The sequence below is a fragment of the Peribacillus sp. R9-11 genome (assembly GCF_031345095.1).
Classification (GTDB): Bacteria; Bacillota; Bacilli; order Bacillales; family DSM-1321; genus Peribacillus; species Peribacillus butanolivorans.
This window is the reverse complement of the sequence record NZ_CP133763.1, coordinates 4,299,678-4,415,020: the sequence shown is the minus strand read 5'-3', so window position 1 is coordinate 4,415,020 and position 115,343 is coordinate 4,299,678. Positions and strand designations below refer to the sequence as shown.

The following is a 115,343-nucleotide window of genomic DNA, read 5'->3' as shown; positions in this document are numbered from 1 at the left end:
CATACTCATATTTTGACATTAAACAATGCAAAATATGCATTCAGTAGATTTTTACATAATTAAATGAACATAAAACATGGTATGGGCTATTTTTTACATGAAAAAGCCAATCATTTAATCAATCTTAGAACCTTGTTCAGCTTAAACCATTGAGTAACCTTGACTAAGGGGAGTATACATGTTACTTTACATATAGAATTTAAATCGTAATTATTACGCTTTGTGTTTAAGGATAGGATTTGCTTGATGAGTAACGTTTACGATGTCATAATGAGGTGTTGAGCAGTATAGCTTTTTCATACATAATCTCAAGGAGTTTAAATATAATCAAATTCGAGGTAGAGTCATATGAACGAAAGATTAATGGAGTTTTTATTGCGTGACGAGGTGACCAAACTTTCTGGCGTGAAAAAACAAGTGTATGAATTCATCGTGAATGAAGAAGATTATCTCGCTTCAAAAGCGGACACGGTCGATCACTTTATGAGATTACTGGTAAAGCATTCCCCACCCCGGCTCGCTGCTCGTCATTTTAATATGCCGTATGGTGAAATCATTCGTTTCATGCATGAAATTGAAGAAGAACTGAATGAAAGATTAGAGGAAAGATGTAAAAAGGTGAAGTGGATGGACTATACGGAAAAGAGTCAACAAACGTTTGAGGAATATCATAGGAAGTTATTTCTATTTGTTAATTAAATCTGATTGAGCGAATGCCCTTGGTAACAAGGGCATTTGCATTTTTTGGATAAAAATGAATGAATAACCTAAAAAAAAGATGGCTGCCATAAGCCGGAACTTTCAAACGCAATATATTGCTATATATTCAGTAACGAAAGTTAAATCCATACGTCTAATTGAATGGAGGTGTTTGATGAAGAAAAACATAGTGGTTTTCATGTTTATAGTATGTATTTTTTATTTGTCTGGTTGTTTTAATACAGAAATCAAAACCGTGACATCTAAAAATCCAGATGCAGAAGAAGTTTTAAAACTCGATAAAAATGCAGACATTCTCCAATGGGAAAAAATAATTTATAAAACGGATATTGAATGGGTGAATGAGCTTAAACTGACTAAGAACGAATCTGTTGGAGAAATTACAGAGGTATTCTCAAATGGTTTCAGTAAATCGTTAAAAGATGGTATGGCCAATCAATTACCCATAGGAGCAAAAATATACTCAACAAAAGAGCGTGATGACGTGCTAATCGTTGAATATAACGGGAAAGTAAAGTATTACTTAGCTCTTACCGAAGGCTAGCACACCGATTTAGGGATCCCCTTAGCCGAATTCTTTAGTGGATGTGCAAACACAGATGATAAGTCCAATGCGGATCAAGAAAAAGCAATATCAGAACAAACAGATGTTAATAAAACAGAAAATTCTGATATAAGTACTTCACCACATCTCCCTTATACACACCGAAAGCTGCAGCTTCTATGAGGGGGAATAAACAAGGAAATAAAAAACGGAAATTATACAACAAAGTATAATTTCCGTTTTTTTTTATGCATTTAAGAAATAATTAAATTTGTGTTCGTTTCTTTATACGTATTGATGAAATCTTTGTGTAAATGATGGTCTGTAATAATGTAATCGATTTTATCCAGCGATGCAATCCCAATGGTTACGTCTTTCCCAAATTTAGTGCTGTCAGCGGCAACATAGACTTCTTTAGATAATTCAATGATTTTTTTCCGAGTGTTTGCTTCATCTAAATTATAGTCGGAAATACCTTTTTCAATTGTAATACCACTTGCACATATAAAGGCTTTCGATATATTCAATTCGCTAAAATTAAATAAGTAATCAAAAGCTACAATAGACTGTTCATTCTGCCTTACCTTTCCCCCGATAATCAATAACTCGATATCACTATTGATTAGCTCATTTACAACAGGGATCGAACTGGTTATCACGGTTAGTTTCTTTTTCTGTTTTATATAATTAGCTATTTGATAGGTTGTCGAACCGCTATCGATATAAATACAATCACCATCGTTGATATACTCACTGCATTTTTGTGCGATCATTTCTTTTTCTTTTAATTGACTAAACATACGTTCATCTATTGTCGATTCACCAAACTGTGATTTAACTAGCTTAACTCCACCATAAATTTTTTCGATTTTTCCTTGTTTTGTAAGAAAGTTTAAATCTCTTCTAAGGGTTTCAATAGAAACTTTTAGTTCTTCTGTAAGCTCAGCTATCTTCATAACTTTTTTTATCGTTAATAATTCAATGATTTTCTTTTGCCTTTCAAGTGGAAGCATGGATTCACCCGCCTATTCAACGTAATCTTTTTCCCTCTATTGATTTTAGTTTACTGTTTGCCCATAACATATTCAACATGCGCTAGGGGACTTAATGATAACTATATCACTAGTTGGTCAAAATATAGTACCAAATTGGTAATAAAGTGTTCAATATTTACAAAGCATTTACATGAATCTCAAATTCGATTTACATATAGATTTTATACTGAGGGTGTATTAAAGGAGGTGAACAGTTTGCTAAAATTACAAAATATTAGCAAGCAATTCGATGATAAATTAGTTTTAGATAATATAAATCTTGAAATTAAAACAGGAGAGATCGTTTCACTGCTAGGGCCAAGTGGGAGCGGTAAAACTACTTTATTGAATATTATCTTAGGATTAACGAGTATGAATCATGGAAAAATCATTTTTAATGATACCGATTTGAGTAACGTGCCGATGAAGGATCGGGGATTTAATATAGTCTTCCAAGATTATGCACTTTTCCCTCATTTAAATGCATACGAAAATATTGTATATGGTTTAAGAAATAAGAAGGGGTTAGTGTCTGAGAAAGAATTGCAGGAATATATTGATTTCTTAGAGCTAAAACCTCATTTAACAAAGAAAATGGGTGAATTATCGGGTGGTCAAAAACAGCGGGTAGCGCTTGCAAGAACACTCGTAATGAAACCGAAAGTTTTATTACTAGATGAACCATTGAGTGCATTGGACGGTGTTATTAAGGAATCCATAAAGCAACGTATTAAATCTATTGCGAGAGAATTTAAGTTAACGACGATTATTGTGACACATGACCCAGAAGAGGCCTTAACGATGTCCGATAAAATTTTAATTATAAATAAGGGAAATATTTCTCAATTTGGAACACCTCAAGAAATTATAAATCAGCCCACCAATGATTTTGTAAAGGAATTTATACTCAAGCAATTACAGATCAAGAGAGAAAATATACTTAACTTATTTGGTGAAAAGTATGCCTGATGTAAAACCGGCAATGCGAGTAATTTATATACCTATCTTATTGTTATTTACCGCCTTTCTATTACTTCCGCTTGGCATTTTGTTTGTTCGTTCATTTGAAACTAGCGAAGGATTCAATCTATCAAATTATCTTTCAATTCTTTCAAATAAAGAACTGTTGGAGTCAATTGGGAACAGCATTAAAATATCCAGTCTTACTGCTGTTATTACGACTGTTTTAGCATTTTCTCTTGCCTATTCCATCCATTGTACAAGAATATATAGGCCAATAAAAAGTGCGATTAAAACGGGGATCCTTGTTCCAATGCTACTTCCAACAATCACATTTGGGTTTGCGATTATCTATTCCTTTGGTAATCAAGGGATCATAACAAAGATTTTCGGTAGAAATCTCTTTGATATATATGGGTTTAACGGATTATTGATTGGCTATGTGATTTATACATTACCATCAGCCTTTCTGCTAATTAATAATTCTTTCAAGTATATTGATAAAAAGTTTATGGTCGTTTCAAAGCTAATGGGTGACGGAACAATAAGAAGTTTCATGAATACCATCGTTCGTCCGTTATTGGGAACCTTGGGTGGAGCATTTGTACTTTCCTTTATTTTGAGCTTTACGGATTTTGGAATACCGGCTTCAGTCGGCGGGACGTATACCGTAGTTGCGACTCAACTGTATCAAGTGATGCTTGGTTCCATCCCAGATTTTAATAATGGTGCGGCCATTGCCGTTCTGATGCTAATTCCAGTAGTATTTGGCGTTTTACTATTAAACTATCTTGAAAAATTTAATTTTCATTATGACAAGTTTAGCGATATAGAATTGTCTCAACATAAAGGTAGAGATTTATGTTTTGGGATGGTTTCATTACTGGTTTTAATAGGGATGCTTTCCGTTTTTGCTGTCATGTTCATTGCACCATTTTTAAACAGTTTTCCATACGATCTTTCGTTCACACTTAAGCACTTTATTGACACATTCCAATCGAGCGATTTAACAGCGGTTTACAAAAACTCCTTATTTGTTGCCATTTTGACGGCAGTATTTGGCACGTTAATCGCATTTTGCTCAGCCGTATTAAATGTCCGTACACCTCTAAAGTGGAAATCGTCTATTGATGTTATTTCAATGTTGACGAATACGGTTCCAGGCATGGTCTTAGGTTTATCGTATTTACTGCTTTTTAACGGAAGCAGTTGGAAGGGAACCTTTACAATCATTGTTCTTTGTAACATTGTCCACTTCTTTACGACACCCTATTTAATGGCGAAAAACTCTTTATCTAAAATGAATCCTGGTTGGGAAACAACTGGAGAGTTGTTAGGAGATAGCTGGATTAAGACAGTCTATCGGGTCATTCTTCCAAACTCAGCATCGACGGTGATTGAGATGTTTAGCTACTATTTTATCAATAGCATGGTCACCATTAGCGGGATTATCTTTTTAGTCACAGCTCAAACCACATTAGTAGCGAGCAAGATTAAAGAGCTGCAGCATTTCTCCAAATTCAATGAAATATTCATTTTATCTTTACTCATCTTTTTTACAAATTTAATCGTAAAGTTGCTTTGTGATCATTATCAAAAAAGACAATTCAAACATTAATGAGGAGGATATTATGTTTAAAACGATGAAAGTAGCATTATTATCTCTAGTTGCTATAGGATTAATTTTTTTACTGGTAGGTCGTACCAGTAGCAAAGCAGATGAAGGAAAAGTGGTCATCTACACAAATGGTGATGAAGAAGCTACTGAAGCTATAGAAACATCATTGAAAGAAGCTGGATACAAGGGGAAATATGTTCTTCAATCGTTTGGTACGTCTGAATTAGGCGGGAAACTGTTGGCAGAGGGAGATAAAATTGAGGCTGATATAGTGACGATGAGCTCTTATTTCATCGAAAGTGCTCAGCAGCAACACTCCATGTTTGAAGACCTAACATTTAGTACAAAACCACTGGAGCAAAATCCAGCCTATTATACGCCGATTTTAGCCAATACAGGTTCAATTTTCGTAAATACCGAAGTACTCAAACAAAAGGGATTACCTATGCCAGCCACAGTGAAAGATTTAACAAAACCAGAGTTTAAAGGGTCCGTCTCGATTCCAAACATATTGGACTCTTCGACAGGGTGGCTGTTAGTTCAAGCAATTATTAGCCAATACGGGGAGGAAGAGGGGAAAAAGGTTCTCCATGATTTAATTGCAAATTGCGGTCCGCATCTTGAAAGCTCAGGCTCGGGTCCAATTAATAAAGTGCAATCTGGGGAAGTGGCTGCAGGTTTTGGTTTGCGCTACCAAGCTGTGATGGCAAAAGAGTCAGGCTTACCGATAAAGTATGTCGATCCGGTTGAGGGGAACTTTTCCTATACAGAATCAGTGGCTGTCGTGAATAAAGACAATGCAACGTCGAGCTTAGCAATGAAAATGGCAGAAACAATCACTAAAGATGCACGACAAGATTTATTGACACATTATCCGGTCGCTCTTTATGAAGGAGAAACGGTGAAAGATATGAACAAACCGGCCCACCCAATGAAATATAAACAACCATTAACAGTTGAACTATTACAGCAGCATCAAGATTACTTTAAATCAGCTAAATAATTCTGTAAGGAGTGAAGGAATATGAATAACTATAAACTTTTAACACCTGGTCCATTGACTACTACAAGTACGGTGAAACAAGAAATGCTTGTTGACCGTTGCACATGGGAGAAGGATTATAAAGAAATTACACAAAAAATCAGATCCCAGCTACTCGAATTAGCATGTGCTGTAAAAGAGGAGTATACCGTTGTACTTATGCAAGGAAGTGGTTCGTTTGTTGTTGAATCGGTGTTGACGACTGCTATATCTAAAAGCGATAAAGTGCTGATTGTAACGAATGGAGCGTATGGTAAACGTATTGTGAAAATGGCACAGTGTATTGGACTGAATTATACGGAATATAGCGTGGAATACAATGAATATCCAAAAGAAGCTGAGATCAGGAGTATCTTAGAAGAAGATCAGGCAATTACACACATTGCAATGGTTCATTGTGAAACAACAACAGGTATTTTAAATCCGATTGAAATGGTTTCAAATCTATCGAAGGAACAAGGAAAAACATTAATTATAGATGCCATGAGTAGCTTTGGCGGAATAGACATCAATGTACCTGAACTGGGAATTGACTATTTAATTAGTAGTGCAAATAAATGTATTCAAGGAATCCCGGGATTTGGATTTGCCATTGCGAAGCTTGATAAACTTTTAGAGTGTGAAGGAAAAGCACGCAGTTTGTCACTGGACCTATATGATCAGTGGAAAGAGATGGATAAGGATGGGAAATGGCGATTCACATCTCCAACACATGTAGTGGCTGCATTTGCTAAAGCGTTAGAGGAGCTAAATGAAGAAGGCGGCATTTCAGCTAGATTTGCACGATATAAAAATAATAATGATAGGTTAAGAGAGTTGATGGGTAAATTGGGCATTCATCCATATATCACACCTGAAAAACAATCGCCTATTATTACAACATTCCTTTTTCCAGATGAACAGTTTAACTTTGAAGATTTCTATTCATTTATTAAAGAGGAAGGCTATGTAATCTATCCGGGAAAGCTGACTGACATAGATACATTCCGGATCGGCAACATAGGTGAAATCTATGAAGAAGATATCCAAAAATTATGTAATATTGTAGAAAAATATATGAAAGTGGTGACAGTATGAACAAAGTAGAAGGAGTAATTTTGGATTGGGCTGGGACAGCAGTGGATTTTGGATGTTTTGCGCCAGTAAATGTATTTGTTGATATATTTAAAAATGCTGGTATTGAAGTTACGATGGAAGAAGCAAGAGCTCCAATGGGGATGCTGAAAATTGACCATATACGTGCTATGCTGACCATGCCTAGAGTATCTGCCTTATGGGAAGAAAAATACGGAAGAATATTTAATGAACAAGATGTTGAAAATTTGTATGCTGAATTCGAGCCAGCACTTATGGCATCATTGTCGGATTATACAGATCCAATTCCAGGAGTTATCGAAACACTGGAAGTATTAAGAAATCAAGGGTTGAGGATTGGGTCGACAACAGGTTATACAAATATGATGATGGACGTCGTCGTACCTAATGCGTTGAAAAAAGGGTATAAGCCTGATTTTTATATTACCCCTGATGAAACAAATTCTATTGGAAGACCATATCCTTATATGATCTATCGAAATATGGAAGAATTAAAGCTATCGGCATCATGGAAAGTAGTAAAAGTAGGCGATACCATTTCAGATATTAAAGAGGGAGTAAATGCAGGAGTTTGGTCAGTTGGAGTCATTATTGGAAGCTCTGAGATGGGATTAAGTTTAGATGAGTTTACTAATCTATCAGAATTTGATAAAGAAAATGTAATCTCTAAAACTGCAAACTCCTTTATGCAAAATGGGGCTGATTTTACAATTAAAACGATGAGTGAACTTCCCGATATTATCGAAAGAATTAATAGTCTTATTTCAGATGGTAAGAGACCTCATACAAATTAAACATTAATGACAGTAAAAAAAGTGTAGCATATACTCTATTCTTGATGGAAATGAGATATGACTGCACTTTTTTTGATTTCTCTTCCTCTGGTGATAACAAAAGGTTCCTTTCTCTTAATTTTATCATAATAAGAGAAAGAGTAATTAAGCGCCAAGAAATCCTTTTCTACCACTGGATTTCCTCCAGAGAAGTTGTAGAGAACCGTAGTGCTCACCAACGTCAAAAACGGATTGATTGGGAAGAATCGAGAGTGTAACAACAATCCCATTGATTGTTTCATACCCGCAATCACGAGAGCGTCTTTTTTATCACTTTTGGACTGAGTGTTATCTCGATTCTCTTTATTTCTTTTTACAAGGTGAGGATTGACCTACGACATCAATCTTTTCGTTAGATTAATCTATGACGACCTGTAGGTCTCATACCGATAATAGTTGTGTCTAAGCCGTTTTTCATCTTTCTTATAAACATCGTGACTTTATTTTAAATCTACACTATATTTTCTTCAATTTTCAATACTGGTGGCTGTTTTTTAAGTCCTTTTGTCAATACAAGTAAATAAATGAAGCCTATTATTAACCAACTTACTCCAAGAACTTTTGAGTGCACATCAAGATTCACAAGTAGTAAAATATCAAGAGCAGCTCCAATAATAGGAATAATTAAATATAAGACAGTTCCTTTTACCGAACGTTCTCTATTTCTAATATAATAATGAGCAATTACGGCAATATTAACACAAGTATACGCAAGAAACGCCCCGAAATTAATAAATGATGCTACAAGATCTAAACTTAAAAATAAAGCAAGCAAAGAGACAGAACTAATGATCAGTATATTATTTACGGGTGTTCTATATCTCGGATGCAGGGTGCCAAAGAACCTTTCAGGGAACTGTCCATCTCGCCCCATCGTATAGAGGACTCGTGATGCACTTGCCTGGGACGACATGGCACTACCTAATACAGCTAATGCGTAAAGCGCAAGATATACTGAGTACATCGCCTTTCCACCAACAAGTTTAATAATTTCGTAGGCAGCCGAATCAGGATTATTAAATGTGTTATACTCTGGCCATACAAGAAACGAGAAATATGAAACACTTGTAAAGATTAAACCACCACCAAGAGTAATTAAAATAACAGCTCGGGGAATTGTTTTCTTAGGGTTCACTGTCTCTTCCGCAAACGCTGTAACTGATTCAAACCCAAGGAAACAAAAGCATAATAATGCTGCTCCAGCTATTGTATAAGAAAAGGGTTCTTTCGAATTATAGAATGGCTCAAGAGATAAAAGAGTGGCCGTGCTTTCTCCCATAAAAATTTCCTTAATAGAAAAACCTATAAAGATAAGGATAAAAAGAAAAGCAAAAATCGTTATGAATGCGTTTACATTTGTAGCAAACTTCAATCCTTTAATATTAATATAAGTGACGAGCATCAACATACCTGCAATCCAGATGTAACTTGGAATTGTAGGAAAGGCTGCTGAGAAAAAAATACCAAATACTAAATAATTTACCATTGGCATAAATAAATAATCCATTAAGATCACCCATCCGACAAGAAATCCAACAGAGGGATTGATCGATTTTTGCGTATAAACATAAGCAGAACCGGAAGATGGAAACGCAATTGCCATTTTCCCATAACTGTAAGCAGTAAACATCATTACCACTAGAGCAACTATCATTGCCCCCGGAACCATACCGTGGGAAATATTAGCCGCAATACCATACGTAGTAAAAGCTGTGGTTAACCCCATAAATGAAAAACCAAACAACACAACTGGAATGAGTGTAAGTGTTCTATCTGTTTTCCTTAAATTTGACATGTGAAATACTCTCCTCCTTTACCTGATTTAACCTTTTACAAGAAATGGGATAGCTTTTTTAATACGTGGTTTTCTAGAAATCATAAAAAAGTCAGTAAGATGCTAGGGAGCCTAATTTGAATTATCCATGAATGTTGTGTAGAACTTATCTCCCCATTCCTCGTAAAGAATTCCGGCTGCAGAATGGATAATTCATTGGAATGTATATTATATCTTATATAATTCCTGGAAAAATCTTCTCGCTAGCATCTTTACTGACTCCTGGAATTTCTTTAGTAGCGACTCGTTCAATATCTTGTATACTGATTTCTATTCATAGAAATGAAACGTAGAAATATGAGATGACTCTAAGGACGTTTTATTATTTGGACAATAGTAACTCTGTATTTATATCTGTATAAGGCATGTTATGATTGATCCCAACTTCGTGATGAACAATTTCACCGTTCAAAGTGCTGATACAATTTCTTACGATTACATCATTTACTATAACGTCCTTCAATCCATTATTCGCAATATTCATAATATATGGGCCGGTTGTCATCAACATCATGTTTGTCGAGGTTTGTGGACATAGAGCCGGCATATTCGGGACACAGTAATGTAGGACTTCTTGTTCATAATATACTGGTTCCTCTAAAGTCGTATAACGTGAGGTTTCAATTATACCCGTTCCTGCAATATCAATAATAATAGAATTAGGTTTCATCTTACTGACCATCTCTCGTGTTATGAGAGCTTCGGTTACCCCTGGCATCGGATAAATTGTATTAATTAAAACATCACTTTGAATAAGTTCTTCGAACATCGTATCTTTATCCCAACACAAAATGTCCACCTGTGGCAACTGATTGTTCAAATAATCAATGCGTTTCATTGATGCTTCCATGATTGTTACATTCAATCCGAGACCCACAGCAACTTGCGCAGTATTGAGTCCAGCATTGCCACCACCAAGTATGAATACTTTGCTCGACGGCAAACCGGCCAGTTTCCGGAGAAGTATTCCCTTTCCACCATAACCATATTGTGCATATTTGACTGCTTCGAGCATTGCTAATGTTCCTGCAATTTCACTCATTGGTTTAATCGTAGGTCTCGTCCCATCAGGTAAAACGATTAATTCCATTGATAATGAAATTGCTTTTGTATCTAGTAATGCCTGTGTCATTTCATGATTAACATCTTCCGCCAAATGAAACCATGCCATTATCATTTGATTTTCTCTAAGAAGACCGTATTCATAGGGTTGAAGTTCCTTCACTTTAACAACAAATTCTGCCTTCTCATAAATGTCGTCAATCGTGTTTACTATTTTTGCTCCAGCCAAAACATATTCCTCGTCACAAAAACCACTAGCTTCCCCTGCCATGCTTTGTATTAGTACTTCATGACCGGAAGCTGTTAATTTTTTTACCCATGTTGGATTTAATCCCACTCTAGTCTCTGCAGTTTTTAATTCTTTAGGAACTCCTACTATCATTGTTCATTCTCCTTTTTATTTGCATTTAATTAATTGAACATTCTAAAATCTTACAGGAAAATGATAACCCTTACATTAGACACGAGGTTAAATTTATATTAGTTTTTTTTTAACCAAGCACGTTTATTTATATCCCTTAGGACAGATCATCTGGACTTTCAAGAATGCAAAATTGGTAAAAGGTGATAATTTTTACATTTTTCATCTAGTGTTTTGGTTGTTTTCAGTTTCAGTACTCCACTGTTATTCTATAGAATAGATTCATGCGCACCTATAATAGATGAAAAAAGGTATAAATGGATACTATTATGAAAGATTCTCAGGTTGATTAAGTTATTTCATCAAAGCACGTAAAAGAACGTACTTATAGACACTGATCGTATTACTTGGGGGTAAACAGAGAAAGGGATCCATATTTTATGGGCTTAGACTTTCTAGTATAGTTATAATATGATACAGCTAACAATTATAAAATGAGGAGGTACATATGCTTACAGTACAAGATGTTCTTAAGCGCTCACTCTTTTCAAAGACGGAGGTAGTTGCAGGGGAAAACGGGCTGCACCGTCAAGTCAAATGGACACATGTCCTTGAAATTCCGTTTTTTGATGATACCATCTTTCAGGGAGGGGAACTGATACTCTCTACCGGGTTTGGGTTTGAATGGAAAGACTCCTCTAATACTTCATTTTTGTTAAATCTTATCGAACGCAACGCCTCATGTTTATGTATAGAACTTGGACATTACTTCGAAAATATTCCTAAAGAAATGATCGAGATGGCAAATGAGTATGACTTTCCGATTATTATTTTCAAAGAATTCATAAACTTCGTCGAAATAGCACAGGATCTACATTCGTTTTTCATTAATGCTCATCATGAGAAGTTGGTTACATTAGATTCGATTTCAAGAGAGTTCCATTCATTGTCACTCACTACTCATGGGTTATCAAATATTCTAAAGTTGTTGCAACAGAAGACAGAAGCACCAATTATCTATCTTCCTATAGATGGAACACCTTTTTCGATTCCAGGATTGAAAAATGACTTTATGGAACAGCTACTCCAAACCATTTACGAAGATAAAGAACACTGGCACGACCGAATTACAAATGATTCGCCCGTTGAATGGAAGGCATTAAACCATACTATTCTTCTCCAACCGATCGGGGCAATGGATCAAATCTGGGCGTACCTTGTTATGGCTTTAGATCGTGAATCGGATGAATTTGATTTCCTAATCCTTGATCGCGCTTCCCTAGCAATCTCACAAGACTTATTGCGCAAACATTATTTGGATGAAAAACGATTGCGTCTAGAATCCACATGGTTAAATGATTTACTTTATAGACGCATCAATAATGAGGAACAAGCAAGGGGATTTATTTCGTTAAAATCTAAACACTCTTGTATACGTTATCGAATTGCAATCATAGATATCGAAGATGTTTTTCATCCGTCTTCATTAAGTTTATCGGATGAAGAAAATGAATCTGCTATTTATCATTATTCTTTAAAAATTCGATCTGGGTTCGGAAAATATTCTTTTACACCCTATATCACTTCAATAAGAAATCAAATTATTGTATTAGCTATTGATCTGGGAACTGCCGATTCCTCTAAGGAACGCTTCTTGAAAGTGATCGATACCTTGCTATATGTTAGAGAAGGTGAATCTAGCCAAATCCGTATAGGCGTTGGGCGACAATACCAGTTACTTTTGGATGCTCATACTGGTTATCGAGAAGCGCAGTTAGCTTTAAATTATCGTTCATTTTCAACAAGTGCCTTTTACGAAGACCTTGGCATATTTCGGCTAATTCAATTAATTCAGCATGATCAAGATACAGCACATTTTATTGAGGACTATCTCTCTCCTTTAATAAACTATGATAAGGAATATGGAACGGAATTGCTTCTGACTTTAACGAAATACTTTGAGTTTGATCGCTCAAAGAAGCTTACGGCTCAAAAATTGCATATTGTAAGACAAACACTCTATCATCGGATGGAAAAAATAAAAAAGATTCTTGATTTTGATTTTGATATGCCGGAGAACAGATTAAACGTTGAAATGGCTTTGAAAGCATATCAACTTATACAACAAGGGGGAGTACCTACGAAGTAGTTATCAACCGCAAAGTAAATGTTATTAAATGTAAAGATGGCTCTAAGAATGCTAACAAAGTGACCATCTTGAAATGGCTTGACATCAACTTACTGTTACAGGAAAAATATTAAAGAGGTAACGCTACATATTCACCAAGCTAATAATATGATTTTTATGTCTCATAGAGGGGGGATTCTAAAACGATTTATTATGGAAGTAGAAGTTGAGGGGGGAGTATATGATTGTCATTGTCCAACCAAAGGGCGCATAGGCAACATTGTGTTCCGCAATATCTCTTATCTACTTTCTAAGAGTAATGATACGAATAGAGAGACCTATCCTGTTAAACTGCTGTATCTATGAATATGGCAGGTTAACTTTAACATTACACCTACAGAAGTAAATCTAATACGTTATTTTGAGATAAAAGCATAATGATATTTACATGTAGGAGTATGTCGTAGCACCCATCATTTTCAAGTTTTATTTCCATATTATAAAAAATAAGATTTCGAACCTATTGGGAATACTTTCTATAATAATATTAAGACTCCGAGGATTAAAAACAATTTAGCAATAATATTCATTGACGTCCCATACCACCTACTCCATTTAACCTAATTTTTCATTCTAATGGTAATACGCCATTTATCATTCATACACTCTTAATGAATGATAAGTTTCAGTAATTGGAAATAAACAACTCTGTTGATTTTTAAAATGAACAGAGTTATTTAACAAAGCCTTATTGTAAAAAGTAAGAAAAGAGTGTACCATTAAATGAGAATGATAATCAATCACAATTGGTTACCGAGGAGTGAGTGTAAATGGAACAGCAAGATTTATTCGATGTAACTGTTATTGGAGGAGGGCCAGCAGGCCTTTACTCCACTTTCTATAGTGGATTAAGAGAAATGAAGACAAAGCTTATTGAATATCAACCACAATTAGGCGGGAAAATTCATGTATATCCAGAGAAAATGATTTGGGACGTGGGAGGGCTGACACCAATTACGGGAGCAAAATTAATTGAACAGCTAGTAGAGCAAGGCTTAACATTTAACCCAGAAGTAGTGTTGAATGAAAAAGTGGAGTCAATCACGCGTAATGAAGAAGGTATTTTTGTATTACTTACTGCTTCAGGCCAAAAGCACTTTTCAAAAACAATAATTGTGGCTGTAGGCGGTGGAATATTGAATCCTCAAAAGCTAGAGATAGATGGGGCCGAAAGGTTTGAAGTCTCTAATTTGAACTACACAGTGAAGTCATTTAAACGATTTAAAGATAAAACAGTGATCATTTCCGGTGGTGGAAATTCTGCAATAGATTGGGCAAATGAATTAGAGCCTATCGCCAAAAAAGTTTATTTAACATACAGAAAAGATAGTTTAGCAGGTCATGAATCACAAGCAACACAATTAATGAACAGTTCCGCAGTTTGTATTTTAAATACTTCGATTACAAAACTAGTAGCCTGTGCTAATCATGAATTAATTGAACATGTTGAATTGACAAATCATGAAACTGGAGAGGTTTCGTACTTGCCCATTGATGAAGTGATTATAAATCATGGATATGAGCGTGATACTTCTCTACTTGAAAATAGTAAAGTGAGTATTGCTAAAGCAGATAATTACTTTATTGCAGGTAATGCTACTAGTGAATCTTCGATAGATGGAATTTACGCCGCTGGGGATATTCTAAAGCACGATGGGAAGTTAAATTTAATAGCAGGTACCTTCCAAGATGCAGCAAATGCTGTAAACAAGGCAAAACAATTTATCCAGCCTGACGCTAATGAAATTGGAATGGTCTCGTCACATAATGAAATCTTTAAAAAGCGCAATAGAGAATTAGTTAAACAAATGATGAAACCATCTAAAATTCTTTAACTGTTAATAAAAGCTCCAGTGCCCTTTTTGGCATGGAGCTTTATTAACTTCTTTTTATAGTGATTCTTTAATAACCTTTTTGTAATGAAAAACGGATAGGATTCCGAAAATCGAATACAATGCCGTGTATAATGCCATGACGATGATCATCGGTGTCCAAACTTCGGTCCCGAATAAGAACCATCCTGATTGGACTGCGAAATAACTGTGAAGCAACCCGACGACTAAAGGAATACCGAAATTGAAAACTTGTTTTGCTTGGATTCCTCTTAGTAAGTCACCTCGAGTGAATCCCAGTTTTCTTAAGATTGTATAATTGGATTTTTCGCCTTCACTTTCATCCATTTGTTTGAAATATAGGATACAACCGGATGTGACGAGGAAGGTTAATCCCAAGAAGCCGACTATGAACATGATAAGGCCCATATTCTTCTTCTGGGTGTTGAACATTTCTAATTGGGAACCATTTCCATATTCTTCTCTGAAACTCATTTTATTGAAAATATCATTCGCCTTTTCAAGTTCAGCTTCATCCTTCACATCAATCCCGATATTCACCGATGATACTTTTTGGATTTTCGGGTTGATATCCTTTTTCAAACGGTCGAATATCGTTTGGTCTACAATGGCAACGGGCAAACCGCCACTCGTAAAATAGTAGGACAAGAAGGTATCATCATTCAATCCCATATATGTTTGCGGAATGACTTCGTGTTTTCCTTTCAGTTCAATCTTTCCGGAATCCTTCAAGGACATGACCTTCTCCATCATATTACTGTATCCGCTGAAAAGGGTCTCATCTTCAGCAAGGTTGATTCCTTTAACGGATTCATCACTGATGACGGGGACAGTCATGATGTCTGGATCAAAGTTTACAGCTTCCAGGCTGGTCTCCATTATTTCCTTTACATTGACATCCACTTGAATGACATCAATCACCTTTTCGTTATAATCGATTTTACTGTCTGATAAAGCTTCTTTGAATGCATCCGCATCTTTCATATTCGTCATGGAAAAATCGGTAGGGATACTGCTTTGTGCACTCTTCTCTGCTGAGTAGTAGGAGATATAGCTTAATGATAATAATCCAATCGCCAAAGCGGAAACGGTCGTGATGATCGTCAATAATACCGCATTCGATTTCATCCGGAACATGATGGATGAAAGGGACAATACTTCATTGATGTTCAAATATCCATTTTTCTTTTTACGGACGATATTAAAAATAAAGCTTACGGAACCTTTATAAAATAGGTAGGTCCCGATGATGACGGATGCCAGAATGAAGACCATGGCCATAAAAAGCTCGGTCATCTCTGAAAAAGCTCCATCGAATAATTTGGATGAAACGACATAGCCAGCAATGATCAGGATGATCCCGAATATCCCGATGATCATTTCGAAAATCGAAACCTTTTTCACTTTTCCTTCCGTCATTGAAGTCACTCTAAATAATGATAAAATGGTCTGCCTTTTAATGAAGGCATAATTCATTAACATGATGAAAAGATAGATGGCGCTAAAAACGAGCACGGTTTGAACAAGCGGCTGAAAAGAAAATTGAAGGGTCGCGATCGCCTGGACACCAGTAATTTTAAATAAAATCATGATGATTAATTTTGAAGCCGCAAACCCTACAAAGATTCCCAGGAATACGGAACAGAAATACAAAATCAGGTTTTCCACACTCAGGATACGGAATATCCTGTTCTTGGTCATGCCTATCAATTGGAATAAGCCAATTTCTTTACTGCGTCTTTTTATGAAAATGCTATTGGCATATAAAAGGAATATGGAAACAATCGCAACAAGCAGGATCGATGCAGCCTTGATGGAGGCGGCCCCTTTCACTGTACCCTCCGTTTTATCCATCGATGGGTCATATTGCAAGGTGACAAAGGCAAAATAAAGGGAAGCGCTGAAGACTAGGGCAAACACATACAGGTAATAGTTCTTCAGATTCTTTTTCAGATTTCGAAAGATGAGTTGATTAATGCTCATTTTGAACCCCTCCCAAAACACCTTGTGTTTTCATGATGTCCTTGAAGAAGGTTTGTCTGGATTCTTCACCTTTATTCAATTGCGTATAGATTTGTCCATCTTTAATGAAAATGACTCGGCTGCAATAACTGGCCGCCACTGGATCATGGGTTACCATGATGATCGTCGCTTTGCGCTTTTTATTCATTTCGCTCAGTTTGTTCAGTAAATCGGAAGCTGATTTGGAGTCTAGCGCCCCAGTCGGTTCATCCGCAAAAATGATGCTTGGATCATGGATGAAAGCCCGTGCTGCAGACGTACGCTGTTTTTGACCACCGGAAATTTCATTTGGGTATTTATCCTTCACTTCATATATGCCCAGTTCCTTCGCCACGGTATCAAACTTTTGTGCGGCTTCATTATTGGGTGTTTTTGTAATGGATAAGGGCAAAAGGATATTTTCTTTGACAGTCAGTGTGTCCAATAAGTTATATTCCTGGAAGATGAAGCCTAAATGGTTCTTTCGAAATTCGGCCAGTTTCTTTTCTTTCATACCGGAAATTTCTTTTCCATCGATTATAATGCTCCCGTTGCTAATCTTATCAATCGAGGAGAGAACATTGAGCAATGTCGTTTTCCCTGAACCTGATGCTCCCATGATACTCACGAATTCGCCTTCTTGGATGTTAATATCCAGTCCTTTTAATACTTCTTGTTTATTAAATTTATTACCATAGCTTTTATGGATTTTTTTCGCTTCTAATATATTCATTTGGATACACTCCTTTTTTTCTATATCCTCATTATAAAAGGCAATGTATTTCTTTTCCTTCGTTTGGACGAACAAAGAATAAAAGCATGTGACACTTTTGTCACATGCTTGTGATATTCACGAAATCATTTCTTTTTGGGAAGCTCAAGGTAACGGTCGTTCCGGTCCCAAGCTCTGATTTTACATCAATGGAGATGAATAGGGACTCAGCAGCATTCTTGGTTAAATATAACCCCATGCCTGTTGCCGCATTGTCACGGTGATTTGTCGTGGATGTAAATCCTTTATCAAATATGCGGGATAAATCCTTTGGGTCGATGCCCCGTCCAGAATCCTTCACTTCAAGAATCGTTTGTTCAGCTTGTTCATGGCTATATATCGTGATATCTGAGTTTTCACTGTATTTGATGGAGTTGGTCAAGAGCTGCCTCATGATGAAGGCCAGCCATTTGGCATCACTAAGCACTTCGGTTACTTCTAAATGAATGTCAAAGCCAATCCCTTTTTGAATGCACCATGATTGCAGCGTTTTAATCTCATCAAAGATTATTGTTTCCAAATCGGTATTCTCAATATACAAATCATTTTCGATGAAAGGAATGCGCCTTTGATGGAGCTGCTGGTCAAGAAGAAGGTGAATGCGCAGCCACTCATAAGTCAAATGGGATTTCAGCATTTCATCATCCAAGCGGTCAATCATTAAGTGCATGGCCGTCAAGGGTGTTTTCACTTCATGAATCCAAGATAATAATTCATCCTTCTCCTGTTCTAAAGTCATTTGACCTTGTGAAGCAGACTGTTTCAAAAATTCGGTTTGATTCATGATGCTGTTTTCAATGATTCTTTCAAAAGGGCTGTCTGGATCGGCTATATTTGTTAAATCAAGATTGTCTTCCCGGTCTTCTAAACTTTTATAGAATTTCGTTTCTATTTTGTAACGGACAATTAAAAAGATACTGAACATAATCATCGATAAAAAGACAATATAGAGGATGGGCTTTAGTGGAATTGCCGTATCAATAAAAGCGACAAAGATGATAAAAAGATGAAGGAGTATATAGAAAATAATCCAACTGAATCTTTCCACTATATATTTTTTAATCATGTAATTGCCTCTTCAACAGCGATGTAGCCCTGTCCAACCTTCGTTTCGATAAAGCGCCCTAAGCCAAGTTCATCAAGTCTTTTCCGTAAACGGTTCACATTGACTGTAAGGGTGTTATCGCTTATGAAACGTTTGTCATCCCATAAGCTGTTGATTAATTCTTCCCGGCTTACGATCTTATTTTTCTGCTCAATGAGCTTTTTCAAGATGAAAATTTCATTTTTCGTCAATTCGATTGTGCCAGTCTCGGCCGATACCGTGTTCTTCTCGTAATCCACAGTTGCGCCGCACCAGGTTTTCAATTCGATCTTTTCGGTATTGTAATTATAGACACGGCGAAGGGTGGCCTGTATCTTTGCGATGAGTACATCGAAATGAAAGGGCTTTTGAATAAAGTCATCAGCTCCAAGCTGCATGGACATCACCATGTCGGTAGGATGATCACGTGAAGATAAAAAGATGATGGGAACATTGGAATGGGTCCGGATCATTCTGCACCAATGAAACCCATCAAACTTTGGCAATTGTATATCAATAATGACTAAATCAGGTTTTATGTCTGTGAATTCCTGAATCACTTTACTAAAATCACTAATCCCATAAATATCATAAGACCATTGCGCTAATCTATCTTTAATCTCGTTGAATAACGTCGTATCATCTTCTATTAATAAGAGTTTAAACAAATGATTCACCACACTTTTTCAGCTTTTCATTAAAATTATATAGTAAAACCTTTATGGGTTCTATAGAGTGGGAGCATTTTAGTACCAGCACTTGGGAAAAAACAATGAATGTATTGCCGATAAGGGTCTGTGGAACGAATCAAACGGATTGAGAAATACCGTGACATGGGCGACTATTAACGGTTGTATGGATAACACTAGTATATTAGAATGGACCATAACGAATGGAGGAAATGAAATTATGTCTGATTTTCCAAATTGCCCAAAATGTAATTCAGAATACACGTACGAAGATGGAAGTCTTTTTGTTTGTCCAGAATGTGCTCATGAGTGGACTTTAGAATTAGAAACTGAAAATAGTGATAAAAAAATTATCAAAGATGCAAATGGAAATGTCTTAAACGATGGTGATTCTGTAACAGTAATTAAAGACCTTAAAGTAAAAGGGAGTTCATCAGTCCTGAAAATAGGTACAAAAGTAAAAAGTATACGTTTGGTTGATGGAGATCATGATATAGATTGCAAAATTGACGGATTTGGAGCTATGAAATTAAAATCTGAATTTGTTAAAAAGGTATAAAAGCAGTTTTTTTTATGCAACTGAACCGAAAATGTTTTCTATTATCAATTCTGGTAGATATTCAAATTCTACCAGGATTTTTTTAGTTTCTGAAAAGTTTCACTATTGGAGGAATAGTTGTAAAAAAATAGATGGAGAGTTTTCATGGCAGTCTATACGGCAAACGAGGCGTGATTATTTACGGAAGATTCTATCATTCTTCTCAGTTATAAGGTCTAGCGGGCAATCTTGTACTCGGCATTTTACAGGGGCTTTATCTTAACTTTTTGTATTGAAAATGCAGGATGAAAAGAGGGTCGAAAAGTTCGTAATTTCCAAAATAAACAAAATCCAGATATATATTTAAACATTCATTGTTTTCCTGTAAAATAATTTTATATGGCAGAAACTCTGTCAAATTTCTTGTCAAATTATTTAGGAAGCTTGAGGGAAACGTAAATTATGGATTTTGAAAAAAATCTTGAGAAAAGTTGGAATAATCAACCAAACATAGGATTAAAAGCTTATTTAAAGAAAATGAAGGGCGAAACTAGAGATAAAGACAGAATTGATTATATTGATTCCTTTGTTTCAGCTATAGGTGGACTCATTGCTATTATTATCATTAGTTTTGTAGCTGTTTATTTAGGATATCCTATGGCATTAGCTCCTCTAGGTGCAAGCTGTGTAATTGTATTTGGTGCCCATAAAGGTATCTTGTCTCAACCTCGTAACGTTATTGGAGGACATTTAATTTCTACCACTTCAGCACTTATTATTTGGAGCATATTTGGTAAGAGTCTATTCATTATTGGTCTAGTATTAGCTATTGTATTATTAATAATGACTCTTACAAAAACTGTTCATCCTCCCGCAGCAGCAAGTGCCCTTGTTGCTGTTAATTCTCAAGCTGGATGGGGATTCCTTATTTCGATTGCAATAGGAACTATATTATTAGTTTTTATATCAATGATCTATAATAACTTATTTCAAGCAAGACAGTATCCAAAACACTGGTTATGAGACTAATAATGTATATAAACTGAGATAACTAATATGATTAGTTATCAGATGATGTTTATTAAAAATTGCTCTTTTAGCTTAATTATCTGGATTTTACTAGTCTCGCAAGTTTAAAAAAATGATACGGATAAAAATAAAAAGCCATTTCCATATGCTAAAGGTTGGGACCTTTAGCATATGGAAATGGCTTAACCCTGTTTGTCTGATAAATCATTCATAAATCACGTTTGAGATATACAATAGGATTAAAGAGGGTACTAATTTAAAAAAAGGAATTAATTAACAATATAAAGATGAGCAAGTACTTAATAAAGTATCTTGCTCACCAGGTTGTGAAATATAATAATCTTAATATACTTTGTCACCGTTAAAGATTGAATTTTTAACTACAACATAATCTACATTACGGATTGCTTCTAACTTGTTTCCTCCAGCATAAGAAATAGAGGACTGAAGATCTTGCTCCATTTCTTTCAATGTATCTTCTAAAGATCCTTTGTGCTCGACAAACATTTTTTTGCCTTCAACATTCTTCTTTTCACCTTTTTGGAATTCCGAAGCTGAACCAAAGTATTCTTTAAAGGCCTTTCCATCTTTCTCAATTGTTTCTCCTGGAGATTCTTCATGTCCAGCAAATAATGAACCAATCATAACCATAGAGGCACCGAATCTAATTGATTTAGCTATATCACCATGTGTGCGAATGCCTCCGTCAGCAATAATAGGTTTACTTGCTGCTTTTGCACACCAACGAAGTGCAGCTAATTGCCAGCCACCAGTTCCAAATCCAGTTTTAATTTTAGTGATACATACTTTCCCTGGTCCAATGCCTACTTTTGTAGCATCAGCACCAGCATGCTCTAATTCTCTTACTGCTTCTGGAGTTCCCACATTTCCTGCAATAACAAAAGTATCAGGTAAGTGTTTTTTAATATGCTGAATCATATTTATAACAGCAGTGGAATGACCATGTGCGATATCTATCGTAATGAATTCTGGTATAACATGTTCATTTGATAATTGTTGTATGAAACCATACTCTTCTTCTTTGACGCCCACACTAATAGATGCGATTAATTCACGTGAGTGCATATCTTTAATAAATGAGTGTCTCTTTTCTGGTTCGAAACGATGCATCACATAGAAGTAACCATTCTCCGCTAAGTAAATGGCAACCTTTTCGTCTATAATTGTTTGCATATTTGCAGGGACCACAGGTAACCTAAATGTATGTCTACCTAAGGTTACAGTTGTATCACACTCAGAACGGCTATTTACTATACATTTTGCAGGAATTAATTGAATATCTTCATAATCAAACACGTTTTCCATGATATGCACCTCTATATACGAATGTTTTTATATTTTTATATTAAAATTGTTCGCCCACTAGGTAATGTACATCATTTTTCTCAGTAAGTCAAAATTTTTAATAGTTATATTGTGTGTCACTTCAAAAAAGTTATGACAAATTGATAGACAGAGGGGTAACTTAAACGTATATCATCGTATTATTGACATAGAGGAAACTGGTATTTGGTCGTATATTGAATAGACAAAGAATCCAAAAAAAATTAGAATGTTAATACAGCTGATGAAGAGTCTAAGGTGACATTGCGATTGAAGGGATTACATAATATTGAATTTAAAATCTTGTATCTGTTTGGTATGCCTTTGCTCATGTAAGGATAATAATTCAATCCATTGATCCAATGATAGGTCCCCGAACATGGGATGTTTGGCTTTCTTTTTAGTTAAAACAATATCTTTATCCATTTCATAAAGAACCTGCAATAGTTGATCCCTTGATTCAGCCAGTAAATCTATAATTTTTGATAATTGAAAAGGTTTTTGTGATGGTAAAACGATGTCAGGAGATTTGAATTTTTTTTTCATATCAGAAATTAAGTAAATATTTTTTTGAATGATATTTTTGTAATCCTTATCCCGAATACCTCTGGCTATAGCTTCAGTAATTGCCTGTTCAGAAAGATATAAGTGATGGCAAATTTGGGCGATGCTCCATATATCAGGAACAGGTTTGTGATTTAGTGTCTTGTCCTCCAATTCTGTAATTTCCTCTATTAGCTGGTTTCTCGATTCGAATAATAAATCATACTCTATAAAATTCATACGAACCTCCCCCTTATATGACACCTCGTTTTTGAATGTATCACTCGAACACGTTTTTCATGATACGTACGACTGAATCCGAAAGGTATACTCATTTTATATTAAAAATCGTTCGTCTATTAGGTGGTTTCCCTGATTTATTCTAAGGGAGTCAAAATTTCAAAAAAGTGTTTTTTATCTATTAATAATCTTAACAGATTTGAAGCATTTTTAGAAAAAAATGGATAGATGGACAGAAGAGTGATTAAACATAAACCAACGTAAAATGAACATAGAGAAAACGGACATCTAATGTATAATAGGTGTATAAAAATTCATAAAACGATTGTTTTGATAGGATGATCTGAGAAAGAGCGTGTGAAAGATTCTAGAGGTGAGACGAAGAAAGGGGGCGATTTTAGAATAGGCCATGTTTTTGTGGCGCATCGTCTCTATAATTATGGTTTGAGGGAGGAAATCAGAACTGTATTAGATCTGTTCCTCCAGACTTTTTACTTTACTTTAAATATACTATCCATAAGTTTATAACAAGGGGAAGCTAGGGTTATACCTGCAAATGGCGCATTACTTTTTCAACTGAAATCTTAACTGGATTGAAACCTTTGGCATTCCATAATAATAGACCTTGGTTGAGGGATATATAGTAAATGGCCAGTTCCATCGGGTCACCATCTATAAAGATTCCATCACGCTGCCCGTTACTGATAATACGGGCTATCCCATTCATAGCTATGGTATATTTTTGGTTTAATTCTTGTTTAACTTCATCAGAGAGCGAATCAGATTGTTGGGCCTCAATAACAAGAATACGACGATCTTGTGCTTGTTCTGGTGATCCGGAAAATGTAAGCTCAGTGAACCATGCAAGTTGATCCCAGGGTGTGCCCTTTCTATTTTCGGCTTCCTTCACTGTTTCAATAAACTGGTCTAGTATGTTCATAATAAGAGACAAATAAATATTTTCTTTTGACTGGAAGTAATGGTAGAAAAGTCCATGACTTAATTTTACAGATGAAGTAATATCACTAATTTTAGTTGCTGCAAAACCCTTGCGTGCGAAAACCTTCAAGGCAGCTTTACTGATTTCTTCATAGCGTTGATCCCGTATTATTTTAAATTGTTCATCACTCTTAGGTGCCATCATTTCATTCCTCGCTTGCTGTATATTATTTCATTAATGTTGCATATTTAGATGTGTTTATAAGAAAAATCTGCAGATTGGTAAATGAATATAACTTCTCGTGATTCACTTTCTTTTCTTAATGAATACCGTATCATATAAGTTTAGCTTTTATAACAAAAAAAATCGAAGTTTTTTTTGCTTATTTATAGTATTTTCGAAAGCCTTATCATTTGTTAATTGGGTATAATTGGAAGGGTTAATTAGGAGTCTTCTTTTTTATTCTCAATCTTTCATCCCTAGTGAAAGAATAGTCATTCATACATTCTCATGATTACATTTTTTTGGTTGACTAACAAGTCAAATTTTTGATTGACTTGTTAGTCAACGTTATATATTATTGGTTCATGCTAATGTGCGTATTCACGATTCGTATGAAAAAAGTATGAATAAAAGATATATGCATAGAGAAGCAGATCAGTTCGCTAGAAAATACATGTAAAAAAGGGGATAGAAAAATGGGTAGACTACAAGGGAAAACCGCTATCATTACAGGGGCAGCTGGCGGCATTGGTAAAGGTATGGCGATGGCTTTTGTTAAAGAAGGAGCAAAAGTTGCAATCATTGATTTAAACGAAGAGCTTGGTAACCAAACTATAAAAGAATTACAAGAATATCAACCAGAATCCATTTTCATTCAGGCTAATCTTGCAGAGCATGACAAATTGGGTGCTATCGTAAAAGAAGTGGCTGATAAATTCGGGAAAATAGATATCTTGGTGAATAATGCACATGCATCAAGAATGGCTTCTATTGCTGATACAACACAAAAAGAATTGGATTTATCTTTTAATACAGGATTCTATCCAACATTCTACTTCATGCAAGCAGCATTGCCTTACTTAAAAGAAACACAAGGGAAAATCATTAACTTTGCATCTGGAGCTGGGATTAATGGAGATGCTAATCAAGGTTCATATGCGGCTGCAAAAGAAGCAATTCGTGGAATTACCCGTGTAGCGGCTAATGAATTTGGTCCATTTGGCATCAATGTAAACATCATTGCTCCAATTGCTAAATCACCTGGAATGCTTCAATGGGCAGAAGACCAACCTGAATATTATCAAAACATGCTTGCTAAAATTCCTTTAAGAAGACTTGGCGAACTTGAAAGTGATATCGGACGTACAGCCGTTTTCTTAGCAAGCGATGATTCTGATTATATTACTGGTCAAACAATCATGGTTGATGGTGGATCTATCAAATTACGTTAATGGATTGTTGATTTGGTAAGTGAATATATTACACAATAAAGATAATGACTAGTTAATAACCAGTAGTGTTATTTATAATCGATAACGCTACTGGCTTTTATTGCGGAAATTTTGGCATAAAACGAGAAGTAGGGGGACACACATCAATGAGTCAGAAGAAAAAAATTCACTATGCTTGGTGGATTTTAGCAGGCTTAGCTATTATGGTCGGTATTGCAAAAGGCGGTATTATGACTGCAGGTGGATTGTTTTTAACACCTGTTACAGAGGATTTAAGCATTGGAATGGGAAGCTTATCCTTGTACTTTAGTATTTCATCAATTGTCACCATGATTTTCCTTCCAATTGCAGGTAAAATGATGGCGAAATATGATATTAGAATGATATTAGTAATAGGAGTTATTTTACAAGCAGGATCATTTGCGATGTTTGGATTAATGAATTCTGTGTGGGGTTGGTACTTGTTCTGTATCCCTATGTCAATTGGTTCCATTTTTGTTTGCCAAATGGCTGGTCCAGTATTAATTAATAACTGGTTTAAAAAGCATAATGGCTTGGCAATGGGAATTATGGTAGCCTCAGGTGGCTTATTCGGAGCAATTCTTCAACCTATGGCGGGTAACTTAATTGATAGCCAAGGCTGGAGAAATACTTATATTATTTTAGGAGTATTAGTAATGGCGATCGTTATACCAATCGTACTCTTAACGATCAGAATGGCCCCACAACAAAAAGGCTTACAACCACTTGGAGTGGACGAAGTAAAAAGTGATGAAAAAACAATTCCTAAAGCAGTAACAAGTAAAGGAGTTACTGCAGTTGTAGCAAGAAAATCCTCTGCATTTTATGCATTACTTCTATTTTTCTTCTTTATCACGGCTATAGGAAGCTTTGGTCAACATGTTGCACCATTCGCAATGGGATTGGGCTATGATGTTACATTCGCAGGTAATGCAATGGGGGGCTGGTCGATTGGTGTGTTATTAGGAGCTTTATCCTTCGGAATATTATCTGATAAAATTGGTGCGAAAAATACAGCACTCTTTGCGATGATTTTAGGTTTAGTTCCAATTGGAATACTTTTAGCAATTCCAGAAAACTCTGCGATGTTTACGTTGGCAATTGCTATCTATGGGTTTGTAGTTGCATCTATCGGTACATTAGGACCGCTACTAACAACAGCTTTGTTTGGTAATAAAGAATACAGTGAAATCTATGCTTCTGCTGTGATTGGATTAGCAGTAGCGGGGATTGTCGCTTTACCAGGATACGGATATATCTTTGAATTTACAGGTAGCTATACATCAGTACTGGTTGCAATTGCTTTTATGTTGACTATCAATTTAGTATTGATTATCCTAGCATTCAAAGGTAAAAAGAAACTCGAAGAAGCTGGGCTTTGGAACTAATTACCTCTAAACTATAACACCGTTAATATTCCTTAAAGCAATGATAATAGAAAAGGCGGGAGATTAATTCTCTCGTCTTTTTTTGACTCTTAAATAAATATTTTCACTAGATAGATTTGAAAATAAAAGTATACTTTCATAATTTGAACAGGAAAAGTTGTGAATGAAATGGGGAACTTTTACACTAAAGATATACAATATTAAATTTGACGGGTGGATCTTGATGGCTAAAACAATAGTTGAAAAATTGAATTTACAAAAATATAAAAAGGTGGCAGTCTTGCATTTACCAGATGGTGCAGATTATTTAGCGGAGTTAGCGGAATATGATACAGAGCTTTCTAAAAGTACGTATGATCTTATATTTGCTTTTGTATTAGATATGGAGTCTTTAAAAGGAATCGTAAACAAGGTAATTGAAAAAAATTATCTGAATAAAAGCGGCTATATCTTTTTGGCTTATCCCAAGAAGGGGAATAAAGTGTATCCAACGTTTATTCATCGTGATGATTTATTAGCTGGGCTAGGTGCAGATGAAAATGGTTATATTGGTTCGAGTAACATTAAGTTTGCACGTATGGTTGGATTAGATGATGTCTTTACGGTTGTCGGTCTAAAAGAAGATTCCCGAAACAAGAATCAACCATCTTCCAAAGCAAGTCAATGTGTAGATGATTATATCGCGATGATTCAGGATATAGAGAAAGATTTGCAGGATTCTCCGGATTTACTTGCGTTCTATCAATCACTCACTCCAGGGTACCGTAAAGATTGGGCACGTTATGTGTATAGTGCAAAACAAGAAGCGACAAAAGTAAAACGACGTGAAGAAATGAAAATGATTCTTGGAGAGGGTTATAAGAGTCGGGATTTATATAGAAGAGATAAATAAGTGTATTACGATGCCTTCTACTTTTCTTCTTCTGTAGTTCATCATGCATGAGCTTAGCTAGAATCTGTAAACCTTACCATAAATAAAGAAAGCTCCAACCTGAAACAGAGAGACTAGTTCACTCTCTGTTTTTTGTCATGTTCACTCTATCAAAGGCATATACTAGACCAAATTAAAATTTCAAATCGTAATAATTATGATTTGTAAAGGTGGTTGAAAAATGCTTTTGAAACGATACACGGGCAATCTGCTGTTATTGATTCTGCTGTTTTTGCTACTTGCATTCTTTTTTCTAGGCGATGTGTTTATTCCAAAAGCACTTGATTTCTCAGCCTACCCGATGCTTCATTCGGTGTTGGTTATCTTTTTGGGGTTGTTTTTAGAATCGATTCCTTTTCTGTTCTTGGGTGCAATTGCATCTTCGTTTATCCAGTTGTTTGTTAGTGAAGAAATCATTCAGCGGATGATTCCAAAAAGACCTCTTACGGCTATTTTTGCTGCGATTGCGGCGGCACTGATTATCCCGGTTTGCGAGTGTGCAATCATACCGGTCGTGCGAAGGTTAATTGTGAAGGGTGTCCCGGTTCATGCAGGTGTTGTTTTACTCGTTACCGCCCCAATCTTAAATGTCATCGTGTTCGGCTCAACATATTATGCCTTTCAGAATAACCCGTCCATTCTATACGGAAGAATCATTCTCTGTGTTATTACGGCCGTTATTGTAGGTTTATTTATTTATATCTTCTGTAGTAAAGACGTGGTAAAAGAAGATAGGATAGAACTTGTTCATAAGCATGATCACGTTACTCCTGGGCCTAGTAAATGGACAAGCTTCATCGATCACACTTCACAGGAATTTTTTATGGTCGGCAGATACTTTATCATAGGCGCCTTGTTTGCCAGTGTATTTCAAGTTTTAATGGATCGGACTATTCTGGCCGATATCGGTCAGACACCGATTCAAGGAACAGCACTGATGATGGGAATAGCGTTTGTACTTTCGCTCTGTTCATCAGCAGATGCATTCGTTGCCGCTTCCTTTTCTCATAGTTTTCTACCGGGATCTATCCTTGGTTTCCTTGTATTTGGTCCAATGCTGGATTTGAAAAATGTTCTGATTATGCTGTCCTGTTTTAAACGGAGCTTTGTCGTCACATATGTACTGCTTGTTTTCGCAGTCGTCTTCAGTCTGTGTCTGCTCGCAGGTGTAATGATAAGTAAGGGGGGCTTCTAATGAAAAGTTTTTTTATCCAAAGACTTGAGGGACTGCTGCTACTTGGATTGGGTCTTATGATTTTTAAATTGTACGTTTCTGGTCATTTAACGAAATTAATTGCACCCAAAATGGTTCCATATGCGTTGGCTGCGCTTTTTGCTTTTTTAGGAATCAGTCTTCTGCGTATGAAAAAACAAAAACAGAGCCTGCATAATTGTGAGTGTGAATCCCATAGCGAGTCTTCACCGGCCATGAAAGTCCTGAAATATAGTTTGTTCTTCATTCCGATTATGCTTGGCTTCATTTTGACGGACTTTACATTGAGCGGAGAAGTGCTGGCAAAAAGAGGGATGGTTCAGCAACAGACTCCCTTAGTAAGTTCATACGATGCAGGGAAACACGTGAACAGTGAAAAGATTTCTGTCACAGATGACAATTACTTTGAAGTTTTGGATGATTTGCTGAACAACCTCGATACAATCGAGGGGAAGGAAATAGAGCTTTCCGGGTTTATTTATCGTGAAGATTCATTTAAAGAAAAACGAATGGCAATCGCCCGTCTCTCCATGTCCTGCTGTGTGGTCGACGCGACGTTATACGGCTATATGGTCAATGGAAATGTGAAAAATATGAAGACGAATGATTGGTACACCATTACAGGTACATTAAAAAAAGGGAGTTATAAAGGTGAAGCGGTACCGGTTATTGATTTAAAAGAGTCGAAGAAAATAAAGGCACCGGAAGAAGCTTATTTGTATGAAAATGTGGAGATTATTCAATAGATTGCTATGGGATATTGTTCCTTTTTATGGAGTGTGTTAAAATGCTTTGTAATTAGGGGTGGATAAAAATAGAAAAAGGAAAACCCTTTATGAATTCACAACTTCATCATCATACATAGTAGCTTTGCTATCCGATTGCTGAAAAATCGTGAATAGGAAAGCTATTTATCATGAACCGTATTTGATTAGAATAAATCGGCTGACATTCAGTTTGTTGAACCTAACTCTACTTCTTTAAAAGGTTCTAGAAGTAGTTATTAATTAGTGATGAAAATTATTGAAAGAAGGTACAATATTGAAACGAAATTCACTTATTATAGGAATAATAGTATTAATAATTATTTGTATAGGAGCATGGAGCTTGTTTAGAAAAAATACTACTGAAACAGATGCGATCTATCTAGACATTGCAAAATTAGAGGGTAACACTTTCACTACTAATGGAAATTTCACTGGAGGAGCCATGAAATATAGTGGCTATAAGTATAAAATAGATGGTGAAAACATGTATTTATATATAAATAACCGTCTATTGATTGGTGAATCCGGTGATTTTTTAATCAAAATTAGAGATGAGAATTTACAAAATGTAGAGAAAGTTTATTTACAAGGTCAAGATAAATCTGATTCATATCAAATTTGGCCGAATCAGGAAGACTAAACGTAACACTGCCAACACTCAAATTGAAGTGTTGGCAGTGTTTTTAATTTCTATTATCAAGCTGTTTACCTTAGTAGAAACTAGCATTATTGTTTACATAAACCTCTTTATCGGCATTGAACATGCAATCTCAAGTTGTTATCTTCCTAGATACACAATATCTGGATCATTCACTGACCCCAGATCTACATCCTCCATTCCGACTGTTGAAGGATAACACAATTCATGCTTGTGAAATTCCCTTGAAAAGATCATAGATAGGATCCTCAATTTTTGGACTGTTGAAAATCAACAGTCCAAAAAACACTAATTACGCACTCACAATAAAAATCACTGAAAGGATAAAATAAGTAAGTTTGATATCAAAAATCTTGGTGTTCCCATTACAAAATGATCAATCTTTTTTACTAAAGCATTCTTTTTGTTTATTTATCAGCGTATTAGAATTAAATTCCGATCAATAATATTCCAAAATTAAGACCCCTGTCAGCCCATCTGTTAAGAATTTAAGATATCGTGAATATGCTAGTGTTTGCCTAGTATATTATCAAAGGTAATATCAGTTTTCCCTAATGCTCTTTTCATTATTTTTTCATTCTTTCCAGAACTTCATCGCTTTTTTATTAGAGGTATAGATGGTCACATGTTTTAGTATTGCTAAGTGTTTATAAGATTCTCCTTCTTCCTTTACGAAGCTCTTCATGCTGTTTTTCAACACGATTTAATAGTTTATTAACTTCAAGAAAATCAATTTTTCTTTCGGTATATCTTCGCTGAATTTGAATTAAAGAAAAACACAATTCAATAAATTTTTTTACAGCGACAGCTCATCCCTGATAATAAACAGGGTGCAATTATACATAGATTAAAATCTATGTTTTTCGAACCAAATAAAGTTGGTTGATTGCTAAAGCAAAGTTGGAATAAAACGGACCAATCCCTCGGTAATTTACACTTTTCGTCATCAGCTGAATCAACGAAAACTAAGAGCTGTAGTAAGAAAAACTGACCCAACATAGTTGTGGTACTAGGCAAAGCCTAGTAATTTTATGGGTACAAACTATTTATTCAACTGGGTATACATGGGACTCAACTTTTAACCAAGTGGGCAGACTTGGGGTATTGTTCCTTTTTATGGAGTGTGTTAAAATACTTTGTAATTAGGGGTGGATGAAAATGGAAGAAGGAAAAACCTTTATGAATTCACAACTTCATCATCATACACAGTAGCTTTGCTATCCGATTGCTGAAAAATCGTGAATAGGAAAGCTATTTATCATGAACCGTATTTGATTAGTAAGTTAATCAGATGCGGTTTTTTTATTTTTTCTAACAAAAGGAGGAGTTTTAATGAAGAAGATGGCTTATCAAAATGTAAAAGGTACACAGGATTATTTACCACAAGATGAAGCAATTCGTAATCAGGTTAAAAGGACTTTAGAGGATGTTTTCCTTCTTTATGGCTGTCAGTCAATTGAAACACCAATTTTGAATTATACAGAATTACTTGCTTCGAAATATGGAGGAGGAGCGGAAATATTAAAAGAAATGTACACACTGACTGATCAGGGCAAACGGGAATTAGCCCTTCGTTATGACTTAACCATTCCTTTTGCAAAGGTCGTCGCAATGAACCCAGGAATAAGGAAGCCGTTTAAGCGGTATGAAATCGGAAAAGTGTTTCGTGATGGACCAATTAAGGCAGGGAGGTTTCATGAGTTCACCCAATGCGATGTTGATATAGTTGGCGTGGAATCACAGGCGGCGGAGGCAGAGCTAATGATGATGGCGATTGAGGCCTTTCAGAAGTTGGGTTTAGATGTGCGTATTCAATATAACAACCGGAAGCTATTAGCGGGCATGCTTGAAGTGCTGGGTGTCCCTAAGTCTGAAATAGCTGATGTGACACTAACTTTGGATAAACTTGAAAAAATATCGATAGAGGGTGTTTCACAAGAGTTAGAGAGAAAACAAGTGGCAGTTGAAACGATAAATGCAATTAGAAGTTGGCTAAAAATAGGGAAAACAATCGATTTGAATTTCTTCAAAGGCTTGGCGACAGATAATATTCTACTCCAAGAAGGAGTAAAGGAATTATCGGAGTTAAAAGGATTATTGAAATACTTACAACTTGAGGATATCTGCATCTTTAATCCATTTTTAGCTAGAGGACTTGAGATATACACTGGAACGGTATATGAAATTTTTCTTGCTGACGGCGAATTAAAGTCGAGTATTGGAAGTGGAGGAAGATATGACAATGCAATCGGCGGGCTTGCAGGTACAAATGATAAAGTCTCAACTGTAGGTATTTCTTTTGGTCTGGATGTGATTTTAACTGCTTTGAAAAGTACAAATCAAACAAAAAATGTTTCTAATCTTGACTACTATATTATTCCAATTGGTATGGAGAAAGAAGCATTAGGTGTGGCCAAAGAATACCGCCAAAAGGGATACAAAGTGGAAGTCGAATTAACTGGCAAAAAGATAAGTAAGGCATTGGATAGGGCGAACAAAGAAGGGATTCAGGCTGTCATGATAATTGGGGAAAATGAGGTGAACGAGAATATCATTAAATTAAAGGATTTGAAAACCGGGGAAGAGGCATCACTTCCGTTTATGTTTTGACAACTTACAATGACATGTTTCTCAGTTTTTTCATAGCATAATGGGAAAAGGAACAGGGAGGTTTTTATACATGTATGGGTACGAAACGTATGAAGATGATTGGAGTAGACAGCAGAATAAATTAGTCCGTCAGCTTGAAAAGGCGATAAATGGCGAGTACAGCGCCATCCAGTGTTACGAGAAATTAGCTGAATTAGCACCGGATGAGAAGCAGCGGAAGCGGATTATGGAAATTAGGGAAGATGAGGTCAAGCATTTTCAGAGATTTGCTCAGATTTATACCAGTTTGACGGGGGTGCAGCCACAGCCTAAAGTGACGGAATCGTGCCCTGAGTCCTATAGAGACGGGGTGGAATTTGCGTTCCAGGATGAGCAGGAAACCGTAGATTTTTATAGAGAAGTGGCAGATGGTGCGGCTGATCGATCCGTAATCAAGGCATTCAATCGTGCTGCCGCCGATGAGCAAAATCATGCCGTGTGGTTTTTATATTACTTAGTCGGCTTAAAAGGATGATTAATTCTTATGAGGGTCGAATTAATTGCGTGAGGGACGAATTATCCCTTTGAAGGTCGAATTATCCTTTTGAAGGTCGAATTATTTGCGTGAAGGACGAATTATCCTTCCCAACGGTCGAATTAATCCATTTACAGCTTATGCTGCAATCATACAAAAAAATAAGCTAGGAAAAATCCTAGCTTATTTATTAATTATGCTGCAAAATCCAACTCTGTAAAAGCGTCACTTTTTCGCAGACAACTTCTGGTTCATAATAGCAGGACTCTTTGACGCTTTTGGCGAAATCGTCAGTGAAATTATCCCGCATAAGAGTAGTCCAACACCAAACCAAGACATTAGAGTCAAGCTCTCTCCGATGAGGAATACGCCTAGAAGCGCGGCTGTCAGAGGCTCAGCGAGTGACAGGGAAACGGCTGTTGATGATGGAACAGATAAAAGCCCTTTATTAAAAAGTAAGTAGGCAACTGCGGTAGCGAGAAGACCAAGATGGAGGCTGACGGCCAACCCGTTTGTGGTTCCTATCCAGCTGATATCAAATATAAATAACATAGGTGCTAAAAGCAGGGCGCTGAAACAAAAGATGACCGCAGCGGTTGCTTCTGGAGGCTGTTTATCCAAAATCTTTTTACTTACCAGTGTGTATACTGTAAAGGAAGCCCCAGCACCAAGCGCAAGCAAGGCACCTACAGGATCAATGGTAACAGAACCTTGATTGGAAAAAAGAAGCAAACATCCGGCAATTGATAAACCTGTTGCCATCCACCATCTCGGGGATGGACGTTTTTTACCAAATAGCCATTCAAGGAAGCCGGCGATAATAGGGGCGCTGCTAAGTGTAATAATGGTTCCGATGGCGATTCCGGTCATGCTGACAGCTGTGAAAAATAGTGGTTGATAACAGGCCATACCTAGCGTCGCCAAAATGGTTTCTTTTATTGGCCAATTGTGTAGAGTTATTTTTTTTTGCCAGATTGCAATGACCAATAAGGCAGTACCACCAACAGCCAGGCGGACGGAACCAATCGCAATTGGGTGGGCGCCATCAGGGGCGAAAGATTGAGCTGTTCCGGTTGTTCCCCAAAGCATAGCGCCAAGTATGACGAGTAAATATGGGTATTTACCATTCATGAACGTTCTCCTGTCATTAAAGATTTAAAATTCAGACTATAAAAGTATATCAATAATGCTCTCTTTATCAAATAGGCTGGGGTCATTTGTTCGGAAGAACGGAACATAGTATAATGGCCTTACATATATCATGTGAAAAGTGGAGATAGGATTTGTAAGGGGGGATAAGCATGTCTTCAGGTAATCGAAATAATCAAATTGGGCCGCCGCGATTTGCTATTGCCATTCACTCACTGGTTTGGCTTGCTCAAAGCGGGAAGCTTTTGACGAGTTCAGCGATAGCTTCGAAGGTGAATTCACATGCGACGTTTTTACGCCGAGTGATGGCTCAGCTTGCTGTTGCAGGGATTGTCGAAACAAAGGAAGGGCGCGATGGTGGATATAGTTTGAAAGTGCCTGCCTCTCAGCTGACTTTAGCGGATGTGTATCAAGCCGTACGCCCAGAATGTCTTGTTTGTATGGAAACGAGTGAATGCGGCGAAGTTGGGAAGCAGTTGGATACGGCTTTGGAAGAAATCATGAATGAAGCAGAACAGGAAACATTGCGCCTATTAAAGGGGTATACGTTAGAAGAGTTTATGAAAAAAGTCGACTTTGCCAATTTTGAAAAAGAGTGTCTAGGGTAATATCCTTGCAAGAGGATACCCAAGATTATATAATGTGCTTAATGTGATTGCATTAAATGAAGGGGGTTTTTACATGAAGGTAGAAATTTGGTCGGATTATCAATGTCCGTTTTGTTATATAGGAAAGCGTCGGTTCGAGGAGGCCTTGAGCCAATTTGAAAATAAAAATCAGGTAGAGGTTTCGTTTCGCAGTTTTGAGTTGAACCCGGAGGCTGAACGTGATATTAAGATGACCTCGAATGAAATGCTTGCGAAGAAATATGGCATGTCGCAAGCGGAAGTAGAAGCGAGCAGCCAAAATCTGACCCAACAGGCTAAAGAATTGGGACTCGATTATCATTTTGACAAGGTGGTCTTAACGAATTCGTTTGATGCTCACCGCTTGATGCATTTTGCTGAATCAAAAGGTAAAGATAATGAAATGAATGAACGCCTTTTTAAAGCATACTTTACGGAAGGCAAACATATTGGTGATCATGCTACATTGGCTAGTTTGGCTGAAGAGGCCGGCCTTGAAAAGTCTGAGGCAGAAACCATGCTAGCAGGCACTGCATTCACGGCGGAGGTTAGAGGGAACGAGCAAGAAGGAAGCCTGCTTGGAATTACAGGTGTCCCATTCTTCGTCATTAATCGCAAGTATGGCATCTCAGGAGCTCAGCCAACAGAGGCGTTCCTGGATACGCTGAAAAAGGTATGGGCTGAGGAAAATCCGCTTCAAATGGTGAATGATCCAGCAACAGGTGAAGCTTGTACGGACGGTTCTTGTAACGTACCGGAAAAATAAAGCAGATATGAAAACGGAGACCCGAAATCAGGGTCTCTTTTTTACTTCTTTCAAAATGAATGTTAAGACCTTGGACTGATAGGATTGTGTATCTAATTATGGAAAGATAATGAAGAGTCTTTTGTTTTCTATAGTTTCATAGACTGAAAATTTGTATAATAGGTGAGATAGCTAAGAGGTTTCAAAATTGAATATACATATGGAGGGTTATGAATGAGTAAGCTTAACGGCAGAACCATTGCTCTATTGGGAGCGAGGAAAACAGAAGAAATAAGTAAAATTGTTCATAATCTTGGGGGTGTACCGCTAGTTCGTCCAGCACAGGGGACGGTCTTCCTTGATGATTCTCATCTAGAGGAGGATGTCACCCGTTTAATTGCAGGAGAGTATGATTGGATCATTCTCACGACTGGAGTGGGAACGGAACTTCTATATAAAACCGCTGTGAAGATGGAAGCAGAGGCTCGTTTTATAGAAGCTTTGCAGTCTATGAAAATTGCAGCTCGTGGTTATAAAACGGCGAATATGCTGAAAAAACTAGGCCTGCAGCCATTAATCCGTGACGATGATGGCAGTACGGCAGGGCTCGTTCGCAATCTAGAGGGCCATTTGTTTGGAGATGTAAAGGTCGCATTGCAACTGCACGGGGACCCGGCACCTCTTTTAATGAATTGGTTGGATGAACAAAAGGTAGAGCATAAAGAAATTCTTCCATACGAACATATTCCGCCGGAAACAGAAACGATGCAGCAGCTGATCGAAGAAATTCTTGGAGGGAAAATAGATTCTGTCGTGTTCACGAGCGCACCGCAGCCTCGTAATTTGATGAAATTTGCCCGTGAACAAGGTGTGGAAGATAAAATAATCGACTGGTTTAAATCCGATGTGATTGCTCTTGCAGTTGGAAAAGTAACGGCGCAGGTCGTAATCGATGAAGGAATCAAGCGGGTCATTTATCCAGAAGATCAAAGAATGGGTAGTGCATTAATCGAACTGGTGAAATATTATCATGCCATTTCAAGTAAGTAAGAAGATAGAGGTGAAGTGATGACCAAGGCCAAGGGGAAAGTCTATTTTGTGGGGGCAGGTCCAGGCGATGAAGGTCTGATTACCGTCAAAGGGCAAAGAGCGATTGAAAAAGCGGATGTGATTTTATATGACCGGTTGCTCAATCCGAAGCTTTTGGAAGCTGCTCCTCCTCATTGTGAATTGATGTATTGTGGAAAGACGCCTTATACAAAGGGCATTAGGCAAGAGATAATCAATGAGCTGCTCGTTTCCAAAGCGCTGGCAGGACACAATGTCGTCCGTTTGAAAGGCGGCGATCCTGCCGTTTTTGGAAGAGTTGGGGAGGAAGCGGAATCGTTGAAAGAAAAAGACATTCCATTTGAAATCATTCCAGGAGTTACGTCGAGCATTGCCGCTTCCATGTATGCAGGAGTCCCCGTGACCCATCGGGATTATGGACGTTCCTTTGCGATGGTGACAGGCCATGAACGTACCAAACAGGAAATAGATTGGACTGGGCTTGTACATAGTGTAGATACCGTTGCATTTTATATGGGAGTAGCCAATCTTCCGAATATCTGTGAAAACTTGATCAGTCATGGAAAATCAAAGAACACGCCGGTACTCGTCATTCAATGGGGCACCTATGGAAGACAAGAAACGGTGGAGGGGACCCTGGCCAATATAGTGGAAATGGTAAGTGAAAAGTCGCTTCAGAACCCGGCTATCACCTTGGTCGGGGATATCATTTTACTAAGAAAAAGGCTGCAATGGTTTGAAAAGAAACCACTATATGGGCAGCAGTTTTTAGTAGCTAGAACGGGAACGACAAAAAGTTCCTTGGCGGAGAACCTTTATGAACTTGGGGGCGATGTCATCGAGTTTCCTAAATGGATTACGACAAAAGTAAAAGCTAAAAAAAGTCAGCTGCTATCTTTCCTTTTGTATGATCGGATGCTCTTTACCTCCCCAGAGAGTGTTCATGGGTTTTTAGATTTACTCACAGAGTATGCTATAGACTTCCGCCAAATTTCGGCCAAGCTTTATGTGGTATCGAGGAAATCGAAGAAAGTCTTACAGCAACGCGGGTTAATTGCAGCTCTCAAATCAGAGATGACGGAAGACGGAACTCTGCTGATTATAGGAGATCGGAAAAAGGAACACTTGGATCCAAATTATGGGGACGAGGACTATTTTCAATCTATCGAAAAATATGTGGATGAAAGATTTCTTGAAATTCTTCCGAGAATGCTAGAAGAAAATGCTGTTGATACGGTTCTTTTTTCTAATCAGCATTCAGTGGATATGCTGATGGATTATGGGGACAAGGCAGGCGTTGATGTTAGCGGGATGTTAACTCAAGCTACCATCGGGGTAATCGGGAAAAGTACCGGCAGGATACTTAAAGACTTTGGGTTTACGCCGGATATAATGCCGCATGAACCGTCTGTCGAGCAATTGGTGGCTTTGATTGTGAATAGGAATGTTTTTAGGCTCTGATACAGAGCCTTTTTTCCATTTTCCAGCCAAAATAATGGTGATAAATGGTATGCTTTTTCTTTGGAGGGGATTTGTTGCTGATAAAGATTCAAATTTCGTTGGTGTTTAGTATAATAGCCCTATCATCTTATAGTTTGATCACTAGGAATGTAGACTACTCTTCATACACCTTATTTTTATTAGGAGCTTTTGTGTTGTTTGTGGGAATAGAAAAACTTCGGAATGACCGAAAAGTTCGAGGGTATGTTTGTATCTTAGTAGCTTTATTTGTCCTTTTAGTTTCTTTACAAGGTTTTAGTAACTAAGCGATGGTTAATCATTTAATTTCAGGTGGTGATATTATGAATTATATTGGTGATATATTATGGCAATTATTTTACCTCGCTCTTCTTGTACTTTTAGTCGTAATGGTTGTGAAGGTTTTCCGTTTCTTTATAAAACACATGACAAAAATGCATCATTTAGAAAATAAAGTAGATAAATTAAACGAACAGTTAAAAAAGAAGGATGATTAACGGCTCTATATCTGAGTCGTTTTTTTATATGCCTTTATGAGTCTTCTTCAATTCAATCCTGTAGCTTCGGAACTAGTCTTATGGAAGGGTGGGTGTTTTTCATTAATAGAGTATTAGTTAGTCTCGCAATAATCATATTTATATTAAATTTTTTCATATCACCTGTATTTTTTGGTGAAGAACCTAGTTCCAATGGTACGTTTATCGGATTAATTTTATTATGCATCTGTCTTATTAGCCTTATTGATGAAGTGAAGAAAAAATAATAATAGAATAGCAGAGCCGTGTTTATGCTCTCAAAAAAAGCCTGAGGATGTTTAAGAAAAGTCTTTTATTCCTTCCCAGATTGGGTATTATATATAAGTAACTTTTCTAGGGAGGCGAATGAATTGAAACGGACATGGGAATTTGTATTAAGTATTATTGGCGTGAGTATCGCTGCGATTTCATTAATCGTGACGATTATAGCAGCGGTTTATATCAACAGTATCGATGTAACAGAAATAGTAGACTACTCATTAATGACAGAGTCAGAGTTTTCAACGTCTGATATGGATATGTCAATCAAGTTTTTTATTGGCTTATTATGGGCTGGGATTATATCCTTGTTTATTACATTGGCTGGCGGCCTGATTGCTATCTTTCTAGTAAAAAGCGGCAAAGTGAAGGCAGCCGGAATCTTATTCATCATTACAGGCATTCTGACCATCTTTCATGTATGGCCCCTTATCTTCTTCATCGTGCCGGGTATCATGTGTCTGGTGCGGAAACCGAGTGAACCGGTAGATGTGATTGTATAATAGAATAGCCACATAGCGCCGAAAAGTCTAACCATAAGATAGGAAAAATTTTAACCATAATAAATACATATTCTTGTGATTGGAAAAGAAAGAAGCTGACTCGATTGAACTGTGCCCCATTTTACGGACAGTATAAAAAAGTGCCTAAGCGGCTAATAAGTGGTCCCGGTATTGTACCGGGGCCATTTTCTTTAGCCCCCATTGATAACGATGTTCATTATATTCTTCAATAACTCGATCAATTTCTTCCTTCACATCCGTTAAATTAGTACATGTTTTATATTCTGCCAAATCCTTAAAGTGGCCAAAGAAACTTTCCATTGGCGCATTATCCCAACAGTTTCCCTTGCGGGACATGGATTGGGTTATCCCAAGTTCCTTCACTTTGCGTTGAAATAGCGGATGGGTGTAATGGAACCCCTGGTCAGAATGAAGGATTGCACTCGGGTGGAACTCGTGACACACAGCCTGCTTTAGCTTATTTAAAGTCTCGTAAGCGATATCCATTTCTAATGAAGTAGATAAATGGTACGTAACGATTTCTTTTGTGGCGGCATCTTTTACGCAGGATAAATACGCTTTTTGGCCTTTCCCATAATAAAGATAGGTAATGTCAGTAAGCAGGACCTTCCCTGGCACCTCCTGATTGAATTCACGATTAAGGAGGTTTGGACAAGTAAGGTGCTCCTTGGTTGCCTTGGCCATCTTCCGATACGGGTTGGCCCTTCTGATTTTCGCTAGGAGATTATATTTTGTCATCAACCGTCTGATTTTCTTATGATTCATTACGGCCGAGTAGTCATTCTCCATAATCATTTTGATTTGGAGGGCGCCTACTTTTTCCTTTTTACTGATGAAGATATTTCTGATCAATTTTATGTCCAATTCATCCTGTTCTTCACGAAGCTCACGGTAAGGAGCTGCCTTTAACCAATCATAGTAGCCACTTCGACTTACACCAGCCAATTTGCATAGATAAGAAACAGCCTTCTTTAATTGGTGTATTCTGATCGTCCTTTCAATCAGATAGAACTTCTCAGCAGCAGTTAGAATCATTTCTTTTTCAGAGCCTGCCTTTCTAGCTCTTCCAGCTTTTTTAGGAAGTCATTTTCTGCTTCAAGGAATTTGATTCTCGCCTCGGCCTTCCTAAGTTGATCCTCTACAGACTGTGGCTTGGAAGTGGGGCGTCCTGTACTTCCTTTTCCACGGCGTTCCGTAAGGAAGCCTTCCTCACCAAACCTTTCAAAGGTACTACGCCAGCGCTGTAGACAACGTTTGGGTTGTTTCTTTCCAATTATTTCGAGATTAATTCCCTGGTCAATGAAAATTTGAGAGGGGGCTTTCCCCTTTTTATATTCCTTAACAGCTTTTGTCTTAAATTCAGGACTATAGGAAATAGATCGCTCGGAAGCACTAATGATATTTGGATTCTTTTCAAGTTCTTTAATCTGAAATTCAGTATATATATTCTTACTCATAGAAACCCTCCGTCCATACTCATTACATCTATTGAAACATAAAAAAACCCGGATAAGGGACACTTTTTTATGTGTGTCCGTTATCCGGGGTATAGTTCAGATAATGTGAGTCAGCTTCTTTTGTTCTAGGTAATAAACAAATTGTTTATCCTTTTTAGGAATTTGATTTCAAAAAACCAATTTTATTCCAGTAATCGTTACAATTACTAGATTATCATGTTAGAATTATTATAAATTTAAATATAAATAGACTGGAGTTTGATTCATGAAGTTACCTTTAGTAAAGGCTGGAATAGTAGCCTGTTTAACATTCAGTTTGTTCAATGGACAGGCTTTTGCAGCGTCTGAATTAACCAATGCCTGCTCATCATTTGGTGAGATTCAACCGAATGTAAATCCTTCCTATCCACAGATTAACTGCTTACTCACTAATGCAGCATTAAAAGCTGAAATCCCTCCTGAAGTGGTAAAGGCCGTGGCTACGCAGGAAAACGGGGATTGGAGGCAATTTAATGATGCTGGCAAGCCTATTAAATCCGACGATGGCGGTATCGGTCTTATGCAGCTTACCGATAAACGTGGGTATGACCAGAAAAAGTTGGAAAATGATATAGTTTATAATATTGAAGCTGGCGTCGAGGTCCTGAGCAGTATGTATTCAAGAAAAGATTTGCCGAAAATCAAAGGTGCAGGACGTAAAGTTATTGAAAATTGGTATTTCCCTGTCATGGCATACAATGGGACAAAACCTGTGAACAGTCCTCTTTACCAGGAAACTGGGAAAATAAATACGAATGCATATCAAGAAGAGGTTTTTGCTGAGATAGAAAAACAAAGTTATTTGAATGATACAAAACTAGCAAAATATCCATTCAGAACATCCGACTTTCAATATGATCGTGAAAGCACTGAAAATATCACCTTTAAAATGCTGGAATACACACTGGCCGATCAAACGCATGACTCTGCTTATTGGTTCAAGGCAGGAGACAAAGTGGTGACGACACTAGATGTGAGAATACGGAAAGAAGCAAATACTTCGTCAGGTTCCAATACCGTGCCAAACGGTACAAACTTGGTCATCAGCGGGGATTTTGTCTATGACAGTTCTAAGATTAATAAATTTGTCTGGTACCCCGTACAAACTGAAGATCAAAAGGTGAAGGGCTATGTTTCATCAGCTTACATTGCGAAGAAACAATCAAGTCCTGGTGTGCCAATTAAGGATACGGTTAAACCTGTCATTTCAGGTGCCGCCAGTAAATCCATTCCGTTCAACTCAACTTTTAACGCTAAATCGAGCGTAAAAGCTAAGGATGAATCTGATGGTGATTTAACAAGCGCCATACGTGTTGAAGGTACTGTAAATACTAAGAAAATTGGAACTTACAATTTAACATATACTGTAGCTGACAAAGCGGGAAATGTCGCAAAAGTTACTAGGAAAATAACAGTATATGATCATGTTAAGCCAGTGATTTCAGGTGCCGCAAATAAAACAATCAGACTTAATTCTTCATTTAATCCAAAAACAAACGTGAGTGCTAATGATAATGCAGACGGCAGTTTGACTAGTAAAATCAAGGTAACGGGTACGGTAAATACAAAGAAAAAAGGAACGTATACATTAAAGTATACAGTCACTGATCAATCAAAAAATGTTACGACAGTTACAAGAAAGATCACCATAGATAGCACCAAACCAGTCATTTCCGGCGCCAAGAGTAAAACCGTTGTCTATAACTCAGCTTTTAATTCTAAATCAGGAGTAACGGCGAAAGATAATTTGGATGGCAGTTTGACTAGTAAAATCAAGGTAACGGGTACGGTAAATACAAAGAAAAAAGGAACGTATACATTAAAGTATACAGTCACTGATCAATCGAAGAATGTTACAACTGTTACGAGAAAGATCACCATAGATAGCACCAAGCCAGTCATTTCCGGAGCCAAAGATAAAACCATTAGCTATAACTCGGAATTTAACCCTAAATCAGGGGTAACGGCGAAAGATAATTTGGATGGCAGTTTAACAAGTAAGATCAAAATCACAGGGACCGTAAATACCAAGAAAAAGGGTACCTATACATTGACTTATACGGTTACGGATAAGTCCAAAAACAAGGCATTAGTAAAAAGGAAAATCACAGTTAAATAGATAGAAAACAAGGGATTCCGGAATATTGGAATCCCTTTTTGCTTGAATGCGGATGCATGCTGGAATGTTTTCGGCAGAACAATGTAATTATAATAGTAGAAAGAGCTTAATAAATGAAGTTCTTGGTTGGTGTATATGAGCAAATATTGATTTAAATGTTATAATTGTAAATAGATGTAATATCGAAGTTGTCTGGGGGGAGATAGTGTAATGGGCAAAGAAGAGGATCATGTAAATTGGATGGATCAGATATTTCGGGACTATGAAAAGGACGGCGGTCTGAAGAATAATCCTGGCTTTGGAAAACCGCTTCCGAAGTCGGCATTATCGGGAAATATGTATGATAATTTCTTAACGAAGGCCAAAGACGCCGGTTTCCTTCCGCTTTGGATTAAATGGCAAAAAGAAATCCGGGGAGAGCTATCTGACGTGGTTCGATTAAAAAAAATGAATTCATCTGAATCAGAATTAACCAAACGAATTGAAGAAATTAATGAGAAAGTACGTACATATAATGGTATTTGTCCGACACAAATGCAACGTCGGGAAATCGAGTGGGGAAGCATCGAAGTTCAGTATGAAAAATGGAAGTGATAGATAAAGTGCAAAATGTGGGTATTTGTATGACGTGATTATGAATGGATTATGATATAATGACATGAATAAAAAACAGAGAGAGGGACTTCGTTTGGAAAAAAGAAAAGAAGTTTTTTCATGGATAAAAGCGATCGGGATTGCAGTCATTCTGGCCTTTCTAATTCGAACATATATTTTTGCACCTATTGTCGTAGATGGTGAGTCAATGATGCCAACACTACAAGACCACGAACGAATTGTACTTAATAAGTTTGGAACAAACATCGATAGTATTGACAGGTTTGATATTGTTGTTTTTCATGCAACGGTAGATAAAGATTATATAAAACGGGTTATCGGTCTGCCAGGTGACCATATAGAATATAAAGATGATACGCTTTATATTAATGGAAAAGCATATGAAGAACCCTACCTAGACAAATATAAGAATCAGATGGCAGGCGTGCCGCTGACCGATTCTTTCAAGCTCGAGGATATAACCGGCAGCATGACAGTGCCAGATGATCAGCTGTTCCTTATGGGGGACAATCGCCAAAATAGTTTGGATAGCCGTGAAATCGGCACGATTTCCGTCGACGAAATTGTCGGCAAAGCGAATCTAGTGTATTGGCCGATCAAGGAAATAAAAATTGTAAAATAAAAGGAAGCGGACTCGATTGTCGAGTCCGCTTTATTGTTGGAAAAACTTATATCGGTGAAGAGATGAACCGAATGTTCCCATTTTCATCTTGATGAATCGTTTTCCCAGGATCTACTTCGATTGTTAATGGGTGAATCTCTGCAGCCCGGTCTGAAAAGAACCAGCGCCGTCCCGGTTTGCTTAATAAAATGAACACACCATTGCTGCCCATGAAAGAAATGCCATTAGGATTCAAAGTGCCGTTATCCCGGGGGGGAATACCAAAGTCGATTAGTTGCTGGCCGATCGCATCGATTTTGGCAGTTGTTAAATTAATCTCACCAATGCTTAATAAAGAATCCATTGAGAAAGGCACTTCACTTTCTGGTGCAATTGAATGCCTGGCAATAAACTCTACAATATTGCCGGTCGGATCGGTGAAATATAGCGAGTGTGCATTGAGGTGGCTGAAGTAAACTTCATCATCGCCATCTTCCGTATTTAAAGAAGTCCGTGCTTTGATCCATTGCTTCGCTTCTTGAAATTGATTGGACGGGATATTGAAGGCAAAATGATAAAAGGGTTTACTTCCGTTTTTTGTTTCTGTAAAAGCCAATTCGCTTGCCCCTGCTTTTATAGTAAAGCCATGATGACTCTCGTCTAGCAATTTGGCATTTAGCAATTCGACATAAAATTTCTTCATTTCAGGAATGTCACTCGCAATAAGACTCACTTTTTTAATCAGCATATTTATCACCTTTCTTCATTCAGTTTCTATCATTGTAATTTAAATCTTCCTTAATAAACCAATTTGGAGTTTGTGTATTCTCTTTTTTTTCTTTTTTCATTAAAACCAACTTATATGGGTTAAATTAGGTTATCCTATTATAAAGAAGTAATCACGTTAACCAGGCCCGTATCAGAAATTGGATTACTTTATTAAAAGGGTGTCTGAGATGGAGTACTAGAGATGGACATGGTAAAAGATTTAATATCAAACTATGGTTATTTTGCGATATATGGACTGCTGGCCCTCGGAATTATTGGTTTGCCGGTACCTGATGAGTTTATGATGACTTTTGTCGGCTATTTGTCGTCCATTGCTGTTTTAAATGTCCAAGGGGCATTCCTCGTCAGTTTTCTTGGGTCGATTTCTGGAATGCTGGTCAGTTACTTTATTGGTAAAAAGGTAGGCAAGCCTTTTTTGAGAAAGCACGGCAAGTGGATTAAGATGACTCCGGCAAGGCTGGAAAGGCTGGAGAAATGGTTCAATAAATACGGTCCGTGGACCATTATTATTGCATATTTCATCCCAGGTGTTCGCCACTTCGCCAGTTATTTTTCTGGGATGAACGGGATGGGGAAACGAAAATATATTATTTTCGCAGGTGCAGGAGCTTTCAGCTGGTGTTTTGTATTTACAGCTTTTGGCTATTTTATTGGTGTCTTAACTTAAATTATTTGGGGGAGAACTGACTTCCTTAAGTGGGCCCGAGTTTTAAAATAATGAAACAAAACAACCCCGTTTTTGAATTTCAGAAACGGGGTTGTTTATTGTTAACTTTTATTATTGAGCAGAATATCCACCGTCGATAACTAGCTCAGCACCAGTAACGTATGAAGCTTCATCAGATGCTAGGTAAAGCACTGCATTTGCAATATCAGCTGGTTGACCTAAACGTTGTAATGGAGTCGCTTTAACCATTTGGTTTACAAGTTCTTTTGACTCTTCTAATTTTTGTGTCATTGGTGTTTCGATAATACCAGGGAATATGGCATTAACACGGACGCCCATGCGGCCATATTGTGTTGCAGCAGCCTTAGAAATAGCACGAACAGCACCTTTAGAAGCTGAATAAGCGTTTAAACCCATACCGATTTGAGCTGTAAAGGAAGAAATATTTACAACAGCGCCTTTTCCTTCTTCAACCATGTAAGGAACAACATGTTTCATACCAAGGAAAGGTCCAAATCCGTTAACACTTAACATTAGTTGCCAATCAGCCAATGTTGTATCATTAATTTGTTTTTCTGTTGAGATTCCAGCATTGTTGACTAGGATGTCAACTCTACCAAATTTCTCAATAACAGTATCCATCATTTTTTTCCAGCTTTCGTCAGAAGATACATCAAGAAGTGTACCATAGACATTATCTAGCTCGTTCACTTTTGCAACAGCTTTTTCATTGATGTCAGCAGCAATAACTTGAGCTCCTTCTTTTGTGAATAGGTCTACCATTTCTCTACCCATACCGGATGCTCCTCCAGTAATAAGTGCCACTTTATTAGTTAATCTTCCCATCATAATCACTCCTAATAGATTTTTAAAAGCTGGACAATATGACCACGCATAGTGCAAAAGTTGTATGATCAACGAGCAATACTATAACTCCTTTATGAATCCGTCAAGCATTTTATTTTTCCGTTTACACATTGCCTTTTTCTTGCTGGGAAAAAAGATGTTGTAAATCTGGGAAAGTTGATATATTTAAATAGACTTCCCACTCCCTGGTTCAAAAACAAAACATACAGGTATAGTTGAAAGCGTTGTCAATCTTTTAATATTCAAATTTTGATTCCGTAAATTGTCAATATACAAAAATAGCTTAACCGTTCTATTTGATAATACTCACCAGCAACCTTGTAGATCCTTTCGCACGTTATCATGGTCTTCGTTTGAGAAAAGCACTATATATTTCCTAGCAACTTTTGTTGATGAGTACCATATGTTCAATTCTAGTGATTAAAATCGAATACTGCAAACTTTTTGTACTTTCAATACAAAATTTTATAACATCATTCCATTTCTTGTTTTTCAGGCGTTTGAGAAGTCTTTTATGTAAAAAGGAGGTAATTTATTGATGAATCACAGAATGTATCTATCCTTGGCCATTCCTCTTACGATTTCGACAATGAGTACGCCTTTGCTTGGGGCGGTTGATACGGCTGTGGTTGGAAAGTTGAGTGATCCTGCTTATATCGGCGGGGTAGCTGTTGGAACCATTATTTTTAATACGATGTATTGGCTTTTTGGTTTTCTGCGAGTTAGTACATCTGCCTTCGCTGCACAAGCAGAGGGGGCTAGGGATGAGACACAAAGCCTGATGGCCTTGATTCGTCCTTTTATGATAGCGGCAATTATCGGTCTTCTTTTTATCGTAATTCAGAAGCCCATTTTAAATGTTTCCTTAGCTGCAATCACGCCGGAATCGGATGTTGCCGCCTTTGCATCTGACTATTTCAGTATTCGGATCTGGGGTGCGCCTTTTGCGTTAATGAACTATGTCATTCTAGGCTGGTTAATTGGAAAATCCCGCATAAAAACATCTCTGTTCATTCAAGTTTTCATGAACCTGATCAATATTGTCCTGTGCTTGCTTTTTGTAAATAGGTTTTCCTGGTCTGTATCAGGAGTCGCTACGGCTTCATTGATTTCAGAGATTGCAGCTTTCTTCGTTGGTTTGTTGGTGATTAGGAAGGTAGTTTCCATACCTGAAACCTTTTCTTTACGAGCGGGATTCGATTATACTTCCTTGAAAAAAATGATGGTGGTGAACAGGGATTTATTTATCAGGACAATTTGTTTGATTACGGTTTTTAATCTTTTCACGGCCAAAGGAGCCACTTTTGGGACAGAGACTTTGGCAGCCAATGCTGTACTCATTCAAATTCACTATCTGATGGCATATTGCTTTGATGGTTTTGCAAATGCATCGAGTCTTCTGATTGGGAAAGCCATTGGTTCGAGAGATGTACACCTTTATAAAAAAACGCTAGCTCTTTCAGCGCAATGGGGCCTGTATGCCTCTCTCATACTTGCTGTTTTATACTGGTTATTTAGCGATAAAATTATTCTGCTCTTCACGAATATCCCAGGAGTCATTGAACTGACCCATGTATACGGACTTTGGATAGTCATATTCCCATTCACAGCCTTTATCGGACTCATTTTCTATGGAGTGTTTACGGGTGCTACTGAAGCTGTTCCTGTACGGAACTCCATGCTTCTTGCGCTGCTGGCCTTTCTGTTTGTCCAGTTTTTGGCCGTCCCGCAACATGGCAATCATGGATTATGGCTTGCCTTTCTTATATTCAGTTTAGGTCGTTCCTTATTTTTAGCGTTATACATCCCGAGGTTAAACAGAAAAATAATGATTCTAATGGACGAAGAGAGTTTAGTGAAGACACCCTCTTATAATTGAGAGAGGGTGTTTTTTAGTTGCAACGGTCATTTTGACAGTAGTTTGACGTTGGTGATAAAACGGGAATACTTAAAAAAGGTATCAACGCTTGGCGAATCAGATAATAAAAGTGATAAAATAAAAAAATATATATAAAAGAGGAGTTGTCGTATTTTGAGTGAAATGAATTGGCGTGAAGAAGTTGAGAAACGGAAAATGGACATACTACTGGATACGCAAAATTTATTAAAAATAAAAAGCGTACTGGATGAAGAACATCCGACAGAAGAGGCTCCATTTGGTAAAGGGGTAAAGGAAGCGCTTGATTACATGCTTCAGTTAGCCGAAAAAGACGGTTTTACTGTGAAGAATGTCGATAATGTCGCCGGCCATATTGAAATGGGTGAAGGCGAGGAGTTGATCGGTATTTTATGTCATGTCGATGTTGTTCCTGAAGGAGATGGCTGGAGTTCGGATCCGTTTGGCGCTGAGATCCGTAATGGTCGTATTTATGCTCGTGGGGCAATTGATGATAAAGGGCCGACGATGGCTGCCTATCATGCAATGAAGCTTGTCAGGGAGATTGGTAAGCCTTTGAACAAACGTGTGCGGATGATTATCGGAACGGATGAGGAATCAAACTGGCGCTGTGTTGGCCGTTATTTTGAAGTGGAAGAAATGCCTTCGATGGGCTTTGCGCCAGATGCTGACTTCCCAATCATCAGTGCGGAAAAGGGAATCTGGGATTTCTCAGTTATACATCCAGCCGATGCAGGCAATGGAACGAACTCCGAAGTGAATGTTATTGAATTTTCATCAGGCCGAAGAACGAATATGGTACCAGATTTCGCAACGGCTACAGTGGAAGCTGTAAATCCCGCTGAAGTTGTGACAAACTATCAAAATTATCTTCAAAAATATTCGTTGAAGGGGCAAGCCGTACCACAAAAAAATCAAGTGCTTCTAGAACTGAACGGCGTTTCAGCTCATGCAATGGAGCCGAAAAATGGAGTCAATGCAGGTATGTATCTAGCTGTATTTTTAGCAGACCTAACACTTGATCCGCATGCGAAATCCTACTTTACTTTCATTAAGAATTATTTGTTTGAAGATTCCCGTGGAAATAATTTAGGTGTGGCTTACACAGATGAGCAAACAGGTGAATTGACGGTTAATGCCGGAGTATTCAACTATTCCAAACAGGGTGACAGTTCCATTGGCTTCAGTATGCGCTACCCGGTAACATTTGAATGGGAACAGCAAAAAGCGGCATTAGAAGAAAGACTTGCAGCATATAATTTGCGTGTGGAGTCTAATTCGCATTCAACGCCTCACTATGTGAACAGCGAAAGTTTCCTGATTAAGACGCTGCAGCAAGTGTATGAAGCAGAGACCGGTGATAAAGCAGAACTCCTTTCAATTGGCGGTGGCACTTATGCCCGTTCATTGAAGGAAGGCGTCGCATTCGGGCCTCTATTCCCAGGCAGTGAAGATATTGCGCATCAAAAGGATGAATATATTGTTATTGAAGATATGCTTAAGGCAACAGCGATTTATGCACGTGCCATTCATGAATTAGCTAAATAAGAGGCTGAGAGGGAGAAAGAAAGACATGGGAAAAATCATTTATAACGGCGAACTTAAAACAAGGTCGGACGTAAAGGTTGATATTGAGGACCGAGGTTATCAATTTGGTGACGGGATATATGAAGTCATTCGAGTTTATAACGGCGAAGTATTTGCGAGTAATATGCATGTAAACCGTCTAATGGACAGTGCAAAAATGATTCAGCTGAAGGTCCCTTTTACTGTAGCGGAAATCGAAGCTCGAGTTAAAGAACTAATCGCTGAAGATAAACTACGGAACGGGATTGTCTACATGCAATTGACGAGGGGAGTGTGCTCGCGCACTCACGCTTTTCCAATTAATGAGGTGGAGCCGGTCTTTGTCGCCTATACGAAAGAAATGCCCTATACAGGAAAAGTGAAGCCTGGGGTCAAGGCCGTGACGACCGACGACATCCGCTGGTTGCGCTGTAATATTAAAAGCTTGAATCTACTAGGTAACATATTGGCTAAGCAACAAGCAGTGGAAGCTAGCTGTGACGAAGCAATTCAGCATCGTGATGGGACGGTAACGGAAGGAAGTTCATCTAACGTCGCTATCATGGTGAATGGGACATTGAAAACGCATCCGGCCACCAACTTGATTCTGAATGGGATTACTCGTCAGGTGATGCTAAAACTATGCGCCGATAATGATATTCCCTATGTCGAAGAAGCCTTCACAGTCGAGGAAATGATGGCAGCTGATGAGGTCCTCTACACGAGTACAAGTGTAGAAGTGACACCGATTATTAACATCGATGGACAATCGATTGCTAATGGAGAACCAGGACCGATTACCAAAAGTCTGCAAAAACTGTTTTCTGAAGAAATTGAGAGACAATGCGGTGCCGTTTAAAGAGAATTAATAAGTGCCCCCCTGCCACGCGGCAAGGGGGTTTTACATTTCACGTTTTTATATCCCCATTCGTTTTCCTCTTATTCGTTATCGGAATTCAAGCATTTTAACAATTAAAACCTTTTGTGATTTTTTTGTATTCCAATCTAATAGTTAAAAAGCTGATATATATAATATGTGTTAACTAAAAAAAAATGTGGTTTACAAAAATCTTTTCTACTATTATTATTTAAATAAGGCATGGAGGTCGACCGGTCTAAACCTTAATCAAATGTATGTATAAAAGAATTCAATCTATTTCGAATGTTTAGGAATTTAATATTTTTAAAATGGTTACTATGCAAAATTGATTAATTTGTATAGTGCAAATGGAGAGGGAAATTATATGACAACCAAAGAAATGGTTTATTCAGCATTGTTTGCAGCATTAATCGGAGTTTTAGGGTTAATCCCTCCAATTCCTTTAGGATTCATACCGGTACCAATTACTGCACAAACATTAGGCGTTATGCTTGCGGGATGCTTTTTAGGTAGAAAAATGGGCGGATTGAGTTTAATAGTTTTTATAGTATTGGTTGCAATTGGTGCGCCGTTATTAACAGGTGGCCGTGGTGGACTTGCTGTATTGGTGGGGCCTTCAGCAGGGTATATTTGGAGTTGGCCGCTAGCTGCTTTTATCATCGGTTACTTCACTGAAAAAGTCTGGTCCAACGTCAAAACATGGAAAGTCGTTATCGTTAACATATTTGGCGGGGTGCTTTTGATTAACTTAATTGGTGCACCTATTATGGCTCTTATTACAAATACATCGGTATGGGTAGGTTTAATGGCGAGTATTGCGTTTTTACCAGGGGATTTAATTAAAGCATTCATTGCAGCGATAATTGCTGTGCAATTAAAATCAGTGAGTCCAATTCAAGAACGACTGGCAGCAGCAGAAGAGGAATAATGACTACAAATGGTGGGACGGTTTTCTTCTTTATTTGATTGCATAAAGTGAATGAAAGGTAATAATAACATGAATATAACTGACCAAATAACGATGTACAAAGACATCTGTCCTGAAAAAGTGGCAGTGCAGCTTGGAACTCGACAACTAACATACAGTGCTTTAGTTGACTCGATGAATCAAATTGCAAATGGCTTGTCGAATGTGGAACATTCATCAAAATCGAATATAGCCATATTAATGTCTAATTGTGTTGAATTCATTCAAATCTTCGTTGGAGTAGTCAAAGCTGGTTTGATACCTGTGCCACTTGATCCGAAATGGAGTGCATCTGAAATTCGATACGTATTGACAAAATGTGAGCCTGCTTTGTTGTTTGTCGAAGGAAGTTTAGCGGATAAAGTGGAAGAGGAAGGTATTCCAACTATAATAGTTGAGCCAGATGGCACGGAGGACGATTTTTCAAACTGGCTTGCTTCTAATGCAGCGGAAGAACCTATAACCCCTTTGATAAATGAAGTTTTATTTTTAGGTTTTACATCAGGAACAACAGGTACACCAAAAGGGTATATTCGTACACATTTATCTTGGCTAGAAAGCTTTTATTCAACGAATAAGGTATTTAATCTCAAGTTCTGTGACCATATATTAGCACCGGGACCTCTTGTCCATTCATTGTCATTATTTGCAGCAATCCAAACATTGTTTATAGGTGCGACTTTTCATATTATACGTAAATTTACACCAGCTGATGTACTGAAAGTTTGTCAGCACGTAGAAGAGACAACTATTTTCCTTGTTCCGACTATGATTTCAGCAATAATGGATTACGCAGTGAGGGCTCCGCATCCTTTTTATGTGCCAAAAGCGGTTATTTCTTCAGGAGCAAAATGGTCAGCAGCCTCTAAAGAAGGGGTAATGGAAGTATTTCCGAATCTGAATATTTATGAATTTTATGGTTCTTCAGAGGCCAGTTATATTTCCTATTTAACGCCTCAAAATAATAGATTAAAGCCAGATACAGTCGGTAAGCCATTTCCGCAAGTGAAAATTTCAATTAGAGATATGGGTGGCAAGGAAGTGAAGACAGGGGAAGTGGGTCAGTTATTTGTTTCAAGTGAGATGATATTTTCGGGTTATTTTCAGCAAGAGGATGAAACAAATAATGTTTTGAAAGACAATTGGTTAAAGTTAGGTGATTACGCAAGGCGGGATGAAGAGGGTTATCTTTACATAGAAGGTCGGGCAAAAAACATGATTGTAAGTGGGGGTCTGAACATATTTCCGGAAGAAATTGAACGGGTATTGATGCAATTACCGGAAATTGAAGCAGTAATGGTGACAAGTTTACCTGATGCTTACTGGGGTGAAAAGGTCATCGTACTTGTACAGTGGAAACAGGGATACACACTCAACTTACAAGAAGTAAAAAGCCATTGCCGGAAGTATCTGGCATCCTACAAAACCCCGCAAGAACTAATCGAAGTCACAGCATTTCCTTATACTAGTAGCGGGAAAATTGCGCGTAACCTTGTAAAACAACAAATGATAGAGGTGTGCCGATGAGAGAAGTTGTTATTGTAGAAGCGAAAAGGACACCTATAGGAAAATTAGGTGGTGTATTCAAAAATCTAGAACCAGAGGATTTACTAGCACCACTCATAAAACACCTTATCCATGAAAATAATATTCCGGCTTCAGAGATTGATGATGTGATCATTGGTAATACAGTGGGACCTGGTGGAAATATTGCTCGTAATGCTTTATTAACAGCAGGTTTACCCTACACGGTACCTGGTGTGACTGTCGACCGTCAATGTGGATCTGGGTTAGAAGCAGTGAACCAGGCTGCCCGTATGATTCAAAGCGGAGCAGGTCATATTTATTTAGCAGGTGGAGTTGAAAGCACTAGTCGAGCACCTTGGCGAATGAAAAAGCCAACCTCGCTTTATACCTATCAACCGCCGGAAATTTATATGCGTGCTCGTTTTTCACCAGACAGTATAGGCGATCCAGATATGGGTATTGCGGCTGAAAATGTTGCAGAGAAATATGGGATTTCCCGCAAAGCACAAGATTTATTTGCGCTAGGCAGCCATGAAAAGGCTGTAAAATCTCAACGTGAAGGACGATTCACCGATGAAATAGTACCGATCACGGTTCAGTATGGTAAAGATTCAATCATTATTAGTGAAGATGAATGTCCACGAGCCAATACGAGCTTTGAAAAGTTACAGCAGTTATTGCCTGTATTTAAAAATGATGGTGTTGTAACAGCAGGAAATGCATGTCCTATCAACGATGGTGCAGCGCTTGTTTTAATAATGTCTTTAGAAAAATGCGAGGAACTAGGACTGCAGCCACTAATGAAATTTATTGATGCGCAAGCAGTTGGTGTAGACCCAAATTATTTGGGCATAGGTCCAGTATCTGCCGTCAATCAACTCCTTGCTAGGAATGACCTAACAGCCGATGATATCGATATAGTTGAGTTTAATGAAGCATTCGCCTCTCAAGTATTAGCATCCATTCAAAGTCTAGGCATTCCGCAATTAAAGGTCAATCGTGGTGGTGGTGCCATTGCCATTGGCCATCCATATGGAGCATCAGGAGCTATTTTAATGACCAGACTCTGCGCAGAGATGAAACGGCAGCCATTTATGAGAGGACTTGCAACCCTTGGCATTGGTGGCGGACTTGGGCTAGCCACATTAGTTGAACGATTTTCGAAGGAGTGAAGCCTTCCATTTTCATTAACAGTTTCGTATATAGTGAATAAGCTATTCACTGTGATTTGTGTGCCAAGAGCTCAACGCTAGTAAATGGGATACTGATGGTTTTTAGAGGAGGATCCAGGATGTTAACAGGGAAAGTGGCATTAGTGACAGGAGCTAGCCGGGGAATTGGACGAAGCGTTGCATTACGTTTAGCAAGAGAAGGAGCAGCTGTAGGTGTCAATGGAACAAATCCTGAAAAAGTAGCACAAGTCGTATCAGAAATTCATACATTGGGTGGGCAGGCTATTGGGATCTGTGAGTCTATAGCAACGGTGTCTAGCGGTGAAATAATCGTCCCTCAGCTAATGGACGCATTTGGTCAGTTGGATATATTGGTGAACAATGCTGGCATCGTGCGCGATAAAAAATGCATCAATATGTCGACAGCTCAATGGCAGGATGTGATAGACGTTCATTTAACGGGTACTTTCGCTTGTACAAAGGCAGCGATAAATGTTATGAAGGAACGCGGTCAAGGCGGATGTATCATCAATATGACGTCAACTGCTGGTTTATTAGGCTCAGTTGGTCAAGTGAATTATAGTGCAGCAAAAGCGGGAATCCTCGGTATGACGTGGACTTTGGCAGAAGAGCTGAAAAAAGACCATATTCGGGTCAATGCGATTTCTCCTGCAGCGCTCACTGATATGACAAAGTCTGTTATTGAGTATATTCAAGCTAAATGTACTGCGAATGACGAAGTGTTTCCACCCTTTTGGCAAGTAGGCACAGCAGATGAAGTGGCACATCTTATATATTTATTAACGACTATCGACGATTCGGAATTAACAGGTGAAGTATTTGGTGTGAACGGCTCGAAAATCAGTGTTTGGGAGAAGCCTAAACAAAGAATGCTCTCAAATGATCAGGGGCTAACTGCAGATATGCTCCTAGCAAAATGGCATGCACATCGTGACACTACTACTGATTAAAGAAGGTTTCCATTATGCTATGTTTTGAAGATGTATCATTTTCTTATCCTAATAAGAAGCATGTTATTCAAAAACTTTCTTTTCAAATAGAAAAGGGAGAGTTTGTGGCAATTGTCGGCCCAAACGGTTCTGGTAAATCGACCATCTCCAAATTGGCAGATGGACTGATATTACCGAAAAAAGGCAGAGTTTTGTTTCAAGGCCTAGATACAAAACAAAAGGAAAATCTAGCAATAATTCGCAAATCAATAGGCATTATTTTTCAAAACCCAGAAGAACAGCTCATTACGACCAATGTATTCGATGAAGTAATCTTCGGTCTTGAAAATATCGCCTGTCCTCCCAGTGAGATGGTAGAAAGAGCAGAGGCTGCACTTGAAAAAGTAGGGATGCTTCCTTTTCGAGAGACTGAGCCACATAAACTCTCTGGTGGTCAAAAGCAGCGTGTGGCCATTGCTGCGATATTAGCAATGGAACCAAAACTCATTATTTTTGATGAATCTACGTCCATGCTTGACCCTGATGGGAGACATCAAATTATATCCATCATGCGTCAATTGCATAATGAAGGTATTACCATTTTGCATATTACGCACCATATGGACGAAGTGTTATCAGCAACAAAAGTGATAGTAATTAATCAAGGACAGATTGTGTCTACCGGAACCCCGCTTGAAATCTTCCATAAGCCACAGATGCTAATAGACTGTCGTTTGGAATTACCCTTTGCATTAAAATTGAAAATGCAGATGCAGCAGGAGGAAGTAGAAGTGCCAATGCATATAACGGATATAGAAGGGATGGTAGAATACTTATGGAACTCGCGCTAGAGCATATTCAATATGATTATTACAGCCCTGCAACTCGCGAAGTAAAACAAGTATTAACAGATATCTCGTGTACCATTCCATCTGGAGCATGGGTATCTATCATCGGGCAAACGGGATCAGGAAAGTCCACTTTAGCCAAAGTGATGCAAGGATTATTATGGCCGACAGTAGGCCAGAATACGATGGATGGGAAGCTAATAAAACCTAATAAAAAAGGAAAACCGACAATTTCTCCAGATGTGGGTCTTGTTTTTCAATATCCTGAACACCAATTATTTGAAACGACTGTTTTAAAAGAACTAGCTTTTGGCCCTAGAAATAGAGGATGGCATAAAGAAGCTATCGTAAATAAGGCACAGCAAGTAATTGATTTAGTAGGCTTGGATGCAAGTTACCTAGAAAAATCTCCGCTTCATTTAAGTGGTGGAGAAAAAAGACGTGTTGCGATTGCGTCTGTCCTTATGTTAGAGCCCAAGATTCTTATTTTAGATGAACCGACTGCCGGATTAGATCCACTCGGTAGGCAGAGCATCTTACAAAACATAGAGGAGTGGCGACGACAAGGCAATCATACGGTTATATTGATTACACATCAAATGAATGACGTAGTGGAATATGCTGATGAAGTCATTGTGTTACACAAAGGGAAGCTGCAATTTCAAATGAACCCTATGTCATTGTTTTTGGATAAAAGGGAAGAACTACAATCCATGGGATTAGATATACCCGATACAGCGAAATTGTTACTAGCAATAGAGAAGGTGACAGGGCAAAGGATCCAGGTAGCATCTTTGAAAGAATTAGATGTGATGCCTCAAGTACTTACACTTCTAAAGGGAAGGAGATACCAATATGATTGAAAATGTCATTATTGGTCAGTATGTCGCTAGAGATTCCATCTTACATCGTTTAGACCCGCGAACAAAACTAATGGCCATAGCTATTTTTATGTTATTGGTTTTTTTCTTACATAGTTATATAAGTTATGTGCTAGTAACTTGTCTTGTTTTAGGTTGTCTAGCATGTTCAAAAATTCCACCATCCTTTTTTATAAAAGGATTATTGCCAATTCTATTTATTTTGAGCTTCACTTTTGTGTATCATTTATTTTTAACAAATGGGGAGAATCTAATATTTCAATTTGGCTACTTGCATATTTATATGGAAGGAATTGTCGAAGGTTGCCGCGTCCTATTGAAAATTGTCCTCCTTGTTTTGATGACTTCATTATTAACTTTAACGACAAAGCCATTAGATATAGCGTACGGTCTAGAAACAATCATGAGACCTCTAAAAAAACTGCATGTACCAGTAGAACAATTTGCCTTAATGCTGTCGATTGCATTACGATTTATCCCAACTATTATTCAGGAGCTAGACCGCATCATTGATGCACAGCGCTCAAGAGGTGTGCAGTTTGATCATCAAAGCAAAGTTAAAAGAATTACGAATTATATTCCGGTCATTATTCCATTGTTATTAACTTCCATTCAAAGGGCCGAAAACTTATCGCTTGCGATTGATGCTCGTGCCTATCGTGATGGACGTAATAGAACTCGTTTTAAACTATTAAAATTTAAGAGTTTAGATTATTGGACACTAAGTATTTTATTGCTAGTTTTATTGGGCCTTTTATTTCTGAAGGTTGGAGGAGAAGTGTTATAAAACCTTGTGCTATTAGAGTTAATTCATTATTGACTTCCTTAGCCTTTACTCAGCGTAGTATTCAATAAGGTCGAATTAAATGTAATTAAAATGCAGCTTTATAACAAAAGGCTTGGCTCTCCGACGATTTCCCCGTTTTTACATTGCTTAAGACACTTGCTTAGCTCTTGAAAGACATTTTTATTTGGGCTTGAGGAACTGAGTCTAAACTATCCCCCTTTGCGACTGGAAACACCAATAGGTTTTCAGTTTTTTTGTTTTAGCTACCAAAAAAAGATTACATGCTATCGAGAAATGACAATGTTCACTAAGCCGGTTTTAATTTTATTATTCGCCCTCGATCAGGCTTGTTCTTCAACTTTTACCGCAAAACTGCTTCCAATATTATCAGTTTGTTCCTTTTGACATTTTCAAGATTCAGGAATATACTTGCTTATAACTTAAAAAGTTTACCTATCGCAACATTTTGAGTTGCGTGTAAAAAGGAGTTGAAATAGTTATGTCTGATTATGGTGAATTACATCAATCCTCTTCTAGGGGAATTAAAAAACTGCTTCCTTATCTAGGTCCAGCATTTATAGCCGCTGTAGCCTATATTGATCCAGGGAATTATGCTACAAATATTACAGCAGGTTCTAAATATGGTTATACATTATTATGGGTTATCTTTGCCTCTAATTTAATGGCTGTTCTAATCCAATCATTGTCTGCTAAATTAGGAATTGCCACAGGGAAAAATCTTCCTGAGCTATGCAGGGAGAGATTTTCAAAAAAGACATCTTTCTTATTATGGCTGCAGGCTGAAGCGGTTATCATGGCAACCGATTTGGCTGAATTTATAGGTGCGGCACTCGGAATCTATTTGCTTTTTGATCTGCCGCTTATCACATCTGCCATTATTGCGGCGATAGGCTCTTTTGCCATATTGGAAATCCAGCGTAGAGGATATCGGACATTCGAAGCCTTGATCACGGTCATGATTTTTGTAGTAGTTATTGCATTTGGGGCTCAAGTTTTTTATGCAAAACCTGATACTTCTGCAGTTGTTCTGGGACTCTTCACTCCAAAATTCGAGGGGGTAGATAGTATTTTACTATCTGCGGGCATGCTTGGAGCGACCGTCATGCCACATGCGATTTACCTTCATTCTTCTTTAACGCAGAAAAGAATTGTCGGTAAAAACGATTTAGAACGAAAAAAGATTTTTCGTTTTGAGCTAATCGATATTATTATAGCTATGCTTATTGCAGGTGCAATCAATGCCGCCATGGTAATTGTTTCAGCAGCTTTGTTTCATAAAAGTGGAATACTTGTTGAGGATTTAGATGTTGCGTATCAACAATTTGGTGCCCTGCTTGGACCTTCTGTGGCGATGTTTTTTGGGATAGGACTATTGTTTGCAGGATTATCAAGCTCTTCCGTTGGTGTGATGACAGGTGATGTAGTCATGCAGGGTTTTATTAAAAGGCATATACCGATTTATTTGAGAAGAGTCATTACGACAGTTCCTCCTTTAGCCATTATATTGTGGGGAGTAAACCCATCTAAAGCACTTGTGATGAGTCAAGTGGTTCTCTCGTTTGGAATTGCGTTTGCTCTAATTCCGTTAATCATGTTTACGAGCAATAAAAAAGTTATGGGCAATCTAGTCAATCATAAAGTCACCTCCAGCATAGCCGGGCTTATCGCTGTACTTATTATCGGGCTGAATTTGTTTCTGCTTTATGAAACAATTTTCAGCTAAAGAGAAGGAAAGATTATGTCTGGAGAATGGAACGTGGATTTTATGGAGCAGCATGTTTCGGTACAGTCTTATTCCCATAGCATTAATTAGAATGAAAGAAAAGTTGAAGGACCAGGTACTGGTCCTTTTTCCGTTGCTTTTAACAGTCAGATGGAGGCTGACATGCTGAATGTGAACCTTTAATTGATTAATTCGACCTTCACCAGATTAATTCGACCGTGCGATTAATTAATTCGGCCTTCACATAGATTAATTCGACCGTGCGATTAATTAATTCGACCTTCACATAGATTAATTCGACCGTGCGATTAATTAATTCGGCCTTCACATAGATTAATTCGACCGTGCGATTAATTAATTCGACCTTCACATAGATTAATTCGACCGTGCGATTAATTAATTCGACCTTCACCAGATTAATTCGACCGTGCGATTAATTAATTCGACCTTCACCGGATTAATTCGGCCGTGCGATTAATTAATTCGACCTTCACCAGATTAATTCGACCGTGCGATTAATTAATTCGACCTTCACATAGGATAATCCGTCCTTGGCTCCGATTAATCCCTGATAATACCGTGACTTGTCCCAATCAAAACTTCCTTTTCCTTTTGATTGCGGTAAACGAATTTAAGGGCAATTTTTTTGAAACCTTCCATCTGTTCTACTTCTGTCAAAATTAACTCACATGTAATGGTGTCGCCTGTAAATACAGGACGAATGAATTCATTGACCATTTCACGGGCGATGTAATTCAAATCGCCTCCGATTTTAGTCCCTATACTTGCTGTTAATAATCCATGTACCATTAATCGCCCTTTTTCATCGCGTTCCATATGATGTCTGCCTTGGTCTCCTGAAAGTTCAGCGAATTGTAACGTTTCTTCTTCAGTAAAGGTCCGTTCCCACGTATATACATCCCCAGGTTTCAGCATAATGTTTCTTCCTCCCTAAAATATCTAGATTTCCAATGTCTAACATATAAAATATAACACGTTTAAACAATAAATGAATAACCATTCATAATAAAATACATGTGGTTATTCGAACGTTATGTGATTAAACTTTACGTAAAATTCGGTGATAGTCAGGAATTTTAGTTAAGGTTTACAAAATTCCTTCGTAAATTTACCTATTATGTTAATGGCATTTGGGATTACCCATGATTATTGGGTGGATATCGGCAAGTCAGCGAATTTTATAATTCTGCCAGGTGAAGAATACTGTCGACGGCAACCAGACTGCAGGTATGTATGTAAAAAAGGCAAGTTGGTTGAGACATTGAACCTGCGATAACGAGATGGCATAAAGAATTGCTGTAAAGGAAAGACTGAGAACTTTCAGTCTTTTTTTTGCTTAAAGGAATTCCCTGAATGCAAGTTAAAGGCAGGTATTCCCAATTGGAATTATGGTAAAATTAAATGGAGAACAGGAAGGAATGATAGTGACGAATGAATACTCATTTTTTCTTTGCTTTGGTATTACCTGATGATATAAAGACTTATTTAAATGATGCAACAGAACAAATTAAATCGGAGTTTCCATTTAAGAAATGGCTGCATCAAGCCGATTATCATATTACGATGGCGTTTTTAGGGAATGCTCCTGATTCTATGAAAAAGGATGCCCTAGGGCGAATGGAAAGTGAGCTTGCCAATGAGACCATGTTTGACCTTGAACTCGGGGATATTGGGGTTTTTGGAAAAAATGAGAGCCCAAGAATTCTTTGGGCAGGTGTCAAACAGCAAGACAGACTTTTTACCATTCAAAGAAAAATCTATGAATCGTGTGTGCAGGCCGGCTTTGAACTGGATAAAAAACAGTTTAAGCCGCATATAACGCTGGCAAGAAAATTCGAGGGTGAGAGTCTCTTTTCGATAGAAAGGGTCCGGCAGATAGCAAATTTGGAGACTAAGCATTTTGAAGCAGCTCAGATTGCGCTTTATCAAACACATCTTGGAGCTTCCCCTTCATACGAACAGATTTTTACAATAAACCTTCAATAATAGAGGAAGATGGGTGGTGTTCGAATGGCACAGCTCATAAAAATGCAGGATTATATTTCTCGGTATGAGCAGGATATTTATCGATATCCAACACAATTTGCAAAATTAAAAAAACAGCAATGGGATAAATTGAAGGCTGCTTATCACGCGGGCGAGCTAAATCAGCTGTATAGCCAACCTGATGTAATGGAAACCCTTGTACAGGACGATACACCTCATGAGGAGCCACGGGGCCTGTTCAACAAGGTGAAAGGCCTATTCCACCGTTCAGATAAACAAGCGCTAGAGGTCGAGGAGCAACAAATACCGAACCTGGCTAGAAATGAAAATGTCTTTTCATTAAGATTTCCCTCTAATCCAGCTAATCTGGATGAATTAAAACAGAATTTTTTAAATCAGCTGCTCCGATTTCAAATGAAATGGGGCAGCTCGACGCTTCGTGAAAAGTCATTTGTGGACCAATCATTCTTTTTGGATGAAAGGCTCCGCTTTTTTCTGCAGCGGTTTCCGGATACGTTTCTCGTTTTATACAAACCTATCTTTCTATTGAAAAATGCGCCTGTCGAAGTCGATGTCATTTTATTAACGCCTGTGGATGCCTGGTGCATCACATTTTTGGAAGCGGAGGAAGATTCGGCTTTTATTGGATCGAGCGATCGATTCTGGGTCCGCCGGCATCATAAGTATCCTGACAAAAAAGTGCTCAATCCATTATTGGCTGTCAATCGGATGGGAAACATCGTCTCCCAGTTATTTGAACTATATGAAGTGAACTTGCCGATAAAAAAAGTGGTTCTCTCCCGAAATGGATATGTGGATTACCCGGAAACGCCGTATGATATCGATATATTGGATAAACGGACATTCCCGGAATGGTTTGAAAGGATGCGGACAATTTCTTCTCCCCTTAAGGCTCAGCAGTTAAAAGGTGCGCAGGCTTTGCTGGAATATTGCCAAACTACTTCAAGCATACGACCAGAATGGGATACCGATAATAATCAAGCAGAGGGAAAAGGGCATGCAGCGCCTTAATGAAACGATGTATTTCATTGTCAATCCAATGGCCGGAAATAAAGGAAGTATTAAAACCTGGAAAAAGGTCGAGGAAATACTGAAATCAGAAGATGTTCCCTATGAGGTCTTTTTTACGAAAGAAAAAGGGCATGCGTTAAGGTTGACGAAGGAAATTCTTTCCCAGACTAATCAGAAAACCCGAATGATTGCAGTTGGGGGAGATGGTACCTTACATGAATTGGTAAATGGTGCTGCTGAGTTTCCTCATGCAATCATTGGCTCCCTTGCAGCTGGGTCTGGCAATGATTATGTAAGGGGAGTTCAGAAAACCAAGAGTGCAGAGGAAGCCCTTTCTTTATTTCAGGATAATGTCGTCAGGGTTATTGACATCGGGCAGTTTGAGACGAATGGTCAGACCGGTTATTTTATGAACAGCCTTGGAATGGGTATTGATGCTGAAATATCTTATGAAGCGGACCGTTCTCCTCTAAAAAAATGGTTTAATCTTGTGAAAACGGGTAAATTAATTTATCTGTTTATTTTTATAAAAAAGCTATTCACTTATCAGCCTAGTTATATGAATTTGACTGTTGATGGCAACATACATCAGTTAAAAAAGGTATGGTTCATTGTTATCGCAAACCAGCCCTACTTTGGTGGCGGGATGAAAATTTCACCGAAGTCAAAGCCAGACGATGGCATGTTGGATGTGATTGCAGTCCATGACATTTCGATTATGAAATTATTGACCGTATTTATCACCGTTTTATGGGGCGGTCATCTAAACATTAATAACGTTGATTTCTTTTCAGGTAAAATGATTCAAATTAAGAATTTTGGGTCAGTAAAAATTCAGTCAGATGGAGAAATTGTTGGGATGGATGAAGTAGCAGTAGAGGTTCTGAAAGAGAAAATCTGTGTCATGTTTAATGGCCGTATTTCATTATAAGTTTTGAAATGATTTATTTGTTGTTGTTTTATGCGTATAATCGTTTTATAGTACTTGACGAAGAAACGGTATTTCAACTAAAATTTAATTTATGGCTATTGTTTAATTGCTCAATAGCTATTTTTTTATTTCTCTAATATGAGGATGTTTTTAATTGCGGGGTATCATCCCGATGCACGTATACACGCAGCTTCGCCAACAGGCGGGTTTTTTATTAAACATGGACTCAAAGTAGTGGTAATACATACACTAGGTGAAACGTACCCACATTTGTATAATTAAGCGAGGAAATCGAAGGTGAACCAGTTGGAACATTTATTAGGTCAGGAGTGGGATATATCCCCTGCTGGAGGAGCTACAGGAGAAGCCTTTATTGCCGAGAAAGATGGACAGAAGCTCTTCCTAAAACGAAATTCATCGCCATTTTTAGCTGTTCTTTCAGCTGAGGGCATTGTTCCAAAGTTAATGTGGACAAAACGCCTGGAAAATGGGGATGTAATTACGGCCCAGCATTGGATGGAAGGCAGGGAGCTATCTCAGCAGGAAATGAACAATATAAGAGTCGCAAAGCTGCTTCAAAAAATTCATCAATCCGATCCTTTGTTAAGCATGCTCAAAAGGCTTGGGAAATCCCCTTTACGACCTGAAAGTATACTTACAGAAATAGAAACCGGGTTATCTTCGGATGTTACGGATATTCCGATTATCAAGCAAGCCATTCATTTTTTACAGAACAATCTTCTGTTGATTGAATGCGACGAAAAAGTCGTCTGTCATTGTGATGTGAACCACAATAATTGGCTCATGACCGAAACTGACGGATTGTTTCTAATTGATTGGGACGGAGCAGTCATTGGCGATCCAGCCATTGACCTGGGCATACTCTTGTATTCCTACGTCCCAAGGGAAGAATGGAATCAGTGGCTTGCCCGTTATGGCAAGAAGCTTGATGCAGGCCTGGAGATGAGGATGAAATGGCACACGGTTTCACAACTTGTGCTTTCCATCCAATGGCATCATCGTAGAAAACGGTACGAGGAAAGAAACGATTTACTTCATAAACTTGAAACGCTATTAATGGCTGGCTGATTAGTATTGATCAATGTCATCCACCCATTGGGACAAGTCGTTCTGGTGGGTTGTTATATGTGCTTCTAAATCGGCGGCACCGATTCCTGTCTGACTGTATTCGTAAATCTCCGTCAGTACTGTTTTCACGTTACTATCAATATCCATATTGATCATCAAGGATTTGACGAGCCTCTCAACCTGTTCGCATTCAGAAACGGAACCGCAGCAGTCTGTTTGATGGTTGGTTAATATATCTTTTAATAGTTCCATTTGATGTTCGTGGGATAGCGGCATATAATTCCACTCCTTTCTTAAATAGTAAAAGTGAGCCTGGATAAAAGGGATTCTCAGGTGATTTTCCCTGCCCTTCACTTATTTATGGTGTGTGTTGCGGAAAGTTTTATACATGAAAACTACAGAGACTGTCGCCATGATGGCCGGCAGTTTTTTTATTTAATGAATGGGCCCTCGCCGGCGGTTCCTGAAAAAATCAGCTTGCAGGAATCCATCTACTCGTGTTATGGTTTGAACGATTATATTATAAATAGGGGTGTCATCATGCGTTTAAGAAATAAACCTTGGGCTGAAGACCGTTTGAATGATTTTCCGCAATATGTGATTCAGCAGCCAGTGAGCCATAAAGGTAAATGGCATGAAGTATTCGGTAACGATAATCCGTTATATATTGAAGTGGGTACGGGAAAAGGCCGATTTATAACAGAAATGGCGAAAGCCCATCCTGATGTGAATTTCATTGGAATTGAAGTATATAGAAGCGTCATTGTAGCGGCACTCGACTTGTTAATTGAAGCAGAAGTGCCAAATTTAAAGTTGTTAAATGTTGATGCAGCGAACTTAGGAGAATATTTTGCTAAAGGTGACGTAGATCGCGTCTACTTGAATTTCTCTGATCCATGGCCGAAATCACGTCATGCCAAACGCCGGTTAACGTATAAAACTTTCCTTGAGGTCTATGAAGGCATTCTTCCAGATCAAGGGGAAATCCACTTTAAAACGGATAACCAAGGACTATTTGAGTCTTCCTTGATGAGTATTTCCGAGTACGGCATGCTTTTAAAATATGTAAGTCTTGATTTGCATAACAGCAGCTTTGAAGGAAATATCATGACTGAATATGAAGAGAAGTTCTCGAGTAAAGGCAATCGGATTTACCGGTTGGAAGCAAAGTTTCAATAATAATTGATGAAAAACCAGGTGCACAGCATCTGGTTTTTTGTTTTTGGGCAGATTTAGATAAATTAGTGATGTCAGTGATTATGACGCTTCCATTTTGAATAAGGTTAGGCCATATTTTCGCAATCTCTTTCAATGCCTTTCATGGGAAATAAAGAGCTGGATGTTATCAATTTCAATAAATGGAAGCGGATGTTAAACTAAAGAGAGAGGAGGGGTAAAAATGGAAACTTTGCAAATAGGGGAAATTAAATTAACATGGCTGAATGGTGGTGTAACCCACTTGGATGGCGGTGCGATGTTTGGTGTTGTACCGAAACCGCTTTGGTCTAAGAAATATCCGGTTAACGAAAATAACCAGATTGAGTTGAGGACGGATCCGATTTTAGTTCAGGCAAATGGATTAAATATGCTTATAGATTCCGGAATTGGTAATGGGAAGATGAATGACAAGCAAAAACGAAATTTTGGGGTAACGGAAGAATCCCAACTCATTGAGGATTTAGGCAAGCTTGGGATTCAACCAAATGATATCGATTACATTTTAATGACTCATCTGCATTTCGACCATGCCTGCGGATTGACGAAACGTGAAGGTGAAGCTTGGGTTCCTGTTTTCGAACGCGCAGAAATTATTACGACTCAAATTGAATGGAAGGAAATGCAAAACCCGAATATTCGTTCAAAAAGTACATATTGGTCAGAAAACTGGGAAGCTGTTGCTTCACTTGTTCGCCCGTTTAATGGAGAGAAAGAAATCACTGAAGGCATAAAAATGATTCATACCGGCGGACATAGTGATGGACATGCGATTATCATCATTGAAGATGGTTTGGACAGGCTGATTCATATGGCTGATATTATGCCGACACATGCCCATGCGAATGTACTTTGGGTACTTGCTTACGATGATTACCCAATGACTTCCATCCAGGCGAAGGAAAAGTGGATGAAATCCGGACTGGAAAACGGGTCGTGGTACAGCTTTTACCATGATGCTCACTATTGTGCCATAAAATGGAATGAAACGGGTAAAGAAATAACGGCTGAACTGAAACGAAAGCGATAAGGATAACAAAAAAGGAGGACGTCATTTTGACGACCTCCTTTTTGTTTCAATCGTTTTGCGCATTAAGCTCCAAAATTGTTCCTGTAGAGGCATCCGCTACAAATTCGAATTGCTCGCGTTTTCCCTCTGTGTTTCTAGTAATGCCGCCTTTATACACTTCATAGTCTAAATTATTTTTTTTGTAGTTTTCCGGCTTCATCAAAATCCATGAGCCATATATGTTTCCGTCCTTTTTGACTGTTTCCTTCACTTGGGCTAACACTTTATCCGGAGAAGGATTACTTGATTGATCCAAAATTTGTTTTGTCGCATAGCCGGCAGCGAACCCAGCTACAGTGCCTAGTAAAAACGTTTTCCAATTCATGAATTTCTCCTCCATTGCTTTTTTTCCATCACGCTTTCTAGTATACAGAAGAACTCTTTATTTGACTAATAATTTGAAATTTTAACCATTAACTGATAAATTAGAACTTTCAAGTGTAACATTATTCTAAGTTATGTAAAATAGTAATAAATAACACATAGTTAAGGAGTAGAAAGATGAATCATGAGACTTTAGCGCTTTTTAAAACATTGACAGAATTACCAGGTGCCTCAGGAAATGAACATGCTGTTCGGAGTTTCATGAAGAGTGAGCTTGAAAAATATTCAGATGAAATAATTCAAGACCGCCTTGGTGGAATCTTTGGTGTAAAAAGAGGGAATGAAGAAGGACCAACTGTACTTGTTGCTGGACATATGGATGAAGTGGGCTTTATGGTCACTTCGGTAACAGAAAACGGAATGCTCCGCTTTCAGACTCTAGGTGGCTGGTGGAGTCAGGTACTTTTGGCGCAAAGGGTTGAAATCATCACTGATAACGGACCGGTTATTGGCGTCATTGGTTCGATCCCGCCTCATTTGTTAGATGAATCGCAACGCTCAAAACCAATGGACATTAAAAATATGCTGATTGATATCGGAGCAGATGATAAGGAAGATGTGAAGAGAATTGGTGTCAAACCAGGTCAGCAGATTGTACCGATATGTCCTTTCACACCGATGGCTAACGAGAAAAAAATTCTTGCAAAAGCATGGGATAATCGTTATGGATGTGGACTGGCGATTGAGTTGTTAAAAGATTTAAAAGATGAAACTTTACCAAATATCTTATACTCCGGAGCAACGGTACAGGAGGAGGTAGGATTGCGTGGTGCAAAAACAGCAGCGTATATGATCAAACCAGATCTTTTCTTCGCCCTAGATGCAAGTCCAGCAAACGATATGTCAGGCAGTAAAAGTGAATTCGGCCAGCTTGGAAAAGGAGCCTTACTCCGTATTTTTGACCGGTCGATGGTCACACATCGCGGCATGAGGGAATTTATCCTTGATACTGCTGAATCTAATGATATCCCATATCAATATTTTGTTTCCCAAGGCGGCACGGATGCCGGACAAGTCCATATTGCAAATGAAGGTATTCCAAGTGGCGTGATTGGCATTTGTTCGCGCTATATTCATACACATGCGTCCATGATTCATATTGATGATTATGCGGCAGCTCGTGAACTGATTGGGAAATTAGTTCGTGCATGTGATAAAACGACATTTGAGACATTAAAAAATAACGGCTAATAGAGGAAGCTGAAATGGAAAGGGGTGCAGTCATGTATCCTTTTCCAGCAGCTTTTTTTTACATAGAAGGAAGGTAACTATTTTGAAAATAGCAGTAGGCAGTAAAAATCCGGCGAAAGTAAAGGCAGTGTTCGACGTTTACGAAGAAGCTGAAATCATTTCACTTCAAGTAGAAAGCGGGGTCTCGGAACAGCCATTTTCTGATGAGGAAACAATGAATGGAGCGATAACGCGCGCCCAAAATTGCTTGAGCCAAAGCGATGCCGAAATCGGAATCGGTCTTGAAGGCGGTGTCGTAAAGATGAATCACGGCCTATTCGTATGCAACTGGGGGGCGATGGCTACGAAGGATGGAGAGATCTACATCGCCGGTGGAGCTAGAATTCCACTCCCGGAAATTGTCGCTGAACGGTTACTAAATGGTGAAGAGTTGGGTCCGGTCATGGACGACTTCACTAAGAAAGCGAATATTAGCAAAAAAGAAGGAGCAATCGGAGTGTTTACAAATGAGCAAATCACCCGAGCTGAAATGTTCCTTCATATTATGAGAATGCTAGCAGGTCAGCACGAGTATAAGAAAAAAATGCAAAAGTGAGATTTTGTCCAATGGCTTTTGATTTAACTATTTTGACCTTTTGAAAGCCATCTAAAAGTTAGTGAGACACTGGTTTTATAGGGTTTAACCATACTACCATCGATGTGCCAAATGCAAAGGATTGCTTTGAAGGGATTGACTGAAAAGATAGGTGAAGAAAGAAGACAGTCACAACAAAGCAGAAATTGACAGGATTTAAGTTAACAGGGTTGCTAGAATAGATTACAAGGAGTGAGTGGTGTGGGATGGGTTGAATCAATCCAAAAGGCAATCAACTATATGGAGGAGCATTTACTAGATGACCTAACCATTGAAAGTATTTCCAGACAAGCGAATGCCTCAGCCTTTCATTTTCAACGGACGTTCACCATATTAACGGACATATCCGTTGGTGAATATGTCCGGCGTCGAAGGCTGACTTTAGCTGCTCAGGAGATATCACGCACAAATTGCAAGATCATTGATTTAGCATACAAGTATGGCTATGACACTCCCGAGGCTTTTTCAAAGGCTTTTCGAAGGCAGCATGGAGTATCTCCAAGTGAAGCACGAAAGTATATTGGGAAGCTGACATTCTATGAACGCCTGGTAATACAGGTAATTCTGAAAGGGGAAATACCGATGAAATACAATATTATTGAAAGAGATTCCTTTCAAGTAATTGGAATCAAGCGAGAGTTTTCATTAGTTAATGGAGAAAATTTAATTGGAATTCCAAAGCTTTGGGACAAAGTGAATTCGGATGGAACCGACGATCAGTTAGGAAAGTTGAACAATGGCCAAATAAAAGGGCTACTGGGAGTATGTGTTGACAAACGAATATTGGAACAAAATGAGACTATGGATTATTGGATAGCGACAGAGTATGACGGTCAAGTGCCAGAAGGGTATTCAAGCCTAACAATTCCGGCCTCTAAATGGGTTATATTTGAAGTTCACGGACCAATGCCAGATGCTATTCAAGAAGTTTGGAAACGAATTTTTTCGGAATGGTTTCCTACAAGCGGTTATGAACATGCTGGAACTTTTGAAATGGAAGTATACACAGACGATGATGCTTCAAACCCTGATTACTACTCCGAGATTTGGATTCCTGTTAAATAGATAGAAGAGTAAGGTCTAATATATTTGTTTTCGCTTGTAGAGAAAGTTTATTTAATTTCCCTACAAGCTTTTTAGGAACTTTGGGGCTAGATTATCCACGTCTTATTAATACTTTAAAATTCATTAATGTACCTATTACATAATTTGGTGTATATTGTCGGAAAACTATAGTCTCAGGCAAATGGAAGATTTCACAATCCATCTTCAAATATATAAGAAAGCACCTTCAGAGCTTGGTTCACGGTTTCGACTGTGACACTCGCCTTTTCCGATATTTCTTTTAAAGCATGGTGATGGGATTCCGAACGAATCAAAATAAGCGGTTTGCCTAGAGAGATGGCAGTGCTGGCATCCATGGCAGTATTCCATTGTTTATATTTTTCACCAAAAAGTGCGACGACAAGGTCGGCTTGTTTCATCAAGAGACCTGTCCGTAAATTGTTAATTTGGGAAGCGGCCGCATCCTTCAAAATCGGGGTGGGCTGTACTCCTAAAATTTCTTCTCCAATATTGTCGGAACGTTCATGGTTTTCCATCGGTCCGACAAATTCTAACGGAAGTTTCAAGGCGATTGCCTTATCTCTTAATTCACTTCTCCAATTTGAATGGATTTCCCCAGCAAGATAAACAGTTAATTTCATAATTGTTCCCCCTTGGTATATAAATTGATTTCATTGTATCATGTTTTGAGAAAATGGATGAATTTCATAAATAAGGATAATAGTATGCATAAGAGTGTATTCTGTAATCAATCTTTAGGAAAAGAGAAGGCTGGAGGAATGACGATGGCTCTATCGATTAATAAAATTCTTATTTTCCTGTTAATGAGCAGTCTAATTGTTGTTGGTTGCTCGGGCATTGAAAGGCAAACTGATAAAGCAGTTAAGGTCGCAGAATTGGCATTTCGTGACGATAAGAAACAGCCAAATATAGAGGCGGGTCTCATTCAGGTGTATCTGCCAGAGGATTTTAAGGTAGAAGAAGAACATGATAATAATTTGATCTTAAAAAGTGATAATCAGGCTTATATATTATTTGTGAATCCAAATGAAAATGAAGACAGCTCCGTATTATTTCTGGCGATTAAAGAACAGGGGGATAAATATTTGGTGCTGCATTCCTTTCAAAATGATGATAAATTTGGGTTTATCACAATAAAAGAGTTAGCGGAAGATAAGTATGAGCTTGCGCTAGGAATCGGTGGAGTCAAGCTGACAACTGAAACCGATAAAGATCAAATAAAACACGATGCAAAACAAATGATGGAAATCGTTTCATCAGTGCCTCAGAAATAAGGAACAGCTCGGAAGTATCATTCCGGGCTTTCCCTTATTAGGCTTCGTTATCATAAAGATGAAACTGGCTAGTGACCGATTGTATACCATTGGCAAAGAAACATAGTTCGGAAGGAGCTTCGTTGACTTAGGTAATGGCTAGTATATGATTTTTGCTCGAAGAACTAACCTCTTCGGAAGCTTCTGATGATTGTTCAGATATTAGATGCGTTTCGCAGCTTCTTAACCTTTGAGATGTTTGCGGTAATACGACAAGGTCTTTAGAGGCTGTTTTAGTAAAGGAGATAGATTGGTTTTGTATCGATTTACATTCTTCGAATTTCTGTGATTCAGTAATCAGTTTTTTTATTTGCTGGAGAATTATTAAGAGTTAGTAATATTTTTAATAAGTAATTCAACCCTAATCCGTATTAATGGTTGATTTATGCAGAGTCTGGTATGATGGAAATATAAAAAATTAAGATAATGATTTAGAGCTGGAGGAATATAAAAATGGAAAATTTACAGACTTTAGAACAATATGATGTATTAAAAAATGAAGGCAAACATATTTTTCTTTTTTCAGCGACATGGTGTGGAGATTGCCGTGTGATTGAACCAATAATGCCGGAGATTGAAGCGGAATTTCCTGAATTTACGTTCATTTATGTAGATCGTGATAAATACATCGATGTTTGTGTAGCCAATGATGTATTCGGAATACCAAGTTTTATCGCTTATGATAATGGCAAAGAGCTTGGCCGATTCGTGAGTAAAGATCGTAAAACACAAGAACAAATTGAAGAATTCATTCAAGCATTATAATCAAAATCCCCTTCTCGCTGGGGATTTTTCAATGAAGAGGAGGGTCAACCTTGAAAATGGATAGCACGAAGCTGAAAAACATCTTAAAAGAACGTTTAAAAGACGATAATCGCACGTTTAAATTCGATAGCAAGAAAGATACGTTACGGGTGGAGAATGTGAAAACGGGTAAAGGTATCACCGTCGAATTGCCGCCGGTGCTAGCTAATTATGAAAACGTTCAGGAAAAAGCCATCGATGAAGTTGTCTATTACGTGGAAGAGGGTCTGAATGTAATGGGGGAAGAACACAGCATGGAAGGCAAGGAGAAATTCATTTTCCCAGTCATTCGTTCGACGTCCTTTCCAATGGAATCGGAAGAAGGAAACCCTTTTTTATTCGATGAGCATACGGCCGAAACACGTGTCTTTTATGCACTGGACTTAGGCAAAACCTACCGTTTGATTGATGAAAAAATGATTCAGCGGGAAAATTGGCAGGGAGACCGAATCCGGGAGATTGCCCGTTTCAATGTCCGTTCCCTCTCAACAGAAATGAAGTCGGATATCGTCGCGGATAATACATTTTACTTTTTGAACACAAATGATGGCTACGACGCAAGCAGAATCCTTAATGAATCATGGCTTCGAGAAATGAAGGACAAAATTCAGGGAACAATGGCAGTGGCGATTCCTCATCAGGATGTCATTATCATTGCAGATGTGAAGAATAATACTGGGTATGATGTGCTCGCACAAATGGCGATGAGCTTTTTTGCAAGTGGCCACGTACCGATTACTGCTTTATCCTTCCTGTACGAAGAAGACGAGCTGGAGCCTATCTTTATTTTGGGTAAAAACAAAAAGCGTGAACAATAAGTAAAGCAGAATGCACAAAATACAAGGACCCTTGCAAGTTTGGAAAAATTCCAGCTCGTCAGGGGTCCTATTTTTTTATGTGCTTTATGAAATAATGTTTTATGGCTATTTTTTTACCGCTATACCAGATGAAATAAATTGGTTCATTTTTATATTTCATAAAATTGTCTTTAGGTATCATGATTTGAAAGTAATCATAGTCTTCAAAGGTCATTAAACAACGTCTTTTTATTTCAGCTATTTCATTTTCTCCAAATTTTCCAGCCCAAACATCAAAGAAAGAGATGCATGAGTTACATAAACAGCAACTGTTTCTCAAGATTCTTTTGATGGGTGGAATAAAAATTAGTCTTATGTATCTGTACTAATCTCTTCCCATTCTTGCTTCATGTAATTAACCAACCAATTAAGAGCATAATGTCTTTCGTAAACTACACCTTCGTTTAGAGCAGGGGGAATTTCCAAATGATTTAGTTGGGCTTCTCTTACAGCCCAATGTGCGCGATAAATAAAATCTAGATTATCCAAGACAACGTTAATTGGTTTTAAAGTGGCCATATTTAGCAATTCTTTTCTCGAATGATTTAAAACCGTTTCAAACACCAAATCTACATCACACATATCAGCAGGAGTATCTATCTCAGATATTAAATTTACAGACCAAAGTAAAACCCATATACATTCTAATTTCCATGAATAAGCGATTAAATCATTCTGTTTAGGTCGCCATGTTGAGATAAATTTTTGTTCCTCTTCTGTAAATAATTCATTAGCATTATATTTATTGATGAATTTTTTGATTTCTGCCTTTGGAGCCTTCAGTGCTTTCGCTGAAACAATAGATAATGGTATTATTCTGTTTATAATTTCTTCTTTTGTTCTAAGAGAAACCTCATCTTCATTTTCTGCTAAGGGTAATTGCACATTAATGGGTACATTTAATGTTCCTAGAATATTTTCAGATTGTTCTTTTCTAATTGTTGAACTTTTCATTGTACACCTCACTAGAGTAATCTCATACTCATTCATTACAGAAATGTTGCTGCGTTAGTTTTATAAAACAGGCTCTTGCTTGTCTTCTACCTATATACATAATCCCGCTCAATTCCCAAAGCAAATAAAGTTATTTGATTCTTCTTGAACTATAGCGACCAATCATTATAAGGGACTATATCATATCGAAAGTTTTCTTTCTTTTTTATCTTTACTTGGTATATCTGTCTATCAACATCTATAGAATGGATGCTCTTTAAAATATCATCAGCGTGTTCAACAAGTTCATCCGGTTCTTTTTCTGTAAGCTTTTCCATTGCATCCCATAACAAAACACCTTCAACCCAAGTCAAAAGCGTATAAATATTTTTTCACAGTTGCTAAATGCCAATAGATTTGAGGATTTGACATTAAAAATGTAAAGTATTAATTTAATTTCCCTTAAATTTGATACCAAGCAAACTTATATCAGAGATTCGCAGTATTATTTCCCAGACAATCTTCAAGCAAGCTAGGAACAGAAGAAGCATCAGTTTAGAGTAATTATAGATAAAAGATAAAAAGTGACTTTAATCATTCTATTACAAAAGAAGGAAGTGTGAACAGTTAAAGCGAAACTGTAAGGTAGTTTGTTTTTATGCTGTCAGGATGTACTTATTCGGATTTAAGATGAACCGAATAAAACAAATTGTTTAACCCAAAAATTAAAAATCATTGCTCTTATGGTTTTATACACAGAGTTCTTAAACTATTATAAGTTTTCTTTAAGAAAATTCGTTAACATTCCGATGTTTGAACGAAAGGAACATTCCTTAATTAATATTCTTTTCACATAATTATCAAGCCGATATTTAAAGGGGGACAATAACTATGAAAAATCAATTAATGAACATGCTAGAAATGCGTAAAAATGAAATGATTCAAATTCGTCGTTATTTACACGAAAACCCGGAGCTTTCCTTTAAGGAAGAAAAAACAGCACAATATATCATTGATTTTTATAAGGGAAAAGATGTGGACATTCAAACGAATGTTGGAAATGGATTAGGAATCATCGTAACAATCGAAGGTGGGAAACCAGGAAAAACGATAGGTCTTCGTGCAGACTTTGATGCGCTGCCTATTTTAGAAGAAACCGAGGTTCCATTTAGGTCTAAAAATGAAGGTGTGATGCATGCTTGTGGACATGATGGACATACAGCTTATCTATTAGTCTTGGCAGATTGCCTCATTCAGCTTAAGTCTTCCCTTTCTGGTACCATTAAAATCATCCATCAACATGCTGAAGAAGTACCGCCAGGAGGTGCGAAAAGCATCGTGGAATCAGGGGTGCTAGATGATCTAGACGCTGTTTTTGGAACGCATTTGTTCCCATCACATCCAGCTGGAGAGGTGGGGTATCGCAGCGGCTATTCGATGGCTGGCAGGACATATTTCAAGTTAGGGATAAAAGGTGTAGGCGGCCATGGTTCTTCCCCACATTTGGCTAATGATGCTATTGTTGCAGGTTCCCATTTTGTAACAGCTGTTCAAACCGTAATCAGCCGGCGCTTGAACCCCTTTGATATGGGCGTTGTCACTATCGGTTCTTTCGATGGAAAAGGAAGCTTTAATGTCATAAAAGATCGGATAGAGATTGAAGGGGATGTACGCTATATGACAGAGGAGACCGAACAGCTGATAAACAATGAAATACACCGGATTGTTAAAGGGATAGAAACAGAATTTGATGTTCAGTGTGAGCTTTTATATATGCCGGATTATCCACCTTTATATAATGATCCTAAAATGACTGAATTTGTGAAAAATAGCCTTCAAAACATGAATGACCCAGATATTAAGCACGTCTTAGAATTCCCAATGTTCTCAGGATCAGAAGATTTTTCATATTATGCGGAAAAAACGCCTGGTTGTTTCTTTTACATAGGCTGTAAACCAAAAGGGGTAGAGAAGGTGTATTTCAATCACCATCCTAAATTCGATATCGATGAAGATGCGCTTCTGATTGCGGCCAAATCAGTGGCGCAAGTTGTATGTAGTTTTTATGAATTAGATTAGTCAACTGTAGCCCTACTTTTCTAAAATAGTTATATAACCCCCAAAACACCGTTCGGTTTAATCGAACGGTGTTTTGTAGAATCTTGCCGCTACATTAATAAAACTAGAAGAATTCACCAAGAATGATATGGTTTGTATTAAAACTTAATCTCTTTGTAAACATCATTTAACAGCGGTGTTTTATTTAAATAGTAGACTAAGGGCTAACGTTATTTTTTTATATAGAATAGGTTTATACTCTTTTCAGAAGGGGTTTAATAGGATAAGAGTTATGCGAAAATCGAAGGGTAAGTACAAATAAATAAAAAAAGCACATACAAATTCCTATTCAGCTTAAATTCTCTCGATATTTTATAAATAACTGGTAGAATAAGTTACATAACTACAGATAGTAGAAAGAGTGATAGGTTTGAAATGGCTAAATAAGATGAAGAAATGGTTCCAAGCAGAGGAAATTATTGAGATTGAAGAAATTATTATAGATGAACCACTAGATGAAGAAACATTAAAAAATATGGATTTTTCCAAGCATACAAACACAAGGAAAGAAGATATAAAAGAATACAATCAAACAGTGGAGAAGATGTCCCAGGTGAATGATCCGGATACAAAAATCCTGTTTCAATATCCGAAAGGGCAATTTAAGTTTCCTCTCATTCCTGACCAAGAGCAGCATAGAAGAAAGCCTAGGGAAAGAAAGAGGGAAGAGCGTGAACGTGAGCCTAAGCGTGAACGTGAGCCTAAGTCTAAACAGGAAAAAGTGACCAAAACTAGAAGCCCTGTGAGGGGACCTGAACCAAAGCATAGAAACGTCGATCGTGAATCAACAAACAAAATAGTTCCATCGAAAACTCCATTCCGTCCGACGGAAATCCCCTCACCTATATATGGGTTTCGTCGTCCAGAAAAAAAGATGGTCACTAATGAGCGAATTGTCGAGTATGAATTAGAAAGCAAGCTACCTGTTCTCAAAAAAGAAGAGCCAGAAGTTCCAGCGTATAGCTCTAACACCACAAAAGAAGTGGCCTATGAGGAATTAACAATTGAACCTTCTGTTCTTGTACCAGAACAAGTGGAAGAAAAAAGGGAAGAAGAGATGGAGATTCCCGCTTATTTCCGTAAAAACGCACCTGCAACACCCCTTGAGGAAGTAGCAAACGAGCCTTCTGAACCTATTTCTGAACAGGTGGAAGAAATAAAAGCCTTAGAGCAGGATCAGGGTGATTTTGGGCGGGAAGTGGCTGTTTCGATTATGGAACAGGTGGAAGCGACACCGACCAAAGCTTATGGAGCTCCAAAGGAAGAAGTTATACAACCAACACCGGAATATGTCGAGAAACCTGTCGAAAGTCAAGTGATTGATTTAGAAAGCGAACCAGCGGCGACTATTACGGAAGAACAGCCTAAACGCCCAAAAAAACATATTCCTTTTAATGTGATGATGCTTAAGCAGGATCGGGAAAAAACTCAATACCTAAATAAGATTATAGCGGAAAAAAAAAGCCCTGATTCAGAGAGGGGAGTAGTTTCTTTTGAAAAGAAACCTACAATAAATCCTGATGAAGCAGGGTCTGGACAAGCAGTACAATCCGGATCCATTCATGAATTGAAAACAGAGGCAGACCGAGTCGTGTTGGAAGAGAAGCCGGTTATGCCAGAACCTATAAGCTTCCGGGAAACGCAGTATGAATCCGTAGCGGTAGCCGAACCTGAGAATGCCGGTGAATCCAATATGGAATCAAGTGGGGTCTATGAATCGCCTTTCATGCCGGAAGTGAAAACCACTGAAAATGTTGAGCAAAAAGAACCGAATACAGAGGCTGCAACAGAAGTAGAAGGAAGAAGCATGAAGGATATCTCAGAAGCTCTGGTGTCTATAGAAGTGGACGACAATCCTTATTATGTGTTTCCGAAGATTGATTTGCTGACACCTCCTACTTACGCAGAGCATGATGATGAGTGGCTTGAGGAGCAGACATTTTTACTAGATGAGACACTGAAGAACTTTAATGTCCGGGCAAAAGTTGTCAATGTCACTCAAGGGCCAGCAGTGACTCGTTTCGAGGTGCATCCGGAACCGGGTGTGAAGGTGAATAAAGTAACAAACCTGATGGATGATATCAAATTAAGTCTAGCTGCTCAGGATATGCGGATGGAAGCGCCGATTCCGGGTAAGCATACAATTGGTATCGAGATTCCAAACAGGAAAAGTAAGCCGGTATTTTTGCGAGAGGTTTTGGAAAGTACTGAATTTCAAGAGCATGAATCACCGCTTGCTGTGGCACTTGGACTCGATATATCAGGTCAGCCGATTATCACTGATTTAAGAAAAATGCCACATGGCCTGATTGCCGGACAAACCGGATCAGGGAAAAGTGTCTGTATCAACACGATGCTGGTTAGCTTGCTGTATAAAGCGACGCCTCAGGAGTTGAAATTACTATTAATCGATCCGAAAATGGTCGAGCTTGCTCCATATAACCGGATTCCGCATTTGGTCAGTCCAGTCATTACTGATGTGAAGGCCGCTACAGCTGCCCTGAAATGGGCGGTAGAGGAAATGGAACGGCGTTATGAATTGTTTGTTCATGCCGGCGTCCGTGATATTAGCCGCTTTAATGACCAAGCAGAAAAAGCCGGACAATATTCAAGCAAGCTTCCTTATATTTTGGTGATTATTGATGAGCTGGCGGATTTAATGATGATGTCCCCAGCTGATGTCGAGGAAGCGATCTGTCGCATTGCTCAAAAGGCCCGTGCCTGTGGTATTCATTTAATTGTGGCCACACAGCGACCATCAGTCGATGTCATAACAGGATTAATCAAGGCAAATATTCCGACAAGAATCGCGTTCTCTGTTTCTTCCCAAGTCGACTCACGCACGATTATCGATAGCGGAGGGGCAGAAAAGCTGTTAGGAAAAGGGGATATGTTATTTGCTGAAAACGGCTCATCAAAAACGGTGCGTTTGCAAGGAACTTTTGTAAGTGACGAAGAAATTGATCAAGTCGTCAACCACGTGAAACTAGAGCAGCAGCCGAAGTATTTATTTGAGCAAGAAGATTTGTTAAATCGGGCACAGGTTACTGAAGATGCAGATGAGCTTTTCTTTGAGGCATGTGAATTTGTTGTGAGTCAGCAGGCTGCATCAGCATCAAGTGTCCAAAGACGCTTCCGTGTGGGTTACAACCGGGCAGCGCGTCTAATAGAAATGATGGAGCAGCAGGGGGTTGTTTCGGAATCAAGAGGCAGCAGACCCCGTGATGTTTTAATCACAGAGGAAGAACTTGAATTTTTGCATGTGAATTAAGAGAACCTATTAAAAGGAAATTGTATATAATGTTAAAGGTGAAAACGCGGTGTTATCACCTTTCATGACGGAATAGCCAATGATTTGATAATTTGGTATCTGCTTGACATGGATGAATGAATAAAAAAGTGATATAATAGTTTTTTGTTGATGAGTGATTGAAAATATAAGTATAAAAAACCTATGAAGAAATTGCATTTCTTCAAGTCTCGTAATGAAAAAACAAATAAAAGATGACGTCATATACTGTCATACAGGTAGACGATTGGTGGAGGTTCGCTTTATGACTGCTTACCATTTTGTGGGAATTAAAGGATCGGGTATGAGCGCTCTTGCTCAAATACTGCATGATATGAATATTGAAGTGCAGGGTTCCGACTATGAAAAAGAATTTTTTACACAATTAGCGTTAGAAAAAGCCGGGATAAAAATCCTTCCTTTCAATGAGGAAAATATACAACCAGGAATGGCCATTATTGCAGGGAATGCGTTCCCGGACACCCATCCGGAAATCGTAAAGGCAATGGAACTGGGTTTGCCAATCATCCGTTATCACCGTTTCCTTGGTGATTTCATGAAAAACTATATTAGTGTGGCAGTTACGGGAGCGCATGGTAAAACATCGACAACCGGCTTACTGGCCCATGTTATGGGTGGCGTAAAACCAACATCCTTTTTGATTGGGGATGGAACGGGTAAAGGGATTGTGGATTCTAATTACTTCGTATTTGAAGCATGTGAATATCGCCGACATTTCCTTTCTTATTATCCGGATTATGCAATCATGACAAATATTGATTTCGATCATCCTGATTATTATGCCAATGTTGAAGACGTGTTTGAGGCATTCCAAACGATGGCTCTTCAAGTCAACAAAGGCATTATTGCGTGCGGAGATGATGAGCATTTACCACATATTCAGGCGAAAGTACCAGTTATTTTTTACGGATTCGCGGAAGGAAATGATTTTCAAGCGAAAAATGTTTTCGTCACTTCAGAAGGCACTACATTCGATGTGCATGTAAGAAACAATTATTATGATACTTTTACTATTCCGACTTACGGAAAGCATAATGTGTTGAATGCACTAGGTGTCATTGCTCTTTGTAAATATGAAAACTTGGATACGGAAGCTGTGAAAGCCCAATTGCGGACTTTTGGCGGAGTCAAACGCCGGTTCTCTGAGAAGGAAATCGGAAGTCAGATCATCATTGATGATTATGCGCATCATCCGACTGAAATCTCAGCAACTGTTGACTCAGCGCGTCAAAAATATCCAGAGCGTGAAGTTGTTGCGGTATTCCAGCCACATACTTTCTCAAGAACGCAAGCATTCCTGGATGAGTTTGCCGACAGCTTGAATTTAGCCGACAAAGTATACTTATGCGAAATTTTTGGATCTGCTCGTGAACACCAAGGAAAGTTGTCGATTGAAGATCTTCAAGAGAAAATACCGGGTGCCGAGCTGATAACGGAGAACACAACATCTATATTGCAAAATCATGAAAACAGTGTCGTACTATTTATGGGTGCAGGGGACATTCAAAAGTTCCAGGCGGCCTATGAGCAGTTACTACAGGTTAAATAAAAAAAATGGCCAATCCGTTAGCGGGTCGGCCATTTTTTTTAGTTTAGATCCATAGAAAAAAACCAGCCGCAAAATAGACTGCGGCTGGTTTTTTAAAATCCGGTACAACTTATAAATGTTATTTTAAATTTTCTGGATTTAATTTTTCCAGTTCAGGTAAGACAAAGCGTCCGTCCTTACGAATCAAGACATCATCAAAATAAATTTCTCCTCCGCCATACTCAGGGCGCTGGATATTGACTAGGTCCCAGTGAATGTTTGAATGGTTTCCGTTAAAGGCATCATCATAGCATTGTCCAGGGGTAAAATGAAAACTTCCATCAATTTTTTCATCAAAGAGGATATCTTGCATCGGGTGTAGAATATAAGGATTTACACCAATCGCAAATTCACCGACATATCGTGCGCCTTCATCTGTATCAAAAATTTTGTTGATGCGTTCAGTATCATTCGCAATTGCTTCAACAATTTTCCCATCCTTGAATGTTAACTTCACGTTTTCAAAAGTAAAACCCTGATAAGGGGACGGAGTATTATATGAAATCACACCATTGATTGAATCCTTCACAGGAGCCGTATATACTTCACCGTCAGGAATGTTTAGCTCACCTGCACATTTGATGGCTTTAATGTCTTTGATGGAGAAGGATAAGTCCGTTCCGGGACCTGTTAAGCGGACTTTATCTGTTTTATCCATCAATTCAACAAGGTTTTCCATTGCTTCGCTCATTTTGCCGTAGTCGAGGTTGCAGACTTCGAAATAGAAATCTTCGAATGCTTCTGTACTCATTTTGGCTAATTGAGCCATGGAATTTGTCGGGTAGCGAAGTACGACCCATTTTGTTTTTGGTACGCGGATATTTCTATGTACTTTCCCGACTGTTTGTCCCTGAATTGCCATTTTCTCTGCAGGGACATCGGACTGCTCATTGATATTATCCCCGGCACGAAGCCCGATATAAGCATCCATCTGGCTCATTACGTTTGCTTCAAACTCACCCATCATCTTGTATTGTTCTTCTTGAGCACCCATTAACAAGGCACGATCCACCTGGTGGTCTTTTAAAAGGACGAACGGGTAACCACCTGCTGCATAGGCTTCATTCACAAGGGCGTTAACAAGTTCACGCTGCAATCCAAAGTTTTCTATTAAGACTTTTTCACCTTTTTGAAGCTTCACGGAATAATTGATTAAGTTATTTGCTAATGTTTCAATTCTAGGATCTTTCATAAAAATACCTCCAATGTTTAAATTCGACTTATCTTTCTATCATACCCGATTTATTGCCATAAGTTCATCTATAGACTCCTATGGAGGAAATGGTTTTAGACAATAATATTTCCAGATTAGGGTTTGGTAGGGTATATTGAAAAAATAAAAACGTTTATAATAACAGGGAAGGGGTAACTAATAACTAACAGTTACTTAATAGTCGATTTTTTTCGGAGGTGTTCCAATGGAGATTATTTTATACGTAAGTGCTGCAATTGCAGCGATTGCTTTCTTAGTCCTTGTTATTTTTTTAACCAAGGTACTCACATCACTTCAAGCTACCTTGGACAGCGTGGCCCGGACGCTGACAGGACTTGAAAGCCAAATGCAGGGCATAACGCTCGAAACTACCCAGCTATTACATAAAACAAATACGTTGGCTGAAGACTTGCAACAAAAATCAGAAAATCTGAACACAGTAGTAGATGCTGTGAAGGATGTCGGCACATCCATCTCAAGCTTTAACACTTCCGTCCAAAAGGTTTCCCATAAGGTGCAGACGGAGATTGATAATAATCAAGAGCGAATCTCCCAAATTGTACAATGGAGTAATGTAGCCTTGGAAATTCGGGACAAATGGAAATCCAGAAATAAGCAGGCTGCCCCGACTCCAAATGAAAGAGCGGAGTTAGAACGGGAAGCACTAGAAACAGATAACTTACCTAAAAAAAGGTTTTTACGCTCTAGATCTTAAAATCTAGTTAAATAAAAATAAACTGAAAATTGAGAGGGGAATGTACTATGACTCAAAAAGAATTTCCGACAAAGGACTACCAGAAATCATATGAGGACGAATGCGACTCTATCAATTCAAAGGACTTTATGATTGGCGCATTAATCGGTGGCATGATTGGAGCAGCAACAGCGCTGTTTATGGCTCCGAAAACAGGTAAGGAATTAAGAAGTGATTTAAATGAACAAGCTAGAAATCTTTCAGAGAAAACAGAAAAACTAAGACAAACGGCAATGGAAAAAGGTACAGCTCTGGCCGATACTGCCAAAGAAAAAACAAGCTCTGTCACTGAAATTGTTTCTAATAAATCATCTGGTATTGTTAATAAAGTGAAAAGTTTAAAAGTGGGTAAAGAAGAAAACGGTGATGCTGCCGATGATACTACAAATTCGAGCAATAAGGATATTGATGTAACTGGAACTTCAGATGCTCCAATTGTATCGGTCGAAACCAATTATACGAACGATAACAACACGGATTCAGAAAATGCTCCAGCCGATACTACAAGCGGAAACAAGAATACGGCAAAATTAAAGCTTGATGAAGCGAAAAAAGCATTTGATGAAACAGAAAATAAATTAAAAAATTAAACTCAAATCTTCATTCATATATTACTGGTGAAGGCGCATAGAAGTTTGTCAAGAATCAGGCGATGAAGCGGTACGATAGCTTCATCGTCTTTTTGATGATAAACTATGCTAATAATGAAAGGAGACTTCAAAAAATGACAATAAATAAAATTGATTCAGAAGAACAATTCAATGAGCTTTTAAATAAGGAGACGTTCCTTCTTTTCAAGCATAGTTTAACATGCCCAGTCAGCGCTGAAGCATATGAACAATATGAAAAGTATATGGCAGCGAACGAGGAACTAAAAACGGCCTATTTAGCCGTTCAAGAAGCGCGTCCTCTATCCAATTATGTGGCAGAAACATTTGATATTAAACATCAATCGCCACAGGTTATTCTTTTTAAAAATGGAAAACCAGCCTGGAATGAATCTCATTGGAGAATTACATACGATTCACTAACTAAAGCTATCTCTGAATAAGTTGAAAAGCCGGATCCCTTTGCTTGAGGGATCCGGCTTTTTTATTCCGCCTTCATTCATACAGTAGTTGGCCAAAGGATTTTTAAATGATCCCCGGGAGAAATTACTTCATGAAAGGTCGTTTCTTGATCGTTTTTGATAAGGGTAAAGCGTTTATCTCCTTGAGCGGGCAAGTCAATTTCGACATGGCGGAATACATCCTGAAAAATAAATGGTTCTAGTTTTTGTCGGACTAAGCTGATTGAATCTCCTGTATGAATGAAATCATTCTCTTCAAGAAGTTCGTTGTTCCGCCGAAACTCAGCTAGTTTCTTAGAGAGGATAACTTGATTCCCCTCATAAAAAACAGGGATGGAGAAGGTGTGCTGAATATTAAGGGCGTCAGCAACATCCAGTAATGTTGGCTGGGTCCGTCTTGTGATTTCTATTTCATCTCCATCATCAAAAGAGTAGGCAAGTTTCGATTCTAAACCATTTTTAGTGATTCTTCCTGTTAAGGCCGGGAGCCGAATGGCTCTACCATTTAACTGAAAGGAAAAAGGTTCAAGACGAGTAAGGAGCTCAGGCTGTTGAACCGCCTTAATTAATTCCTGGATTGTTCCAGGCATTTCGCAGGTTATTTGATCATGGTCCTCAACAAGTTCATTGCCAGACGCCGCTTTTCCATTTCTGGTGATAGAGGCCCAAATCCTATGTTCTGTTCCATTAAGGGTAACTTTTTTACTGGAGTGGTCATCAAGCACATCGCTTATCCGTAAAATAGCGGGCTCACCGTCTTCACCTTTTTTGGTTATAATGACATCCTCATTTCTAACTTCATCATCTAAGGAGGCTTCTTTCCCATTTAAAGTAATAAGAGATTTCTTCCCGTGTCCTCCTGGAAGCGTAATCTGCTGCCCATTGATATGTACAATTTTAGCAATCCCAGGCTTTCCGTACAGTTTACTCATCCGGATACCGGCCGTGAGCAGGCAATCCCCCAGGCTTGTCCGTTTCATATCGAATAGACGGATGGGACGGTCGTCAACGGTTACGCTCATATACTGTATCGGGTTTTTATCGGCTGCAATGGCTATGCCAATTGGGGTAACCAATTCGGGACCTTTTTGAATCGTATCTGAAATCCCGAGGTTTTGGATGGCTTCTATACCACGAATAGCAACTCGGTTCTCAGGCAAATTTAATTTTTCAGCCAAAAGGCGGGGAAGCTCTGGTGTCTGACTTCCGCCACCAACAAGCATAACTGCTTTTGGCGGTTTTGCGTTATTCAGAGATAGAATTTCCGTACTGATTGACTCGGCCAAACGATCGAGTGAGGGATGAATATTATGGATGATATCTTCCCTGGAAACATCGTTGGCAAAACCGAGGATATCTGTAACTGTTATATGATCATGATTGATTAACTCTCTTTTTGCATTTTCGGCTAATGGGAAATCAAGAAGCAGGTAGTCACTGATTGCCTCGGTTATTTCATCACCGGCAATTGGCACCATCCCATAGGCAATGACGGTCCCTGAATCTGTCAGGGCAATATCTGATGTCCCGGCTCCAATATCTACTAAAGCGACGTTTAAGCGCCGCATGGATGACGGAATGAGTACATTGATAGCTGCTATAGGCTCAAGGGTGAGAGCCTGCATTTCCAAATCCGCTCTCTTTAAGGCTGACAGCAGTGATTCTACGACAACCTTCGGAAGAAAGGTAGCAATGATCTCAACAGATGCTTCATCACCGCTCTGGTCAATTAGACTACCTATTTCCTGTCCATCAAGCCGGTAGTATAAAACAGAATAACCAACGCAATAATACATGGAATGGGAAGTGGTTTGTTTGGCAACAACGGCCTGTGCTTCCTGGACGGCACTGAATTCAAGGTGAAGGATATCTTCACGTGTCAGCATCGGCTTGCCTCCAATATTGATCGCCATTTCCGCCCGTTCCGTTTTTAAGGCCCTTCCGGCAGCAGCCACGGAAACCTTCTTTAAGGAACCGTGTTTTTCTTCAAGTTGACTTTTGATATGAGTAATGACTTTGGATACGGCAAGGACATCATGAATTTGTCCATCGAGCATGGCTCTCTCAGAATGCTCTTCAGATAAAATATCTATTATATTATAGCTTTCCTGCTTTTTTTCCAATATAATTCCTACAACGGATCGTGTTCCAATATCTAAAGCAAACAGTTTTTCGTACATGGTAAACACCTACTTTTATGTAATTATGACTTTAATGCTTAAAAGCGTTTAATTATTAAAGAAAAATGTAGTGACATTTAATGATACTTCATTTATAATTGATTTAATTATACATGAAATATTATAAAATTTTTCATTGGATAAAATAATCGGGGCAAATGAGTGAAAATTCAAATAGATAATTTGGGCTTTTAATCGCTGAACCGGTTTTAATTTTAAAAAACGAAGGGATGGATTTGTAATGAGCAACAAAGAGCTTGATGGACTTCGTAATCAACTGGATGATGTGAACCTTCAGTTATTACATCTTATTAATCAACGTGCTGAACTTGTACAGGAAATTGGCCGCGTAAAAGAAAAACAAGGTGTAAACCGTTACGATCCGGTCCGTGAAAGAACAATGTTGGACCTTATCGAAGCTAATCATCAAGGACCTCTTGACCTTGGTTCGATTAAACATATTTTCAAAGAAATCTTCAAATTAGGCTTGGAACTTCAAAAAGATGACCAGAAGAAAACGCTTCTTGTTTCTAGAAAACAAAAATCGGAAGATACAATCATCGACATTAAAGGCGAATTGATTGGGAACGGAATTCCAAGCTTTGTTTTCGGACCATGTGCCGTTGAATCTTATGAACAAACAGCTGCAGTGGCTGAAGTCATCAAAGCAAAAGGCTTGAAATTAATGCGCGGTGGTGCATATAAACCACGTACCTCTCCATACGATTTCCAAGGACTTGGTTTGGAAGGCTTACAAATTCTTAAGCGTGTAGCTGATGAATACGGCTTAGCTGTAATCAGTGAAATCGTGAGTGCAAACGACATCGAAGCTGCGGTTGAACATATTGATGTCATCCAAATCGGAGCACGTAACATGCAAAACTTTGACTTGTTAAAAGCTGCAGGTGCCGTAAATAAACCTGTTCTCTTGAAACGTGGACTTGCTGCAACAATCGAGGAGTTCATTCATGCAGCGGAATACATCATGTCACAAGGTAATGGTAACATCATCCTTTGTGAGCGCGGTATCCGTACTTACGAAAAAGCAACAAGAAATACACTTGATATCTCTGCTGTTCCGATTTTAAAACAAGAAACTCACTTACCGGTTATGGTTGACGTAACGCATTCTACTGGACGACGCGACCTATTGCTTCCAACAGCTAAAGCAGCTCTTGCTATCGGTGCGGATGGTGTCATGGCAGAAGTTCATCCTGATCCGTCTGTTGCTTTATCAGACTCTGCACAGCAAATGGACTTCAAACAATTTGATGAATTTTACGAAGAAATTAAACGTTTGAACTGGGTAACAGTATAAGCTAGAAGGTTTTTAAAATATGCACTTACGGCCCTTACCATCTTGGCAAGGGCTATTTTTAATGGTAAAATACTTGTTTTTGCAGAAAAAGTCTATAAAAAGGCACTATTGGATTGCAGGAAAGATTCTACTATCGTATGATAAATAACAAGAATGAGAACTGTTCGGAAGGTTGAGTCATACATAAAGTGATATCTATGTGAATTTTATACTTGTAGAGATTATGAATCATGGCTGAGAAGAAAGAGTAGGACTGCATTTTTGTTAGTCAGATTGTTCCTAAAATAATCTTCCTTATAGAAGAAAAACGTATAAAAGAATTTTTCTCAAATATTTCGAGTCTTTTATGGGAAAAATGAAAGAAATGGAGGAATGGATGAATGAATAATATAACCATTTATGATGTGGCACGCGAAGCGAATGTTTCTATGGCCACTGTGTCCCGCGTAGTAAACGGGAATCCAAATGTAAAGCCTGCAACAAGAAAGAAAGTTTCAGACGTGATTGATAGGTTAGGATACCGTCCTAATGCAGTGGCGAGGGGTCTTGCCAGCAAGAAAACAACAACAGTAGGGGTTATTATCCCAGATATCTCTAGTATCTTTTTTGCCGAGTTAGCACGAGGCATAGAAGATATTGCGACTATGTATAAATACAATATCATTCTAAGCAGTTCTGATGAGAATATAGATAAGGAATTTCATTTGTTGAATACGATGCTTGGAAAACAAGTAGATGGTATCGTATTCATGGGTGGAAATATTTCGGATGAACATGTGAGAGAGTTTAAAAATTCACCTGTTCCAATCGTATTGGCTGGTTCGGTAGAAGAAAGCGGACAAGTCCCATCCGTTAATATTGACTATGAAGCAGCTGCATTTGACGCAGTTACCTTCTTCGCCCAAAAGGGTCACGAGCATATTGCTTTTGTAACTGGAAACTTGTCCGCGCTAATTAATGAAAAGAAATTAGCTGGTTATAAACGAGGGTTGAAAGAAGCGGGGCTTTCATTCGATGAGAGTTATATTGTTGATGGCGATTATACATATGATTCAGGGATTGAGTCTTTTGATAAGTTTCTGGAAGCTGAAAAGAAACCGACGGCGTTCATTGTCGGCGCTGATGAAATGGCTCTAGGAATTGTCCATGCTGCTCAGGACAAAGGCTATAATGTACCGGAAGACTTTGAAGTGATCAGTTTTGATAACACCCGATTGACCTTAATGGTTCGCCCGCAAATTACGACGATTGTTCAGCCTTTATACGATATCGGAGCGGTTGCAATGAGGCTTCTGACAAAATTGATGAATAAAGAACAAGTGGAGGAGGGTCATGAAAAAGTGATCTTACCACATCGAATTGAAGAGCGGCAATCAACGAAATAAGCTGGTTAGAGAGTGTCCTTAGGGCACTCTCTTTTAGTTTTGAAAACTATATGAAGGGTCTTGACGAAAAAAAGATCGTTTTTCAACGACCTTTTTAGTCAGCTTTTATCATTACTTGTTGATGTTTGTTTGGAAGTTCGGATGGGATAAAGAGCCTTTTCGAGCGTTTGGGCATTCTTCTCGGTAATTTCTGGTTTCCTTGGAATCGGTTCGTATATGTCCTCCATATCATCCCACTCATTTGGGAGCGTCACAGGGGACTCAGGCTGCCATGTATTAAGCCATTCTTTCGATAGGGGGCCAGATATATCATTATTCGTCATCTCAAGCCAGACCCTCGACCAGGCACGCGGAACGACACGCCAGATATCATACCCTCCGCCGCCAACTGCAATCCAGCGGCCTTCACAATACTGATGGGCCAATTCGTGAGCCAATTTTGGTATTTCCCTGTAAATCTTCATTGTGGCAGATAGGTGGGTGAGTGGATCATAATAATGAGAATCGGCACCATTTTGTGTTAAGATGACATCCGGTTTGAAGAATTCAACCACTTCTTTAAAGGAAGCTGTGTAGCATTCGAGCCAGGAGTCATCTTCCGTGAACGCATCGACGGGAATATTGAATGAATAGCCGTAGCCCTTTCCTTGCCCTCGTTCGTTAATATTGCCAGTGCCGGGAAACAAATAACGTCCTGTTTCATGAATGGATAGGGTGCAGACTTCTGGGTCATCATAAAACGACCATTGTACGCCGTCACCATGATGGGCATCCGTATCGACATATAAGACACGTGCGCCATATTTTTTTTGTAAGTATTTAATCGCGACCGAACTATCATTATAAATACAAAAGCCCGAAGCTTTGCCGCGAAAACCATGATGCAGCCCCCCACCAAGATTCAGGGCATGCAGAGACTGACCGGTCATAACCGCATCCACGGCCGTTAAGGTTCCACCTACTAGTAAGGCACTTGCTTCATGCATATTAGGAAAAATTGGAGTATCTTCTGTTCCTAATCCATAATTTACGGCTTTTTCAAGAGGAAGTTTTCCCTCGCCCGCCAATCTGACAGCGTTTACATAATGGTGGTCGTGAATCAGTTCTAATTCTTCATCGGTAGCAAGTCTAGGTTTTATAATTTGATCATCACTAATGGCATGGTGTTTTTTTAACAAATCTAGCGTGAGCTTAAGCCGCTTTTGATTAAAAGGATGCTCGTCGCTGAATTTATAGGTAAGGAGTTCATCGGAATAAACAAACAGTGATTTATCAGTCATGAGAAATCCCCGGTAGACTAGGCCATAAAACGGTATAGCCTTCTTTCTTTAAATCCTCCACCACCATAAATGGATTCATTGTCTGTACACGGATTACAAGAATCTTATAATCAATTTCAGTTTTTTCCGGATAAACAAGAGTACTCAGGATATTCAAATTGCGCTTTTTGAAAATGAGGGCAATATCGTAAAGCGCCCCTGCTTTATTCGGAATTTTGATTTCAATTTGGGAACCGGGCTGATTAACCCCCGTTAATTCAACGTAAGAATGAAGCAAATCAGAACCGGTTATAATGCCTACTAACTTTTTTTCTTTCACGATTGGCAGGCAGCTGATATTGTTTTCACAAAATACAGCCCCGATTTCTTCAACAAAATCTAGCGGATGCCCTGTGATTATATCTGTTTTCATGATGCTGGTTAGTGGTTTTTGTAAATCATTTTTGTATTCTGAGGTGCGGAAAATCGAAGGAGCAGCATCCCGTATATCACGGTCACTGACTAATCCCACAAGTTGAAAGTTGTCATCGACAATGGGAATATGGCGAATTCGTTTCTCCTTAATGATTAAGACAGCGCTATGGATTGTATCTGTTGGAGTGAGAGAAATAATATCTTCATTCATTATTTTTTCAACAATCATATTTGTTCCTCCTCTTTACTCACCTTTTTAATACATAAATCGATTCATAAAACGTAGTTGGTCAAACTTCTGGATAGATTCGGGCGGCACTCTTTTTCCAATACGCGCCATCAGGCAGTTGGCTGGATGGGAACTGATTTCCGGGTCATCTGTTGCAAAGTAGACCAAGCCGCCGGCACTCATCATTTTTTCCATGATTTTGCGATAGTCCCAAATATTCAATCCTGTCCCTTTCAAATCCCAATGCCAATAGTATTCAGTTGTAATGATGATAAAGTCTTCTACCGAATCGTCTTCCATGGAGAGACGGATTAAGTTCTTCCCGACGGAGGCACCCCGATATTTAGGGATGACCTCGATTGCACCAAGCTCAATCAGGTCATCCATCTTGATTTCTGACCAGCGTTCCAAGGGGTCGGGATATAAATAAGTTACATAACCAACGATGGTCTGATTTTCACGCGCTATAAAGATTCTGCCCTCAGGCAAGTCTGCGATCTCGATTAACGCTTTATGCTGCAGAGCAGGTGGGCGAAAGGCGACTAAGTCTTCGTGAAACTCATAGGATGCCATTTTTTGTCCATTAAGCGGGCCTTCAATGATGAGTGTGCCGCTTAATGTCTGCAATTCCTTAGCGTAATAGGTCTTACTATATTCCATTCTTTCACCAACCTCGTAAAATAGTTATCTTTTATACTTATATCCCAAAGTATAAGATTCATTATGCTTGAAAACTAACCAAATGGAAAGTTTACATAAATTATACATAAAAAACAAGTGACATAATTCTGAAAGTTCGAGACATATTTGAATCTTTTGTTACAACATGGCTTTATGTTCCGGATATCAATTCGTAATCACCCTTTAGCAATATTCGCCTTAAGTTTTCAAAATTTATAGCGAATGAATTTACCCTAATATGGAAAAAATAAGTATTTTAAAAATTGAGAAAATTAGATTTTTATACTATAATACAAAATATAAAGCTGAAAAAAGGGGGAGTATGTCGTATGAATGTGAAAGCGCTGCCAGTAGTTGAGGGTAATTTTAATTTAAAGAATTACGATGAAAAATACAAGACGTTTGACTGGTCTGAAGCGGAAAAGGAATTCTCCTGGTCTGAAACAGGTAAAGTGAATCTCGCATATGAAGCCATTGACCGCCATGTTGAAACATACAGAAAAAACAAGGTCGCCCTTTATTACAAAGATGAAAAAAGAAATGAAAAGTACACATTTAAGGAAATGAAAGATTATTCAAACCAAGCGGCCAATGTGTTCAAGAACATTGCCAAGGTGGAAAAGGGTGATCGTGTTTTCATTTTCATGCCTCGCTCCCCGGAACTTTATTTTGCATTACTAGGTGCCATTAAAACTGGAGCAGTAGTCGGTCCGTTGTTCGAAGCTTTCATGGAGGGCGCCGTAAGAGATCGTCTGGAAGATAGCGAGGCAAGTGTGATAGTAACGACTCCTGAGCTTTTGCCTCGTGTCCCGGTGGATGAATTGCCCCATTTGAAGCATATTTTTTTAGTGGGGGAAAATATCAAAGAAGAAGGAAAATATTATCACTTTAATAAAAAACTAAAAGAAGCGGACAAAAAATTTGAGATTGAATGGGTGGACCGCGCTGATGGACTGATTCTTCACTATACATCCGGTTCGACAGGGAAGCCAAAAGGTGTGCTCCACGTACATAATGCGATGGTTCAGCATTATCAAACGGCAAAATGGGTCCTTGATTTACAGGAAGAAGATGTGTATTGGTGCACAGCGGATCCTGGATGGGTGACAGGGACGTCTTACGGTATCTTTGGTCCATGGCTGACAGGTACATCGAATGTCATCGTAGGTGGTCGATTTAAGCCTGAATCTTGGTACCAAACTCTGCAAGACTTTGGTGTTACGGTCTGGTATAGTGCACCGACTGCGTTCAGGATGCTGATGGGTGCAGGAGACGAAATCGTTAAACAATTCGATTTAAGTTCTCTCCGCCATGTCTTAAGTGTCGGTGAACCGTTGAATCCGGAAGTGGTCCGCTGGGGGATGAAAGTATTCAATCACCGCATCCATGACACATGGTGGATGACGGAAACAGGTGCTCAACTCATCTGTAATTATCCTTGCCTGGAAATCAAACCGGGTTCGATGGGGAAACCGATCCCGGGTGTGGAAGCGGCAATAGTGGATAATCAAGGTAAAGAGCTTCCTCCGCACAGAATGGGGAACCTTGCTATTAAAAAAGGCTGGCCTTCAATGATGAAGACTGTCTGGAATAATGAGTCAAAATATGAATCTTACTTTATGCCAGGCGATTGGTATGTTTCTGGGGATTCCGCTTATATGGATGAAGAAGGATATTTCTGGTTCCAAGGCCGCGTAGATGATGTCATCATGACAGCCGGGGAAAGAGTAGGTCCTTTCGAAGTGGAAAGCAAGTTGGTTGAGCATCCAGCCGTTGCTGAAGCAGGGGTTATCGGGAAGCCAGATCCAGTCCGGGGCGAAATTATTAAAGCGTTTATTGCCCTTCGTGACGGATACGAAGCCAACGATGAATTAATTGAAGAAATTCGTCAATTTGTTAAGCTAGGTCTCGCAGCACATGCCGCACCACGTGAAATTGAATTCCGAGATAAACTTCCGAAAACACGAAGCGGTAAAATCATGCGCCGGGTCTTGAAAGCTTGGGAACTTGATCTTCCAACTGGTGATTTATCATCAATGGAAGATTAAAAAGCCGAGTTATCTGGAATCAAGAATAGTAGAAAAAAGGCATCCATGTTCATTGGCATGGATGCCTTTTTCATGTGTTTAAAGTTTAAGGGTCCTATGCTAATCAAGTTAAATAGCATAGGAAATAATAAATCTATAAAAAAACAGGCTGTTGGGTCGTTTTCCCGTAGCCTGCTAAGTTACTTCAAGAAGCGTGTTATTCTTCTTCCTCTTCTTCAGCTTTATCTGTGTCTTTGTTTTGGTCTATATTTTGGTCTTTATTTTGGTCTGTTTCTTTGTCTATATTTGTATCTTTTCCTGTATCTTCTTTATCTGTGTTGTTTGTATCTTTGTCTTTTTCTGCAGTAACGTTCTCTTCTTTTGAGTCTGGTTTTTTCTCTTCGGTATCTGTTTTTTCATTTGCGATATTATCTTTATTCTTAGTGGAATCTTTTGATTTGTTGTCTTTATCTTCATCTTTAGCTTCCGCTTTTGCACTTGTCTTTTTAGCGCCAATTTCAACGTGTTGCGAAGGTGCTGATTCTTTGCCGACTATGTCTACAGCTGTTACGTAATAAGATCCACCTGATCCGGCAGTGTAAACAAGATTACCCCCAGAATTAATGCTCGCCACTTTTCTACCATTTTTGTAGACGCGATAGCCGACGACATCTCCTTCAGGGTGAAGCCCCCATGAAATCTTATTGTTACTTACAGTGATAGAAAGGGCATTAGGCGCTTTTCCATTATCATTAAGTGTCGCTTTCGTCCCGACGACATTGCCCCATTTTTCTCCTCCGGGAATTAAGGATCCGGGATCATCCACATATTTCAATCCGATATCTTCAAAGGACGCAGGATTCAGCATGAACCCACCGCTTGTGAATTCGCTCGGTGTTTGTGGAAGAGCCGCGTATCGTTTGCTGCCGACTGATACATATTGTCCATCTATGAAACTATTATCTGCTCTAGATGGGGCATATTTGGCGATGAATAAATCAGACTTGACAAGTCCAGCCTTTTGACATGAACTTGAAGGCAGAAGGCCTGAAACGCCACAGAAGGAACGACTGACAATTCCGCCGGGCATCTCAAACCGCTTATCAGGGTCGACGAGTTTTGAATCGACTTTGTATGCGGCATTTATCAAATCTGCCCAATAATAGATATTACGTTTATTATATTCAAGACCATTATAGGTCCCTTTTAAAGACTTCGGTGTGTCATAACCCATCCATGTACCAAACGTTACATTTGGATTAGTGGCGACAAACCAAGCATCCCAATAGTTTTGTCCAGTCCCGGTTTTACCTGCCCAGTCACTGGAGAAAGCAAGTCGGTTCCTGACCGAAGCCGCCGTACCGCTGTTTACGACATCCCGCATCATATCAAGCGTTAAATAAGCAGTTTGCGGTGAAAATACTTTTACTGGTTTTGCTTTGTGTTCATAGATGACCTCATCATCTTTTGATACGATTTTGTCAATCATATAAGCATCAACGAATTCCCCTGAATTGGCAAATGTGCCAAACGCATTGACATTTTCTTCAACGGTTACACCTTTGTCCAAGGCACCTAATGACATGGCACGATTTGAGTAATCCCCTTTTGTTAAAGATGTAAAGCCCATTTTTTCCAAATAGGAAACCGGATTTTGGTTGATGATTTTCATGTAAAATAGGGCAGCTGGAATATTATACGAATTCTTTAACGCTTCCCGAGCTGTCGTTAAGCCGGTGAGGCTTCCGCCGCCATAGTTTCCCGGCCGCCACGGCGTATTGCCTGGAATGGTAATTGGTACGTTGGCTGTTACACTCCCAGGTGAAATCTTTCCTAGCTCAATGCCTGGACCGTATACCAATAGCGGTTTCATCGTTGAACCATTTGACCGTAGTGATGATGTTGCATGGTTTGTTTGTTCCCGTTTAAAGTCACGTCCACCGACAAAACTGATGATTTTCCCTGTTTTATTTTCAATAAGGATAGCTCCCGCCTCAACGGGCTCTTTTACAGTTTTCATTTCTTTCGTATCCGGATCGATGACCTGTTCGGTTTTATCATATCCGAAATTTGGATAGTTTTTAGTTACTTCTTGCATTTGGTCATAGATCTTTTTATTGATTGTCGTATAAATTTTATAGCCGTTTTGACGCAGTTTACGATCAGCTAGTGCTAAATATTGCTTTTTTAAATCATCGTTCTCTAAATCTTTTTCTTCATATCCATCTTCTTTTGCTAAGCTAAGTGACAAAATTTCAATGGAACGTTTTTCTATTTCATAGGTGAGCCATGGATATTTCTCAGAGGGCAACGCCTTTTTACCGATAAAGTCTTTTGTTATGTCGTATGCGATTGCTTTATCATATTGTTCTTTTGTTATGTATTCATTGCTATACATTCGTTTTAATACGGTTTTCATCCGGTTAATTCCGGGCTCTAGATTATCTTTAAGCTTCCCTTGCTGGGTATATGGAGTATACCCAAAAGGACTTTGCGGTAATCCTGCAATAAAGGCAGATTGGGGTAAAGATAGATCTTTAGCTTCCACTCCGAAAATACCTTCGGCAGCCGACTGGACACCAGCAATATTCTGTCCGGAAGAGTTTCGTCCCAAAGTGGAGACGTTTAGGTAGGTTTCTAAAATCTCTTCTTTTTCAAAGAACTTCTCGACCCGGAGCGCAAGTAAAATTTCTTTTGCTTTCCGTTCAAATGATACTTCGTTCGTTAAGACTTGGTTTTTTATGAGCTGTTGTGTTAAAGTACTTCCACCTGATTGAACGGATGCATTCGTAAATTCCTGATAAACTGCACGCAGGATAGCCTTCGGAACAACTCCGTTATGTTCATAAAAATACTCATCTTCTGTAGCGATGACTGCATTTTTAAGATGGTCGGAAACTTTATCGATGGACACTTCTTCACGATCAAGGTCACTCTTGAGCTTGCCCAAGTATACTTTATCCGCAAAGTATACCTCAGAGGTCTCTTCATAATTGTAAATGTCCTTTTTTAAATCATCCTTTGAGCGTACCGGCTCATTATTGACGAGGGCAGCGAAATAGCCGGCTCCAACGCCGCCGGCGAATGAGAATCCTAGAACCCCAACAATAATGAGGATCAACGTTAGGTTCCAAATGACTTGGTATGTAACCCTTGCATTTTTTTGTGTTTTTTCATTTTGAAAAAAACGGGTTAGCTGTTTCCATGCTGTTTGAAATCTATCTTTTTGATTATTATTCATGTATCATACCCCCTGAAATCACATATATTATAGCATATAACACGGAAGGGAAAGGCGAACTTTCATATTTTTCTAGAATCTGTAAGGGTGATGTTGACAATGAATGTTATGTATGATAAAAACTTATTAACAATAAAATTTATTAAAAAAGCGCGATGATAGGACCCAGTAGTCAAACTATCCCTGTTTTAGAGAGCCGGTGGTCAGTGGAAATCGGTACATATAGTGAGATGAATTACTTCCTTGAGCATTTGCTGTGAAATGATTAGTAGCAGGAAACGGTTGACGACCGTTATTCGTCTCGAGCGGAGGACGCTTTATGTCCTCAAGTTGGGTGGTACCGCGAATTTATTCGTCCCTTCATATTTATATGAAGGGGCGTTTTTGTATGCTTTTTGCGGGATATTTTCGGATTTGAAGGAGGAATTATAAAATGGAATTGCTAAAGGAACTCGAGTGGAGAGGGATTATTTATCAACAAACGGATGAAGAGGGTTTTAAGGACCTTTTAGAAAAAGAAAAAATTTCTTTATACTGTGGGGTAGATCCAACCGCGGATAGTATGCACATCGGACATCTATTGCCATTCTTAACAATGCGCCGTTTCCAACAGCACGGTCATCGTCCCCTTGTACTTGTAGGAGGGGCTACTGGACTTATCGGTGATCCAAGCGGTAAAAAAGAAGAACGCCAGCTGCAAACGTTGGAAAAAGTGCTTTATAATGCCGACTGTATTAAAGGGCAGCTATCCCATATCTTTGACTTCGAAGGTGAAAATGGCGCAGTTATGGTCAATAACTATGACTGGATAGGTAAAATCGACATGGTTACGTTCTTGCGTGATTACGGGAAATACATCGGCATAAACTACATGCTGGCAAAAGACACGGTTGCTTCCCGTTTGGAAACAGGGATTTCTTTTACGGAATTCGCGTATACAATTTTACAAGGGATCGACTTTGGTCATTTATACGATAATCATGACTGTAAGTTGCAAATTGGCGGGAGTGATCAGTGGGGCAATATTACGACTGGTCTTGAAATGATTCGTAAATCGCATGACGAGGAAGCAAAAGCGTTCGGCATGACGATTCCGCTCGTGACGAAAGCGGACGGAACGAAATTCGGTAAAACGGAAGGCGGAGCAATCTGGCTTGATCCGGAAAAAACGACTCCTTATGAATTTTACCAATTCTGGATTAATACAGCGGATGCTGATGTCGTGAAATACTTGAAATTCTTCACATTCCTATCACGTGAAGTAATTGAAGAGTTAGAGCAATCCGTGCAGACTGAACCGCATTTACGTAAAGCTCAAAAAGCTTTAGGGGAAGAAATGACACGTTTGATTCACGGGCAGGAAGCTCTTGACCAAGCAATCAAAATCTCTGCAGCTCTATTCAGCGGTGAGGTGAAAAATTTAAGTGCGGCCGAAATTAAATTGGGCTTTAAAGATGTTCCGACCTTTGAACGTGAAAGTAAGGAAGATATCAGCTTAGTTGATTTAATTGTTGAAGCGAAGATTTCTCCATCGAAGCGACAAGCTCGTGAAGATATTCAGAATGGTGCAATCTCCATCAATGGCGAGAAAGTGACTGATCTGCAATATGTCGTGGCTGAAGAGGTTAAGATTGAAGGAGAGTTCATCCTTGTTCGTCGCGGTAAGAAGAAATATACATTAGTGAAATGAGAAAACAAGGCCCGGCTGAATCTCAGCCGGGCCTTGTTTTGTCTGGAAGTTGAGTTCTGTGCACAAAAAAAAACCCCATCCAAGGATGAGGTTTTTTTTGAAGTTATTAACGAGAGTAGAACTCAACGATAAGAGCTTCGTTAATTTCAGCAGGCAATTCAGAACGTTCTGGTAAACGAGTGAAAGTACCTTCTAATTTCTCAGCATCAAAAGTAAGGAAGTCAGGTACGAAGTTAGTTGCTTCAACTGATTCTTTAATGATTGAGAAGTTACGTGATTTTTCACGAACTGAGATTGTTTGTCCAAGAGACACTTTGTAAGAAGGGATGTCTACGCGACTTCCGTCTACAGTGATGTGACCGTGGTTAACAAGTTGACGTGCTTGACGACGTGTACGAGCTAAACCAAGACGGTAAACTAGGTTGTCAAGACGTGATTCAAGAAGAACCATGAAGTTTTCACCATGAACACCTTTAAGTTTGCCAGCGCGGTCGAACATTGTGCGGAATTGACGTTCAGTGATTCCGTACATGTGACGAAGTTTTTGTTTCTCTTGTAGTTGAATTCCATATTCAGAAATTTTTCTACGTTGGTTAGGACCATGTTGTCCTGGAGCATAAGGGCGTTTTTCTAATTCTTTACCAGTACCTGTTAGGGAAATTCCTAAACGACGGGATAGTTTCCAGCTTGGGCCAGTATAACGAGCCATAGGATGACTCCTCCTTTAAATGTTTTTATTTTGGTAAAATAAAAACCGTGTGAATAAACGGTTATGACCATTTTGTTTTCATGTACCTTCGCCCTAGCAGCAGAGAGTTACGAGATACACCTCTGTATGGAGGAACAAAATGAGAACATAAAAGCTGTCACATAGGCTGCAATATTTTACACAAGGAGTATTGTATAATATTCTGCTCAATGAGTCAAGGACAGTTAGCTTTTCATTAAAAGGGAGTTTAAAGATAATTCAAGGGATAAAATTACAATTACATAAAAAAGTACTATTTTTGGGAGAGTTTTTCCGATGAAAGCGTTATAATAAGTAAAAAGTATGAATTTCAATAAATAGTTTCCTGGGAACTATTACTATAAGTTTCGATTAAATCTAGTTTTTTGCTTCGTTTTAAAGTGGAAGTATTATGAAACCTTAAAAGGTTCTTTAAAAAATAGGCTGTAATATAGGGATGATAGAGATGAAGATTAAAACAGCTCGGTTGATTAATGAATTAAGAGTACTTTTCTTTAAACACATACAGAATATGCAAGGTGAACTCCATTACGAAACATTCTTGGAGACTTTTTTATTTGAGACGAAAGACCTGCTAGGTATGGAAGAGGTAATGTTCTTTAAATTTGATGAGTGGAAACAGCAATTTTATAAAGAAACCTCTACCGGATGTTTTCACGATTATAACATGCAGGTTCCTGTACAAGAGTATATAGAAATGATCTTGAAAGAACAGAAAGATGATAGAGATGTAACAGTAAGTATGCAGCAGGAAGTAAAGGATTTCCAGACTGTTATACCACTTTGGGATAATGGTAAGATCATTGGATTAACGGCCTTCAAAGAACGGAAAAATGGCTCTCTTACAAGCCTTACTCCGGAAGAAGGGGCTGCTTTTTCTAAAGAATTCACCACAATCTTGAAAGCTGCGTTATCAATTTCTAAGATATCAGATGAGGAAAGACGATATAAACAACTCTTCAAGGTCACAGAAAAATTTCATTCTTCAATGAACATGGACGCGGTCTTAGGGGAAATTATCTCGACGTTGCACACTGTTTACCCAACCTTTGATTATTACCTGCTGCTCTCCCATGATAATGACAGCCATGAAAACCTGCCAATCAAGGACCTCGAATATGATAGTGAGAATGTGGCTGCACTAAAGGCTTATGTAAACGGTAGCATACAATTTGAGGATCACTCATCTGAAAATCACTCTATTTTATATGCTCCTTTAAAAGGTAAACAAGGGGTCTATGGCGTTCTTCAGGTTATTGCGCCTAATACACTCGTGTTCCCTGAAAATGAAATTGAGTTTATTTCATTGTTGGCTAATACTGCTGGAAGTGCCTTGGAGAATGCTCAACTGTATCAACAATCAAAACGACTTGTTTCAGATTTACAGCTTATAAATGAGACATCACAGCATTTAAATTCCAATCTGCGCTTGAGTGAAACCATGGAATATATGAAGCAGCAAATTATAAAGTCCTTTCATGCTGATCAGACAGGATTTATTCTGCTCCATCCTGGTGACAAAGTGAGTTTATTGACAGGAAGCTCTGAGTTTTTTGATTCAGAGGAGGCGAGTATGTATATATCTTTCCTGAAAGGTAAGATTGATGTTGATAAGGAATCACTGTTTATCGGGGATTTAAGTATTCATTGTCCCAATGAAAATGTGAAATATCATTCCCTAATGGCAGTTCCTATGATGGAAAGTAATGATGTTAAGGGATTCGCTGTTATTTTGCATAAGGAAGCCTATTTCTTCTCATTTGAAATGTTTAAGTTGTTACAGTCACTTATCCACCACTCAAGTTTGGCGATGGCCAATTCCATGCTTCGTGAAGAACTTGAAAAACTGGTCATTACCGATCATTTAACCCGACTGTATTCAAGGAGTTATCTCGATGATAAAATGTCCGAATCCATGGAAGAGGATGAAGAGGGCACTTTCATTATGATTGATCTTGACAACTTCAAGAGGGTTAATGATACATATGGTCATCAGGTTGGAGATGATATTCTGATCCAGGTCGCTGATCTCATTCAACATAATATTCGTGATACGGATATCGGGGCCAGGTGGGGCGGAGAAGAGCTAGCTATTTACCTTCCACATGTTCCTTTAGAGTCAGGTGTTCGCATTGCCGAACGAGTAAAGGATAAGGTCTGGGAGAAATCCAATCCTAGAGTGACGATTTCCTGCGGCGTGTCCTGTTGGTCAAAAGAACATTTAGATAACATGAAAGAGGTAGTTAAAAGGGCAGATGAGGCGTTATATATTGCGAAGAATTCAGGGAAAAACAAAGTTCATGTACATGGATTTCTGTAACAATAAAAGGGAGCGGCATGGATTGCCGCTCCCTTTTTACTCTATAAACGCTTGGTTAGGATGTCCGCGAATTTCTCGAGTCCTTGCTGATCCACTTCGTCAAATCGGTTCGTAATTGGGCTGTCGATATCAAGAACGGCAATTAGTTTGCCCTCCTTCATAAGGGGTATGACAATTTCAGAACGTGATGCAGCATCGCAGGCAATATGTCCTGGGAACTGATGGACATCATCGACGCGTAAGGTTTTTTTTGTGGCCGCTGAGGTCCCGCATACGCCTTTGCCCATTGGAATGCGGACACAGGCTGGAAGGCCTTGGAAAGGTCCTAGCACCAATTGGTCTTCTTCAAGTAAATAGAAGCCGACCCAGTTAATCTCAACGAGAAATTGATTCAGTAAAGCAGCGGCATTACTGAAATTGGCTATCTGATTTGGTTCATCTTCTATTAAGGCAAAGAGCTGTTTTTGGACAAGTTCATAGTTTTTTTCTTTTTTTCCTTGATACATTTCGACATTAAACAAAAGGGTTCACCTGTCTTCCTCATATTTTTACAGTACTTTCTAGTCAAGCCTATTGATTGGAGAGAAATTGTCGAGAACTTACTAAAGGATTCAAGCTCTTCAATGCAGAAATAGTCCACAAGACTTGTCTCAAAGAAAGCGAGGGATTGCCTAATGAATCGCCAGACGCCAACGAAACAAGCTATTGTGGAAGCTGCTTTACATTTATTTCATTTAAAAGGCTATCATGCGACATCCATACGGGATATTGCGAATAAAGCGAAAGTGAATGCTGCTAATATTGCTTACTATTTTAAAAATAAGCAGGGGTTGCTAGAATTCTGCTTCACTTCCTATTTAGAAGAGTATATTCTCGTCCTTGAGACGAACATGACGCTGCTGGATCATAAAGGTCCAAAGCAATGCTTGATGAATTTGGTAAAGGATATTCTTACATTCCAAAGAGAAAACTTCCTGGCAGCTCGATTTATATATGGAGAATCTTCACTCGATTCAAATTTAAACCGGGAAATTCATTCGACTTATTTTACAAAGGAAAAGTCTTATTTTCAATATGTTTTGGAACAAGGCATTAAAAGCAGAAGTTTTCAGTCGGTCTCTATCCCCTTGTATATGCTGCAACTAAAGGGCCTGCTCTCGGCTCCGGTCCTGCATACCCATTATGCGATGGAGGTCCTTCATGTGTTCCCACAGGAAGCCTATTACACAAATTTATATGCTGAGGAAGTCGCTCGTTTTCTGCAAGATACATTATTTATTGCCGAAGACCTCCAGCCCCTGCTTGCGGGACGGGCCTGAAGTGTTTACGTGATTTACCCGTTGAATTCTGGAATCAACGATTCAAATCCCTGGCCTAAATCTTTAGCCTGGTGTGCATCGGAACCATAAATAAGCGGGATGCCAAGGTCTATGGCACGCTTTGCAAACCGTTCAGGAGGATAGGGCTCACGGCATAGCGGCTTTACGAACCCTGCTCCATTATAATCAAGTGCATATTGTTGTTCATTGATCATATCCAATACCCTGTAAACACGGTCGTCAAAGCTTTTTGCAGGTGGGTATCGGTGCTGGAATTTATGAACAAGTGTAATATGTCCTATCCTTTTTGGCTTATAGATGCCTAGGTCAGCTGTGATTGATTTCTCTAAGGTATCGTAATATTTGGCATAAACCGCTTCGATGGAACCTAGTTTATTGGCAATCTCACCAAACGCATCATCACTGAAATCGATGCAATGCCAGTTGCTTTCCTGCTTTATGAAATGGACGGAAAGAATGCTGTCATCAATGAATTCGCCGAATTCATTGAGAAAATCTTTTGTTTCAGTTTCATAACCTTCTATAAAGTCAACCTCTAGACCACTTTTGATCAGGATTTTGTCTTTATAGTGTTCTTTCAGGACGCGGAGCTCTTGAAAGTAATCTAGGAGCATGGAAGCTTCCATACCGCTGTCTTTTTCAGGTGTTGGATCTTGAAAATTTCGTGGCAAAGGAGCATGTTCTGTAAATGTGATTTCCTTTAATCCTAGCTCAATTCCCCGCGTAATATATTCATCGAATTTGTCCGTAGAGCCGTGTGGGCAAAACGGAGTATGTACATGTCTGTCAGCTTTCATGGCCATTCCCTCCCAAAAACCCGGTATTTTGTAGCAATTTTCCACAAAAAAATCTTTTTCTCATCAAAAATTATTGCTAACATGGTATCATAAAAGCATTAAATTTAACATTTTTAAAATTGATATATAAAAGAGCGAGGCTGTAAGGACTAGAACAGGGGGCTTACCATGGATTACATACTTGGGATAATTGTATTAATTTTAATTTTTATTATTTGGGGTTATTTTTTCAAAAAGAGATTTTTTAAAGAGATTGATCGTCTGGAATCCTGGAAAATAAGCATCATGCACCGCCCCGTGCTAGAAGAGCTTTCTAAAGTCAAACAATTGAACATGACTGGTGAAACAGAGGAAATGTTTGAAAACTGGCGTATTGAATGGGACGCTATCATCACGGATCATATGCCGGAAGTCGAGGAGCTTTTATTCGATGCCGAGGAGTTTGTCGATAAATACCGTTTCAGCCGTTCAAAAGAGGTACAGCGGCAAATTACAGTCAAGCTGAATGAAATTGAAGAAATGATTAAAAAGATTCTGTACGAATTAAATGAACTTGTAGGAAGTGAGGAAAAGAATAGATTAGAAATTGAGGATATTAAGGAAACTTACCGTCAATTGAAGAAATCATTGCTTGCACACCGCCATAATTATGGGAAAGCTGCTGAAAAGCTAGAGGCCTCTTTGGATGAAGTATTGCAGATCCTTCAAAAGTATGAAGAAGAAACTGAAAATGGGAATTATTTGAATGCAAGGGAGCTTGTACTTTCCATAAAGGAAAAGCTTGCAGTCTTATCTGCTAAAATGGAGATGCTTCCAAAATTATTGGTTGATAGTCAATCCGAACTGCACTCACAACTTCATGAATTAAAGGATGGATATGAGGAAATGTCCGGACAGGGGTATCAGTTAAGTCATATCCAATTCGAGCAGGAGATTTCACGGCTTGAGGAAGAACTGGATCTATATAAAACACAATTGGAAAATGCTGAAACTGAAGCTGTTGATAAAGGGATTAAAGAGATGCGCGAAAGCATTGAGGTGCTTTATGACCTTCTGGAGAAAGAAGTGCTTTCCAAACAGTATGTCTTGAAAAATGATGAAGTCCTCAGGAAAACGATAAGTGACCTTGAATATGAAAACGATAAACTCAAAGTTGAGACTATACATGTTCAACACACCTATCATCTAACTGAAAATGAGTTGGATGCACAACGGAAAATGGAAAAGCAAATAGTGCAGATTTCGAAACGCCATCAATTGCTTGTCTTGAAAATGGAGGATAATGTGATGGCAAGCTCGCTTATTAGCGAAGAGATGCGAGGGCTTGCTGCACAGTTGAACGAATTGCAGGAATACCAGAAAGAATTTACTGTTAAATTACAAGCTTTAAGAAAAGATGAAATGGATGCACGTGAATCACTGGCGGAGTTGAAACGGAAAATGCTTGATACAAGCCGTTTAATTGCAAAAAGCAATATCCCTGGTCTGCCTGAAGAGTATAAAGTGGTGCTTCATGATGCAAAAGAAAGCATAGATGACGTTCAAAACAAACTTGAAGAAAAGCCGCTTGACATGGCAGCTGTTTATATCTTTTTAGAAAAAGCAGTCGAACAGGTCAATAAGGTCTACGAAAAGGCGCAAGAGCTGATTGAGCATATGTATTTAGCGGAAAAAGTGATTCAATTCGGAAATCGCTACCGCAGCAGCCACGATACCGTTGCTGATAGCTTAAGAGAAGCAGAAGCGAAATTCCGAAGCTATGAATATCAAGCTGCATTGGAAACAGCAGCCGCGGCTATTGAAAAGGTCGATCCAGGCAGCTTACGAAAAATTGGAGAGAATATAGAAGAAGTTCTTTCCTAAAAACCCGCTATGGCGGGTTTTTTCGTGTGTTTTATTAATGGTAGAACAACATAAAGTTAAGATAACTTCATATTCGTTATTCAAAATATTGACTAAAAAAAGTATAAAACGTGATAGATTTCTTGCAGAACGAGTTTTGAGAATAAAATATAATTAATGTCTATTAAAACAATATCCATACAACTCTCCTTTCGTGTTTTCACAGGTGTTTGACCAGCGTTTTACATTCTCTTTCAATTTCAATTATGGTAATATTAGAAGTCGCAACAACAACATTTGAAACGACATATAGAAGTGTGACCATCATAGATACAAAAACATGGAAGGTGAACCCATGATTTATTTTGATAATAGTGCAACAACAAAACCATATTCAGAAGTGATTGAATCTTTCATAAAGGTTTCAACTGACTATTTTGGCAACCCCTCTTCGCTTCATGGGCTTGGGGTTCAGTCAGAAAAATTGCTTTCTGCTGCAAGAAAACAGATTGCTGAATTATTAAAGGTGAAAAGCTCGGAAATTTATTTTACTTCCGGGGGTACAGAAGGAAACAACCTGGCGATTAAAGGAGCCGCTTTTTCACATGCTAACCGAGGGAAACATATTATCACGACAGCAATTGAACATCCTTCTGTAGAAGATGCATGCCATTCATTAACGAAACAGGGATATGAAATTACTTATCTTCCTGTAAATGAATATGGTCAGATAGCATTAGCAGATCTCAAACATGCTTTAAGAGAAGATACCATTTTAGTATCCGTTATGCATGTTAATAATGAAGTGGGCTCGATACAACCAATTGTTGAAATTGGAAAATTGTTGAGGGAATACCCACAGGTACTCTTCCATGTTGATAACGTTCAGGGTGCTGGAAAGATTTCTCTTTCACTGCGTGATGCTAATGTGGATTTATGTACCATTTCAGGTCACAAAGTTCACGGTCTAAAGGGAACAGGCATCCTTTATATACGTGATGGCGTCCGGATCGATCCGCTTTTTCACGGTGGCAATCAAGAGACGAAAATCAGGAGCGGTACCGAAAATGTGGCGGGAATCGTCGCTCTTTCAAAAGCCTTCCGTATTAGTATGAACAACCAGTTGCTGTATCATGATAAGCTACAGCAAATCAATAAATATTTATATAAAGGTTTGCAAGAGATGGATGGAGTACTAGTTAACAGTCCTGAAGAGGGAGCACATCATATTTTGAATTTTTCCGTTCCGGGACTCAAATCAGAAGTATTGCTTCATGCTCTTGAAGCGGATGGGATATATGTTTCGACAACTAGTGCCTGCTCTTCGAAAAAGAGAACGGTAAGCAAAACGGTAGATGCAATGTTCCATAATCAAGCTCGTTCCGAAAGTGTTATCCGAATCAGTACTACCTATAGCAATGAAATGGAAGAAGCAGAAAAAGTTCTGGCGGCGATACAGAAAATAGTCGTTAATTTAGAAAAAATAATGAGGGTTGCAAAATGAAATTTGATCATATAATTATTCGCTATGGCGAAATCTCTACGAAAAAAAGAAACCGTAAAGGCTTTGTGGACAAGATGAAGGCGCATATCCGCTGGAGTTTAAAGGATATCGAGGGCGTTGTGCTTACAGCCAATCGGGAACGGATGTATGTTCTCTTAAACGGGGTCGACCATAAGCCCGTTATTGAACGATTAAAAGGAATTTTTGGCATCCAGTCTTTAAGTCCTGCGATTAAAATTGAACGTGATTTAGAAGTGATGAAAACGGCTGCGTTATATTATCTTAATCATACTCTTGAAGAAGTGGGCACGTTTAAAATCACGACAAAACGAGCAGATAAAGACTTTCCATACAATACCGATGAAATTAACCGGGCACTTGGCGGCCATTTGCTTCGCAACACAGAAGATTTAAAGGTGGATGTAAAAAATCCGGATTTGAATCTGCTTGTTGAAGTAAGACGTGAAGCAGTGTATTTAACGGGTGAGATCATTCAGGGAGCTGGTGGTCTTCCATTTGGTTCAAGCGGAAAGGCAATGCTGATGCTTTCAGGAGGGATTGATAGCCCTGTTGCTGGATTCCTATCCATGAAACGTGGATTGGATGTAGAAGCCATCCATTTTTACAGCCCTCCTTTCACAAGTGAGCGTTCACGTCAAAAGGTAATTGACTTGGCCGGCAAGCTTGCTGAGATAAATGGCAGCATGAAAGTGCATATCGTTCCGTTTACGGAAATTCAGCTGTTAATTCAAAAACAGATTCCAGAGAACTATTCTATGACGACAACTCGTCGTTTAATGATGCGAGTAGCCGATCAAATCCGTGAAAAAGAAGAAGCAATGGCACTGATCACTGGTGAAAGCCTTGGACAGGTAGCGAGTCAGACGATGAGCAGTATGTATGCCATCAATGAGGTGACGAATACACCAATTCTACGTCCGTTGATTACTATGGATAAAACGGAAATCATCAAAATTGCCAGAGAGCTCGATACCTTTGAAATTTCCAATCTTCCATACGAAGATTGTTGCACGGTCTTTACGCCAGCAAGTCCTAAAACAAAACCGAAACGTGAAAAAGTCAATTACTATGAAAGCTTCGTTGACTTCGAATCGTTAATAGCAAAAGCGGTGTCGGACACAGAAGTATTGACGGTTACACCAGGGCAGACATTCGATAAAGAAGAAGCAATGGAAGATTTATTTTAATATCCTAGAATTACCAATAAATAAGTACGAATGAAGCCATGTGTTTTAACACACTCTATAATCACAAGGAGGTGAAAAACACATGGCAAACAACAACAGCTCAAACGAATTATTGGTACCTGGAGTAGAACAAGCTCTAGAACAAATGAAATACGAAATCGCTTCAGAATTCGGCGTACAACTTGGTGCCGATACAACATCTCGCGCTAACGGTTCAGTTGGTGGAGAAATCACAAAACGCCTTGTTCAAATGGCTGAACAACAATTAGGCGGAGGATACAAACGATAATTTAATAAATATGGCTACAGAGAGCGGGTTCTTAACCCGCTCTCTTTATTTATTTGTAAAAATACATAGATATATTAGAGAAGTATCTTGTATAATGAGTAGGTACTAAGAGTTCATTATTGGAGGGGAAGCAAATGAAACGTGAAGATTTATTAGCTCCGGAACATTACAACTTAGTGAGTGAAATGGAACATTTTGCAAAAAATCCAGAAAAAGTTGCTGTACTTTGGGAAAACGAATCCGGAGACAAAAAACAACTTACATATGAGAACTTAATAAAAAGTGCAAATAAAATCGGGAATGCCTTCCAGAAAAAGGGGCTTGGGAAAGGTGATACGGTCCTTATCATCATCCCACGTTTAGTAGAAGCTTATCAAGTGTATTTAGCCGCTTTGAAAATCGGCATGATTGTCATTCCGTGTTCTGAAATGCTCCGCGCGAAGGATTTGGAGTTTCGAATCAATCACGGTGATGTAAAAGGAATTGTTAGTTATCATGAATACACTCATGAATTTGATGAAGTAAAGGGAGCGGAAAACCTTCTTAAATTCTCAATCGGAAAACAAATGGAGAATTGGCTTGATTTGAATGAGCTTGCTGACGCGGAATCTGATCAGCTGCCTATGGCAGCTACAAAGAGTGAGGATATGGCCTTCTTATCGTATACTTCCGGAACAACAGGAAATCCCAAAGGAGTCGTCCACACACATGGATGGGCGTATGCCCATCTGAAAACGTCTGCAGCAAACTGGCTGGGCATTAGTGAAGAAGATGTGGTTTGGGCAACGGCTGGACCTGGGTGGCAAAAATGGATTTGGAGTCCGTTTTTGGCGGTTCTTGGCACAGGAGCAACTGGCCTTGCTTATCACGGAAAGTTTGAAGCGAAAAAATATCTACAGTTGCTGCAGGACTATAAAGTGAATGCGCTATGCTGTACACCAACAGAATACCGTCTGATGGCCAAGGTGGATAACCTTGACGACTATAATCTATCCGATCTTCATAGTGCTGTATCAGCGGGGGAACCTTTAAACCAAAAAGTGTTTGAGGTTTTTAAAAACCATTTTCATATCGAAGTCCGCGATGGATATGGACAAACTGAAAACACACTGTTGGTAGGTGTAACAAAAGGCATGGAAATTAAACTGGGCTCAATGGGTAAACCAACTCCGGGCAATCATGTAGAAATCATTGATGATACCGGTAAGCCTTGTCCTCCTGGTGTGGTAGGGGATATTGCTGTGCATGTAAATACACCTGCTCTCTTTAAAGAATATTTTAAAGATCCAGAGCGAACAGCAAAGCAATTCCGTGGTGACTACTATATAACTGGCGATCAAGCGAAAATGGATGAAGAAGGCTATTTCTGGTTTGAAGGTCGTTCTGACGATATCATCATCAGCTCTGGATATACGATTGGACCATTTGAAGTAGAAGATGCACTCGTTAAACATCCATATGTGAAAGAATGTGCTGTTATAGCCAGTCCTGATGAAATACGCGGAAATGTGGTTAAAGCGTACATCGTGTTAATAGACGAAATAGATCCGAACAGCCCAGACTTAATTAAGACACTGCAAAAGCATGTAAAAGAATTGACAGCGCCGTATAAATACCCAAGGAAGATTGAATTTTTAGAAGAACTTCCTAAAACGACCTCCGGCAAAATCAAACGAGTAGATTTAAGGAAAAGAGAAGAGACACTTCTTAATAAATAAATCAAAATCATTACCGTCAGCCCTCCGGCTGGCGTTTTTTTAAATAACAGAGGATTTTTCAAAATCAAAAATATGGGAATTCATGAAATGAGATGTTACACTTACTGCATATTACGAAACATTTAATAAGGAGTGTAAAACGGGGATGGGAACGTTATGGTTCAATGGGTCGATTTATACGATGATAAAAGAAGAAGATCAAGTGGAGGCAGTCTTCACTGACAATGGTGTGATCGTTGATACCGGCAGGCTTGCCTATATAAAAGAAAAATATGCTGACAATATTTCCAGGGAAATCGACTTAAAAGGACAAACTATGCTGCCGGGATTAGTGGATAGTCATCTTCATTTGGTCGGGCATGGTGAACGACTGCTCCGTTTAGACCTTTCTTTGATGAATAGCCGGGAGTCCATCATGAGTTCCGTAAAGAAAAAGTGCGAAATAACACCGTCTGGAAAGTGGATTGTTGCTGAGGGCTGGAATGAAAATGAATGGCCTAGTTCTGAATTGATTCTACGAGATGAACTAGATGCCATATCTACAGAGCATCCAATCGTATTAAAACGAGTATGTCGTCATGCCCTGGTCGTTAATTCTCGTGCCCTTTTAGAAGCAGGGATTACAGAAGAAATAGAAGAACCGTCAGGCGGAGTAATCTGCCGTTATCCCGATGGGCGTCTAAATGGTTTGTTTAAAGAAAATCAGGCCCAGAACCTTGTGTTAGACCGTCTTCCCGGCATTGACCAGAGCTATATCGAAAACGCGCTTACAGAGGCCATACAAGACGCATATAAGCTTGGTTTGACTGGTGGGCATACAGAGGATCTTTTTTACTACAATGGCTTCATGCCGACTTATCAGGCGTTTAAATCGGTCATTGAGGGCCGAAACATGACCTTTCGTGCCAATTTGCTCGTTCATCACCAAGCATTTGAAGAGATGCTGGCATCCGGTGGGCGGTATCAAGAAGGCACCCGATATATTAAATTCGATAGTATGAAGATATTTACCGATGGCTCATTAGGAGGACATACGGCCCTGTTGAGTGAGCCTTATGAAGATCAACAGGATACGAATGGTGTGGCTATTTTCACTGAAAAGGAACTGCAGGAATTGGTGCAAAAAGCAAGGCAGGCTGATATGCCGATTGCTGTTCATGCCATTGGTGATCTCGCATTTGATTATGTCCTGAATGTGATTGAAGCTTTTCCACCTAAAAAGGGTCTTCGGGACCGGCTTATACATGCACAGATTGTTCGCCCAGAACTCTTGGAGCGTGCCGCAAAACTACCGGTCATCTTTGATATTCAACCAGGTTTCGTACCGTCCGATTTTCCATGGGTCGAAGAAAAGGTTTCAGCAAAATTATTGGAATCCTCTTATGCCTGGAAAACGTATTTGAAGCTGGGGATCATTTGTGCGGGAGGGTCAGATGCACCGATTGAACCATTAAATCCAATTTTGGGGATTCATGCAGCTGTTACAAGGAAAAAGATTAACAGTGATGATGAAACAGTGTACGGCATGGATGAAAGGCTGTCTGTTTATGACGCTTTCGCGCTTTATACAAAAGGCAGTGCGGCTGCGATTGGTCTTGAAAACCGGCGTGGTCAGATCATAAAGGGATACGACGCCGATTTTACCGTATTTAACCGGGATGTCTTAGCTATAGAGCCAGATGATCTTCTGAAAGTTGAAGCGGTCATGACGGTCATTGATGACCGAATAATGTATGATAAAAAATAACAGTTGCAAAACATGAAATAGGTAAGCAAAATATTAATAGGATTTCGATAAAGGAATGTAATTAGAAAGAAGGCAGGTTATGAAAATAAATGAACAAAAAGAAGGGGCGATATATGCCGCCCTTTCTTATTTAATGTGGGGAGTCGTACCAATTTACTGGAAGTTCCTTCAGGGAGTCGGTGCAATAGAGATTTTAGCTCAGCGGGTGTTATGGTCTTTCGTCTTCATGCTTGTTTTATTGATGTTTATGAAAAAATGGGGAGCATTTCTTGATTATGTCAAAAACATAATGGGAAATCCCAAATTATTCGCGGCATTGCTTACGGCATCACTGCTTGTTACAGCTAATTGGGGAGTGTTCATATGGGCTGTTAATTCGGGCCGGATTCTCGACACGAGCCTCGGCTATTATATCAATCCGCTAGTCAGTGTTTTGTTGGGAGTAATAGTCTTAAAGGAAAAATTGAGCGGGGTACAGATTGTGTCGTTCCTGCTCGCAGGAATCGGTGTATTGATACTTGGTATTCATTTCGGTACGATCCCCTGGGTCTCTCTAGTCTTAGCCATGACATTTGGGTTATACGGTCTGGCAAAAAAAATGATAAAGGCAGAATCAGCAATCGGACTGACACTCGAAACGATGATGGTAACCCCTCTTGCTCTAGGTTACTTGATATATTTGATGTTCCAATCCGAATCACAATTTTTAACCTCAGGGAGCACAAGCTTGCTGTTAGTTGGCGGTGGGATTGCCACGGCTCTACCGCTATTATATTTTGCAAAAGGGGCAGAAAAGATACCGTTATCGATGCTTGGCATTTTTCAGTATATTGCTCCAACCTTAACCTTGTTAATCGGGGTATTTGTCTATCATGAAAGTTTTACAAAAGCACATCTTTTAGCCTTTTTATTCATTTGGTCTGCCTTGGTGGTTTATACGCTTTCCATTACAAAATGGGGGAAGGCAGGGACACGTAGGTTTAAAGAAAAAAGAAACTTTGGTGCATAAAAAGAAAAAAACGCTTGAGGAAATCCATTTCCCAAGCGTTTTTTTTATAGTGATACACGTCACTCTGAAAAAAATTGTTAGTCAGTGTCGAGTTTCACAAGCTATTAAAATAAACGAAAAGTGATTCAAAATCTATATCTTTAATAAGAGAAACGGTTAATCCTACGCTAGAAAAGTTCTCGAGCCTATTTCAGAAACAATTATATTGGATAGGCAGTCATGAAGCGACACGGAGTTATTACGGGGGATATTTGGCTTGAATTGACTATAGTGGGAACTATTTATACTTACAATATGCTTTGTTAGGAACGCTGATATGATGGCATTCCACTTTCTATTGCTATTTAATTCATCGATGATTCCTTGTTGATTGGTAATCCCAATCCCATGGCCATAAAAGAGGTTTTCTCCAAGGAATATCGCATTTTCCCCTTGCCATTCTGGAGTGCTCGGGTCGTAATCTGGGTTTTTGAAGTAAACACAGTCGCCTGGTACATAACCCGTCCCTTCATGAACTCGAAGAATCAAATTCTGCGGATAGTGCCAGTCATAAAGAGTAAGGCCTGAAAAAAGACGGTCAAAATTCTTAGGACCAACCGTATCTAAAACAGCTTTTAAAAAAACAATGACTATCGCTGTCCCGCATTCGAAAGCGTAAAGACTTCCGTTTATGAAAATATCCTCAAGTGCCAGATGAGGGGGTACGCTTGGTTTAAGCTCAAATGCTCCATCTTTTGTAAGTCGCCAATATTGTTCATTGCATACAGAATCCTCGAGTATTGTAAATTCAGGATTACTCTTATCTAACGAAACGGCAGCTTTATTGACTTGCAGCCTCATCTCTATATCGAATTTAAGATCTTCCATTGTCTTATATACAAAAATATTCGGATATTTCCACATTAATTGGAGAATTTCTAATGCTTTTTCAGATATTATACCTGGTTGGATTTGACTGACATCTAACCATTTTTGATTAATTTTTATCATAATCATATCCACCTCTTGGTCACAAAATTAAATGATTAATTCAAGTAGTTCAAGAACTATCTACAGTGTAATAATAATTATTATATGAGTTGCTGAACAATACTGATCAAATTTTATTCCTATTACTGAGGATGATCAGAATGGCCCATCG

Annotated in this window: 105 protein-coding genes, 1 pseudogene and 1 other annotated feature; of the genes and pseudogenes, 73 read left to right on the top strand and 33 right to left on the bottom strand. The window is 38.6% G+C overall.

Annotation, left to right across the window (positions count from 1 at the left end; translation table 11 throughout):
* Positions 1–348 precede the first annotated feature (348 nt).
* Together RE409_RS21440 and RE409_RS21435 are read left to right on the top strand one after the other, a co-directional pair.
* Positions 349–699 carry a hypothetical protein gene (locus RE409_RS21440; protein ID WP_053347388.1) on the top strand — a complete coding sequence of 117 codons (351 nt, stop codon included), beginning with the start codon at positions 349–351 and terminating at the stop codon, positions 697–699.
* A gap of 175 nt (positions 700–874) precedes the next feature.
* A complete protein-coding gene (locus tag RE409_RS21435) occupies positions 875–1,264 on the top strand; it encodes a hypothetical protein (RefSeq protein WP_201253853.1) in 390 nt (129 codons plus the stop codon).
* Between the two features lie 254 nt (positions 1,265–1,518).
* Here RE409_RS21435 and RE409_RS21430 read toward each other — a convergent pair whose 3' ends face one another.
* Positions 1,519–2,277 (bottom strand): DeoR/GlpR family DNA-binding transcription regulator, encoded by a 759-nt coding sequence (locus tag RE409_RS21430; protein ID WP_201186298.1) that lies wholly within the window; start codon positions 2,275–2,277, stop codon positions 1,519–1,521.
* A gap of 237 nt (positions 2,278–2,514) precedes the next feature.
* Here RE409_RS21430 and RE409_RS21425 point away from each other — a divergent pair, with 237 nt between their 5' ends.
* From RE409_RS21425 to phnX, 5 genes are read left to right on the top strand one after another with little or no spacing between them, the layout of a single operon-like run.
* A complete protein-coding gene (locus RE409_RS21425) occupies positions 2,515–3,267 on the top strand; it encodes an ABC transporter ATP-binding protein (protein ID WP_201186296.1) in 753 nt (250 codons plus the stop codon).
* Positions 3,260–4,876, top strand: a complete 1,617-nt coding sequence (locus RE409_RS21420) for an ABC transporter permease subunit (RefSeq protein WP_309558027.1) — start codon at positions 3,260–3,262, stop codon at positions 4,874–4,876. The genes RE409_RS21425 and RE409_RS21420 overlap by 8 nt, the downstream gene beginning before the upstream one ends.
* A 13-nt stretch (positions 4,877–4,889) precedes the next feature.
* Positions 4,890–5,879: an extracellular solute-binding protein gene (locus RE409_RS21415; RefSeq protein ID WP_201223339.1), complete on the top strand. Its 990-nt coding sequence runs from the start codon at positions 4,890–4,892 to the stop codon at positions 5,877–5,879.
* Positions 5,880–5,900: 21 nt separating this feature from the next.
* Positions 5,901–6,995: a 2-aminoethylphosphonate--pyruvate transaminase gene (gene phnW / locus RE409_RS21410; protein WP_309558026.1), complete on the top strand. Its 1,095-nt coding sequence runs from the start codon at positions 5,901–5,903 to the stop codon at positions 6,993–6,995.
* Positions 6,992–7,807, top strand: coding sequence for a phosphonoacetaldehyde hydrolase (gene phnX / locus RE409_RS21405; protein WP_309558025.1), 816 nt, complete (start codon positions 6,992–6,994; stop codon positions 7,805–7,807). The genes phnW and phnX overlap by 4 nt, the downstream gene beginning before the upstream one ends.
* Before the next feature lie 35 nt (positions 7,808–7,842).
* Here the strand turns inward: phnX and RE409_RS21400 are convergent, their stop codons facing one another.
* From RE409_RS21400 to RE409_RS21390, 4 genes and pseudogenes are all read right to left on the bottom strand, one after another.
* Positions 7,843–8,088: a hypothetical protein gene (locus RE409_RS21400; RefSeq protein ID WP_309558024.1), complete on the bottom strand. Its 246-nt coding sequence runs from the start codon at positions 8,086–8,088 to the stop codon at positions 7,843–7,845.
* Positions 8,086–8,279, bottom strand: a pseudogene (locus RE409_RS30770) (transposase); the annotation flags it as partial. The gene RE409_RS21400 and the pseudogene RE409_RS30770, both read right to left, overlap by 3 nt.
* Positions 8,280–8,297: 18 nt before the next feature.
* The gene (locus tag RE409_RS21395) at positions 8,298–9,641 is read right to left on the bottom strand and encodes an APC family permease (protein WP_309558023.1); all 1,344 of its coding nucleotides are present in this window, start codon (positions 9,639–9,641) and stop codon (positions 8,298–8,300) included.
* Between the two features lie 361 nt (positions 9,642–10,002).
* Positions 10,003–11,124: an alanine dehydrogenase gene (locus tag RE409_RS21390; RefSeq protein WP_201253846.1), complete on the bottom strand. Its 1,122-nt coding sequence runs from the start codon at positions 11,122–11,124 to the stop codon at positions 10,003–10,005.
* Positions 11,125–11,611: 487 nt separating this feature from the next.
* Here RE409_RS21390 and RE409_RS21385 point away from each other — a divergent pair, with 487 nt between their 5' ends.
* The 3 genes from RE409_RS21385 (at position 11,612) to RE409_RS21380 (ending at position 15,126) form a co-directional block, all read left to right on the top strand.
* Positions 11,612–13,252, top strand: coding sequence for a PucR family transcriptional regulator (locus RE409_RS21385; RefSeq protein WP_201223344.1), 1,641 nt, complete (start codon positions 11,612–11,614; stop codon positions 13,250–13,252).
* Between the two features lie 147 nt (positions 13,253–13,399).
* Positions 13,400–13,597, top strand: coding sequence for a hypothetical protein (locus tag RE409_RS30765; protein WP_397443377.1), 198 nt, complete (start codon positions 13,400–13,402; stop codon positions 13,595–13,597).
* A 464-nt stretch (positions 13,598–14,061) separates the two neighbouring features.
* A complete protein-coding gene (locus RE409_RS21380; RefSeq protein WP_201186285.1) occupies positions 14,062–15,126 on the top strand; it encodes an NAD(P)/FAD-dependent oxidoreductase in 1,065 nt (354 codons plus the stop codon).
* 54 nt (positions 15,127–15,180) lie between these two features.
* Here the strand turns inward: RE409_RS21380 and RE409_RS21375 are convergent, their stop codons facing one another.
* The 4 genes from RE409_RS21375 to RE409_RS21360 all read right to left on the bottom strand — a co-directional run bounded on the left by RE409_RS21375 (position 15,181) and on the right by RE409_RS21360 (position 19,669).
* Positions 15,181–17,127, bottom strand: a complete 1,947-nt coding sequence (locus RE409_RS21375; protein ID WP_201250542.1) for an FtsX-like permease family protein — start codon at positions 17,125–17,127, stop codon at positions 15,181–15,183.
* Complete coding sequence (locus RE409_RS21370; RefSeq protein ID WP_201186282.1) at positions 17,117–17,878, bottom strand: ABC transporter ATP-binding protein; 762 nt, start codon at positions 17,876–17,878, stop codon at positions 17,117–17,119. Before RE409_RS21370 ends, RE409_RS21375 begins: the two co-directional genes overlap by 11 nt.
* A gap of 100 nt (positions 17,879–17,978) precedes the next feature.
* Positions 17,979–18,983 carry a sensor histidine kinase gene (locus RE409_RS21365; RefSeq protein WP_201186280.1) on the bottom strand — a complete coding sequence of 335 codons (1,005 nt, stop codon included), beginning with the start codon at positions 18,981–18,983 and terminating at the stop codon, positions 17,979–17,981.
* Positions 18,980–19,669: a response regulator transcription factor gene (locus RE409_RS21360; protein WP_201250543.1), complete on the bottom strand. Its 690-nt coding sequence runs from the start codon at positions 19,667–19,669 to the stop codon at positions 18,980–18,982. Before RE409_RS21360 ends, RE409_RS21365 begins: the two co-directional genes overlap by 4 nt.
* Before the next feature lie 241 nt (positions 19,670–19,910).
* Here RE409_RS21360 and RE409_RS21355 point away from each other — a divergent pair, with 241 nt between their 5' ends.
* Positions 19,911–20,249: a zinc ribbon domain-containing protein YjdM gene (locus tag RE409_RS21355; RefSeq protein WP_053347377.1), complete on the top strand. Its 339-nt coding sequence runs from the start codon at positions 19,911–19,913 to the stop codon at positions 20,247–20,249.
* Positions 20,250–20,690: 441 nt separating this feature from the next.
* Positions 20,691–21,251, top strand: coding sequence for an HPP family protein (locus RE409_RS21350; protein WP_201186277.1), 561 nt, complete (start codon positions 20,691–20,693; stop codon positions 21,249–21,251).
* A gap of 348 nt (positions 21,252–21,599) precedes the next feature.
* On the opposite strand, the gene guaC is transcribed toward RE409_RS21350, so the two are convergent.
* The 3 genes from guaC to RE409_RS21335 form a co-directional block, all read right to left on the bottom strand.
* A complete protein-coding gene (gene guaC / locus RE409_RS21345) occupies positions 21,600–22,583 on the bottom strand; it encodes a GMP reductase (protein ID WP_053347375.1) in 984 nt (327 codons plus the stop codon).
* Between the two features lie 297 nt (positions 22,584–22,880).
* The gene (locus tag RE409_RS21340) at positions 22,881–23,384 is read right to left on the bottom strand and encodes a DinB family protein (RefSeq protein ID WP_201186276.1); all 504 of its coding nucleotides are present in this window, start codon (positions 23,382–23,384) and stop codon (positions 22,881–22,883) included.
* Positions 23,385–23,928: 544 nt separating this feature from the next.
* Positions 23,929–24,525 (bottom strand): TetR/AcrR family transcriptional regulator, encoded by a 597-nt coding sequence (locus RE409_RS21335; protein ID WP_056529566.1) that lies wholly within the window; start codon positions 24,523–24,525, stop codon positions 23,929–23,931.
* Positions 24,526–25,022: 497 nt separating this feature from the next.
* Between RE409_RS21335 and RE409_RS21330 the strand changes: the two genes are divergently transcribed.
* From RE409_RS21330 to RE409_RS21295, 8 genes are all read left to right on the top strand, one after another.
* A complete protein-coding gene (locus RE409_RS21330) occupies positions 25,023–25,778 on the top strand; it encodes an SDR family NAD(P)-dependent oxidoreductase (protein WP_053347372.1) in 756 nt (251 codons plus the stop codon).
* 146 nt (positions 25,779–25,924) lie between these two features.
* Positions 25,925–27,187, top strand: a complete 1,263-nt coding sequence (locus tag RE409_RS21325) for an MFS transporter (protein WP_201186275.1) — start codon at positions 25,925–25,927, stop codon at positions 27,185–27,187.
* Between the two features lie 223 nt (positions 27,188–27,410).
* On the top strand, positions 27,411–28,079 hold the full coding sequence (locus tag RE409_RS21320; protein WP_201250545.1) for a YdeI/OmpD-associated family protein: 669 nt from the start codon (positions 27,411–27,413) through the stop codon (positions 28,077–28,079).
* 220 nt (positions 28,080–28,299) lie between these two features.
* Positions 28,300–29,313 carry a permease gene (locus tag RE409_RS21315; protein WP_201250546.1) on the top strand — a complete coding sequence of 338 codons (1,014 nt, stop codon included), beginning with the start codon at positions 28,300–28,302 and terminating at the stop codon, positions 29,311–29,313.
* Positions 29,313–30,077, top strand: coding sequence for a TIGR03943 family putative permease subunit (locus RE409_RS21310; protein ID WP_201250547.1), 765 nt, complete (start codon positions 29,313–29,315; stop codon positions 30,075–30,077). Before RE409_RS21315 ends, RE409_RS21310 begins: the two co-directional genes overlap by 1 nt.
* A gap of 295 nt (positions 30,078–30,372) precedes the next feature.
* Entirely contained in the window at positions 30,373–30,738 is a 366-nt protein-coding gene (locus RE409_RS21305; RefSeq protein WP_309558022.1) for a hypothetical protein, read from the top strand.
* A 1,350-nt stretch (positions 30,739–32,088) separates the two neighbouring features.
* Positions 32,089–33,366, top strand: coding sequence for a histidine--tRNA ligase (locus RE409_RS21300; RefSeq protein WP_309558021.1), 1,278 nt, complete (start codon positions 32,089–32,091; stop codon positions 33,364–33,366).
* Between the two features lie 70 nt (positions 33,367–33,436).
* A complete protein-coding gene (locus RE409_RS21295) occupies positions 33,437–33,880 on the top strand; it encodes a ferritin-like domain-containing protein (protein ID WP_201223351.1) in 444 nt (147 codons plus the stop codon).
* 225 nt (positions 33,881–34,105) lie between these two features.
* On the opposite strand, the gene RE409_RS21290 is transcribed toward RE409_RS21295, so the two are convergent.
* Positions 34,106–35,011 carry an EamA family transporter gene (locus tag RE409_RS21290; protein WP_201223352.1) on the bottom strand — a complete coding sequence of 302 codons (906 nt, stop codon included), beginning with the start codon at positions 35,009–35,011 and terminating at the stop codon, positions 34,106–34,108.
* A gap of 170 nt (positions 35,012–35,181) precedes the next feature.
* Between RE409_RS21290 and RE409_RS21285 the strand changes: the two genes are divergently transcribed.
* The 7 genes from RE409_RS21285 (at position 35,182) to RE409_RS21260 (ending at position 40,244) form a co-directional block, all read left to right on the top strand.
* Positions 35,182–35,637 (top strand): RrF2 family transcriptional regulator, encoded by a 456-nt coding sequence (locus RE409_RS21285; RefSeq protein ID WP_201186266.1) that lies wholly within the window; start codon positions 35,182–35,184, stop codon positions 35,635–35,637.
* 73 nt (positions 35,638–35,710) lie between these two features.
* Positions 35,711–36,421, top strand: coding sequence for a DsbA family oxidoreductase (locus RE409_RS21280; protein ID WP_201250550.1), 711 nt, complete (start codon positions 35,711–35,713; stop codon positions 36,419–36,421).
* Positions 36,422–36,634: 213 nt separating this feature from the next.
* Positions 36,635–37,450: a uroporphyrinogen-III synthase gene (locus RE409_RS21275; RefSeq protein ID WP_201186262.1), complete on the top strand. Its 816-nt coding sequence runs from the start codon at positions 36,635–36,637 to the stop codon at positions 37,448–37,450.
* Positions 37,451–37,468: 18 nt separating this feature from the next.
* Positions 37,469–38,929, top strand: a complete 1,461-nt coding sequence (cobA, locus tag RE409_RS21270) for a uroporphyrinogen-III C-methyltransferase (protein ID WP_201253840.1) — start codon at positions 37,469–37,471, stop codon at positions 38,927–38,929.
* 44 nt (positions 38,930–38,973) lie between these two features.
* Positions 38,974–39,234, top strand: a complete 261-nt coding sequence (locus tag RE409_RS30760) for a DUF3953 domain-containing protein (protein ID WP_397443376.1) — start codon at positions 38,974–38,976, stop codon at positions 39,232–39,234.
* Between the two features lie 36 nt (positions 39,235–39,270).
* Positions 39,271–39,444, top strand: a complete 174-nt coding sequence (locus tag RE409_RS21265) for a hypothetical protein (RefSeq protein ID WP_201186257.1) — start codon at positions 39,271–39,273, stop codon at positions 39,442–39,444.
* Positions 39,445–39,833: 389 nt separating this feature from the next.
* On the top strand, positions 39,834–40,244 hold the full coding sequence (locus tag RE409_RS21260; protein WP_201250552.1) for a DUF4064 domain-containing protein: 411 nt from the start codon (positions 39,834–39,836) through the stop codon (positions 40,242–40,244).
* A gap of 144 nt (positions 40,245–40,388) precedes the next feature.
* Here RE409_RS21260 and RE409_RS21255 read toward each other — a convergent pair.
* A protein-coding gene (locus tag RE409_RS21255; RefSeq protein ID WP_201221481.1) for an IS3 family transposase occupies positions 40,389–41,722 on the bottom strand; the annotation gives its coding sequence in 2 pieces (ribosomal slippage) (positions 40,389–41,350 and positions 41,350–41,722; 1,335 coding nt in all).
* Between the two features lie 265 nt (positions 41,723–41,987).
* On the opposite strand from RE409_RS21255, the gene RE409_RS21250 reads away from it, so the two are divergent.
* The 3 genes from RE409_RS21250 (at position 41,988) to lepB (ending at position 45,117) form a co-directional block, all read left to right on the top strand.
* Positions 41,988–43,880, top strand: a complete 1,893-nt coding sequence (locus RE409_RS21250; protein WP_309558020.1) for an immunoglobulin-like domain-containing protein — start codon at positions 41,988–41,990, stop codon at positions 43,878–43,880.
* A 210-nt stretch (positions 43,881–44,090) separates the two neighbouring features.
* Positions 44,091–44,474, top strand: coding sequence for a DnaJ family domain-containing protein (locus tag RE409_RS21245; protein ID WP_309558019.1), 384 nt, complete (start codon positions 44,091–44,093; stop codon positions 44,472–44,474).
* A 64-nt stretch (positions 44,475–44,538) separates the two neighbouring features.
* Entirely contained in the window at positions 44,539–45,117 is a 579-nt protein-coding gene (gene lepB, locus RE409_RS21240; RefSeq protein WP_098175739.1) for a signal peptidase I, read from the top strand.
* Positions 45,118–45,163: 46 nt separating this feature from the next.
* Here the strand turns inward: lepB and RE409_RS21235 are convergent, their stop codons facing one another.
* Entirely contained in the window at positions 45,164–45,844 is a 681-nt protein-coding gene (locus RE409_RS21235) for a VOC family protein (RefSeq protein ID WP_309558017.1), read from the bottom strand.
* A 222-nt stretch (positions 45,845–46,066) separates the two neighbouring features.
* Between RE409_RS21235 and RE409_RS21230 the strand changes: the two genes are divergently transcribed.
* Positions 46,067–46,552 carry a DedA family protein gene (locus RE409_RS21230; RefSeq protein WP_201186249.1) on the top strand — a complete coding sequence of 162 codons (486 nt, stop codon included), beginning with the start codon at positions 46,067–46,069 and terminating at the stop codon, positions 46,550–46,552.
* Between the two features lie 111 nt (positions 46,553–46,663).
* Here the strand turns inward: RE409_RS21230 and RE409_RS21225 are convergent, their stop codons facing one another.
* Complete coding sequence (locus RE409_RS21225; protein WP_053347355.1) at positions 46,664–47,398, bottom strand: SDR family NAD(P)-dependent oxidoreductase; 735 nt, start codon at positions 47,396–47,398, stop codon at positions 46,664–46,666.
* 559 nt (positions 47,399–47,957) lie between these two features.
* Here RE409_RS21225 and RE409_RS21220 point away from each other — a divergent pair.
* The 11 genes from RE409_RS21220 to RE409_RS21170 all read left to right on the top strand — a co-directional run bounded on the left by RE409_RS21220 (position 47,958) and on the right by RE409_RS21170 (position 60,638).
* The gene (locus RE409_RS21220; protein ID WP_201250554.1) at positions 47,958–49,298 is read left to right on the top strand and encodes an MATE family efflux transporter; all 1,341 of its coding nucleotides are present in this window, start codon (positions 47,958–47,960) and stop codon (positions 49,296–49,298) included.
* A 153-nt stretch (positions 49,299–49,451) separates the two neighbouring features.
* Entirely contained in the window at positions 49,452–50,864 is a 1,413-nt protein-coding gene (gene pepV, locus RE409_RS21215) for a dipeptidase PepV (RefSeq protein ID WP_201186244.1), read from the top strand.
* Between the two features lie 25 nt (positions 50,865–50,889).
* Positions 50,890–51,741 carry a D-amino-acid transaminase gene (gene dat / locus RE409_RS21210; RefSeq protein ID WP_201186241.1) on the top strand — a complete coding sequence of 284 codons (852 nt, stop codon included), beginning with the start codon at positions 50,890–50,892 and terminating at the stop codon, positions 51,739–51,741.
* A gap of 385 nt (positions 51,742–52,126) precedes the next feature.
* Positions 52,127–52,690, top strand: a complete 564-nt coding sequence (locus tag RE409_RS21205) for a biotin transporter BioY (protein WP_201223358.1) — start codon at positions 52,127–52,129, stop codon at positions 52,688–52,690.
* A gap of 51 nt (positions 52,691–52,741) precedes the next feature.
* Positions 52,742–54,256, top strand: coding sequence for an AMP-binding protein (locus RE409_RS21200; protein WP_201223360.1), 1,515 nt, complete (start codon positions 52,742–52,744; stop codon positions 54,254–54,256).
* Positions 54,253–55,428: a thiolase family protein gene (locus RE409_RS21195; RefSeq protein ID WP_201186239.1), complete on the top strand. Its 1,176-nt coding sequence runs from the start codon at positions 54,253–54,255 to the stop codon at positions 55,426–55,428. The genes RE409_RS21200 and RE409_RS21195 overlap by 4 nt, the downstream gene beginning before the upstream one ends.
* A gap of 119 nt (positions 55,429–55,547) precedes the next feature.
* Entirely contained in the window at positions 55,548–56,399 is an 852-nt protein-coding gene (locus RE409_RS21190) for an SDR family NAD(P)-dependent oxidoreductase (RefSeq protein ID WP_201253837.1), read from the top strand.
* A gap of 14 nt (positions 56,400–56,413) precedes the next feature.
* The gene (locus RE409_RS21185) at positions 56,414–57,229 is read left to right on the top strand and encodes an energy-coupling factor transporter ATPase (protein ID WP_098175744.1); all 816 of its coding nucleotides are present in this window, start codon (positions 56,414–56,416) and stop codon (positions 57,227–57,229) included.
* On the top strand, positions 57,214–58,089 hold the full coding sequence (locus RE409_RS21180; protein ID WP_201253836.1) for an ATP-binding cassette domain-containing protein: 876 nt from the start codon (positions 57,214–57,216) through the stop codon (positions 58,087–58,089). Before RE409_RS21185 ends, RE409_RS21180 begins: the two co-directional genes overlap by 16 nt.
* A complete protein-coding gene (locus RE409_RS21175) occupies positions 58,082–58,894 on the top strand; it encodes an energy-coupling factor transporter transmembrane component T family protein (RefSeq protein ID WP_201223364.1) in 813 nt (270 codons plus the stop codon). The genes RE409_RS21180 and RE409_RS21175 overlap by 8 nt, the downstream gene beginning before the upstream one ends.
* Before the next feature lie 499 nt (positions 58,895–59,393).
* Positions 59,394–60,638 carry an Nramp family divalent metal transporter gene (locus RE409_RS21170; RefSeq protein ID WP_201186232.1) on the top strand — a complete coding sequence of 415 codons (1,245 nt, stop codon included), beginning with the start codon at positions 59,394–59,396 and terminating at the stop codon, positions 60,636–60,638.
* Positions 60,639–60,837: 199 nt separating this feature from the next.
* On the opposite strand, the gene RE409_RS21165 is transcribed toward RE409_RS21170, so the two are convergent.
* Positions 60,838–61,050, bottom strand: a complete 213-nt coding sequence (locus RE409_RS21165; RefSeq protein WP_309558016.1) for a hypothetical protein — start codon at positions 61,048–61,050, stop codon at positions 60,838–60,840.
* Positions 61,051–61,199: 149 nt separating this feature from the next.
* Positions 61,200–61,577 carry a hotdog family protein gene (locus RE409_RS21160; protein WP_152952308.1) on the bottom strand — a complete coding sequence of 126 codons (378 nt, stop codon included), beginning with the start codon at positions 61,575–61,577 and terminating at the stop codon, positions 61,200–61,202.
* Between the two features lie 513 nt (positions 61,578–62,090).
* On the opposite strand from RE409_RS21160, the gene thpR reads away from it, so the two are divergent.
* From thpR to RE409_RS21140, 4 genes are all read left to right on the top strand, one after another.
* Positions 62,091–62,645 carry an RNA 2',3'-cyclic phosphodiesterase gene (gene thpR / locus RE409_RS21155; RefSeq protein ID WP_201223366.1) on the top strand — a complete coding sequence of 185 codons (555 nt, stop codon included), beginning with the start codon at positions 62,091–62,093 and terminating at the stop codon, positions 62,643–62,645.
* 24 nt (positions 62,646–62,669) lie between these two features.
* Positions 62,670–63,677 carry an NERD domain-containing protein gene (locus RE409_RS21150; protein WP_201250563.1) on the top strand — a complete coding sequence of 336 codons (1,008 nt, stop codon included), beginning with the start codon at positions 62,670–62,672 and terminating at the stop codon, positions 63,675–63,677.
* The gene (locus RE409_RS21145; RefSeq protein WP_201253834.1) at positions 63,664–64,608 is read left to right on the top strand and encodes a diacylglycerol/lipid kinase family protein; all 945 of its coding nucleotides are present in this window, start codon (positions 63,664–63,666) and stop codon (positions 64,606–64,608) included. Before RE409_RS21150 ends, RE409_RS21145 begins: the two co-directional genes overlap by 14 nt.
* 306 nt (positions 64,609–64,914) lie before the next feature.
* Complete coding sequence (locus RE409_RS21140) at positions 64,915–65,697, top strand: phosphotransferase family protein (RefSeq protein ID WP_201187993.1); 783 nt, start codon at positions 64,915–64,917, stop codon at positions 65,695–65,697.
* On the opposite strand, the gene RE409_RS21135 is transcribed toward RE409_RS21140, so the two are convergent.
* Positions 65,698–65,973, bottom strand: a complete 276-nt coding sequence (locus tag RE409_RS21135; RefSeq protein WP_201250565.1) for a YtzH-like family protein — start codon at positions 65,971–65,973, stop codon at positions 65,698–65,700.
* 264 nt (positions 65,974–66,237) lie between these two features.
* On the opposite strand from RE409_RS21135, the gene trmB reads away from it, so the two are divergent.
* Complete coding sequence (trmB, locus tag RE409_RS21130) at positions 66,238–66,876, top strand: tRNA (guanosine(46)-N7)-methyltransferase TrmB (protein ID WP_053348155.1); 639 nt, start codon at positions 66,238–66,240, stop codon at positions 66,874–66,876.
* Positions 66,877–67,096: 220 nt separating this feature from the next.
* Positions 67,097–67,942, top strand: coding sequence for a YtnP family quorum-quenching lactonase (locus RE409_RS21125; protein ID WP_201250566.1), 846 nt, complete (start codon positions 67,097–67,099; stop codon positions 67,940–67,942).
* Positions 67,943–67,988: 46 nt separating this feature from the next.
* On the opposite strand, the gene RE409_RS21120 is transcribed toward RE409_RS21125, so the two are convergent.
* Positions 67,989–68,306 (bottom strand): PepSY domain-containing protein, encoded by a 318-nt coding sequence (locus tag RE409_RS21120; RefSeq protein ID WP_053347337.1) that lies wholly within the window; start codon positions 68,304–68,306, stop codon positions 67,989–67,991.
* A gap of 176 nt (positions 68,307–68,482) precedes the next feature.
* Between RE409_RS21120 and RE409_RS21115 the strand changes: the two genes are divergently transcribed.
* The 3 genes from RE409_RS21115 (at position 68,483) to RE409_RS21105 (ending at position 71,255) form a co-directional block, all read left to right on the top strand.
* Positions 68,483–69,556, top strand: coding sequence for a M42 family metallopeptidase (locus RE409_RS21115; RefSeq protein ID WP_053347336.1), 1,074 nt, complete (start codon positions 68,483–68,485; stop codon positions 69,554–69,556).
* An 82-nt stretch (positions 69,557–69,638) separates the two neighbouring features.
* Positions 69,639–70,151, top strand: a complete 513-nt coding sequence (locus RE409_RS21110; protein WP_053347335.1) for a DUF84 family protein — start codon at positions 69,639–69,641, stop codon at positions 70,149–70,151.
* 240 nt (positions 70,152–70,391) lie between these two features.
* Entirely contained in the window at positions 70,392–71,255 is an 864-nt protein-coding gene (locus tag RE409_RS21105) for an AraC family transcriptional regulator (RefSeq protein WP_201253833.1), read from the top strand.
* Positions 71,256–71,446: 191 nt separating this feature from the next.
* Here RE409_RS21105 and RE409_RS21100 read toward each other — a convergent pair whose 3' ends face one another.
* Positions 71,447–71,896: a YtoQ family protein gene (locus tag RE409_RS21100; protein WP_056529456.1), complete on the bottom strand. Its 450-nt coding sequence runs from the start codon at positions 71,894–71,896 to the stop codon at positions 71,447–71,449.
* Between the two features lie 57 nt (positions 71,897–71,953).
* Between RE409_RS21100 and RE409_RS21095 the strand changes: the two genes are divergently transcribed.
* The 3 genes from RE409_RS21095 to RE409_RS21085 all read left to right on the top strand — a co-directional run bounded on the left by RE409_RS21095 (position 71,954) and on the right by RE409_RS21085 (position 74,211).
* The gene (locus RE409_RS21095) at positions 71,954–72,550 is read left to right on the top strand and encodes a hypothetical protein (RefSeq protein ID WP_309558014.1); all 597 of its coding nucleotides are present in this window, start codon (positions 71,954–71,956) and stop codon (positions 72,548–72,550) included.
* 492 nt (positions 72,551–73,042) lie between these two features.
* Positions 73,043–73,354 (top strand): thioredoxin family protein, encoded by a 312-nt coding sequence (locus RE409_RS21090; protein ID WP_201186219.1) that lies wholly within the window; start codon positions 73,043–73,045, stop codon positions 73,352–73,354.
* Positions 73,355–73,404: 50 nt separating this feature from the next.
* Complete coding sequence (locus RE409_RS21085) at positions 73,405–74,211, top strand: DUF1444 domain-containing protein (protein ID WP_242485387.1); 807 nt, start codon at positions 73,405–73,407, stop codon at positions 74,209–74,211.
* Positions 74,212–74,562: 351 nt separating this feature from the next.
* On the opposite strand, the gene RE409_RS21080 is transcribed toward RE409_RS21085, so the two are convergent.
* On the bottom strand, positions 74,563–75,204 hold the full coding sequence (locus tag RE409_RS21080) for a DUF4272 domain-containing protein (RefSeq protein ID WP_309558013.1): 642 nt from the start codon (positions 75,202–75,204) through the stop codon (positions 74,563–74,565).
* A gap of 149 nt (positions 75,205–75,353) precedes the next feature.
* Complete coding sequence (locus RE409_RS21075) at positions 75,354–75,557, bottom strand: hypothetical protein (RefSeq protein WP_201253830.1); 204 nt, start codon at positions 75,555–75,557, stop codon at positions 75,354–75,356.
* Between the two features lie 517 nt (positions 75,558–76,074).
* Here RE409_RS21075 and RE409_RS21070 point away from each other — a divergent pair.
* The 3 genes from RE409_RS21070 (at position 76,075) to murC (ending at position 82,160) form a co-directional block, all read left to right on the top strand.
* Positions 76,075–77,262: an amidohydrolase gene (locus RE409_RS21070; RefSeq protein WP_201186217.1), complete on the top strand. Its 1,188-nt coding sequence runs from the start codon at positions 76,075–76,077 to the stop codon at positions 77,260–77,262.
* A gap of 403 nt (positions 77,263–77,665) precedes the next feature.
* Complete coding sequence (locus RE409_RS21065) at positions 77,666–80,572, top strand: DNA translocase FtsK (RefSeq protein ID WP_397444190.1); 2,907 nt, start codon at positions 77,666–77,668, stop codon at positions 80,570–80,572.
* Between the two features lie 283 nt (positions 80,573–80,855).
* Positions 80,856–82,160: a UDP-N-acetylmuramate--L-alanine ligase gene (gene murC, locus RE409_RS21060; protein ID WP_309559299.1), complete on the top strand. Its 1,305-nt coding sequence runs from the start codon at positions 80,856–80,858 to the stop codon at positions 82,158–82,160.
* A gap of 118 nt (positions 82,161–82,278) precedes the next feature.
* Here the strand turns inward: murC and RE409_RS21055 are convergent, their stop codons facing one another.
* Positions 82,279–83,391: an aminopeptidase gene (locus RE409_RS21055; protein WP_201186216.1), complete on the bottom strand. Its 1,113-nt coding sequence runs from the start codon at positions 83,389–83,391 to the stop codon at positions 82,279–82,281.
* 226 nt (positions 83,392–83,617) lie between these two features.
* Between RE409_RS21055 and RE409_RS21050 the strand changes: the two genes are divergently transcribed.
* The 3 genes from RE409_RS21050 (at position 83,618) to ytxJ (ending at position 85,217) form a co-directional block, all read left to right on the top strand.
* A complete protein-coding gene (locus RE409_RS21050; RefSeq protein ID WP_053347327.1) occupies positions 83,618–84,127 on the top strand; it encodes a DUF948 domain-containing protein in 510 nt (169 codons plus the stop codon).
* Positions 84,128–84,174: 47 nt separating this feature from the next.
* A complete protein-coding gene (locus RE409_RS21045; RefSeq protein WP_309558011.1) occupies positions 84,175–84,756 on the top strand; it encodes a YtxH domain-containing protein in 582 nt (193 codons plus the stop codon).
* Positions 84,757–84,890: 134 nt separating this feature from the next.
* The gene (gene ytxJ, locus RE409_RS21040) at positions 84,891–85,217 is read left to right on the top strand and encodes a bacillithiol system redox-active protein YtxJ (RefSeq protein WP_201186214.1); all 327 of its coding nucleotides are present in this window, start codon (positions 84,891–84,893) and stop codon (positions 85,215–85,217) included.
* A gap of 56 nt (positions 85,218–85,273) precedes the next feature.
* Here the strand turns inward: ytxJ and RE409_RS21035 are convergent, their stop codons facing one another.
* Positions 85,274–87,415: a cell division protein FtsA gene (locus RE409_RS21035; protein WP_309558010.1), complete on the bottom strand. Its 2,142-nt coding sequence runs from the start codon at positions 87,413–87,415 to the stop codon at positions 85,274–85,276.
* A 241-nt stretch (positions 87,416–87,656) separates the two neighbouring features.
* Between RE409_RS21035 and RE409_RS21030 the strand changes: the two genes are divergently transcribed.
* Together RE409_RS21030 and ccpA are read left to right on the top strand one after the other, a co-directional pair.
* A complete protein-coding gene (locus tag RE409_RS21030; RefSeq protein WP_053347323.1) occupies positions 87,657–88,733 on the top strand; it encodes a bifunctional 3-deoxy-7-phosphoheptulonate synthase/chorismate mutase in 1,077 nt (358 codons plus the stop codon).
* A gap of 380 nt (positions 88,734–89,113) precedes the next feature.
* Positions 89,114–90,118 carry a catabolite control protein A gene (ccpA, locus tag RE409_RS21025; protein WP_056529426.1) on the top strand — a complete coding sequence of 335 codons (1,005 nt, stop codon included), beginning with the start codon at positions 89,114–89,116 and terminating at the stop codon, positions 90,116–90,118.
* A gap of 98 nt (positions 90,119–90,216) precedes the next feature.
* On the opposite strand, the gene RE409_RS21020 is transcribed toward ccpA, so the two are convergent.
* From RE409_RS21020 to RE409_RS21010, 3 genes are read right to left on the bottom strand one after another with little or no spacing between them, the layout of a single operon-like run.
* Positions 90,217–91,398, bottom strand: coding sequence for an acetoin utilization protein AcuC (locus RE409_RS21020; RefSeq protein WP_201223379.1), 1,182 nt, complete (start codon positions 91,396–91,398; stop codon positions 90,217–90,219).
* Positions 91,391–92,041, bottom strand: coding sequence for an acetoin utilization AcuB family protein (locus RE409_RS21015; protein ID WP_053347320.1), 651 nt, complete (start codon positions 92,039–92,041; stop codon positions 91,391–91,393). The genes RE409_RS21020 and RE409_RS21015 overlap by 8 nt, the downstream gene beginning before the upstream one ends.
* Positions 92,042–92,068: 27 nt before the next feature.
* On the bottom strand, positions 92,069–92,701 hold the full coding sequence (locus RE409_RS21010; protein WP_056529420.1) for a GNAT family N-acetyltransferase: 633 nt from the start codon (positions 92,699–92,701) through the stop codon (positions 92,069–92,071).
* Between the two features lie 350 nt (positions 92,702–93,051).
* Here RE409_RS21010 and acsA point away from each other — a divergent pair, with 350 nt between their 5' ends.
* Complete coding sequence (acsA, locus tag RE409_RS21005) at positions 93,052–94,770, top strand: acetate--CoA ligase (protein WP_309558009.1); 1,719 nt, start codon at positions 93,052–93,054, stop codon at positions 94,768–94,770.
* Between the two features lie 196 nt (positions 94,771–94,966).
* Here the strand turns inward: acsA and RE409_RS21000 are convergent, their stop codons facing one another.
* Positions 94,967–97,990, bottom strand: a complete 3,024-nt coding sequence (locus RE409_RS21000; RefSeq protein WP_309558008.1) for a transglycosylase domain-containing protein — start codon at positions 97,988–97,990, stop codon at positions 94,967–94,969.
* A gap of 146 nt (positions 97,991–98,136) precedes the next feature.
* Positions 98,137–98,353 (top strand) — a binding site (T-box leader).
* Between the two features lie 70 nt (positions 98,354–98,423).
* Here RE409_RS21000 and tyrS point away from each other — a divergent pair.
* Positions 98,424–99,680 carry a tyrosine--tRNA ligase gene (gene tyrS, locus RE409_RS20995; RefSeq protein ID WP_201186208.1) on the top strand — a complete coding sequence of 419 codons (1,257 nt, stop codon included), beginning with the start codon at positions 98,424–98,426 and terminating at the stop codon, positions 99,678–99,680.
* Between the two features lie 106 nt (positions 99,681–99,786).
* Here the strand turns inward: tyrS and rpsD are convergent, their stop codons facing one another.
* Complete coding sequence (rpsD, locus tag RE409_RS20990) at positions 99,787–100,389, bottom strand: 30S ribosomal protein S4 (RefSeq protein ID WP_053347316.1); 603 nt, start codon at positions 100,387–100,389, stop codon at positions 99,787–99,789.
* Between the two features lie 484 nt (positions 100,390–100,873).
* Here rpsD and RE409_RS20985 point away from each other — a divergent pair, with 484 nt between their 5' ends.
* The gene (locus RE409_RS20985; protein WP_309558007.1) at positions 100,874–102,748 is read left to right on the top strand and encodes a sensor domain-containing diguanylate cyclase; all 1,875 of its coding nucleotides are present in this window, start codon (positions 100,874–100,876) and stop codon (positions 102,746–102,748) included.
* Positions 102,749–102,789: 41 nt separating this feature from the next.
* Here the strand turns inward: RE409_RS20985 and RE409_RS20980 are convergent, their stop codons facing one another.
* A complete protein-coding gene (locus tag RE409_RS20980) occupies positions 102,790–103,269 on the bottom strand; it encodes a GAF domain-containing protein (RefSeq protein WP_201186205.1) in 480 nt (159 codons plus the stop codon).
* Between the two features lie 153 nt (positions 103,270–103,422).
* Between RE409_RS20980 and refZ the strand changes: the two genes are divergently transcribed.
* Positions 103,423–104,067: a forespore capture DNA-binding protein RefZ gene (gene refZ, locus RE409_RS20975; RefSeq protein ID WP_056529403.1), complete on the top strand. Its 645-nt coding sequence runs from the start codon at positions 103,423–103,425 to the stop codon at positions 104,065–104,067.
* Between the two features lie 14 nt (positions 104,068–104,081).
* Here refZ and hisJ read toward each other — a convergent pair whose 3' ends face one another.
* A complete protein-coding gene (gene hisJ, locus RE409_RS20970; protein ID WP_201186202.1) occupies positions 104,082–104,885 on the bottom strand; it encodes a histidinol-phosphatase HisJ in 804 nt (267 codons plus the stop codon).
* Positions 104,886–105,053: 168 nt separating this feature from the next.
* On the opposite strand from hisJ, the gene ezrA reads away from it, so the two are divergent.
* The 7 genes from ezrA (at position 105,054) to rarD (ending at position 114,202) form a co-directional block, all read left to right on the top strand.
* A complete protein-coding gene (ezrA, locus tag RE409_RS20965; protein WP_201186201.1) occupies positions 105,054–106,748 on the top strand; it encodes a septation ring formation regulator EzrA in 1,695 nt (564 codons plus the stop codon).
* Positions 106,749–107,082: 334 nt separating this feature from the next.
* Positions 107,083–108,231 (top strand): cysteine desulfurase family protein, encoded by a 1,149-nt coding sequence (locus RE409_RS20960; RefSeq protein ID WP_201223387.1) that lies wholly within the window; start codon positions 107,083–107,085, stop codon positions 108,229–108,231.
* Entirely contained in the window at positions 108,228–109,439 is a 1,212-nt protein-coding gene (gene thiI / locus RE409_RS20955; RefSeq protein WP_056529393.1) for a tRNA uracil 4-sulfurtransferase ThiI, read from the top strand. Before RE409_RS20960 ends, thiI begins: the two co-directional genes overlap by 4 nt.
* Positions 109,440–109,521: 82 nt before the next feature.
* Positions 109,522–109,728: an alpha/beta-type small acid-soluble spore protein gene (locus RE409_RS20950; RefSeq protein ID WP_056529390.1), complete on the top strand. Its 207-nt coding sequence runs from the start codon at positions 109,522–109,524 to the stop codon at positions 109,726–109,728.
* 134 nt (positions 109,729–109,862) lie between these two features.
* Entirely contained in the window at positions 109,863–111,446 is a 1,584-nt protein-coding gene (mbcS, locus tag RE409_RS20945; RefSeq protein ID WP_309558005.1) for an acyl-CoA synthetase MbcS, read from the top strand.
* A 145-nt stretch (positions 111,447–111,591) separates the two neighbouring features.
* Positions 111,592–113,193, top strand: a complete 1,602-nt coding sequence (locus RE409_RS20940) for an amidohydrolase (RefSeq protein WP_201186198.1) — start codon at positions 111,592–111,594, stop codon at positions 113,191–113,193.
* A gap of 79 nt (positions 113,194–113,272) precedes the next feature.
* Entirely contained in the window at positions 113,273–114,202 is a 930-nt protein-coding gene (gene rarD / locus RE409_RS20935) for an EamA family transporter RarD (protein ID WP_201186197.1), read from the top strand.
* A gap of 162 nt (positions 114,203–114,364) precedes the next feature.
* Here rarD and RE409_RS20930 read toward each other — a convergent pair whose 3' ends face one another.
* On the bottom strand, positions 114,365–115,192 hold the full coding sequence (locus RE409_RS20930; RefSeq protein WP_201223393.1) for a protein-glutamine gamma-glutamyltransferase: 828 nt from the start codon (positions 115,190–115,192) through the stop codon (positions 114,365–114,367).
* Between the last annotated feature and the right edge of the window lie 151 nt (positions 115,193–115,343).

Bases quoted from the DNA above. Each gene is read 5' to 3' on its own strand.
- RE409_RS21440 (WP_053347388.1), top strand. From the start codon at position 349: ATGAACGAAAGATTAATGGAGTTTTTATTGCGTGACGAGGTGACCAAA.
- RE409_RS21435 (WP_201253853.1), top strand. From the start codon at position 875: ATGAAGAAAAACATAGTGGTTTTCATGTTTATAGTATGTATTTTTTAT.
- RE409_RS21430 (WP_201186298.1), bottom strand. From the start codon at position 2,277: ATGCTTCCACTTGAAAGGCAAAAGAAAATCATTGAATTATTAACGATA.
- RE409_RS21420 (WP_309558027.1), top strand. From the start codon at position 3,260: ATGCCTGATGTAAAACCGGCAATGCGAGTAATTTATATACCTATCTTA.
- RE409_RS21415 (WP_201223339.1), top strand. From the start codon at position 4,890: ATGTTTAAAACGATGAAAGTAGCATTATTATCTCTAGTTGCTATAGGA.
- phnW (WP_309558026.1), top strand. From the start codon at position 5,901: ATGAATAACTATAAACTTTTAACACCTGGTCCATTGACTACTACAAGT.
- phnX (WP_309558025.1), top strand. From the start codon at position 6,992: ATGAACAAAGTAGAAGGAGTAATTTTGGATTGGGCTGGGACAGCAGTG.
- RE409_RS21400 (WP_309558024.1), bottom strand. From the start codon at position 8,088: ATGAAACAATCAATGGGATTGTTGTTACACTCTCGATTCTTCCCAATC.
- RE409_RS21395 (WP_309558023.1), bottom strand. From the start codon at position 9,641: ATGTCAAATTTAAGGAAAACAGATAGAACACTTACACTCATTCCAGTT.
- RE409_RS21390 (WP_201253846.1), bottom strand. From the start codon at position 11,124: ATGATAGTAGGAGTTCCTAAAGAATTAAAAACTGCAGAGACTAGAGTG.
- RE409_RS21385 (WP_201223344.1), top strand. From the start codon at position 11,612: ATGCTTACAGTACAAGATGTTCTTAAGCGCTCACTCTTTTCAAAGACG.
- RE409_RS30765 (WP_397443377.1), top strand. From the start codon at position 13,400: ATGATTTTTATGTCTCATAGAGGGGGGATTCTAAAACGATTTATTATG.
- RE409_RS21380 (WP_201186285.1), top strand. From the start codon at position 14,062: ATGGAACAGCAAGATTTATTCGATGTAACTGTTATTGGAGGAGGGCCA.
- RE409_RS21375 (WP_201250542.1), bottom strand. From the start codon at position 17,127: ATGAGCATTAATCAACTCATCTTTCGAAATCTGAAAAAGAATCTGAAG.
- RE409_RS21370 (WP_201186282.1), bottom strand. From the start codon at position 17,878: ATGAATATATTAGAAGCGAAAAAAATCCATAAAAGCTATGGTAATAAA.
- RE409_RS21365 (WP_201186280.1), bottom strand. From the start codon at position 18,983: ATGATTAAAAAATATATAGTGGAAAGATTCAGTTGGATTATTTTCTAT.
- RE409_RS21355 (WP_053347377.1), top strand. From the start codon at position 19,911: ATGTCTGATTTTCCAAATTGCCCAAAATGTAATTCAGAATACACGTAC.
- RE409_RS21350 (WP_201186277.1), top strand. From the start codon at position 20,691: ATGGATTTTGAAAAAAATCTTGAGAAAAGTTGGAATAATCAACCAAAC.
- guaC (WP_053347375.1), bottom strand. From the start codon at position 22,583: ATGGAAAACGTGTTTGATTATGAAGATATTCAATTAATTCCTGCAAAA.
- RE409_RS21340 (WP_201186276.1), bottom strand. From the start codon at position 23,384: ATGAATTTTATAGAGTATGATTTATTATTCGAATCGAGAAACCAGCTA.
- RE409_RS21335 (WP_056529566.1), bottom strand. From the start codon at position 24,525: ATGGCACCTAAGAGTGATGAACAATTTAAAATAATACGGGATCAACGC.
- RE409_RS21330 (WP_053347372.1), top strand. From the start codon at position 25,023: ATGGGTAGACTACAAGGGAAAACCGCTATCATTACAGGGGCAGCTGGC.
- RE409_RS21325 (WP_201186275.1), top strand. From the start codon at position 25,925: ATGAGTCAGAAGAAAAAAATTCACTATGCTTGGTGGATTTTAGCAGGC.
- RE409_RS21320 (WP_201250545.1), top strand. From the start codon at position 27,411: ATGGCTAAAACAATAGTTGAAAAATTGAATTTACAAAAATATAAAAAG.
- RE409_RS21315 (WP_201250546.1), top strand. From the start codon at position 28,300: ATGCTTTTGAAACGATACACGGGCAATCTGCTGTTATTGATTCTGCTG.
- RE409_RS21310 (WP_201250547.1), top strand. From the start codon at position 29,313: ATGAAAAGTTTTTTTATCCAAAGACTTGAGGGACTGCTGCTACTTGGA.
- RE409_RS21300 (WP_309558021.1), top strand. From the start codon at position 32,089: ATGAAGAAGATGGCTTATCAAAATGTAAAAGGTACACAGGATTATTTA.
- RE409_RS21295 (WP_201223351.1), top strand. From the start codon at position 33,437: ATGTATGGGTACGAAACGTATGAAGATGATTGGAGTAGACAGCAGAAT.
- RE409_RS21290 (WP_201223352.1), bottom strand. From the start codon at position 35,011: ATGAATGGTAAATACCCATATTTACTCGTCATACTTGGCGCTATGCTT.
- RE409_RS21285 (WP_201186266.1), top strand. From the start codon at position 35,182: ATGTCTTCAGGTAATCGAAATAATCAAATTGGGCCGCCGCGATTTGCT.
- RE409_RS21280 (WP_201250550.1), top strand. From the start codon at position 35,711: ATGAAGGTAGAAATTTGGTCGGATTATCAATGTCCGTTTTGTTATATA.
- RE409_RS21275 (WP_201186262.1), top strand. From the start codon at position 36,635: ATGAGTAAGCTTAACGGCAGAACCATTGCTCTATTGGGAGCGAGGAAA.
- cobA (WP_201253840.1), top strand. From the start codon at position 37,469: ATGACCAAGGCCAAGGGGAAAGTCTATTTTGTGGGGGCAGGTCCAGGC.
- RE409_RS30760 (WP_397443376.1), top strand. From the start codon at position 38,974: ATGGTATGCTTTTTCTTTGGAGGGGATTTGTTGCTGATAAAGATTCAA.
- RE409_RS21265 (WP_201186257.1), top strand. From the start codon at position 39,271: ATGAATTATATTGGTGATATATTATGGCAATTATTTTACCTCGCTCTT.
- RE409_RS21250 (WP_309558020.1), top strand. From the start codon at position 41,988: ATGAAGTTACCTTTAGTAAAGGCTGGAATAGTAGCCTGTTTAACATTC.
- RE409_RS21245 (WP_309558019.1), top strand. From the start codon at position 44,091: ATGGGCAAAGAAGAGGATCATGTAAATTGGATGGATCAGATATTTCGG.
- lepB (WP_098175739.1), top strand. From the start codon at position 44,539: ATGAATAAAAAACAGAGAGAGGGACTTCGTTTGGAAAAAAGAAAAGAA.
- RE409_RS21235 (WP_309558017.1), bottom strand. From the start codon at position 45,844: ATGCTGATTAAAAAAGTGAGTCTTATTGCGAGTGACATTCCTGAAATG.
- RE409_RS21230 (WP_201186249.1), top strand. From the start codon at position 46,067: ATGGACATGGTAAAAGATTTAATATCAAACTATGGTTATTTTGCGATA.
- RE409_RS21225 (WP_053347355.1), bottom strand. From the start codon at position 47,398: ATGGGAAGATTAACTAATAAAGTGGCACTTATTACTGGAGGAGCATCC.
- RE409_RS21220 (WP_201250554.1), top strand. From the start codon at position 47,958: ATGAATCACAGAATGTATCTATCCTTGGCCATTCCTCTTACGATTTCG.
- dat (WP_201186241.1), top strand. From the start codon at position 50,890: ATGGGAAAAATCATTTATAACGGCGAACTTAAAACAAGGTCGGACGTA.
- RE409_RS21205 (WP_201223358.1), top strand. From the start codon at position 52,127: ATGACAACCAAAGAAATGGTTTATTCAGCATTGTTTGCAGCATTAATC.
- RE409_RS21200 (WP_201223360.1), top strand. From the start codon at position 52,742: ATGAAAGGTAATAATAACATGAATATAACTGACCAAATAACGATGTAC.
- RE409_RS21195 (WP_201186239.1), top strand. From the start codon at position 54,253: ATGAGAGAAGTTGTTATTGTAGAAGCGAAAAGGACACCTATAGGAAAA.
- RE409_RS21190 (WP_201253837.1), top strand. From the start codon at position 55,548: ATGTTAACAGGGAAAGTGGCATTAGTGACAGGAGCTAGCCGGGGAATT.
- RE409_RS21185 (WP_098175744.1), top strand. From the start codon at position 56,414: ATGCTATGTTTTGAAGATGTATCATTTTCTTATCCTAATAAGAAGCAT.
- RE409_RS21180 (WP_201253836.1), top strand. From the start codon at position 57,214: ATGGAACTCGCGCTAGAGCATATTCAATATGATTATTACAGCCCTGCA.
- RE409_RS21175 (WP_201223364.1), top strand. From the start codon at position 58,082: ATGATTGAAAATGTCATTATTGGTCAGTATGTCGCTAGAGATTCCATC.
- RE409_RS21170 (WP_201186232.1), top strand. From the start codon at position 59,394: ATGTCTGATTATGGTGAATTACATCAATCCTCTTCTAGGGGAATTAAA.
- thpR (WP_201223366.1), top strand. From the start codon at position 62,091: ATGAATACTCATTTTTTCTTTGCTTTGGTATTACCTGATGATATAAAG.
- RE409_RS21150 (WP_201250563.1), top strand. From the start codon at position 62,670: ATGGCACAGCTCATAAAAATGCAGGATTATATTTCTCGGTATGAGCAG.
- RE409_RS21145 (WP_201253834.1), top strand. From the start codon at position 63,664: ATGCAGCGCCTTAATGAAACGATGTATTTCATTGTCAATCCAATGGCC.
- RE409_RS21135 (WP_201250565.1), bottom strand. From the start codon at position 65,973: ATGCCGCTATCCCACGAACATCAAATGGAACTATTAAAAGATATATTA.
- trmB (WP_053348155.1), top strand. From the start codon at position 66,238: ATGCGTTTAAGAAATAAACCTTGGGCTGAAGACCGTTTGAATGATTTT.
- RE409_RS21125 (WP_201250566.1), top strand. From the start codon at position 67,097: ATGGAAACTTTGCAAATAGGGGAAATTAAATTAACATGGCTGAATGGT.
- RE409_RS21120 (WP_053347337.1), bottom strand. From the start codon at position 68,306: ATGAATTGGAAAACGTTTTTACTAGGCACTGTAGCTGGGTTCGCTGCC.
- RE409_RS21115 (WP_053347336.1), top strand. From the start codon at position 68,483: ATGAATCATGAGACTTTAGCGCTTTTTAAAACATTGACAGAATTACCA.
- RE409_RS21100 (WP_056529456.1), bottom strand. From the start codon at position 71,896: ATGAAATTAACTGTTTATCTTGCTGGGGAAATCCATTCAAATTGGAGA.
- RE409_RS21095 (WP_309558014.1), top strand. From the start codon at position 71,954: ATGAATTTCATAAATAAGGATAATAGTATGCATAAGAGTGTATTCTGT.
- RE409_RS21090 (WP_201186219.1), top strand. From the start codon at position 73,043: ATGGAAAATTTACAGACTTTAGAACAATATGATGTATTAAAAAATGAA.
- RE409_RS21080 (WP_309558013.1), bottom strand. From the start codon at position 75,204: ATGAAAAGTTCAACAATTAGAAAAGAACAATCTGAAAATATTCTAGGA.
- RE409_RS21070 (WP_201186217.1), top strand. From the start codon at position 76,075: ATGAAAAATCAATTAATGAACATGCTAGAAATGCGTAAAAATGAAATG.
- murC (WP_309559299.1), top strand. From the start codon at position 80,856: ATGACTGCTTACCATTTTGTGGGAATTAAAGGATCGGGTATGAGCGCT.
- RE409_RS21055 (WP_201186216.1), bottom strand. From the start codon at position 83,391: ATGAAAGATCCTAGAATTGAAACATTAGCAAATAACTTAATCAATTAT.
- RE409_RS21050 (WP_053347327.1), top strand. From the start codon at position 83,618: ATGGAGATTATTTTATACGTAAGTGCTGCAATTGCAGCGATTGCTTTC.
- RE409_RS21045 (WP_309558011.1), top strand. From the start codon at position 84,175: ATGACTCAAAAAGAATTTCCGACAAAGGACTACCAGAAATCATATGAG.
- ytxJ (WP_201186214.1), top strand. From the start codon at position 84,891: ATGACAATAAATAAAATTGATTCAGAAGAACAATTCAATGAGCTTTTA.
- RE409_RS21035 (WP_309558010.1), bottom strand. From the start codon at position 87,415: ATGTACGAAAAACTGTTTGCTTTAGATATTGGAACACGATCCGTTGTA.
- RE409_RS21030 (WP_053347323.1), top strand. From the start codon at position 87,657: ATGAGCAACAAAGAGCTTGATGGACTTCGTAATCAACTGGATGATGTG.
- ccpA (WP_056529426.1), top strand. From the start codon at position 89,114: ATGAATAATATAACCATTTATGATGTGGCACGCGAAGCGAATGTTTCT.
- RE409_RS21020 (WP_201223379.1), bottom strand. From the start codon at position 91,398: ATGACTGATAAATCACTGTTTGTTTATTCCGATGAACTCCTTACCTAT.
- RE409_RS21015 (WP_053347320.1), bottom strand. From the start codon at position 92,041: ATGATTGTTGAAAAAATAATGAATGAAGATATTATTTCTCTCACTCCA.
- RE409_RS21010 (WP_056529420.1), bottom strand. From the start codon at position 92,701: ATGGAATATAGTAAGACCTATTACGCTAAGGAATTGCAGACATTAAGC.
- acsA (WP_309558009.1), top strand. From the start codon at position 93,052: ATGAATGTGAAAGCGCTGCCAGTAGTTGAGGGTAATTTTAATTTAAAG.
- RE409_RS21000 (WP_309558008.1), bottom strand. From the start codon at position 97,990: ATGAATAATAATCAAAAAGATAGATTTCAAACAGCATGGAAACAGCTA.
- tyrS (WP_201186208.1), top strand. From the start codon at position 98,424: ATGGAATTGCTAAAGGAACTCGAGTGGAGAGGGATTATTTATCAACAA.
- rpsD (WP_053347316.1), bottom strand. From the start codon at position 100,389: ATGGCTCGTTATACTGGCCCAAGCTGGAAACTATCCCGTCGTTTAGGA.
- RE409_RS20985 (WP_309558007.1), top strand. From the start codon at position 100,874: ATGAAGATTAAAACAGCTCGGTTGATTAATGAATTAAGAGTACTTTTC.
- refZ (WP_056529403.1), top strand. From the start codon at position 103,423: ATGAATCGCCAGACGCCAACGAAACAAGCTATTGTGGAAGCTGCTTTA.
- hisJ (WP_201186202.1), bottom strand. From the start codon at position 104,885: ATGAAAGCTGACAGACATGTACATACTCCGTTTTGCCCACACGGCTCT.
- ezrA (WP_201186201.1), top strand. From the start codon at position 105,054: ATGGATTACATACTTGGGATAATTGTATTAATTTTAATTTTTATTATT.
- RE409_RS20960 (WP_201223387.1), top strand. From the start codon at position 107,083: ATGATTTATTTTGATAATAGTGCAACAACAAAACCATATTCAGAAGTG.
- thiI (WP_056529393.1), top strand. From the start codon at position 108,228: ATGAAATTTGATCATATAATTATTCGCTATGGCGAAATCTCTACGAAA.
- RE409_RS20950 (WP_056529390.1), top strand. From the start codon at position 109,522: ATGGCAAACAACAACAGCTCAAACGAATTATTGGTACCTGGAGTAGAA.
- mbcS (WP_309558005.1), top strand. From the start codon at position 109,863: ATGAAACGTGAAGATTTATTAGCTCCGGAACATTACAACTTAGTGAGT.
- RE409_RS20940 (WP_201186198.1), top strand. From the start codon at position 111,592: ATGGGAACGTTATGGTTCAATGGGTCGATTTATACGATGATAAAAGAA.
- rarD (WP_201186197.1), top strand. From the start codon at position 113,273: ATGAAAATAAATGAACAAAAAGAAGGGGCGATATATGCCGCCCTTTCT.
- RE409_RS20930 (WP_201223393.1), bottom strand. From the start codon at position 115,192: ATGATAAAAATTAATCAAAAATGGTTAGATGTCAGTCAAATCCAACCA.